Annotated in this window: 95 protein-coding genes, 1 tRNA gene and 1 pseudogene (2 of these 97 running past the window's edge); 50 read left to right on the top strand and 47 right to left on the bottom strand. The window is 37.3% G+C overall.

Features of this window, described 5'->3' with window-relative positions; all coding sequences use genetic code 11:
* From rpoN to pyrH, 7 genes are all read right to left on the bottom strand, one after another.
* On the bottom strand, window positions 1-1,032 hold the 5' portion of the coding sequence (rpoN, locus tag JM83_RS04295) for an RNA polymerase factor sigma-54 (protein ID WP_144959701.1). It extends 432 nt beyond the left edge of the window; 1,032 of the gene's 1,464 nt are visible here — the first part of the coding sequence; it begins with the start codon at window positions 1,030-1,032; its stop codon lies off the left edge, out of view.
* A 107-nt stretch (window positions 1,033-1,139) separates the two neighbouring features.
* Window positions 1,140-1,994 (bottom strand): RluA family pseudouridine synthase, encoded by an 855-nt coding sequence (locus JM83_RS04290; protein WP_144959699.1) that lies wholly within the window; start codon window positions 1,992-1,994, stop codon window positions 1,140-1,142.
* Window positions 1,995-2,746: 752 nt separating this feature from the next.
* Entirely contained in the window at window positions 2,747-4,189 is a 1,443-nt protein-coding gene (asnS, locus tag JM83_RS04285) for an asparagine--tRNA ligase (RefSeq protein WP_144959697.1), read from the bottom strand.
* 67 nt (window positions 4,190-4,256) lie between these two features.
* On the bottom strand, window positions 4,257-6,671 hold the full coding sequence (locus JM83_RS04280) for an efflux RND transporter permease subunit (RefSeq protein ID WP_144959695.1): 2,415 nt from the start codon (window positions 6,669-6,671) through the stop codon (window positions 4,257-4,259).
* Window positions 6,672-6,794: 123 nt separating this feature from the next.
* Complete coding sequence (locus tag JM83_RS04275) at window positions 6,795-9,263, bottom strand: DUF5686 family protein (RefSeq protein WP_144959693.1); 2,469 nt, start codon at window positions 9,261-9,263, stop codon at window positions 6,795-6,797.
* Window positions 9,264-9,391: 128 nt separating this feature from the next.
* Window positions 9,392-9,946 (bottom strand): ribosome recycling factor, encoded by a 555-nt coding sequence (frr, locus tag JM83_RS04270; RefSeq protein ID WP_144959691.1) that lies wholly within the window; start codon window positions 9,944-9,946, stop codon window positions 9,392-9,394.
* A gap of 132 nt (window positions 9,947-10,078) precedes the next feature.
* On the bottom strand, window positions 10,079-10,795 hold the full coding sequence (pyrH, locus tag JM83_RS04265) for a UMP kinase (protein ID WP_144959689.1): 717 nt from the start codon (window positions 10,793-10,795) through the stop codon (window positions 10,079-10,081).
* 228 nt (window positions 10,796-11,023) lie between these two features.
* Between pyrH and JM83_RS04260 the strand changes: the two genes are divergently transcribed.
* Complete coding sequence (locus JM83_RS04260; RefSeq protein WP_144959687.1) at window positions 11,024-11,710, top strand: zinc metallopeptidase; 687 nt, start codon at window positions 11,024-11,026, stop codon at window positions 11,708-11,710.
* Between the two features lie 291 nt (window positions 11,711-12,001).
* Here the strand turns inward: JM83_RS04260 and JM83_RS04255 are convergent, their stop codons facing one another.
* Both JM83_RS04255 and JM83_RS04250 read right to left on the bottom strand, forming a co-directional pair.
* Complete coding sequence (locus JM83_RS04255) at window positions 12,002-12,472, bottom strand: Lrp/AsnC ligand binding domain-containing protein (RefSeq protein ID WP_121344581.1); 471 nt, start codon at window positions 12,470-12,472, stop codon at window positions 12,002-12,004.
* A gap of 47 nt (window positions 12,473-12,519) precedes the next feature.
* Window positions 12,520-13,893 carry a saccharopine dehydrogenase family protein gene (locus JM83_RS04250; RefSeq protein WP_144959685.1) on the bottom strand — a complete coding sequence of 458 codons (1,374 nt, stop codon included), beginning with the start codon at window positions 13,891-13,893 and terminating at the stop codon, window positions 12,520-12,522.
* 75 nt (window positions 13,894-13,968) lie between these two features.
* Between JM83_RS04250 and JM83_RS04245 the strand changes: the two genes are divergently transcribed.
* Window positions 13,969-14,358 (top strand): DUF423 domain-containing protein, encoded by a 390-nt coding sequence (locus JM83_RS04245; protein ID WP_144959683.1) that lies wholly within the window; start codon window positions 13,969-13,971, stop codon window positions 14,356-14,358.
* 78 nt (window positions 14,359-14,436) lie between these two features.
* Window positions 14,437-16,035 carry a phosphoenolpyruvate carboxykinase (ATP) gene (pckA, locus tag JM83_RS04240; RefSeq protein ID WP_144959681.1) on the top strand — a complete coding sequence of 533 codons (1,599 nt, stop codon included), beginning with the start codon at window positions 14,437-14,439 and terminating at the stop codon, window positions 16,033-16,035.
* Between the two features lie 654 nt (window positions 16,036-16,689).
* On the opposite strand, the gene JM83_RS04235 is transcribed toward pckA, so the two are convergent.
* Window positions 16,690-17,124 carry a lipocalin family protein gene (locus tag JM83_RS04235; protein ID WP_144959679.1) on the bottom strand — a complete coding sequence of 145 codons (435 nt, stop codon included), beginning with the start codon at window positions 17,122-17,124 and terminating at the stop codon, window positions 16,690-16,692.
* Window positions 17,125-17,278: 154 nt separating this feature from the next.
* Between JM83_RS04235 and JM83_RS04230 the strand changes: the two genes are divergently transcribed.
* The 4 genes from JM83_RS04230 (at window position 17,279) to JM83_RS04215 (ending at window position 20,265) form a co-directional block, all read left to right on the top strand.
* Window positions 17,279-17,608, top strand: a complete 330-nt coding sequence (locus tag JM83_RS04230) for a hypothetical protein (protein ID WP_144959677.1) — start codon at window positions 17,279-17,281, stop codon at window positions 17,606-17,608.
* Between the two features lie 3 nt (window positions 17,609-17,611).
* Window positions 17,612-19,183 (top strand): hypothetical protein, encoded by a 1,572-nt coding sequence (locus tag JM83_RS04225; protein ID WP_144959675.1) that lies wholly within the window; start codon window positions 17,612-17,614, stop codon window positions 19,181-19,183.
* Window positions 19,184-19,189: 6 nt separating this feature from the next.
* On the top strand, window positions 19,190-19,657 hold the full coding sequence (locus JM83_RS04220; protein WP_144959673.1) for a hypothetical protein: 468 nt from the start codon (window positions 19,190-19,192) through the stop codon (window positions 19,655-19,657).
* A 140-nt stretch (window positions 19,658-19,797) separates the two neighbouring features.
* Complete coding sequence (locus JM83_RS04215; protein WP_144959671.1) at window positions 19,798-20,265, top strand: hypothetical protein; 468 nt, start codon at window positions 19,798-19,800, stop codon at window positions 20,263-20,265.
* A gap of 84 nt (window positions 20,266-20,349) precedes the next feature.
* Here JM83_RS04215 and JM83_RS04210 read toward each other — a convergent pair whose 3' ends face one another.
* Together JM83_RS04210 and JM83_RS04205 are read right to left on the bottom strand one after the other, a co-directional pair.
* Entirely contained in the window at window positions 20,350-21,096 is a 747-nt protein-coding gene (locus JM83_RS04210; protein ID WP_144959669.1) for a uroporphyrinogen-III synthase, read from the bottom strand.
* 21 nt (window positions 21,097-21,117) lie between these two features.
* Window positions 21,118-21,702: a DUF4271 domain-containing protein gene (locus tag JM83_RS04205; protein WP_261376881.1), complete on the bottom strand. Its 585-nt coding sequence runs from the start codon at window positions 21,700-21,702 to the stop codon at window positions 21,118-21,120.
* 175 nt (window positions 21,703-21,877) lie between these two features.
* Between JM83_RS04205 and JM83_RS04200 the strand changes: the two genes are divergently transcribed.
* From JM83_RS04200 to JM83_RS04190, 3 genes are read left to right on the top strand one after another with little or no spacing between them, the layout of a single operon-like run.
* Entirely contained in the window at window positions 21,878-22,609 is a 732-nt protein-coding gene (locus tag JM83_RS04200; protein ID WP_144959665.1) for a polyprenol monophosphomannose synthase, read from the top strand.
* Window positions 22,609-23,952, top strand: a complete 1,344-nt coding sequence (locus tag JM83_RS04195; protein ID WP_144959663.1) for a dihydroorotase — start codon at window positions 22,609-22,611, stop codon at window positions 23,950-23,952. Before JM83_RS04200 ends, JM83_RS04195 begins: the two co-directional genes overlap by 1 nt.
* Before the next feature lie 7 nt (window positions 23,953-23,959).
* Window positions 23,960-24,439: a DUF4296 domain-containing protein gene (locus JM83_RS04190; protein ID WP_144959661.1), complete on the top strand. Its 480-nt coding sequence runs from the start codon at window positions 23,960-23,962 to the stop codon at window positions 24,437-24,439.
* Here the strand turns inward: JM83_RS04190 and JM83_RS04185 are convergent.
* Window positions 24,436-25,455: an NAD-dependent epimerase/dehydratase family protein gene (locus JM83_RS04185; protein ID WP_144959659.1), complete on the bottom strand. Its 1,020-nt coding sequence runs from the start codon at window positions 25,453-25,455 to the stop codon at window positions 24,436-24,438. The genes JM83_RS04190 and JM83_RS04185 overlap by 4 nt on opposite strands.
* Before the next feature lie 450 nt (window positions 25,456-25,905).
* On the opposite strand from JM83_RS04185, the gene tyrS reads away from it, so the two are divergent.
* Entirely contained in the window at window positions 25,906-27,195 is a 1,290-nt protein-coding gene (gene tyrS, locus JM83_RS04180) for a tyrosine--tRNA ligase (protein WP_144959657.1), read from the top strand.
* Window positions 27,196-27,402: 207 nt separating this feature from the next.
* On the opposite strand, the gene JM83_RS04175 is transcribed toward tyrS, so the two are convergent.
* From JM83_RS04175 to JM83_RS04145, 8 genes are all read right to left on the bottom strand, one after another.
* Window positions 27,403-28,380 (bottom strand): acyl transferase, encoded by a 978-nt coding sequence (locus JM83_RS04175; RefSeq protein ID WP_144959655.1) that lies wholly within the window; start codon window positions 28,378-28,380, stop codon window positions 27,403-27,405.
* 443 nt (window positions 28,381-28,823) lie between these two features.
* Window positions 28,824-29,162, bottom strand: a complete 339-nt coding sequence (locus JM83_RS04170; protein ID WP_144959653.1) for a T9SS type A sorting domain-containing protein — start codon at window positions 29,160-29,162, stop codon at window positions 28,824-28,826.
* A 195-nt stretch (window positions 29,163-29,357) separates the two neighbouring features.
* Window positions 29,358-29,483, bottom strand: coding sequence for a hypothetical protein (locus JM83_RS19365; RefSeq protein WP_261376338.1), 126 nt, complete (start codon window positions 29,481-29,483; stop codon window positions 29,358-29,360).
* Window positions 29,484-29,598: 115 nt separating this feature from the next.
* Window positions 29,599-29,781: a T9SS type A sorting domain-containing protein gene (locus tag JM83_RS04165; RefSeq protein WP_144959651.1), complete on the bottom strand. Its 183-nt coding sequence runs from the start codon at window positions 29,779-29,781 to the stop codon at window positions 29,599-29,601.
* Between the two features lie 241 nt (window positions 29,782-30,022).
* The gene (locus tag JM83_RS04160; protein ID WP_144959649.1) at window positions 30,023-30,922 is read right to left on the bottom strand and encodes an IS1595 family transposase; all 900 of its coding nucleotides are present in this window, start codon (window positions 30,920-30,922) and stop codon (window positions 30,023-30,025) included.
* Between the two features lie 193 nt (window positions 30,923-31,115).
* Window positions 31,116-31,373, bottom strand: a complete 258-nt coding sequence (locus JM83_RS04155) for a hypothetical protein (RefSeq protein ID WP_144959647.1) — start codon at window positions 31,371-31,373, stop codon at window positions 31,116-31,118.
* Window positions 31,374-31,434: 61 nt separating this feature from the next.
* A complete protein-coding gene (locus JM83_RS04150; RefSeq protein WP_144959645.1) occupies window positions 31,435-34,263 on the bottom strand; it encodes a TonB-dependent receptor in 2,829 nt (942 codons plus the stop codon).
* A gap of 94 nt (window positions 34,264-34,357) precedes the next feature.
* On the bottom strand, window positions 34,358-35,665 hold the full coding sequence (locus JM83_RS04145) for a hypothetical protein (RefSeq protein ID WP_144959643.1): 1,308 nt from the start codon (window positions 35,663-35,665) through the stop codon (window positions 34,358-34,360).
* A gap of 324 nt (window positions 35,666-35,989) precedes the next feature.
* Here JM83_RS04145 and JM83_RS04140 point away from each other — a divergent pair, with 324 nt between their 5' ends.
* Complete coding sequence (locus JM83_RS04140) at window positions 35,990-36,673, top strand: response regulator transcription factor (RefSeq protein WP_144959641.1); 684 nt, start codon at window positions 35,990-35,992, stop codon at window positions 36,671-36,673.
* Window positions 36,673-37,752 (top strand): ATP-binding protein, encoded by a 1,080-nt coding sequence (locus JM83_RS04135; protein WP_144959639.1) that lies wholly within the window; start codon window positions 36,673-36,675, stop codon window positions 37,750-37,752. Before JM83_RS04140 ends, JM83_RS04135 begins: the two co-directional genes overlap by 1 nt.
* Here JM83_RS04135 and JM83_RS04130 read toward each other — a convergent pair.
* On the bottom strand, window positions 37,690-38,748 hold the full coding sequence (locus JM83_RS04130; RefSeq protein ID WP_144959637.1) for a glycosyltransferase: 1,059 nt from the start codon (window positions 38,746-38,748) through the stop codon (window positions 37,690-37,692). The two genes, JM83_RS04135 and JM83_RS04130, sit on opposite strands and share 63 nt — an antisense overlap.
* Before the next feature lie 563 nt (window positions 38,749-39,311).
* On the opposite strand from JM83_RS04130, the gene trmB reads away from it, so the two are divergent.
* From trmB to JM83_RS04045, 17 genes are all read left to right on the top strand, one after another.
* Entirely contained in the window at window positions 39,312-39,986 is a 675-nt protein-coding gene (gene trmB / locus JM83_RS04125) for a tRNA (guanosine(46)-N7)-methyltransferase TrmB (RefSeq protein WP_144959635.1), read from the top strand.
* Between the two features lie 4 nt (window positions 39,987-39,990).
* On the top strand, window positions 39,991-40,614 hold the full coding sequence (locus tag JM83_RS04120) for a LysE family translocator (protein WP_144959633.1): 624 nt from the start codon (window positions 39,991-39,993) through the stop codon (window positions 40,612-40,614).
* Between the two features lie 2 nt (window positions 40,615-40,616).
* Entirely contained in the window at window positions 40,617-40,958 is a 342-nt protein-coding gene (locus tag JM83_RS04115) for an MGMT family protein (protein WP_144959631.1), read from the top strand.
* Between the two features lie 116 nt (window positions 40,959-41,074).
* Window positions 41,075-42,205, top strand: coding sequence for an Mrp/NBP35 family ATP-binding protein (locus JM83_RS04110; protein ID WP_144959629.1), 1,131 nt, complete (start codon window positions 41,075-41,077; stop codon window positions 42,203-42,205).
* The gene (locus JM83_RS04105) at window positions 42,206-42,451 is read left to right on the top strand and encodes a NifU family protein (protein WP_144959627.1); all 246 of its coding nucleotides are present in this window, start codon (window positions 42,206-42,208) and stop codon (window positions 42,449-42,451) included.
* Window positions 42,452-42,494: 43 nt separating this feature from the next.
* The gene (locus JM83_RS04100; RefSeq protein ID WP_144959625.1) at window positions 42,495-43,556 is read left to right on the top strand and encodes an NAD(P)/FAD-dependent oxidoreductase; all 1,062 of its coding nucleotides are present in this window, start codon (window positions 42,495-42,497) and stop codon (window positions 43,554-43,556) included.
* A gap of 21 nt (window positions 43,557-43,577) precedes the next feature.
* A complete protein-coding gene (locus JM83_RS04095; RefSeq protein ID WP_144959623.1) occupies window positions 43,578-43,913 on the top strand; it encodes a 2Fe-2S iron-sulfur cluster-binding protein in 336 nt (111 codons plus the stop codon).
* Between the two features lie 88 nt (window positions 43,914-44,001).
* Window positions 44,002-46,755 (top strand): triple tyrosine motif-containing protein, encoded by a 2,754-nt coding sequence (locus tag JM83_RS04090; RefSeq protein ID WP_144959621.1) that lies wholly within the window; start codon window positions 44,002-44,004, stop codon window positions 46,753-46,755.
* 286 nt (window positions 46,756-47,041) lie between these two features.
* Entirely contained in the window at window positions 47,042-50,116 is a 3,075-nt protein-coding gene (locus JM83_RS04085) for a SusC/RagA family TonB-linked outer membrane protein (protein WP_186434944.1), read from the top strand.
* 10 nt (window positions 50,117-50,126) lie between these two features.
* Window positions 50,127-51,674 carry a RagB/SusD family nutrient uptake outer membrane protein gene (locus tag JM83_RS04080; protein ID WP_144959619.1) on the top strand — a complete coding sequence of 516 codons (1,548 nt, stop codon included), beginning with the start codon at window positions 50,127-50,129 and terminating at the stop codon, window positions 51,672-51,674.
* Between the two features lie 22 nt (window positions 51,675-51,696).
* Window positions 51,697-53,406, top strand: a complete 1,710-nt coding sequence (locus JM83_RS04075; protein WP_144959617.1) for a LamG-like jellyroll fold domain-containing protein — start codon at window positions 51,697-51,699, stop codon at window positions 53,404-53,406.
* Between the two features lie 125 nt (window positions 53,407-53,531).
* Complete coding sequence (locus tag JM83_RS04070) at window positions 53,532-54,890, top strand: glucoamylase family protein (RefSeq protein WP_144959615.1); 1,359 nt, start codon at window positions 53,532-53,534, stop codon at window positions 54,888-54,890.
* A gap of 116 nt (window positions 54,891-55,006) precedes the next feature.
* Window positions 55,007-56,380: a glucoamylase family protein gene (locus JM83_RS04065; protein ID WP_144963680.1), complete on the top strand. Its 1,374-nt coding sequence runs from the start codon at window positions 55,007-55,009 to the stop codon at window positions 56,378-56,380.
* A 10-nt stretch (window positions 56,381-56,390) separates the two neighbouring features.
* Window positions 56,391-57,098 carry a prolyl oligopeptidase family serine peptidase gene (locus JM83_RS04060; RefSeq protein ID WP_144959613.1) on the top strand — a complete coding sequence of 236 codons (708 nt, stop codon included), beginning with the start codon at window positions 56,391-56,393 and terminating at the stop codon, window positions 57,096-57,098.
* 10 nt (window positions 57,099-57,108) lie between these two features.
* Window positions 57,109-59,460: a beta-glucosidase BglX gene (gene bglX / locus JM83_RS04055; RefSeq protein ID WP_261376335.1), complete on the top strand. Its 2,352-nt coding sequence runs from the start codon at window positions 57,109-57,111 to the stop codon at window positions 59,458-59,460.
* Between the two features lie 181 nt (window positions 59,461-59,641).
* Window positions 59,642-61,741: a glycoside hydrolase family 97 protein gene (locus JM83_RS04050; protein ID WP_144959611.1), complete on the top strand. Its 2,100-nt coding sequence runs from the start codon at window positions 59,642-59,644 to the stop codon at window positions 61,739-61,741.
* A gap of 18 nt (window positions 61,742-61,759) precedes the next feature.
* Window positions 61,760-63,595: a family 43 glycosylhydrolase gene (locus tag JM83_RS04045; protein ID WP_261376334.1), complete on the top strand. Its 1,836-nt coding sequence runs from the start codon at window positions 61,760-61,762 to the stop codon at window positions 63,593-63,595.
* Window positions 63,596-63,828: 233 nt separating this feature from the next.
* Here the strand turns inward: JM83_RS04045 and JM83_RS04040 are convergent, their stop codons facing one another.
* The 4 genes from JM83_RS04040 to JM83_RS04025 are packed head-to-tail and all read right to left on the bottom strand — an operon-like array spanning window position 63,829 to window position 66,868.
* A complete protein-coding gene (locus JM83_RS04040; protein ID WP_144959609.1) occupies window positions 63,829-65,007 on the bottom strand; it encodes an acyl-CoA dehydrogenase family protein in 1,179 nt (392 codons plus the stop codon).
* A gap of 59 nt (window positions 65,008-65,066) precedes the next feature.
* On the bottom strand, window positions 65,067-65,786 hold the full coding sequence (locus tag JM83_RS04035; protein ID WP_144959607.1) for a tRNA1(Val) (adenine(37)-N6)-methyltransferase: 720 nt from the start codon (window positions 65,784-65,786) through the stop codon (window positions 65,067-65,069).
* A gap of 5 nt (window positions 65,787-65,791) precedes the next feature.
* Window positions 65,792-66,319 carry a ribosome maturation factor RimM gene (gene rimM, locus JM83_RS04030; RefSeq protein ID WP_144959605.1) on the bottom strand — a complete coding sequence of 176 codons (528 nt, stop codon included), beginning with the start codon at window positions 66,317-66,319 and terminating at the stop codon, window positions 65,792-65,794.
* Window positions 66,320-66,334: 15 nt separating this feature from the next.
* A complete protein-coding gene (locus tag JM83_RS04025) occupies window positions 66,335-66,868 on the bottom strand; it encodes a 30S ribosomal protein S16 (RefSeq protein WP_144959603.1) in 534 nt (177 codons plus the stop codon).
* Between the two features lie 320 nt (window positions 66,869-67,188).
* On the opposite strand from JM83_RS04025, the gene JM83_RS04020 reads away from it, so the two are divergent.
* The 7 genes from JM83_RS04020 to JM83_RS03990 all read left to right on the top strand — a co-directional run bounded on the left by JM83_RS04020 (window position 67,189) and on the right by JM83_RS03990 (window position 75,604).
* The gene (locus JM83_RS04020) at window positions 67,189-67,644 is read left to right on the top strand and encodes a ferritin-like domain-containing protein (RefSeq protein WP_144959601.1); all 456 of its coding nucleotides are present in this window, start codon (window positions 67,189-67,191) and stop codon (window positions 67,642-67,644) included.
* Window positions 67,645-67,944: 300 nt separating this feature from the next.
* Window positions 67,945-72,333, top strand: coding sequence for a DNA polymerase III subunit alpha (gene dnaE, locus JM83_RS04015; protein WP_144959599.1), 4,389 nt, complete (start codon window positions 67,945-67,947; stop codon window positions 72,331-72,333).
* A gap of 209 nt (window positions 72,334-72,542) precedes the next feature.
* Window positions 72,543-72,860: a thioredoxin gene (gene trxA, locus JM83_RS04010; RefSeq protein WP_144959597.1), complete on the top strand. Its 318-nt coding sequence runs from the start codon at window positions 72,543-72,545 to the stop codon at window positions 72,858-72,860.
* 104 nt (window positions 72,861-72,964) lie between these two features.
* Window positions 72,965-73,894 (top strand): DUF58 domain-containing protein, encoded by a 930-nt coding sequence (locus JM83_RS04005; protein ID WP_144959594.1) that lies wholly within the window; start codon window positions 72,965-72,967, stop codon window positions 73,892-73,894.
* Window positions 73,895-73,977: 83 nt separating this feature from the next.
* A tRNA-Asp gene (locus JM83_RS04000) sits at window positions 73,978-74,051 on the top strand.
* A gap of 592 nt (window positions 74,052-74,643) precedes the next feature.
* On the top strand, window positions 74,644-75,042 hold the full coding sequence (locus tag JM83_RS19070; RefSeq protein WP_186434943.1) for a winged helix-turn-helix domain-containing protein: 399 nt from the start codon (window positions 74,644-74,646) through the stop codon (window positions 75,040-75,042).
* A 13-nt stretch (window positions 75,043-75,055) separates the two neighbouring features.
* Window positions 75,056-75,604, top strand: a complete 549-nt coding sequence (locus tag JM83_RS03990; RefSeq protein ID WP_144959590.1) for an IS630 family transposase — start codon at window positions 75,056-75,058, stop codon at window positions 75,602-75,604.
* On the opposite strand, the gene JM83_RS03985 is transcribed toward JM83_RS03990, so the two are convergent.
* Window positions 75,594-76,841 (bottom strand): ISL3 family transposase, encoded by a 1,248-nt coding sequence (locus JM83_RS03985; protein WP_144959588.1) that lies wholly within the window; start codon window positions 76,839-76,841, stop codon window positions 75,594-75,596. The two genes, JM83_RS03990 and JM83_RS03985, sit on opposite strands and share 11 nt — an antisense overlap.
* 121 nt (window positions 76,842-76,962) lie before the next feature.
* On the opposite strand from JM83_RS03985, the gene JM83_RS03980 reads away from it, so the two are divergent.
* Both JM83_RS03980 and JM83_RS03975 read left to right on the top strand, forming a co-directional pair.
* The gene (locus JM83_RS03980) at window positions 76,963-77,385 is read left to right on the top strand and encodes a helix-turn-helix domain-containing protein (RefSeq protein WP_315897857.1); all 423 of its coding nucleotides are present in this window, start codon (window positions 76,963-76,965) and stop codon (window positions 77,383-77,385) included.
* A gap of 79 nt (window positions 77,386-77,464) precedes the next feature.
* Window positions 77,465-78,238, top strand: coding sequence for a carbohydrate-binding domain-containing protein (locus JM83_RS03975; protein ID WP_144959584.1), 774 nt, complete (start codon window positions 77,465-77,467; stop codon window positions 78,236-78,238).
* A 286-nt stretch (window positions 78,239-78,524) separates the two neighbouring features.
* Here the strand turns inward: JM83_RS03975 and JM83_RS03970 are convergent, their stop codons facing one another.
* The 3 genes from JM83_RS03970 to JM83_RS03960 are packed head-to-tail and all read right to left on the bottom strand — an operon-like array spanning window position 78,525 to window position 81,808.
* On the bottom strand, window positions 78,525-79,916 hold the full coding sequence (locus JM83_RS03970) for a GH1 family beta-glucosidase (protein ID WP_144959582.1): 1,392 nt from the start codon (window positions 79,914-79,916) through the stop codon (window positions 78,525-78,527).
* Complete coding sequence (locus JM83_RS03965) at window positions 79,917-80,957, bottom strand: glycosyltransferase family protein (RefSeq protein ID WP_144959580.1); 1,041 nt, start codon at window positions 80,955-80,957, stop codon at window positions 79,917-79,919. It abuts the gene before it with no gap.
* Between the two features lie 2 nt (window positions 80,958-80,959).
* Window positions 80,960-81,808 carry a UDP-2,3-diacylglucosamine diphosphatase gene (locus JM83_RS03960; RefSeq protein WP_144959578.1) on the bottom strand — a complete coding sequence of 283 codons (849 nt, stop codon included), beginning with the start codon at window positions 81,806-81,808 and terminating at the stop codon, window positions 80,960-80,962.
* Window positions 81,809-82,285: 477 nt separating this feature from the next.
* Between JM83_RS03960 and JM83_RS03955 the strand changes: the two genes are divergently transcribed.
* The 4 genes from JM83_RS03955 to JM83_RS03940 all read left to right on the top strand — a co-directional run bounded on the left by JM83_RS03955 (window position 82,286) and on the right by JM83_RS03940 (window position 84,834).
* Entirely contained in the window at window positions 82,286-82,543 is a 258-nt protein-coding gene (locus JM83_RS03955; protein ID WP_144959577.1) for a hypothetical protein, read from the top strand.
* A gap of 207 nt (window positions 82,544-82,750) precedes the next feature.
* Window positions 82,751-83,065, top strand: coding sequence for a hypothetical protein (locus JM83_RS03950; RefSeq protein ID WP_144959575.1), 315 nt, complete (start codon window positions 82,751-82,753; stop codon window positions 83,063-83,065).
* 695 nt (window positions 83,066-83,760) lie between these two features.
* Entirely contained in the window at window positions 83,761-83,967 is a 207-nt protein-coding gene (locus tag JM83_RS19360; protein ID WP_315897839.1) for a DUF1348 family protein, read from the top strand.
* Between the two features lie 240 nt (window positions 83,968-84,207).
* Window positions 84,208-84,834, top strand: a complete 627-nt coding sequence (locus tag JM83_RS03940; RefSeq protein ID WP_144959570.1) for a MarC family NAAT transporter — start codon at window positions 84,208-84,210, stop codon at window positions 84,832-84,834.
* 357 nt (window positions 84,835-85,191) lie between these two features.
* Here JM83_RS03940 and JM83_RS03935 read toward each other — a convergent pair whose 3' ends face one another.
* From JM83_RS03935 to JM83_RS03915, 5 genes are all read right to left on the bottom strand, one after another.
* The gene (locus JM83_RS03935) at window positions 85,192-85,428 is read right to left on the bottom strand and encodes a hypothetical protein (RefSeq protein ID WP_186434942.1); all 237 of its coding nucleotides are present in this window, start codon (window positions 85,426-85,428) and stop codon (window positions 85,192-85,194) included.
* Between the two features lie 202 nt (window positions 85,429-85,630).
* Window positions 85,631-85,942 (bottom strand): DUF1905 domain-containing protein, encoded by a 312-nt coding sequence (locus JM83_RS03930; RefSeq protein WP_144959566.1) that lies wholly within the window; start codon window positions 85,940-85,942, stop codon window positions 85,631-85,633.
* A 114-nt stretch (window positions 85,943-86,056) separates the two neighbouring features.
* Window positions 86,057-87,100 (bottom strand): alkaline phosphatase family protein, encoded by a 1,044-nt coding sequence (locus tag JM83_RS03925; protein WP_144959564.1) that lies wholly within the window; start codon window positions 87,098-87,100, stop codon window positions 86,057-86,059.
* Between the two features lie 59 nt (window positions 87,101-87,159).
* Window positions 87,160-88,659 (bottom strand): SusD/RagB family nutrient-binding outer membrane lipoprotein, encoded by a 1,500-nt coding sequence (locus JM83_RS03920; RefSeq protein WP_144959562.1) that lies wholly within the window; start codon window positions 88,657-88,659, stop codon window positions 87,160-87,162.
* Between the two features lie 11 nt (window positions 88,660-88,670).
* Window positions 88,671-91,772 (bottom strand): SusC/RagA family TonB-linked outer membrane protein, encoded by a 3,102-nt coding sequence (locus tag JM83_RS03915; protein WP_144959560.1) that lies wholly within the window; start codon window positions 91,770-91,772, stop codon window positions 88,671-88,673.
* A gap of 214 nt (window positions 91,773-91,986) precedes the next feature.
* Between JM83_RS03915 and JM83_RS03910 the strand changes: the two genes are divergently transcribed.
* Window positions 91,987-92,553, top strand: coding sequence for a helix-turn-helix domain-containing protein (locus JM83_RS03910; RefSeq protein ID WP_144959558.1), 567 nt, complete (start codon window positions 91,987-91,989; stop codon window positions 92,551-92,553).
* A 47-nt stretch (window positions 92,554-92,600) separates the two neighbouring features.
* Here the strand turns inward: JM83_RS03910 and JM83_RS03905 are convergent, their stop codons facing one another.
* The 7 genes from JM83_RS03905 to JM83_RS03875 all read right to left on the bottom strand — a co-directional run bounded on the left by JM83_RS03905 (window position 92,601) and on the right by JM83_RS03875 (window position 101,074).
* Window positions 92,601-93,293, bottom strand: a complete 693-nt coding sequence (locus tag JM83_RS03905) for a phosphonatase-like hydrolase (protein WP_144959555.1) — start codon at window positions 93,291-93,293, stop codon at window positions 92,601-92,603.
* 2 nt (window positions 93,294-93,295) lie between these two features.
* A complete protein-coding gene (locus JM83_RS03900) occupies window positions 93,296-94,459 on the bottom strand; it encodes a TIGR03364 family FAD-dependent oxidoreductase (RefSeq protein ID WP_144959553.1) in 1,164 nt (387 codons plus the stop codon).
* Window positions 94,443-95,735, bottom strand: a complete 1,293-nt coding sequence (locus tag JM83_RS03895) for a DUF5690 family protein (protein ID WP_144959551.1) — start codon at window positions 95,733-95,735, stop codon at window positions 94,443-94,445. The genes JM83_RS03900 and JM83_RS03895 overlap by 17 nt, the downstream gene beginning before the upstream one ends.
* A gap of 1,774 nt (window positions 95,736-97,509) precedes the next feature.
* Entirely contained in the window at window positions 97,510-98,673 is a 1,164-nt protein-coding gene (locus JM83_RS03890) for a DUF4932 domain-containing protein (RefSeq protein ID WP_144959549.1), read from the bottom strand.
* Window positions 98,674-98,860: 187 nt separating this feature from the next.
* Window positions 98,861-99,310: a hypothetical protein gene (locus JM83_RS03885; protein ID WP_144959547.1), complete on the bottom strand. Its 450-nt coding sequence runs from the start codon at window positions 99,308-99,310 to the stop codon at window positions 98,861-98,863.
* A 246-nt stretch (window positions 99,311-99,556) separates the two neighbouring features.
* Complete coding sequence (azu, locus tag JM83_RS03880) at window positions 99,557-100,078, bottom strand: azurin (protein WP_144959545.1); 522 nt, start codon at window positions 100,076-100,078, stop codon at window positions 99,557-99,559.
* 483 nt (window positions 100,079-100,561) lie between these two features.
* The gene (locus JM83_RS03875; RefSeq protein ID WP_144959543.1) at window positions 100,562-101,074 is read right to left on the bottom strand and encodes a VOC family protein; all 513 of its coding nucleotides are present in this window, start codon (window positions 101,072-101,074) and stop codon (window positions 100,562-100,564) included.
* 66 nt (window positions 101,075-101,140) lie between these two features.
* Between JM83_RS03875 and JM83_RS03870 the strand changes: the two are divergent.
* Window positions 101,141-101,260, top strand: a pseudogene (locus tag JM83_RS03870) (winged helix-turn-helix transcriptional regulator); the annotation flags it as partial.
* A 409-nt stretch (window positions 101,261-101,669) separates the two neighbouring features.
* Here JM83_RS03870 and JM83_RS03865 read toward each other — a convergent pair.
* From JM83_RS03865 to JM83_RS03850, 4 genes are all read right to left on the bottom strand, one after another.
* On the bottom strand, window positions 101,670-102,410 hold the full coding sequence (locus JM83_RS03865; protein WP_222430210.1) for a class I SAM-dependent methyltransferase: 741 nt from the start codon (window positions 102,408-102,410) through the stop codon (window positions 101,670-101,672).
* A 191-nt stretch (window positions 102,411-102,601) separates the two neighbouring features.
* Entirely contained in the window at window positions 102,602-103,126 is a 525-nt protein-coding gene (locus JM83_RS03860; RefSeq protein ID WP_144959539.1) for a GNAT family N-acetyltransferase, read from the bottom strand.
* Between the two features lie 370 nt (window positions 103,127-103,496).
* On the bottom strand, window positions 103,497-104,849 hold the full coding sequence (locus JM83_RS03855; RefSeq protein WP_144959537.1) for a sensor histidine kinase: 1,353 nt from the start codon (window positions 104,847-104,849) through the stop codon (window positions 103,497-103,499).
* On the bottom strand, window positions 104,839-106,185 hold the full coding sequence (locus tag JM83_RS03850; protein ID WP_144959535.1) for a sigma-54-dependent transcriptional regulator: 1,347 nt from the start codon (window positions 106,183-106,185) through the stop codon (window positions 104,839-104,841). The genes JM83_RS03855 and JM83_RS03850 overlap by 11 nt, the downstream gene beginning before the upstream one ends.
* Before the next feature lie 206 nt (window positions 106,186-106,391).
* Here JM83_RS03850 and JM83_RS03845 point away from each other — a divergent pair, with 206 nt between their 5' ends.
* Window positions 106,392-107,642 (top strand): efflux RND transporter periplasmic adaptor subunit, encoded by a 1,251-nt coding sequence (locus JM83_RS03845; RefSeq protein WP_144959533.1) that lies wholly within the window; start codon window positions 106,392-106,394, stop codon window positions 107,640-107,642.
* An 85-nt stretch (window positions 107,643-107,727) separates the two neighbouring features.
* On the opposite strand, the gene JM83_RS03840 is transcribed toward JM83_RS03845, so the two are convergent.
* On the bottom strand, window positions 107,728-108,075 hold the full coding sequence (locus tag JM83_RS03840) for a four helix bundle protein (RefSeq protein WP_144959531.1): 348 nt from the start codon (window positions 108,073-108,075) through the stop codon (window positions 107,728-107,730).
* Window positions 108,076-108,216: 141 nt separating this feature from the next.
* Between JM83_RS03840 and JM83_RS03835 the strand changes: the two genes are divergently transcribed.
* From JM83_RS03835 to JM83_RS03820, 4 genes are all read left to right on the top strand, one after another.
* The gene (locus JM83_RS03835; RefSeq protein WP_144959529.1) at window positions 108,217-108,894 is read left to right on the top strand and encodes an ABC transporter ATP-binding protein; all 678 of its coding nucleotides are present in this window, start codon (window positions 108,217-108,219) and stop codon (window positions 108,892-108,894) included.
* A gap of 31 nt (window positions 108,895-108,925) precedes the next feature.
* Window positions 108,926-111,358, top strand: coding sequence for an ABC transporter permease (locus JM83_RS03830; protein ID WP_144959527.1), 2,433 nt, complete (start codon window positions 108,926-108,928; stop codon window positions 111,356-111,358).
* A gap of 110 nt (window positions 111,359-111,468) precedes the next feature.
* The gene (locus JM83_RS03825; protein ID WP_144959525.1) at window positions 111,469-113,916 is read left to right on the top strand and encodes an ABC transporter permease; all 2,448 of its coding nucleotides are present in this window, start codon (window positions 111,469-111,471) and stop codon (window positions 113,914-113,916) included.
* A gap of 133 nt (window positions 113,917-114,049) precedes the next feature.
* Window positions 114,050-115,343, top strand: partial view of an ABC transporter permease gene (locus JM83_RS03820; protein WP_144959523.1) — the 5' portion only. 1,124 nt of this gene lie beyond the right edge of the window; 1,294 of the gene's 2,418 nt are visible here — the first part of the coding sequence; its start codon is at window positions 114,050-114,052; its stop codon lies beyond the right edge, outside the window.

Here is a 115,343-nt window from a genome sequence, read left to right as displayed (position 1 = left end):
CTTAATAGCGTCTATAAACCACTTGGCAGAGTCCAGTTTTTGTTTTATAAACATAACCGCATCTTTTTGCGACTTTGTTTTTTCTTTAGACTCTTTATAGCCTTTAAGCATATTGCTATAATCATTCGAAATATGCATTTCTGGAGCATTCCTTCCGTTCAAGGTTAATTCCAACTCTCCATCAACAATTTTAATGGCAAAATCTGGAATTACATGTTCCACCATTCTTAAGTTTCCTGCAAAAGCCCCCCCTGGTTTCGGGTTTAAATGCTCAATGACATCTATGGCATCTCTAAGTTCATCTTCAGAAATATCATGTTTCGCAAGTAATTTGGTATAATGTTTTTTACTGAAGTGGTCAAAAGATTTTTCCAGAAGGTCTGTAGCAAGTGAAACCTCTTTAGTTGCTTCCTTGCGCTTCAACTGTATTAACAAGCACTCCTGAAGCGAACGAGCACCAACTCCTGCGGGATCTAATTCCTGAACCTTTTTCAGAACCTTTTCAACCGATTCTTCATCGGTATAAACATTCTGTGTAAAAGCAAGATCATCTACAATATCCTGTAAGGTCCTTCTTATATATCCACTTTCGTCTACACTGCCCACGAGAAAATCGGCGATTTCCTGTTGAATTTCTGTTAACCTAAATGTGCTTAATTGTGTTTTTAAATGTTGTGCGAAAGAAGTGCCGGAGGCATAAGGCACATGTTTGTCTTCATCATCTGCACTATAGTTATTTGCCTGAAGCCTGTAATTAGGAATTTCATCGTCACTTAGATAATCATCTACATTAATATCGGCATCTATAGTGTCATTATCATAATCGTCATTATCATATTCATCGTTAGAAAATTCATCATCAAACTCGGCATCCAAATCTTCTTTCCCATCTTCCAACGCAGGATTTTCTTCCAGTTCCTGTTTTATACGCTGCTCGAAAGCCTGCGTGGGTAACTGGATAAGCTTCATCAACTGGATTTGTTGAGGAGAGAGCTTTTGGGATAATTTAAAATTTAATTGCTGCTTTAGCATAGGTAATAAATTGCACTTTCTACAAAAATAAGCAAAAAGCATGCTATTGCAGCTTTGGCATCGAAATTGCTTTCGTAAATTTTTGTTAAGAAAGGCTTGTTTATGAGCTAACTAATTGCCCTGCTGAATTTTGAAGGGATTTCTACTTTTAATTTTAGAAGAGTTTTATCTATTGGATGCCGGAGTTCCAAACCTATTGCCGCAAGGTAAAGTCCTTTTTTACTGAATGGATCCTCGCCAGAACCATATAGTTTATCCCCTACAATGGGAAAGCCAGAAGAAGAGAGATGTCTTCTTATTTGATGGGTTCTGCCTGTTTTTGGAGCGACTTCCAAAACTGAATAAATGCCCTCCTTATATTGAAAGGATCTTAGTGTTCTATAAGTTGTTGATGCCTCTTTATCTTCTATTTTAGTTTGAATCGAAGCCTTTAATGGAGTTTCGCCGGTAACTAAAGCTATATACGTTTTTTGGATCTTTTTCTCCTCGAAATCTTGATGTAATTGTAGTTGCGCCGTTTTTGTTTTTGCAATGATCAATAGGCCACTTGTGGGATTGTCCAATCTATGAACCGGAACTGGGTTTGGCAATGCATCTGGTTGCGATGAGGGTTTTAGGTTAAAGTGGAGCGCGTGTTCTATTGTTTTAAAATAATTTCCGCTTGTGGGGTATCCGGCAGGTTTATTAATCACGGCTAAATAATCATCTTCAAAAACCACTTCCAGTTTTAATTGAAAGACTTTTAATTGCTTTTCTTCTTTCTGAATATAATCTATTTGCTGATGTTCCTCAATCCAATCTGAAGTTTGAGCAATTTTGCCGTTTAGAAGTATTTGCTCCTTTTTAATCGCCTTTTTAAGTCCGCTTTTGGAAGGAAGCATTTTAAAAATTCCAACTGCGTATTCCTGCAACCGTATTTTTGTAGCAACTGCAGGAACCATATGCGATTCGATGATTTTCATTTTGAGCATCTATAAATATTCTCAACATCTAAAAAAATGTCACCAGAGTATCCCGATCCTTCGACTACACTGCCATGACGTATTTTATTTGCGTAATATAGACTCTGAAACAATTCCGATAGCTATCGGCACAGGGGTGACGATGCTCGCTTGGAATTTGAGCGTCATGCTGAACTCGTTTCAGCATCTATATTTCATTAGAAAATCGAAAATTACGTCAATTCTCCTAGGCTAGATATTTTTTTGTCACGGGTCTACCATTGACGTATTTTTAAAGATACGTAAAACACTCCCTTTGGTCGATAAAGACTTACGTAATCTTTATCATTGTTCATTTTTTTGCTTGTCCAAAAAAACGAACCAAAAAAAGGACACTTTTTTGTAGGTGTTTCCAATTATGCTACCGCATAATTAGAACCGTACTTCCCCAGCTAAATTTTCTCCAAGGCTTCAAAAATTTTTACGCTGGGGAAGCACTACACTTGCAAAAAAGGGGTTCTTAAGAAAAATAAACTTGCAAGGAATCACAATATGTCAATTTCCTACGCTAGGTAAATTTTTTTATCACGGGTCTCAGGGTGACGATGCTGATCCTGAATTTGCACGTCATGCTGAACTCGTTTCAGCATCTTATAAGGTATTTTAATAAATACGTCAATTTCTTAGGCTAAATAAATAATTTATCACTGCTCTTAAGGACAAAAGTATGTAATTGGGATCCATTTGAATAAGCAATTTTCAATTATGGAAATTTAAAATTCTGCGTTTTGAGGTGTTCTTGGAAAAGGGATCACATCTCTAATGTTGGTCATTCCGGTTACAAAAAGTACCAACCTTTCGAAACCAAGTCCGAAGCCACTATGCACACAAGTCCCGAATTTACGGGTATCTAAGTACCACCAAAGTTCTTTTTCATCGATACCCAATGCCTTCATTTTCTCTTTAAGAACATCCAAGCGCTCCTCTCTTTGGGAGCCTCCTACAATTTCTCCAATTCCTGGAAATAAAATATCCATTGCTCTTACGGTTTTGCCATCTTCATTAAGGCGCATGTAAAAAGCCTTGATATCAGCAGGATAGTCAAAAAGGATCACCGGGCATTTAAAGTGTTTTTCAACTAAAAAGCGCTCATGCTCACTTTGAAGGTCTGCTCCCCATTCTTCGATTGGGTATTGGAACTTTTTCTTTTTGTTGGGCTTGGAATTTTTTAAGATATCTATAGCTTCCGTATAACTTACCCTTTTGAAATTATTTTCAGTCACAAATTTCAATTTCTCTAGTAAATCCAATTCGCTACGTTCTGCAGCTGGTTTCGTTTTTTCGTCATCTTTCAACCTGTTTTCAAGAAATTCCAGATCATCTTTACAGTTCTCCAATACATAAGAAACCACATATTTTATAAAATCTTCTGCCAGGTCCATATTTCCATCCAGGTCGCAAAAAGCCACTTCTGGCTCTATCATCCAAAATTCTGCTAAGTGTCTTGAAGTGTTTGAGTTTTCAGCTCTAAAAGTTGGCCCAAAAGTATACACCTGTCCAAGTCCCATCGCGTAGGTTTCAGCTTCTAACTGACCAGAAACGGTAAGGTTTGTTTCTTTTCCGAAGAAATCTTCTTTATAATTTATATTTCCTTTTTCATCTCTTGCGGGATTGTTCAAATCCATTCCTGTTACCTTGAACATTTCTCCAGCCCCTTCGGCATCGCTACCGGTAATAATGGGAGTGTTCACATAATGGAAGTTATTCTGCTGAAAATAACTATGAACAGCAAAAGACAGCTTGCTACGTACGCGCATTACTGCTCCAAAGGTATTGGTGCGAATCCTTAAATGTGCTTGCTCCCTTAATTTTTCAAGGCTATGTTTTTTTGGGGACAAGATGGTTAATTTTACCTCTTCTGGATTGGCATCTCCTAGTATTTCTATGGAAGTAACTTCCACTTCCACACTTTGCTGACTCCCCAGACTTTCTTTTAAAGTTCCCTTGATCTTTAAAGCAGCTCCTACGGTGATTCGTTTTAAAATATCTTCAGCAGTGTTTTCAAAATCTATAACACATTGGATGTTGTTGATGGTAGAACCATCGTTTAGCGCTATAAACCTATTGCTTCTGTAAGATCGTACCCAACCTTTTACTTCAACTTCCTGTAAGAATTTATCGCTGTTCAATAAATCAGCAATTTTTGCTTTTATCATTTTTCTTATATTATTTTAGGGATTCAAAGATAAATTTTCCTTGCTAGCTTAACAAGGACCCTATTTTCTAATTTTGGTTATTTTGATCTTCATCTAAAAGATCATCATCCTCGTTCACAATAATCTGCATAGCTGGCTCTTTTAAGATCTCTTTATTGGCTATCCTCTTTTCCAAGGAAAGCAATAAAGACGGGAGCAACAATAAGTTGGCCAACATGGCAAAAAGAAGGGTTGCCGAAACCAATCCTCCCAATGCTACGGTACCTCCAAAACTACTGATCATGAACACTGAAAACCCGAAGAACAAAACTATGGAAGTATAGAACATACTTACGGTAGTTTCTCTTAATGCGCCATAAACAGAGCGCTTGATCTTCCAGTTGTTCGCTTTTAGTTCCTGCCTATATTTCGCCAGAAAATGTATGGTGTCGTCTACAGAGATTCCAAAGGCAATACTAAATACCAAAATCGTGGATGGTTTAATAGGAACCCCTAAAAAGCCCATCATTCCTGCGGTTACAATTAACGGCAATAAGTTTGGAATTAGCGAGATGAGGATCATTCTAAACGATCTGAACATCCACGCCATCAATAAAGCGATCAACAAGATGGCAAATGAAAGGGAGATAACAAGGTTTTTCACCAGATAGGTAGTCCCTTTCTGAAAAATCAGCGCTTTCCCGGTAATGGAAATATCGAACCTGTCTGGAGGGAATATTTTATTGATCTGTGGCCATAAACCTGCTTCAATTCGTTCCATTTCTTCGGTACCAATATCTTTCATGAAAGTGGTCATTCTAGCATATTGCCCTGTTGTATCCACATAGGCATTCAGCAAGTTGCCTTCAGAAGCGATTCCTTTTAAATAGGGAGCAATAAAGTTTTGCTCCTGAGAAGTAGGCAATTGGTAATACTTTGGATTTCCATTATAATAAGCTTGTTTGGAATATTTGGCGAGTCGTACTAGGGAAAGAGGAGATGAAAGCTCTGGAACCTCAATAATGGTGTTCTCCAAATTTTCCATTTTCTTTAGGGTGGAAAGTTTTAGGGCACCTTTAGGCCTTTTAGTATCAATTAAAATCTCCAATGGCATTACCCCATTGAATTCCTCTTCGAAAAACTCAATATCCTTAAAGAAATCTGCTTGCTGTGGCATATCTTCCAACAAACTTCCAGAGATCTTAATAGTATACATACCTATGATGCTTACTACTAATAATGCAATGGAACCTATATAGATTGCAATCCTATGGTCTCTTACCATGCGCTCCACCCAATCCACAAATCCGCCAATCCATCTTTTGTTGAGATGCTTTAGGTGCTTGTCCTTTGGCAATGGCATATAGCTATAAATAATCGGGATGATCACTAAGCTCAAAATAAAAATCGCAATGATGTTAATGGAGGCAACAGTACCAAATTCCTTTAATAACTTACTATCTGTAAGGATAAAAGTTGCAAATCCAGATGCCGTAGTTAGGTTGGTAAGTAAGGTTGCATTCCCAACTTTGGCGATAACACGTTGTAGGGATTTCGCCTGATTCCCATGGTTTTTTATTTCCTGCTGATATTTATTGATCAGGAAAATACAATTGGGGACCCCAATTACAATAATAAGAGGAGGGATTAGGGCGGTAAGCACCGTGATCTCGTAATGCAATAGCCCAATTACCCCAAAAGCCCACATTACTCCAATAAGTACGGTGATCATGGAGATTAAAGTAGCTCTAAAGGATCTGAAGAAAAAGAAGAAGATCAAAGAAGTTACCAACAATGCTCCCCCAATAAACAAGCCTATCTCATCTATAATATTTTGTGAGTTCAAGGTCCTTATGTACGGCATCCCAGACACGTAAACATTGATGTCATTGTCTTCTTCGAATTGCTTGATAAGCGGTCCCAACTCGTCTATCACAAAAATCTTTCGTTCTTTAGAGTTAACTATCTCTTCTTTAAGGTAAAGGGCCGTTTGTACGGTATTGGTATTGTTGCTATAAACCAGATTATCGTAGAAAGGCAGTTTATTGAAAATCTCATCTTTATATTCAGCAACCTGCGTACTGTCCCATTTCCCTTTTTTGAGGAATGGCACCATTTCAAACCTATTGGGATTATTGAATTTTTGTAACTTCTTTAAGTTGTCTAGGGAAATTACATTCTCTACTTGGGGATAAGTTTGTAATTTTTCTGAAAGTTTGTTCCATGCTATAAATTTTTCAGGAGTGAAAAGGGTGGGGTCATTTACGGCTAACACTATTAAATTCCCTTCCTCCCCGAATTTGTCCAGAAAATTATTGTAGGTGATATTAATCTCATGATCGTCTGGCAAGAGGTTTGCTTCGGTATAAGAAAATCGCATATTTTGCCATTGGGAGGCAAGAAATATGGTAATACCAATAATTATGGCAATAATAATAATTCTATTCCGAAGGATCACTCGTGCAATGGAATTCCAAAACCCAAAACTGAAAATTTTTGACATGCCTGTTTTTTAAGCGCTGGCAAAGTTAAGAAAAGCCGTGGTATTAATCCCTCAATGAGAGTTTAATTCCCTGAGGCTTGCCCCAAGGTTCCTGATTTAATTTTAAGTAAAGCAATCTGCTTTCTAAATTTTAAGCTTCAATGTAAATTTAAAAGAAAAATTTTCTTTGAAAGTAGGTAGGTGATAAGCTCCATATCTATAAGCAAAACTAAGTCCGAAACCACCAAGCAACTTGTTGAGTTCCAAGCCAGCTTCAGAAAAACCGTGTTTTAGGGAATTGAATTCGATGTTCTGATGTGCTTCAATATCATCGAAACTTCCAATTACAAATCTATTTAAAATCGCAAGTTCAGGTTTGTATGAGTCTGTAATTCTTATTGGTCTAAACTGATGTCTTACGTGCAAAGCCACTTGGCGATCACTAAAGAATTCATTGAAATACATCGTTTCAAAACTGATCTTTCCTGCTATGGAAAATCTATCGAAGATTTCTGTTTTATTGGGATTGTTTGGGAACGAGTGAAATGCATGTGTTAGTGGAATAGCACCGAAGGCATAATTTCCCTCCAATGTAAATTGGGTATTGGATAGGTCCAGTCTGTTTATTTGATATTCAGCCTTTAATCCTATTTTAGTGAAATCGAAGTCCCCACCCAGAATATTAGAAAAACTTTTTGATATTTGCCCGGTAAATTGCGGATACCCTTTATTGATTATTTGGTTGCTTTCCGGAGTGTTCAAAAAGGTACTAAATGGGCGGTATAAAAACCCAACAGTGGCTTCTGCAATTGTATAATCTGTATAAAGGATGTTGTTGTCTACAAAGCCATAATTTCCTATTTGGGAAATATCGCTTCTGTTGATCACCCATTCCGTTTCCAATTTTGGAGTAAATCTATGGGTTAGCCCCGCTTGAAGTTCCCGATATTTATAGTAAAAACTAATATTTACGAATCGGGGTTCCAAAATCGAAAAATCATTGATGCCTTTTAGGTATTTATAGCTTCCAACTTCCCGAATGTCATCGCTATATTTTATATCCAGCCAAGTATCCGTGCGTTTTCTCAATAATGTTCCTGCTCCCAAACCATATTTGAATTCCGCATCTTTAAAACCATAAACAAGATAGCCGTGTAATCTAATTTTTTCAGAAAAACCGGCATTGGTGGTTCCTCCGGCTCCTATTCGAATCCCCTCGTAATTATTGAATTTAAAAAATTTACTAATATCAAAATCCCACATTCCCGCAGGTAAATGACCATTGGAAATGGCCTTTTTCACCCTGATCTTTTGCTCGATATTCCTAGTCTTAATAATACTATCTACTTTTTGAGAAGTAAGCTCATCTGCTATGGTAAATGGAATTTGGCGATTGGCTTCCCAGTAATTAACAGGCTTTTCGTTTGCATCTTTTAATACATTGATAGTAGCCGCATATTTAGGGAAGGAAACTTCCTCGTTGAACCGAAGCTCGTAGTTAACAGTAGTGGATTCCAAAAAAAGCCCCGATTCTATTTCTCCGGACCCAATGACAGTGTTTAAAATGGATTTTTTACGTTGGACTGTTCCTAAAGAAATACTTCCCCCAAAAACCGAGATGTCTTTTCCGCCAGTACCAGGTTTCAACGTGATTGTTTGATTGCTTGGGAACCACAAGTCTTGGGCTTTATAATAATCGTAATTATGGTTTACCACCAATTCTACTGCTCCCATAAGTTGCGCGGTTGCTTTCTGAATGGCATAGCTCGTTGTGTCTAAATATAAAACACCTTCCAATCCAGCAACCTTCTTTTGCCTTTTTGGTTTAAAGTAGATCATATAGGAAGGCCTGCCTGCTATACTTGTGGTGTCCAATATTTTATAAGAATAATTATTGAATGCCCCATTTGCCAAAGGTCCTGCATAATCTGTATCAAATAATTGATAGTTGCTCTTGTAAAGAGAAAGAGGCTCGGCCTTTAAAGACAGTACATCGTAAACAGGCTTGTTAAAACCTGCAGTTTTAATACCTTCTACTAATTCTTTTCTCTTATTTGGTTTCGCAAACAGATGGGTTGCTGTTTTTTCTGAAAGATAGGCACGACCTTGGTTGATGATGGTCCTGATCTCTATATTTGAAGAATCAGTTTGAGTACTGATTCCTGAAGCTTCATTGTCTATAATGAATTTGTTGTAGCTTTTATAAGTAAAACTATTCAACGCTTTTTCCGGGTCGTTTTTAGCTTTTCTCTCGATTGCCTTACGAATAATTTTATCTACAGGACTTTCTTCAGAATATAACATTACTGCCGAAAGGTTTTCTGCAAATGGCTGCAATTTTATAATGTAGAAACCTGAAAATTTTGTGACCGGGATCTTTTTGCTGGAAAAACCAATATAAGAAACGGTTATGATAGAATCTTTGGTGCTTAATTGTAAACTGAAGCTTCCGTCTATATTGGTAAGGGCCTGTGTTTTTTCTGAGCCCTTTACAGTAGCATAGGCTAAAGGCTCCCCATTTTTAGCATTTATTATTTGGCCATTAAACGTATTTTGACCGATAATGCTAGAACATGAAATAATAAATAAAGCTAGGGTAAGTAGTTTTTGCATACATTCATTAATTCCTCCAAGTAAAAGACTTAAAAAAAAAATCGGCTTTAAAATAGTTATAATACTTTGGTTGAACCAAATATAATATTCTAAAGCCGATTAGGATATGTTTTAAAAGAATCTTAGGTTTAGATGGTCATGATTTCTTTTTCTTTAACCTCTAAAATAGCATCTACTTTTTTAATATGGGTATCTGTTAAGGTCTGAATATTTTCTTCCGCAATTTTAGACTCATCTTCAGAGATCTCCAATTTCTTGATATCGTTATTGGCGACTTTTCTGTCGTTTCTAATCCCAATCTTAGCTTCCTCTGCTTCAGCTTTTGCTTGTTTTACCAGTTCTTTACGTCGCTCTTCAGTTAAAGGAGGAACGCTAATTATTACACTTTCCCCATTGTTCATAGGATTAAAACCAAGATTGGCATACATGATCCCTTTTTCGATGTTTGGGATGGTATTCTTTTCATATGGCTGTATGGTAAGTGTTCTGGCATCCGGTGTGTTGATGTTTGCAACTTGTGCCAAAGGAGTCATACTACCATAATATTCTACCATTACACTCCCAAGCATAGATGGGGTTGCTTTCCCGGCACGAATATTAAGCAATTGTTTTTCCAAATGCTTAAGTGCATTGTGCATGTTCTCTTCTGTACTTTCCAGAATAAAATTTAAATCTTCGTTCATATTGTTAAAACTTTAATCCCTCAGTGAGGGGTTAATTCCTTAAGGTTTGTCTCGATTTTTAAAATTAGTGTTCAAACTTTATGCCTTGAATCCTTGGCAACGGTACCTTCCTAAAAAGTTTGATTATTTCATTCAATCTTCTTGTAAATTTACTTTAGTTCCAATATTTTCGCCGGTCACTACTTTTAACAGGTTCCCTTTATTGTTCATATCGAACACAATGATTGGCAGTTCATTCTCCTGGCTAAGGGTAAATGCTGTGGTGTCCATCACTTTTAAGCCTTTACGAATTACATCATCGAAAGATATAAAATCGAATTTTGTAGCCTTCTTATCTTTTTCAGGATCTGCGGTATAAATACCATCTACTCGTGTTCCCTTCAAAATCACATCTGCATGGATTTCGATTGCTCTAAGAACTGCAGCAGAATCTGTGGTAAAATATGGATTTCCTGTCCCTCCCCCAAAAATAACAACACGCCCTTTTTCCAGGTGACGAATTGCTCTTCGTCTAATAAAAGGTTCTGCTACTTCGTTTATTTGGATGGCAGATTGCAAACGTGTTTGTATTCCCGCATCTTCCAACGATCCTTGAAGCGCTAGCCCATTAATTACAGTGGCAAGCATCCCCATGTGGTCTCCTTGTACTCTGTCCATTCCTTTGCTTGCACCGGCCACACCTCTAAAAATATTTCCACCTCCTATAACAATAGCAACCTCCACACCTTTTTCTATGACCGTTTTTATTTCTTGTGCATATTCGGCCAAACGATCAGGATCTATCCCGTATTGTCTGTCGCCCATTAATGCTTCGCCCGATAATTTAAGAAGAATTCTTTTGTATTGCATAAACTGTTTATAGATGAATGCTGCAAATATAGACAATATCTTAAATTGAAAGGAATCTCTAGCGTCCTATTGTAAGTATGCTTTAATATTTAGGATAATTTTAAGTGTGTGTGCTTGCTGAAGCCTATAACAAAAGGTTTTTTGCCAATTTGGATGCAGAACTGACACAGATAAAAATGGCTGGGTTTTTGTTATATTTGAAATGTAAAAACATCAAATAAAAAAGAAATGATTGGATACTATATAATTGCCGGGCTCATATTTATTGTGAGTTTATATGTAAGCAATAAATTAAAAAGCAAATTCAAAAAATACTCTAAAGTTCATCTCCAAAATGGAATGAGTGGGAAAGAGATTGCTGAAAAAATGCTTTATGATAATGGGATAACCGATGTGAAAGTAATTTCAACACCTGGAATGTTATCGGACCATTACAACCCACAGAAGAAAACGGTGAATTTAAGCGAAGGTGTTTATACGCAACGAAACGCCGCTGCTGCTGCCGTCGCAGCACATGAATGTGGACATGCTGTACAACACGCACAGGCATATAGTTGGCTGGGAATGCGCAGCCAGCTTGTACCCGTAGTAAGCGTAGCGTCTAAACTTTCTACATGGGTGATCCTGGGAGGTCTGGTTTTAATGGGGACCACAGCATTGGGAAGTACCGTGTTGTTAGTTGGGATCATCCTTTTTGGGATGGGAACTTTGTTTAGTTTTGTAACTTTGCCTGTGGAATATGATGCAAGTAAGAGGGCTTTGGTATGGTTGGAAAGTGAAAATATGCTTACTGCAGCAGAACATGATGCAGCAGAAGATTCTTTAAAGTGGGCAGCGAGAACCTATGTGGTAGCAGCTATTGGATCTTTGGCAACCTTGCTTTATTTCGTGAGTATTTACTTGGGCAGGGATTAAGGTTTTTCGTCATGCTGAACTTGTTTCAGCATCTCTTTAAATTCGTTTTATATTCTTGCTCAAGTGCAGGATAAGGTTTAAATATTTTAATATAAAAGAGGCCTTGTAAATTACAACGCCGCTTTTATTTAATTTAGGGGGTATTTCTATTTTCTACCGACATTCTATCAAATGTCCCATCGAGCGGAGTCGAGATGTTTTTTAAGGCCTATCGACTTTAGTTTATCCTGAGCGATATTCGAAGGGCTCAGGGAGACAAATTCATTTTTTATGTATTCCTAAAGATAGGAACTACACTTTTATCTGCCTTTTTATTTGCTGATCCAGGGAAATAAAGGTTTCTGTCCTTGAGACTCCATCAATAGCCTGTATATTCTTGTTGAGAACATTCATAAGGTGCTCATTGTCCCTACAGAGGATCTTTAAAAAGATAGACCAGTTTCCTGTTGTATAGTGGCATTCCAATACTTCGGGAATCTCACTCAGCCTTTTTACAGCTTGAGGATTGCTCACGGCCTTGTCCAAATAAACACCCACAAAGGCCAAAGTTTTATAGCCTAAAACCCGTGGGTTGATCATGAGTTTTGAGCCTTCTATTAATCCGGCTTTTTCTAGTTTTCTCAATCTTTGATGGATGGCAGCACCACTTATACCAATACTTCTGGCAATTTCCAGTATAGGCTTTCGCGCATCTTCCATGAGATAGTTAAGGATGGTCTTGTCTATACCATCAATGGTAACCTGGTCATCTACATATTTCATTTGGTTAGGTTGTTAAGTTTGGGGCTTAAAATTTACTGCTATTTTAATCAATTCCCAACTCCTCCAAACGGATTATAGCCTAAATATGTTGTTTCCTTTTCTTTAAAGGCAATTCCATGAGATTCCAACTCCTCTAATATAGGGGTGTACACTTCTTTGGTAATTGGTATTTGAACCCCTGGAGTGGTTATTTTTTTATTCAAAATTGCCAAGGTTGCTATTGCAACTGGCAAGCCTACTGTTTTAGCCATAGCAGTATGTGTTTGATCGTCCCCAATTAACACCATGGTAGAATCTATCTGCTTTTTCTCTCCATTAATTTCATATCCAAATTTATGGTACATCACGATCATGTCTTTGTCATCTTCTGCAAGTGTCCATTTATCTGATAATATTTTTTGAAGCGCTTGGGCCGGAGTAGCATTTTCTAATCCTATTTTTTTGTCTTTGTTGAAAAGGTCTAATTCTACCAATTTCTCCCACATAATATCATCTTGGTCTATTTTCAAGTTATGCCTTAGTTTTAGCTCCACGCTATCTGTTGTAGAATAGGGTAAAAATGAATTGATAAAGTCCCTGTAGCTCATATTCGTAGTGTCCTGCATGGTATAAGTATCATCTGTTAGACCTAGCTGAACAAACATGTTCCAAGCCTTGCTAAACCCAACCCGTCTTATAGTTCCCCTATAAAGTGTGAGAATATCTTCCAAGCCATAAATGCTTCGGTAGTCCAAAGAGTTCCTGTTGGCATATCCTTCAAATTTTCCATGACCTTCCACTTCCAAGAATTCTGTTCTTCGGAACAAACGATGGTACGGGATATATTTGTATTTTCCTTCTTGGATAAATTCAGCTACGCCACCTTGGCCAGCTACCACAACATTTCTTGGGTTCCAAGTGAATTTATAGTTCCAAAGGTTGGTATCACTTTCCGGAGCTACCAATCCGCCGGTAAAAGATTCAAAAAGGATCATTTTCCCGCCTTTATCGCGAATGCTGTCTATTACCTTCATGGCACTCATATGATCTATCCCAGGATCCACCCCAATCTCGTTCATAAAGACCAAGCCGTTTTCTTTCACTTTTTGATCCAGTGCTTTCATCTCCTTGCTTACATAAGAAGCGGTAACCAATGATTTTTTGTATTTAATACAATCTTTGGCTGCCTCTATATGAAATCTTGCTGGCAACATGGAAATTACGATATCGGCATCCTTAATTGCCGATTCCCGACTTTCTTTATTGAAAACATTCAATACAATAGCTTTGCATCTTTCGTGATTCTGGCTGAGTTTTTTTGCGTGCTCTATATCCAGGTCCCCGATGGTAAGGAACAAGTTTTCTGTTTCAGATTTATTAAGCAAGTAGGAAATTAATACCGAAGTGGATTTGCCGGCACCAATTATTAATATTTGTCGCATATTGAATTTTCTTAATTAGTTTTGTAAACTTAAGGGACGAAAGTACTTAAATGTTTAGACTAATAAAACTATAGCATGGAGAGAAAATATTATATTGCCGGGTTTGTTTTTGGGCTTTTGGGAATAGTAATTGGCGCCTTTGGAGCTCACGGACTAAAACCATTATTATCACCAGACTCCTTTATTTCGTTGGAAACAGGAATAAAATACCAGATCTATCATTCTTTTTTATTGCTGATTTTGGGGCTACTAATATCCTCTGGACAGAAACTTTCAACCGGGATCTTTTACTTGCTGATTTTTGGAGTGATTTTGTTTAGCGGATCTATTTATTTATTGGCTACAAATGCCTTGACCAGCATGGATTTTAAAGTAATCGCCTTGGCTACGCCTTTGGGCGGCAGTTTGTTAATTATAGCCTGGGCATGGCTCTTGGTTCATTTTATAAAGTTAAAAAAGAAATAAATTAGTGGTTTTTTTCTAGCTAACAGTTTAAGTTTATTTACTTTTGTATGCCTAAACAAACACACAACCTAAACTTTTATGTTGGCAAACAAGCAAATTACGAAATCGTTATCGTTAGACAAATACGGAATTATTAACGCTACTGCTCACTATCAACTATCTCCAGAAAAATTACATCAGATAACTTTGGACAATAACCAAGGAGTTGAGGCATCGAGTGGCGCTTTAGCTGTGAACACAGGAGAATTTACCGGGAGATCCCCTAAAGACCGCTTTTTGGTAAAGGATGAAGAGACCAAGGAGAAAGTTTGGTGGGGAGATATCAATATTCCCTTTGACGCTGATAAATTTGACAAGTTGTACGACAAGGTAGTAGATTACCTTTCTGAAAAGGAAATTTATGTACGGGACTCTTATATATGTGCAGATGATAACTACCGTTTAAATATTCGTGTAATAAACGAATATCCCTGGTCCAATTTATTTGCATACAATATGTTTTTAAGACCAGAAGAAGCTGAGCTGGAAAATTTTAAGGAAGACTGGATCGTAGTGAATGCGCCTGGTTTTAAAGCCGATCCGGAAGTGGATGGAACGCGCCAAGGAAATTTTTCTATTTTAAATTTCACAAAGAAAATCGCATTGATAGGTGGTAGTGGATATACTGGGGAAATCAAAAAAGGAATTTTTTCAGCATTGAATTTTATTCTTCCTGTACACAAGAACACCCTTCCCATGCATTGTTCTGCAAATATAGGTGAAGATGGAGATACCGCTGTTTTCTTCGGACTTTCAGGGACGGGAAAAACAACCTTGTCTGCAGATCCAAAGCGCAAGCTTATTGGAGACGATGAGCACGGATGGACCAAAGAAAACACTATTTTCAATTTTGAAGGTGGATGTTACGCAAAAGTGATCAACCTTTCAGAAGAAAATGAACCGGATATATTTCATGCCATTAAGCCCGGAGCGATCTTGGAAAATGTGATCTTTAATGAAGATGGCAGTGTAGATTTTGGAAATACGTCTATTACCCCTAACACTCGTGTGAGTTATCCTTTAAATCATATTAAAAATATAGCAAAACCTTCTATAGGAAAAAATCCCAAGAACATATTTTTCTTAACTGCCGATGCCTTTGGGGTATTGCCTCCAATAAGCAAACTTACTCCTGCCCAAGCGGCATATCACTTTATGAGTGGATATACTGCGAAAGTGGCAGGAACCGAGGCTGGGGTAGATGAGCCACAACCAAACTTTTCTGCATGTTTTGGCGCACCTTTTATGCCGTTGCACCCAGCAGAATATGCCGAGATGTTAAGCACGAAAATGAAAGAAGCTGATGTAAATGTATGGTTGGTAAACACTGGTTGGACCGGTGGAGCTTACGGTACAGGGAACAGGATGAAGTTAAAATATACCAGGGCAATGATCGAAGCTGCTTTGGACGGTAAATTGGCAGATGTGGAATTTACTCGACATCCCATATTTGGCCTTCATATGCCGTTGGAATGCGAAAATGTTCCCAGTGAAGTATTGAATCCTAGACAAACTTGGAGCGATAAGGATGCTTACGATGCCAAGGCAATGGAACTTGCCAATTCGTTTAAAACGAACTTTAAGAAATATGAAGACAACTCCAATAAGGAAATCCTTTCTGGAGGGCCTATTGTGTAGTCAATATTTATCGGGTTTTATTTATTTTTAGATATAATATATCCGTAAAGTATAATAAAACAATAAATAACGTCTTTCTGAACTTGTTTCAGAATCTTATAGCACTAATAATCAATATAGTAAATTGAGAACCTGAGATAAATTACCATTGACGTAATTAATAAGTTACTGATTTATAGCTAATTATAGCATCTAATTCCTTGGCCATTTTTAATGCGCTTTTTGTTCTCATTGCGGTAATTCCAAGAATTTGCAAAACACTCCCTTTGGTCTATAAAGCTTTGATTAATTTTAATGATTGTTCATTTTTTTGTTTGTCGAAAAAAACGGAACCAAAAAAAGGACACTTTTTTGTAGGTGTTTCCAATTATGCTGCCGCATAACTAGAACCGTGCTCCCCCAGCTAAATTTTCTCCTTGGCTTCGAAGATTTTACGCTGGGGAAGCACTACACTGCAAAAAAGAAGTTCTTAAAAACGATAAATATGCTAAGAACCATCATACGTCAATTTCCTACACTGGATAATTTTTTTTTGTCACAGGTCTCAGGCTGACGAAACAACTATAGTACATAAAACGGATATACAATATAATTGTTTATTCCACACCATTCTTAAGAAGTTTTTAAATAACTGCAGTCTTTTGCTCAAAAAGATTATTCTCTAGAGTACCGTGCCCTAACCTCTTCTAAATCTCCATCGTCATCCTGATCTTCTTCAAATAACAAGATAAGGGTTGAGGCCGTTAAATCTATAATTTCTATTTGAATGCTTTCTAAGCCTCCATAATTTAGACTCAAAATATTGCCATTGATCTCATATCTTCCAGTTCCATCAATAACTTCTTCGCAATTCAATATATCTACTTCTCTTATTATCTCCTCAACGGTAAATTCCAAATAATCTTTACCACAATCTTCATGATCATCATATGGAAAAACCACTCCTTCTACAACAGCCTCAACAGGATACCACCTTCCTAAAATCTCACTACTGGTGGTTGTGATAGTTGGCTCATCATCCTTCTTGCAAGAAGTAAATAAGATAAAACTAAAAAGAAGAGTAGTGCAGGTAAGATAAGTGGCTTTCATTTTTTATGAATTAAATTTTTAAAAAGGATTACGACAATAGTACATTATTTTTTGAAAGGATAAAACAATGAGTATGTTAAAAATTATGATTTTCCTAACATAAATGATTTTATATGTATATATTGCTTTTACTTTAACAATTTTAAATATAATTATGAAAAGAAATCTACATTTTAAAATTTTTTGTTTTTTTGTTCTAATAATTGCAAATAGTTCTTGTGAAAAGAAAGAGTTTGACTATATGGAGGAACAAACTGTTCATCAAAACGAAGAAAACTCTGGGAATAAAGGTAAAGAAAACGGAAAAAAGCTCAAGAACCCTTACTCCGTAAAAAATATGCAAAAAGCTTTGGCGAAAGTTAAAGAAAAAAATAAAAATAAAGTGGAAGGCGCGGAGCAATATATTATTATAGATGATGACTATACCGTAACTACTTCACATCTTTACTTAAAATTTGAACCAACTACAGAAGAAGAAGTATAGGAAATGAAAAAAGATAGTTCACTTGTTTTATTCGACTATCCTTTAGATGTAGAATATACTGATGAATATTTAGATAGCCGAACTTCTACTAACCCTGATGCGATACCACAGTATTATACAGCAGTTCCAGTAACAGCGACTGTAACAACAACCATAACTCCTAGAGTTTTGGAAGATTTATATATACCTGAAGAGGATCCTTATTTTGACGACGCCATTAAGGGGTCTGGAAAAGCATCAAAAGCCGACAAAGATGAATTGTTTACACGTTTACTAAGAGAAGCTTATATTTTAACTGAAAATGAAGACCAATTAGATGATAAGAAAGTTCAAAGTAAAAATGAAAATCAAAATAAAGGATGGATTTTTGGAACCCGTTGGACCCCCTCTGGCAATATCCAAATTTGGGACAATACCTTCTCTGGGTTCGAAACTGTTAGAGTATCACCATATTATGAATATTATCCTTGTGAAGGTGGCGATACCACCATACAAGATCCAAATCAACCTGCTCAAATTACACCTATTGATGATGGAGGAAGTACCGGTACTTGTCAACGGGCAGTATATAATTATAAGAAAGTACCCACAGATGGGCAATATGTACCTTTAGTAGGAGCGCAAGTATTAATGCGGCAGTGGTTTACTATTAGACAGGGAATTACAGATGCTAACGGGAACTTTAGCACACGATCTTTAAAAGGTAATGCCAGGTACATCATACAGTGGGAACGTCACCAATATAGCATTAGAAATGGTTCTATTTTTCAGGCAGAGACCCGCGGTCCACGGGTAAAAGAGCAGGCTTGGAACAAAAAGATTAAAGGGGGCGACGATGAATATCATGGCATGATTCATACCGCCGCATACGATTATTATTATGGAAGTAGATTTGGATTAACTTCACCTTCTCAGAACTCATTTTTGAAAAGGCAAATGAAATTAGGAGCAAGGGAACTTGATGGTGAATCATCTCATATTCCATTTTTTTCTATGGCTACTAAAGGTATTGTGCCACAGATTTTTATTAAAGCATGGGGAGAACCATCCGATGTAGTTTATGGCACGACAATTCACGAACTTGCACATTCGGCTCATAGGGAAACAGATAGACCTTCTTATAGTAATATAGTTTGGGATGCTTATACAAATGTATGTTTTAGTACTCCAATTTTTCAATGTAATGAAAATTTAGGGCCTACTGCGAATAATAACCGTCGACTTATGGAAACATGGGCTAGAACTGTAGAAATTGCATTTGCAAATGAACGTTATGCACGAAAGTTCACGATATCAGGGTATGAATACAAATTTAATAATTACCAAAACTTCGGTATTTTAGACGATATTCATTATACCTCTGCCGGTTGGGATATGATTGATAATACAAATCAAAGGTTTCGTTATGGTCTAACAAGACCTATAGATCGAGTTAGCGGTTATACCCTTAAACAGTTAGAAGATGCTTTGATAGGTGCCAGGTCTTGGAACCAATGGAGAGATAATATAAAGAACATGTATAATAATTCTACAGAGCAATATATAGATGAATTATTTGCAAATTGGCCTAATTAAATTACGATGAAAAAAACAATATTTTTATTACCCCTGCTTTTTTTTCTGAATTGTGGGCCCGAAGCAAAAATGTATAAGAGAACTTATATTATTGAAAATGATACTCAGCAAGAATTGAAAATAAAATTTTATTATAAATTTGATGGTTCATTAAGTAATGAATTAAAATTAACTCCAAGAAGTAGTTATAATGGTGAACAATTTGAAGTGGGACAACCTCTTTCAGTTGATCCTAACGCAATTTATCCAAGCTCCTCATTATCTTCAGATTCTCTTGTTATAATTTTTAATAATGAAAAGAAGAAAATTAATGTTGTAAATGATCTTCAGGATGGTATCTTCTTCTCTGACCCTATAGAAAGAAATATTTTTCGTCATGGTAATTATGAAGATATAGGAGGAGACCAGTTTTTATATATTATTACACAACAAGATTATGAAAACGCAATGCCTTGTGATGGGGATTGTGATTAGAAAAAGAATCCTCAAAAAAAGTCCGGTCATGTATCATGCGGGCCGGATTAGCTTTTAGGGCTTAAACTAATTAAAGTTCGGAACTAAAACGATAACAGTATAGCACGTTATGTAGATGAACTTTATAACTATTGGAACTAATGAAAAAAATAGTAATATTTAATTTATTGCTCCTGCTTACTGTGGGCTGTAGTGATAGGAGCGATAAACCAGTAACCTACCGTTTTGAAATTATCAACGAGTCAGGAGGGGATATTAAAATAAAAAGTTATAATTCTGCTTTTGCACCTATTCTGGTAAAAGAAATAAAAATTCAAGATGGTGGATTATATAAGGAAAACTTTCTGAGTAGAAAAAGTGGAAGATCTTATTTATTTTCTGATGTTTTTAATGCAGATTCATTAAAAATTATCTACAGAGATAGGAGAATAGCTAGCTTTTATTGTTATAATATTTTTAGTAACCAGGAAGAAGGTTGTGATGAAGAAAATAATATTTTAGCAGTAGTTGAAGATTATAGTTCTGATGAGGATGTAATTCTTAGGCGATATACTTTTACAACAGAAAATTATGAAAACGCAATGCCTTGTGATGGGGATTGTGAGTAAACAATGGTTTTAAAATGAAATTAAAAAGCCGATGCCCTTTGTTAGGAGGAATCGGCTTTTTTTATTTTATGTAAAAAAAATTCTTTATTTCTTGTTAGCTTCTTTAATGTATTTCTGAAGTGCCATTGTCATGGATGGGGTTTCCGGGGTGGGTGCTTTTATATTGCAAACCAATCCGTGATCTTTTGCTGCCTTGATGGTGGTATTTCCAAAAACTGCGATCTTCGTATCTTTTTGTTCGAATTCCGGGAAGTTCTCAAAAAGCGATTTTATTCCGCTGGGGCTAAAGAATACTAGAATATCGTAAGTAACATTTCTTAAATCTGAAAGATCGCTTACCACAGTTTTGTAAAAAACCGCTTGTTTCCATTCTACGCCCAACTTGTTAAGTATTTTGGGCACATCCGGCTTCAGCATATCTGAGGCCGGCAAAAGGAATTTTTCGTTCTTATACTTTTTAATATATGGGGACAACTCTGAGAATGTGCGCTTCCCAACATATATTTTTCGCTTTCTGTACACTACATATTTCTGTAAATAATATGCTACCGCTTCACTTAAACAAAAATACTTAAGGGTGTCTGGCACTTTAAAGCGCATTTCCTCTGCTATTCTAAAAAAGTGGTCTACCGCATTTCTGCTGGTTAAAATAATAGCCGTATAATTGGTAAGATCTATTTTTTGTTGTCTAATATCCTTGGAGTTAACTCCTTCAACATGAATAAATGGTATGAAATCAATTTTTACTCGTTGTTTTTCTTCCAGCTCAAAATAAGGTGAATTTTCTATTTTAGGCTCTGGCTGAGATATTAAAATTGTTTTCACTTTCATACTAGTATAAATTTAGATTTCTTAGTACTTTGTAATTAGCTTATACAAAATAACATAAGGGGCAATTTCGAGAGCGCAAATGTACAAAATAAAATAGAACCAAAAGCGTGATATTAGTCTGAGGTTTTTATTAATAATCGTATACAGTGTATAGGAGAGCGCAATAATTATAAGGACGATAATTAGATAAAAAAGAGGTAGCCTAGGAATATCACTATACACAAGAAATAGGGATAATCCAAAGATAATCAGAGAGATAAAATTGAGATAGGTTTGTTTTTGGAAAATATAAGTATCTATAATTTCATCTATGTCAAAAACGTTAGCAATAATTTTTTCTACGGTAAACTTTAGCAATACAATAAAACCATATGCGGTAATTATTCTCAATAATAAACTTCCTTGGTTTTCTAAAGTTTGGGATGTAAAGAGCCTGAATGTTAAAAACACAAATAAAGAGACACTCAATATATGTACCGTGAGCATTAAAACGTTAAAACCAAATAAGAGTTTATGCTCTCTGGATTTTATCATTAAGAATTTTCCCGATGTTGCTAAAGAAGTGAAATCCTCGAACCGATTGTGAAATAAGGCCTTCCCTAGCACCAATAATAATAATACAAAGAGAATAATAATGGTAAGTAGGTCGTTTGAGCTTATATATCGTTCTATTGCTTCCAATTACAAATTTTTACAAATGTATAATTAATAGCGCTAAAGTTGAAAGTAAAATTAAACCTGAAAAGGACAAAAATGGTTACATTTGCCCAAAATTTCTAGAATGTCCAATGGGATAATCATTATACCCACCTTTAATGAAATTGAAAATATTGAACGCCTGATAAGGAACATATTTTCCTTGCAGCGCAAATTTCATATTTTGGTGGTAGATGATAACTCTCCAGATCAAACTGCTGCGAAGGTAAAAGAGCTTCAGGCCGAGTATTTTGGTTCGTTGTTTTTAGAGGAAAGACAAGGGAAATTAGGATTAGGGACAGCGTATATCCACGGTTTTAAATGGGCATTAGCTCATAAATATGAGTACGTTTTTGAAATGGATGCCGATTTTTCGCACAATCCCAACGATCTCATTCGGTTATACAATACCTGTGAGAAAAATGGTGCAGATCTTGCTATTGGTTCCAGATATGTAACGGGAGTAAATGTGATCAACTGGCCAATGAGCAGGGTGCTGCTTTCATGGCTGGCTTCAAAATATGTCCAATTTATCACGGGCATGGATATTCATGATACTACTGCAGGCTTTGTTTGTTATAAAAGAAATGTTCTGGAAAGTATAGATCTGGATAAGATACATTTTGTTGGGTATGCATTTCAGATAGAAATGAAATTTAAAGCATATTTGCAGAATTTTGAGATTAAGGAAATTCCGGTAATTTTTACCGATAGAACCAAGGGAAGCTCTAAAATGAGTGGAGGAATTATTTCTGAAGCTGTTTTTGGAGTAATTAATATGAAATTAAAAAGTCTATTTAATAAGACATCAAAATAATGAAGAAGGTTTTAATTAAAAATGCACGAATTGTCAATGAAGGGACAATTATGGAGGGTGATGTGTTTATCGAAAATGGAATTATCGTTGAAATAGCTGATAGTATAAGTGCAAAATCTCCCGATCTAGCAATAATAGATGCAGAAGGGAATTATCTTATTCCTGGAATTATAGACGATCAGGTGCATTTTAGGGAGCCAGGCTTAACCCATAAAGAAACTATAGAAACAGGTTCTCGTGCTGCGATTGCAGGTGGGATCACTTCTTTTATAGAGATGCCAAACACCCACCCCCAGACCACGACCATAGAAAAGTTGCAGGAGAAATTCGATTTGGCAAAGAATTCCTCCTATGCCAACTACTCTTTTATGTTTGGTGGCACGAATGATAACCTGGAAGAAATCTTAAAGGTAGATCCTAAAACCACGGCTGCGCTAAAATTATTTTTGGGCTCTTCTACAGGCAACATGTTGGTAGATGATGTAAAAGTATTGGAACAGATCTTCTTAAAATCCCCTTTAATGATCGCAGTGCATTGTGAAGACGAAGCGACTATCCAAAAGAATTTAGCTGAATGTGTGGAGCGTTATGGGGATGATATTCCCATAGAACTGCACCCTAAAATACGAAGTGAGGAAGCTTGTTATATTTCTTCTTCCAATGCCGTTGCCCTAGCAAAAAAGACAGGGGCAAGATTGCATGTTTTTCATCTTTCTACCGCAAAGGAGATAAAGTTGTTCGACAATAAATTGCCTCTAAAAGATAAAAAGATCACTGCCGAAGTTTGTGTACATCACTTGTGGTTCAATGATTCCGATTATGAGAAGAAAGGAACTTTGATTAAGTGGAACCCTGCAATAAAAACAAAGAAGGATCAAGATGCTTTGTTAAAAGGATTATTGGAGGGGCGTATAGATGTAATTGCTACAGATCATGCACCCCATACAAAAGAGGAAAAGAAAAATGTGTACACCAAAGCACCTAGTGGAGGTCCTTTGGTACAACATGCACTTCCCGCAATGTTGCAAATGCATCATCAGGAAAAGATTAGCCTTGAACAGATAGTTGAAAAAATGTGCCATAACCCTGCAATTCTATTTCAAATTGAAAAACGGGGATTCATTCGGGAAGGCTATAAAGCAGATCTTGTTTTAATAGATCTTAATGCTCCTTGGGCCGTACAACCTAGTAACACGGTTTACAAATGTGGATGGTCCCCGTTCGATGGCGTGACCTTTAAATCCAGGGTTACCCATACCTTTGTAAATGGCCAATTGGTTTATAACAACTTCAAATTCATGCCTTTTGCCCAGGTAGCAGAGCAGTTGACATTTGATAGATAGTAAAAATATGAAGTTTTTAAAGATGTTTATAATTGCTTGTTTCTTGAGTTCCTGCCAGAATATAGAGGAGGTCAAGAAACCCGGTAATTTGATATCTGAAGATAAAATGGTGGAGGTGCTTACAGAATTGAACCTATTGAACTCTGCAAAAAACTATAATAAGCGAATTCTTGAAGAAACTGGCCTTCAGCCAGACACCTATCTTTATTCGAAATATAAGATCGACAGTTTGCAATTGGCAGAAAGCACGACCTATTACGCTAAAAAGTATGATAAATTCGAAGGCATTTACCAAAAGGTGAAGCAAAACCTGGAAGCTATGAAGGCGAAGTTGGAAGTGATTAGAGAAGAAGAACAACGAATTGAAGATTCTATAAGGTTATTGGACACAAAAGACACTTTAAGTATAGAGAGCCTTAAAATAATGCCAAAAGCTATTTTAATTGATAGTCTTGGTTTGCAAGCGGTAAGCGAGGAGGTTTATTAAGGTTTTTTTTCTGCTTTAAATAAGGCCCCAGTTTCTATTATAACGCTTTTTATGGGTGTAAATGAAAACCCTGTTTTCCGCTTAATTTTCTCATTGCTATAATAGGAATGCTTAAACAATGATTTATAATCATTTCTTGAAAGTTGTTTCTTGGCTCCCCATAAGATGTTTGCAATACTTTGGTAGATCCAGCCAACAAAGACCATCCAGGGTTTCAATTTGGTTTGTGGCGCTTTTTTATGAAGGCTTTCTGCTCCCCATTTTAAGACCGTTCTAAAACTCAAGTTTTCGGAAACCAAGATAAATTGCTCATTTTCTATGGAAGAATCCATAAGGAGAATGGAAGCTTTGGACACATCCTGCACTCCAACAAAACCAGTTGTCTTTGGGAAATGATAGTTTAAATCGTTATTTGTTTTTTTGAATAATTGTCCGCTGCCAGCGTTCCAAAATCCGGGGCCAATGATTACTCCGGGATTAACTATTACTGCGTGAAGACCTTCCTGGGTCCCTCTCCACACCTCTATTTCGGCTCCATATTTTGAGATGGCATAATCGCTATGTTCCTTTTCCGGATACCAAGTATAATTTTCAGAAATTTGTTCGTCTCCCAAAGCAAGGTCCATTGTGGCTATAGAGCTGATATGGCACAGTTTTTCGACATTGAATTTTATGCAAGAGTTCACAATATTGGCAGTTCCTTCAATATTTGTTGTTCTTAGCTGCTGTGCATTATTGGCATCAAAGGAGATTATTGCCGCACAGTGGTATACATAGTCCACATTCTTAAATGCTTCATTAAGGGAAGGGATATCCAATATATCTGCTTGAACCCAATCTATAGAATCGAACAAAAAAGTGGCTTCTTTAGCTGGGACATAATAGGAAAACACCTTTTTCACCTCAGTAAGTTTGCTTTCTGTTCTATAGATCGCCCTAACTTTTTTCCCAGACTTCACCAAATCCAAAAGTAAATGTGAGCCCACTAGTCCTGTGCCTCCGGTAACTAATATCATATGGTAAATATAGCTATTTCAACTTAGGAAAAATGGCAGTTATTGGTATCTTTACCGCTGTTTTCTATTGGATAATGGAATATAACTTCTAGATTCAATATTTTATATAAAAGAAATGATTTGTCCGTAAAGTATCCTAAACTAAAAAAGAAGGTCATTCTGAACTTGTTTCAGAATCTCAATACCATGTAAATAAGTGAAATATTAAACCCTGAAATAAATTACCATTGATGTATTTTTATTTATTTGTGAATCCATGACCCTGAAACCAGTTCGGGGTGACGATGCGGAATTGTCGTCATGCCGAACTTGTTTCAGCATCTCATTTCAATGGGAATCAATACGATATGAGACCCTGAAATAAATTCAGGGTGACAAAAGAACTTTTAGGACATAAAACGGATATACATAAAAGAATTTTTTAGAATTAATATTGAAAATAATATACTTATGAATTTTGTTGAGGAAATTACCTGGAGAGGCATGATGCACGATATGATGCCCGGGACCGAAGAGCACTTGCTGGAAGAAATGCGTGCTGCATATATAGGTTTCGACCCAACTGCAGATTCCTTGCATATTGGGAACTTGGTACCCATTATGTTGTTGGCACATTTTCAGCGTTGTGGACATAAACCGGTAGCCTTGGTAGGTGGGGCAACAGGAATGATAGGGGATCCATCTGGGAAATCTAGCGAACGTAACCTTTTGGATGAAGCCACTTTAAGGCATAATCAAGAATGCGTGCGAAAACAACTTTCACATTTTCTGGATTTTTCTTCAGGAGAAAAAAATGAAGCGATTTTAGTGAACAATTACGACTGGATGAAAGAATTTTCTTTTCTGGATTTCATAAGGGATGTAGGCAAGCATATTACGGTAAATTATATGATGTCCAAAGATTCTGTGAAAAACAGGATTTCTGGAGAAGATACCGAAGGAATGTCTTTTACGGAGTTCACCTATCAATTGGTACAGGGTTACGATTTTGTTCATTTATATAGAAATCAGGCCTGCACCCTGCAAATGGGCGGAAGCGACCAGTGGGGAAATATCACGACCGGAACCGAGCTTATTAGAAGGATTGGAAACGGAAAAGGCTTTGCGCTTACCTGCCCTTTAATCACCAAGAGTGATGGTAGCAAGTTTGGTAAGAGTGAAGGTGGGAATGTATGGTTGGATGCAAATAGGACGTCTCCTTATAAATTTTACCAATATTGGTTAAATACCAGTGATGAAGATGCTGAAAAATATATCAAGATCTTTACATTTCTGGATCAAAAAACGATTGAGGAGCTAATAGCAGAACACTCAAAAGAGCCTCATTTAAGATCACTCCAAAAACGTTTGGCTGAAGAAGTAACGATTACGGTACATGGGGAAGAAAATTTTGAGAATGCGGTAAAAGCTTCAAATGTGCTCTTCGGAAAAAGTACTGCGGCCGATTTTAGAAGTTTAAACGAAGCTACCTTTTTGGATATTTTTGAAGGAGTACCGCAGGCAGAAATCGAACGAGCCGATATAGATGCCGGATTGGACATGATTGCCGCTTTAGCCGCTAAAACAGGATTTTTAAATTCCAATGGAGAGGCAAGAAGAGCTTTAAAAGAAAATTCTATCTCTGTAAATAAAGAAAAAGTGGGGGAGGATTACCTTATTTCTCAATCAGATCTTATAAATAACAAATATGTTATCATTAATAAAGGGAAGAGAAATACCTATATTTTAAGAGTGGTATAATGCAAAAGCCCCTAAACATTAAGATGTTAAAGGGCTTTGCAACTAACTAACCAATCCAATATGAAAAAATTCATATAGCTTATTGTAAACAAAAACCTAACCAAAAATTATGTTTACAGTTATTAGTTCGAAAAATTTCTTTTTCATTACACTTTTTTGAAAGTTTTTCTATTTTTTTTCGCTAAAACAGAAAGTGATTTGGTGTGCTTAAAGTACCATTAGGTTGCACCCGCGTATATCGCTGTTATCAAACCTTCCCATAATTCCTACCGAATTGTTTGCGTGCTTTTTACCAAGATCTTGGGTTGCAATAAAAGAGCAGGAATTAATATTTGCGAGATCTATCACATTAATTCCGCCGGTACTATTATTTTCGAGAAAAGATTGTGCATCTTCAGGATCCCGAATCAAGATTTTCATCCAAGGAGGGCAATCAAAAATCCCATTTCCTGCGGAATATGCCTGTGACAATAATTCTGTCATTCCATATTCACTATGTATGGTAGCTACACCAAAACCCTTTTTTAGAATACTATGCAGTTCCTCCCTAATCATTTCTTTGCGCCTGCCTTTCATGCCGCCTGTTTCCATAACTATGGTATTCTTCAGTTTAAACTGAAAGTCTTCTACAAGATCCAATAAGGCAAAAGACACCCCAATAAGTAGCACTTTTTGGCCTTTGTTATCCAAGGAAATCAATTTTTCTTTTAATTCAGCAAGGTTATTAAGATAGAATCCACTATCCGGATGTGCACTTTCTTCAATTAAATGCTGCGCCATGTAAATTAAAGAAGAACCATCCCGTTCCAGATAAGAAGGCAAGAGCGCTAAAACCACATAATCTTCAATATCCCCGTAGAACTTTTTAAAACCTAGATTGAAACTCTGCTCGTAAACCGCGAGATCTGTCACATAATGCTTACTGGTTTTAGTACCCGTAGTGCCACTGCTAGTAAATGTTTTCTGGATAGGTTCTTCAGAAGATAATATAGTATGAGACTTAAAAAGGCCTATAGGTAAAAAAGGAATTTTTTCAATCCTGTTTATCCGCTTCGGATCTATTTTTAACAAATCTGAAAACTTTCGATATACCGGATTGTTGGCATATTGAAATCTAAAAATTTCCAGTGCAATTTCCTTGAAAGCTTGTTCAGAAGAAATAGAAAAGATCTTTTCTGGATCCATTTATGGGTTTTGAAGAAAATGAAGGCAAAGGTAGAAATAAAAGTGATTGCCCGCTATTGCCACAGTTATTACTTTTAACTAACTACCTCCAGGTTTTTCGTCATGCCGTCCCGACGGTATATTAATTTATTCTATGTCATCCCGACACTAGAAGGGATCTCTAGGTAAATTGATTCTGTCGTATTGAGATTCTTCAGTCCACTATGTTTCCTTCAGAATGACAAGTCTTTTTTAGTGTCATCCTCGCTTAGGAGGGATATGCTCTGATATTTTTCAACAGGCAATATTTGAATTGATTTTTAAATTTTCAGTTTCCTACGCTAGATAATTTTTTTTATCACTGGTCACAGGGTGACGAATTATTAAACTCAGAAGAAAGGGTATGCGTTGAAATAAAAAAAGCCTCTACGGTTAGAAGCTTTTTTTATTAGAGGATTTTAAAATTACCTGACCACCAGCTTTCTGGTAGCTTGAGTAACTCCTTCTTTGATTTTTAAAATATAGATTCCAGGAGTTAATTCTGAAACATCCAGTTCTTTCCCAGTGATACGGGCAATTAGCACTTTTTTACCTAGAACATTATAAATTTCTACTTCTTTAGCGTGATTTTTATTGGATGTAATATATACTTTACTGCCAACCACAGGGTTGGGATAAATAGAAAGGCCCTCAATAGGTTTTTCTGCAGTAAACGTAGGAAGCGCTGTGTTTTGAGCTATAGACCTAGGGGCGAACAGCAGAAAACAAACCAATAATAAACTTAAGATGTAGAATTTTTTCATACTTTTTACGTTGGCAACTGTAAATCTACAATAAATAATTCAAAAATGATACCAATAATTCATGCTTGTGCATATAATTAACTATTCATATTTTACTCTCAAAACAAAAGAGATGAGGTAGTTACACCTCATCTCTTTTTTCATTCAAATGCTAATTTCAACTAATTAAAGGACATCCCAACCCGGAATTTATTTTTATAAGCTTGCGTTCCTCCAAGGCCATCCAGATACATCCAGCTTGGTTCCGGGTTTGTAATTTCCTGAAATACTGGCATTTGTCCCGTCAATCTTCACATTGGCTACCGGTCCGTTGTCCTTCATATCCAAATTGGTTTGGTAACCTTCGATATAGATGTTGCTGAATGTTGCCCCGGATTCTTTCTTGAACTGTAGTACAGTAATTCCAGCGGTTGAGATCGCTGTAAAGTTTATAAATTTAATTTTTTCTAATTTTAACCGTTTTTTCTTCTTGGGTTTTAATGATGTAATATCCTTTTGGTAATTCAGAAATTATTTTGTCCTTCTCATCTTCTGTTAAGTTATGATCATCAATAACTTTATTCCCAGAAAAGTCATAAACGTCCATATTATAAATGGTAGAGTTTTTGGATAAGCTCATGTTTGTTTTAAAAGTTTTTGATATGGCAGGTACTGGTGATCTATTAGGATTAAAATATACCTTAATTGCTGCAGTAGTATTTGAATCATCAGAGTCTGATGCTTTTATCCTCGCAATAATATACCAATAGCCCTGCAAACCAGGAGTAAAATCAGTATTTGTATAAAAGGTCTGATTAAAAAATCCATCTGTACATTTGCTCCTATTGCTGGAATACTTATAGTTTTATAGAGGTGTCCAATTAACTACTTATTGAAATTTGTTCATAAGTCAGTGGTTTGGATTCAATCCTCCTGTTAATTAGATTATCAAATATTGTTTCCTTGCTGTTCGATCTGTTAAGTCGGTAACTGTACTCATCTAAATACTTTTCAATATGCCCCTCATGCATCCATGAAAAAGTGCTCCTTAACCAAGATTTCACGTGATGGGTTATCGTGTTCATTTCAAAAAATGTAGCACCTTTATTACTCTTTGTTTGAGTTATGTCATACAAGCCCATTAATGGTTCATGCCCTGTCCATTGGTCTGTTTCCACCTTTGCTGTTGTTGAAATATGGGCATCGAATATTTTTTCTAATGATGTAGATGAATAATCTTTGATACTTTTGAAATGGGCTCTTTTAACACCACCTTTTTTGTCGATTTCAACAGCTGCCACTACTTTTTTTTTCTTGGTATTTGTACTTCTTCCGGGTTTTAAATCTTCTTTTCCCCCAAACACAAATTCATCAACGATAACAGTGGCTGTAATTGGGTAGCATTCACTGCTTTTCATAGCACTCCGAACTTTATGCATAAACAACCAAGTTGTGCTCCTGCTAACATTTACTCGTTTTGCCATTTGGCGTGAAGACATGCTTTTTGTTGTGGCACTCATTTCAAAGACGATCATAAATGCTTTTCTTACACCAATTTCAACTTTGTGAAACAAGGTATTGGCAGTTGGGCTTTCAATATGGTGGCATCTATTGCAATCCCTGGCTAAATTAGCTTTACGGATCGTGAATTTTGTATGTTCACATTTTACACAAAGGAAGCCATCCTTCCATTTAGGATTTGCTGAATATTCCAAACAATCCAAATCGGTTTTAAATTTATCAAAATATTCCAGCATCCCTTGGCCCTTGGATTTTTCCATTTTCCTTTTATTTTACCTAACAAAATATAAGTATTTAGGTAGACAGCTCTATCAATAATATTTAAATTAAATGGTTTATAATAATAAGTATTGCATTAAAGTTCTTGTAATGTTGTCTTAATTTTAATAAATGGTTATTATAACAACAAAAACCGCCAATTGGCGGTTTTTCATCATATCTAATTTTGAATGGCTAATTCAAATTATTGGATGAATGTGATGTTCTAACCTGTCCATCCAAACAAAGAAGCATCTTCTCCTGTGTTTCCTTCAACGACATTAAATTGATAGTAGCACCAACTTCGTTCTTTATGTCTGTGCCATCAGCGGAACCAACAGCAGAAACGTTAATGGATGTTGTAGCTGCTTTAGCTCCAGGTCCATATGTTAAATTGATGTAATCTGAGGCACTACTTGGATCTCCATCTCCTCCTTCTACAGCAACTATCATGATAATTCTATTGTTAATTTTTATAGGCTGCCTCTTTCGGTTTTTTAATGCAGTACTACAATTAGAATTTATAAGAATAACTTAAAGATATTGGCTGTCCCGGACTTCTTTTTGAGAAGATTTGATCTTCAGCATTAAAGGACTGGAACCTGCTTTCTATGACCTCATCCAAAATATTGGAAACTTTTAATGAGATGACAGAATTTCCGGTTTCTCCAAATGTTTTATTCACATTTAAATTTAAACTGTGAAAAGGCATGGTGTAAACATCCGGAACGGTACCTAAACCTACCAATTCCAGGGTTTTTCCCTGAACGTTATAGAAAATGCCTGCTTGCCAACCGTTCTCATTATTGTTATAATTAATTCCTGAATTGATAAGGTAAGGAGATTGGCCCTGAAGTTCCCTGCTGCCATCAAATTTCTCACCCACTCTTAAATTGCGCTGCTTCGATTCAAATTCCCCGTTTGGGCTCCTGTCCATTTTAACTTCGGAATCTATTAGGGATATATTTAAATTGACAGCAAATTTTTCAAAGGCCGGGGAAATAAAATCCAGGTTCTTTCTCACTTCAAGTTCTATTCCATATACTATAGCATCATTTACATTTCTGGGCTGAAAATTATCTGCAGAAAAATCACTGTAAATAGACAACTCGATTGGATCGGTAAAGGATTTATAAAATCCGCTTATGGCTAATAACTCTGTTGATTTCCCGAAAATTTCATAACGGATATCCAGATTGTCAATATAAGTTGGACGAATATTGAGATTCCCAATAAACGTCCTGTTGGTTAAGGGGTCGTAAATTTGAGCGATAGAGGCTTCTTTAAAGGAAGGCCTTGCTGTAGTTCTGGCGTAAGACAAACGAAGATTTGCATTATCTGTAGTGCTGTAAATAATATTGGCCGAAGGAAAAATATCGGCTTTATCTATTAGGTGTTCGTTATCCAGTTTTAAATCGCCAAGATTATTCTGGCCTGTATAGAACAAATCGAATTTTTCAAATCGCACTCCTAAAATGGTTTTTATTTTATCTGAAATATTGAATTCTTCAGAAATATATGCAGCTGCATTAGTATTATATGCATCAAAGGTATTGGCAGGTTCGTAGAAACCATTTAGATAAGATCCAGTTCCGGATTGTGGTGTCCAGATATTTCCGGGAGTTAAAATCTGGTTGGCATCACCATTGTAATTTTGGCTAACCGAACCTTGAATTAAAATTTGGTATTGATCTATACTGAAATCCCGTTGCTTGTATGTGTAACCTCCGCCAAATTTTAGGGTTGCATTTCTTTTAAAAAGATCGTGTCTTTTTGAAAGATCAAGTTTGCTCACCAAATTGATCTCTTCCAGATCCCTCCAAATTCTTGTTGGACTTTCAGAAGAACTTGGACGAATACTATAACTTCCGGAATTATTGTCAAATTCAAAAGCAGTAATCCGCACATCTTTATCGTTTACCTGTGCAAGTGATGGAGAAAGTTTCCATTCTGTAGTCCAGCTTGCATCTTTATTGGAATGTTTCCCTGATAATATAGCATTGGTAATGGAGCGTTGTGTATATTCAAGGTTATCCCGAAAAACCTCAATAGCATCTGCAACGAAGATATTTTCATTGAAATATCCTGCAGTGGATTCTCCATTTTGAATGTGCAGTATATTTAACTGGTATTTTGATTTTTGGGTTTTAAAGGCTAATCCGGCCATTCCGCTTAATAAAACCTTATTTTTCCCATAATCGCCCCTCAGGGTTCGCGCAGGTCTAAGTTCCAATTCATTTGTCTCCCGAGGTTTTAAATAGGAATTGCTCTCATAATTTTCATAAAATTCCGTAGTATTTTTATAGGATGCAGAAGCAAAAAATCCGAGTTTGTTGTTTTTTCCCACATCAAATTGATTCCCTGCTGTAAAACCGCCGCTAAAATCTATTGGACTGGTAGCGGTAGAAGCACTTAAAACTGGATTGAATCGCTGGGTAAGCCTAGTCAATGCTTCATCATTATCAAATGGTCTTGGAAAAACCTGTCGCCTCCTAACCGGCAAATCGCGGGTGCCATCATCATAGCCAAGAAAATCGGTATTTCCACCATTATATTGCAAATAATTTGATTTAAGGTGCATTCCGGGATTATAAGTTCCTCCTATTGAAACACTATATTCTGCCCTGGCAGGAAAATCTTTGGTAATTATATTCACCATTCCCCCGGTAAAATCGGCCGGAAGATCGGCGGTTGAGGATTTAATAACTAATACATTATCCAGAATATTTGTAGGAAATATATCCAATTGAATACTGTTCCTATCCGGATCCAATCCGGGAATATCTACTCCGTTCAAAATAGATTTGGTATATCTGTCTCCCAGACCTCTTACATACACGTGTCCTCCATCTTGTACAGATACCCCAGGAACAGTTTTAACCGCAGCTGAAACATCACTGGCTCCTATTTTGCTGAAACTTTGAGAGGACAATCCATCCATTAAATTGACCGAATTTCTTTGAAGGCTAAGCACAGAAGCTTCTGTATCCCTTGCGGTAGTGGTAGTAATTATCACCTCATCCAAAGCGCCGGCCGATGATTTCATGTTGACATTCAGGCTGGTAGTTTCCCCGGGTTTTACAATAACCTGTGAAACTTCAAGGGTTTCATAACCTACAAAGGAAAACACTATGGTGTAGGTGCCTTTATCTGCTGCCAGGGTATAATCTCCTTCAAAATCTGTGGTTGTACCTATAGAGGTGCCTTTGATAAAAACATTTGCAAAGGGCAGCACATCATTTACTTCTGTATCGTTAATGGTCCCGGATATTTTTCCTTTTTGTGCATAAGTGAAATTAAACAATAAACTTAAAATTAAAACTAGTGTGAATTTAGTTTTCATAGAAATTTCAAATAATTAATCTTTATAATAAATTGCCCGACCCTAAAAGGGGCGAGCAATTTGCTGTAGTTTTATATGCTGGTCAATTTTTTTTTTAGAATGCGCCACGTGCTTTGGCAAAGGTCCAATCGAATACCGAAAGGTCTGCACCTACGGTTTGTGATCCGGCTTGTACCGCAGTGGCAAAGTTGGCAGAATCAGCTTTTAGGGTCGTACTATCGGTAGTATCATTAAATAGATCTTCAACACTTGAAACTCCTTCAGGCAAAACTATTTCCCAGGCAGAAAAACTAAGGCTTCCATCGATATAATTTTCGGCTGTACCGGCATCATCAAATTCGAGATCTTGAGTAGCGCCAAATCCTTTAATAAACACATTTTTAATTGTTCCCTTCGCTGCATCCCTAAAATCGGCGATTTCACCTTGTGGAGCACTTGGATCACCAATTATGGTTAAACCGTCTATAGTAAATGCGCCTAGAAGAGTTCCTTCAGGACCATCAATTTCCAAAGCATGGTCTGAAATGTTTCCTTGGATCACCAGTGCATTGGTTATAGTTCCTGAATAAGCCATGTCAACGTCAAGGCCATCATCTCCACCTGCGAAAGCTACTAGATTGGTTGGGTTTACAGTTCCACCAAAAAATTCATAACCATCATCTACATTACCTACAACTTCGATATTATCTATTAAGGTACCGCTACCAACACCACCCATGGACAAACCATTGATTTCATTACCAGAACCAATTAAGGCACCTCCGTGACGGATAGAAACATATTGGAAAAATCCTGAATTATCTTCCGGATCAGTACCACCGAAGCGGCCAAATTCGTCATCGGCAGGGATTCCTTCAATTTGAGATTCCTCAGGATCACCTTCAAATGAACCTGGTGCTTTTCCTAAAATTAAAACTCCACCCCAAAGGCCCCTGTCGTTTTCATCCAGATTAGTTCCGGCCTTTTGGCCTACTTGAATATTATCATTAATAGAGGTAAAAATGATTGGTTCCTCTGCGGTCCCTCGGGCATCAATTAATCCACCTCTACCAACGATTAGTGCAGAAGCCAAAGATCCTGTTCCTTCTGTACCTTTAATAATAGTTCCGGGTTCAATTGTTAAAGTAACTCCATCGCCAACTACTACCTTTCCGTTCAATTCCCAGATAATATCTTTGGTTAAGGTTAAATCCTGAGAAATCAATCCTGATAGATCCGAATCTATATTTGCAGTTTTGCAGGGCACACAAGCGCCACCACAATCTATCCCGGTTTCATTTCCATTCTTAATTCCATCGGTACAGGTTGCTAGTTGTACCAGTGGAGCTGCATTATCATCTTTGCTACAGCTTGTAAAAAGCAAGGCTGTTAATGCCATTCCGGTTAAAAATAATTTTTTCATAAATCGTTAATTTTAAATTTTAATCTGTTTAGGTTTAAATTCAAGACAAATTAACCACCTTAATCCTGTTTAAAGCTTACCTAAACTTTACCTTTGGGTTAATGACGGGCGTTTTAATGTTATCTTATTGTTTAGAAGGAACAATAAGATAAAACCTCAAAATTGATGTTTTTGGGGTCTAGGGCACCGAAATTATTGGGGCTTTAAGGGCTTTAAACCATAAAGGCATTGTTACCTAAGTGTTACCAATAGGGATTTGGATAAAACTATGGGAGATTAATTTTATCTTTACCTATATAATCTCAATGAATAGTTTCAATTCTCATGAAGAAAAAAAACATAACAATTTTGTTGGTGGATGATGAGCCGGATATCTTGGAGATCGTTGGTTACAATCTTTCTGCGGAAGGCTATCATGTAATTACCGCTGAAAATGGTATCGAAGCAGTGAAACTCGCCAAGAAAAAAAAACCACAACTTATCATACTAGATGTTATGATGCCTGAGATGGACGGAATTGAAGCTTGTGAGCAAATCCGAAAAATCCCGGAATTAGCCGAAACCATGATAACATTCCTAACAGCCCGGGGAGAGGATTATTCCCAAATGGCGGGTTTTGATGCCGGCGCAGACGATTATATTACCAAACCTATAAAACCCAAGGTTTTAGTAAGTAAGGTAAACGCTTTGCTTAGAAGATTTAAGGAAACTGAACCCTCGTCCAATATTGTGAAAATTGGGAACCTGGTTATTAATAGGGATGAATATAAAATCATTAATAACGAAAAGGAAATTATCTTGCCAAGAAAAGAATTTGAATTACTTTCACTACTTGCATCCAAACCTGGGAAAGTCTTTAAAAGAGAAGATATCTTGGATAATGTGTGGGGCAACGATGTGGTAGTTGGCGGAAGAACTATCGATGTACATATTCGAAAACTACGCGAAAAAATTGGGGACGACAGTTTTAAAACTGTAAAAGGAGTAGGTTATAAGTTTGTTGTTTAATGGCTAAAAGTTTTAAGCGTTCATATAAATTTTCTTTTAAGACCTCGTTATATCTTTCCATATTTCTCACTTTGATTGTGGGTGTTTTTTCCTTGTGGACTTCAGGATTTTTAATTTGGCCAACTCTTGGTTTTGCCTTAGTTTGTTTTTTGATCTCTTTTATTATAATTCAATATAGGGTAGAACATTTCATTTACAAGCGTATAAAAAACATCTACGATAATGTTGCACTTTTGGACGCAAGCACTTTGGATCCCAGCCAGATCACTACAGATATGGCAACCCTAACCAAGGAAGTAGAAAAATTCGCCAAAGGTAAAAAGCTCGAGATTGAAACTTTACAGGTTAGAGAGACCTATAGAAAAGAGTTTATTGGAAATGTTTCCCACGAACTTAAAACCCCATTATTTACTGTGCAAGGCTACATCCTCACGTTGTTGGATGGCGCCATGAAGGATAAAGCAGTGCGTAAAAAATACTTGCAGAGAGCAAATAAAGGGGTGGAACGGCTTATTTATATTGTAAAAGATCTGGATATGATCACCAAATTGGAAACCGGTGACCTTCATTTAAATAAAGAGGATTTTAATATAGTCGAATTAATCCAGAACGTCTTCGACCTTTTGGAGATGAAAGCTGCAAAAAAAAATATTTCCCTTGTTTTCGACCGCCCTTATAAAGAGCCCATTATGGTAAAAGCCGATATGGATAGAATGCAACAGGTAATTTCCAATTTGGTGGTGAACTCTATTAAATATGGTAAAAAGGACGGGACTACTGAAGTAAGTATCGAGAACCTCATTAAAAATAAGGTGATCATTAGGATCTCAGATAATGGGGAAGGGATAGAAAAAGCAAATATTCCCCGCCTGTTCGAACGTTTTTTTAGGGTAGATAAAAGCGGATCTAGAAAAGAAGGAGGTTCGGGGTTGGGGCTTTCTATAGTAAAACATATTCTGGAAGCACATAATGAGAAAATCTATGTAGAAAGTGTTTATGGAGTAAGCAGCGAATTTTCATTTACACTGGAAAAGGCCAAAAGCAGCACTAAAACTGCTGGTAAAAAAATCAAAGCTTAAACCACTCGTATTTTCCAGATTTTCCAATTTCTTCAGGGTAAATTTATTTTGGTCACAACTGTCCACGAAGCCTTTTTTAGTTAAATCCTTTGCTAAATATTCTTGCTCCGGTTGTCCTGGAGTGGGAATAAAAAAAGCTTTCTTCTCTAATTTCGCAATGTCCATCACACTGGTATAACCAGATCTGCAAATGATGGCTTCGCTACTGTTTAATGCCTCTTCCAATTCTCTTCCAATCAAGTAGTTGTAAATTTTAAGGTTCCCCATTTTCTCGCTTTTAGATTCCTTTTCCAATACTCCTCGAACCACTAAAACGGGAGATGAATAGTTTTTAAATTCTTTCAGAAGTAGTTCTTCTAAAATTTCCCGCTGGGGTTCAGGCCCAGAGAGTAGGATGGCATAGTTGTGTTTAACTGGAAGTTGTAGTTTCGTAAATCTACTTAGGGGTCCAATATATCTTACTGAAAACGGTGTTTTCTCTAAATGTCCCATTTCCCCACTTAAATTAGGTTTCTCTTCAAAATCGGGAACCCAGCATTCCGTGAATTTTGAAATCAATTTTTGCTGAATTTTACTGCTTAACAAAGTTGAACTTCCAGAAAGCACTTTTAACTGATGGGTTATAAATACCGATGGAACTTTTTTGCTTCTCACTCCCCATCTATTGTCAGAAATAATCCCTGAAATGTTGTGGGAATCTACCAATTTTTTTGTTGTTTTTCTTTCTTGCTGAATCGCAGCGATTATTTTTGGGGTTTGACTTAAAAGTTTCAATTTAAAAAAAGTATTCTTTTTTGAATAAGTAATATTATATTCCGGCAAAACATGGTGTTCCAAATCTGGGAATTCCTTCCGAAGTAATTCTAGCGCAGCTCCATCTGAAGCGATAACAGGTTCAAAATCTTGACGAACTAGTTCATTGATTATTGGGATGCATCTTGTTGCATGGCCTAAACCCCAATTTAATGGGGCAACTAAAATCCGTTTTTTCGACATAAGCAAATATAATCAACCCATTGTTGAAACAAGAAACGTGCATTAATCCCTTATTGAGGGTTTAATTCCCCGAGGCTTGCCTCGAATTTTTTAAAAATATTTTCCAATACATACCTCGTGGGCTTGCCCCGGGGTTCTTGGTTTATATGTATATTCGTTTTTTGTCCTAATATTTCTTTCGTCACCCTGAGACCCGTGATAAAAAAGTTATCCAGCGTAGGAAATTGACGTGTTTTTTATATAAGCTGAGGGGATGCTGAAACAAGTTCAGCATGACGACAATTTCGCATCGTCACCCTGAACTGGTTTCAGGGTCTTGGATTCACAAATAAATAAAAATTCGTCAATGGTAATTTATTTCAGGGTCTCAATATTGCATTGATTTACATTGAAATGAGATTCTGAAACAATTCTGCTACATATCGGAACAGAATGACGTCTTTTTCGTTTAAGATACTTTAGGGACAAACAATTTAATTTTTAAAAATATCCAAAACACATAAAAATCCAATAATGACTTTCTGATCTATTTTAGTTAATTTTGGCAAAATATTCAACTACACGTGGGCAGCAAGAACAAACTCAAGAGATTTAGGGAAAATGAAAGTTTTAACAATGTTGTTCAGCCATCCAGGCAAGAAATTGTAGATCACACCTATCCTCTTAAAGGGAATTGGAACAAAGATTTTTTTAAGAACAACAATCCTATAGTTTTGGAATTGGGTTGTGGAAAAGGGGAATATAGTGTTGCGATGGCCCAAGCCAATCCGGATAAAAACTTTATTGGGGTGGATATTAAAGGTGCCCGTTTTTGGAGGGGCGCAAAGACCGCTGTTGAGGAGGGCATGAAGAACATCGGATTTATTAGAACCCAAATAGAACTTATAGAGTTGTTGTTCGAAGAAAATGAAGTGGATGAAATCTGGATCACCTTTCCAGATCCTCAAATAAAATACAAGCGCACCAAGCATAGGTTAACAAATTCTGAATTCCTTAAAAAATATAAGCATATCTTAAAACCAGGGGGCTTGGTAAACCTAAAGACAGATAGTGAGTTTATGCATGGATATACATTGGGGCTGCTACATGGGGAGGGACATGAAATCTTGCATGCTAACCATGATGTGTACAAAAATGTATATTCTCCAAAAGAGGTGGTGGGGATACAAACTTTCTATGAAAAACAGTACCTTGAGCAAGGGAAACCCATTACCTATATTCAATTTAAGATAAAGTAGCAATTTGGAGGAAACAAAAATTTTCCTGATCACATATTTCGCAGCTCTTTTAGGAGTAGTACCCCCTGGATTAGTAAACATGACAGTGGCTAAAACTTGTGTGGAATATGGAAAGAGAAATGGAATTTATGTTGCGATTGGTGCATCCATTATTGTCTTTTTTCAGGCATTAATCGCTGTTTTCCTGGCAAAATATATTTTCGATAATCCTTTTGTCCGCAACATTCTTCTTAGGACCGGGCTTGTTATATTCATAGTCTTAATGATTTATTTTTATATGAAGGCCAGAAGTGATTCCCACATGAAAAAACATTCTAAAAAGGCCAATTCCAACAGTATTTTTAAAGGTATGTTGGTAGCGGTTTTAAATGTATTTCCAATTCCTTTTTTCGTTGCCATTGCTGCAGCCCTAAACGTTGGTGGCGGGGTTAGTTATGATTGGTCTGTGATGTTGTTTTTTGTGTTGGCGGCTACTTTGGGTACATTTACAACCCTATATTTTTATATTTTTTCCTTCTGGAAAATTGAGGATAAGTCGGTAGTTTTCGCTAAATATTCCAATTATTTTATGGCGGCTTTAATGTTGGTTTTAGTGATAATAACCTTGATCAGGATTTTCTATTATTAAAAATGGCCATGGAAACCAACTTTTTTGAGCGAGTTTATGAGGTGGTAAAGCTTATTCCTTTTGGAAGGGTTTCTTCTTATGGAGCTATCGCCAGATATGTAGGTGCGGCAAGAAGTGCCAGAATGGTAGGTTGGGCGATGAACAAAGCGCATGATCTGGAAAATGTACCTGCACAAAGAGTGGTGAATAGATTGGGATTGCTCACGGGAAAACATCACTTTGGAGGCACAAATGCCATGCAGCAATTGTTGGAAAGTGAAGGAATAGTGGTTAGGGATAACCAAATTCAAAATTTCGAAAAAATTTTCTGGGATCCAAATAAGGAATTGGGGAGACCGCTTTAAATTGCTGGAAGATGCATCTATAATTTTCGCGGAATACTTCTTTATCTTTGGGAAACCTTCTATATTTGCATTTTAGAATCAATCTATATAAGAGGTTGAAAATGAAATAAGTTCAAATGAAATTAGAGAGAAAAGATATACTTGCAGCTCTAGAAACTATTTCCCTTTCTGGTGAAGGAAGCAATATGGTGGAAAGTGGCGCCGTGAAAAATGTGATGACCTTTGGAGATGAGGTAGTAGTAGATTTGGTAATGACCACTCCTGCAATGCATATTAAAAAAAGGGCCGAAGCAGATATAATTAAAGTTATTCAAGAAAAGATCTTCGATAAGGCTATCGTAAAAGTCAATATCAAAGTGGAAGCTCCAGAAAAACCTACGATAAAAGGGAAGGCCATTCCGGGCATCAAAAATATAATTGCAATTGCCTCTGGAAAAGGTGGCGTTGGCAAATCCACGGTGACCGCAAACCTAGCCGTTTCTTTGGCCAAAATGGGTTTTAAAGTTGGGTTGTTGGATGCCGATATCTATGGGCCTTCTATGCCCATCATGTTGGATGTGGAAGCTGAAAGACCTTTATCTGTATACATAGATGGAAAGTCCAAGATGAAACCTGTAGAGAGTTACGGAGTTAAATTATTATCCATAGGTTTTTTTACGAAACCAGATCAAGCAGTAGTTTGGCGTGGTCCAATGGCAGCCAAAGCATTAAATCAGATGATTTTTGATGCAGCTTGGGGCGAATTGGATTTTATGTTGATAGATCTTCCTCCGGGGACAGGGGATATTCATTTATCCATTATGCAATCCCTTCCTATCACAGGAGCTGTTATTGTAAGCACACCACAAAATGTGGCACTTGCCGATGCCAAAAAAGGCGTTGCCATGTTTCAACAAGAGAGCATCAATGTTCCCGTTTTGGGGATCATAGAAAATATGGCATATTTCACTCCAGAGGAATTACCAGAGAATAAGTATTATATTTTTGGAAAAGAAGGGGCAAGAAATCTGGCAACCGATCTTGGAGTGCCATTTTTAGGGGAAATTCCACTGGTACAAAGCATCCGTGAAGCTGGAGATCTGGGAAGGCCGGCAGCATTACAAACGGCTACTGCTTTGGAAAGTTCTTTTGAAGAACTAACCAGAAATGTGGTTCAGGAAACAGTAAACAGAAATACAAGCTTGCCTCCAACAGAGGCTATTAAAATAACTACGATGGCTGGATGTAGTGCAGTTAAAAAGAACTAAATGACAACGGAAGAAATCAGGATCAATGTTGAAAAGGCCCTGCAAGAAATTAGGCCTTTTTTGCAAAGCGACGGAGGGGATATCTCCTTGGTGTCTATAGAAGACAATAATCGCCTTGTGAAGGTTCAGTTGGAAGGGGCTTGTGTTGGTTGCCACGTTAACCAAATGACATTGAAATCTGGTGTGGAAATGACCATCAAAAAATATGCGCCGCAAATTGAAAAAGTGGTGAATATTGAAAGGTAAGTGGAATTTTAGCCACTTATCTTTTATTGCAAATTGAAAAAGAATGATTAAATCAGATATTATTATAATCGGCGCCGGACCCACAGGTTTGTTTGCCGTGTTCGAGGCGGGATTGCTTAAACTTAAATGTCATTTAATAGATGCCTTGCCTGTTCCTGGTGGGCAATGTGCCGAGATCTATCCCAAAAAGCCAATTTATGATATTCCCGGATTTCCAGAAATATTGGCGGGAGATCTGGTAGGCAACCTTATGGAACAAATAAAGCCATTTCGTCCTGGTTTCACCTTGGGGGATCGAGCGGAAACTCTCGATAAACTTGAGGACGGCACATTTATGGTTACTTCCTCTAGGGGAGTTAAACATACTGCACCCGTTGTTGTAATTGCAGGGGGCTTAGGCAGTTTCGAACCTAGAAAACCACCAATCCCTTCAATAGCCAATTTTGAAGATAAAGGAGTCTCCTATATTATTAAAGATCCAGAAGTTTATAGGGGTAAATCTGTGGTAATCGCGGGCGGAGGAGATTCGGCTTTAGACTGGTCTATTTTTCTGTCCAATATTGCAAAGGAAGTCTCTTTAGTGCACCGAAGAAGGGATTTTAGGGGAGCCTTGGATTCCGTGGAAAAAGTAGAAGAGTTATCCAAGATTGGGAAGATCAATTTAATTACCGATGCTGAAGTTGTAGATCTTAAAGGGGATAATCGTTTAGAGGCTGTTGTTATTCGTCATAAAGGGAATGTTGCAGAAGAAGAAGTAAAACCTACAGATCATTTTATTCCGTTATTTGGGCTGTCCCCAAAACTAGGCCCAATAGGCGATTGGGGTTTGGAAATCGAGAAAAATGCGATCAAGGTAGATAATACTTACGATTATCAAACAACTATTCCTGGAGTTTACGCTATTGGGGATGTAAATACCTATCCTGGAAAATTAAAGCTGATCCTTTGTGGTTTTCATGAAGCTGCTATTATGTGCCAGAGCGCGTACCAACGAATCTACCCAGAAAAGAAGTATGTTATGAAATATACTACGGTAAGCGGGATAAACGGATTTGATGGTTCTAAAAAGGAAGCGAAACGCGAAGTTGTTAAAAGTATAAATTAAGGATTTCAGTTTTTTCAAGATATGTCTGATATTAAAATTACCATAATAGATAGAGGAGGTGAAGCTCACAATGTAGTAGCGCCCATAGATATGAACATGAACTTGATGGAGATAGTGCGCATGCATGAATTGGCTCCAGAAGGTACAATTGGTATCTGCGGCGGAATGGCGATGTGCGCGTCCTGCCAGTGCTATGTTTTAAGTCATGAACATTTGCTTCCTGAAAAGAGCTACGAAGAAGAAGACATGCTGGATCAGGCATTTTTCGTACAAGACAGTAGTAGGTTAAGTTGCCAGATTCCAATAACTGCAGAACTGGAAGGTTTGGAAGTTAAATTGGCGCCGGAAACCAGTTAGAGATTAAAATAGCCTCTGGTCAAAATTAAAATCGATCGAAATTTCTTTTTTTCTTTACCTTGCATTTCATCTATTGTAATTACAGGTAATGATAAGAAACTCAATAATTCTATTTCTTTTCACGATTTCTATCTCTGCCCAAGAGATTAGTCCTTATTTTAAAAACTACAACAAACAGGATTACAAAGGGGAAAACTCCAATTGGGACATCTCGCAAAATTCCGAAGGCACAATTTTTATAGCCAATGGCACCAATCTTCTCACCTTTAACGGGGATTTTTGGCAAAAATACAAACTGCCAAACCCATTTACAATTCGTTCTGTCAAGGTTATAAATGACACTGTTTATACCGGTTCCTATCATGAATTCGGCTACTGGCTCAAAAACGCTAAGAACGAACTGGTGTATACTTCCTTGAGTTCTTCGGTAGCACCCAAATATTTTGATAATGATGAGATCTGGAAGATTATAGATTTTAAGGATAAGATCCTATTTCAGTCTTTTGGAAAACTGTATGTTTTCAGTAAAAAGGATCATCGAATTATGGTCATACCTTTTGGTGAGATCTCTGCTGTTTATAGTTTTTATATAGGCGATACCCTTTACATTACCACAAAGAACAACGGACTCTATAAATTGAAAGATGGGGGCATAGCGTTTATAGATTGGAGTACGCCATTAAAGGAATATACCATTCAGAGTTTGGTTTCATTTAACAATGGCCTTCTTATAGCTACCCAACTAAACGGTTTATATTTTTATAGGGATGGGAGTTTAAGTAAATGGGAATCTTCCTTGGATGCTAAATTCGAGAACCTGGAAATAAATAATTTAAAGATTGTAGATGGCTTTGTTTGTATTGGGACCATTAACCATGGGCTCCTAATATTGGATTCTAAAGGACATTATAAATATGTTTTTAATAAAGGAAATGGTTTTCAAAACAATACCGTAATTCGGCAGTTTATAGATAATGACAATAATCTATGGTTGGCCTTGGATAATGGATTGAGCAAGATCCACCTTTCCAAGGACATATACGCTTTCAACGATAAATCTGGGGCATTGGGCACTGTGTACTCCATTATTTCAGATAACGATCAACTTATTTTGGGCTCTAATCATGGGGTTTTCTATCTTAAAAATGGAACACTCGATTTTTTGAAATCTTCTAATGGGCAAGTATGGAATTTAACACGGGTTGAAAATGAAATAATATGTGGCCACAATAATGGAACATTTATCATTAAAAATGGTGATTTTAAGCAGCTTAATGATATAAACGGAGGAATGGATTTTGTTAAGATCCCACATTCCAGCTATTATATACAACCCAATTATACAGGTGTGGCAAGATATCGAAAAGTGAACGGCGAATGGTTGTTCTCGAGGTACCCTGAAATAAACTTTCCGGTTAATAAAGCTTATTTCGATGAAAACAATACCCTTTGGATTGAGTCTGCATATAGAGGTATTTTTCAATTTTCACTTTCCGAAAATCATGAAAACCTTATTTTAAAAAGAGAAATAAAGTCTAAGCAGACTCAATTATTTGCTGTAGGGAACAATATTTTCCTGTCGAGGAACAAAACCATCTTGAAATACGATTCTGTGAACGACACCCTGGTGCAAGACAAAGTCCTAGAGAAAAAACTAAGGCCATTTAATGAGATTGCTGCTTTAAATAAACAGCTTGTGGTTTCCAAAAGCACGGACGCATTCAAAATTGTGGATATCCCTACCGGAAAGCGTTTTAATCTCAACGATGATCTTATTTACAGCAGGATTATTAAGAATTTTCGAAGCGCAGTTACCATTGGATCTTATATATACGTATTTATGGACGATGGGTTTTTAAAAATCGCTATTTCTGAAATAGATCTAAAAACAGTTCCCGGGAAAGCCTATATCGAAAAGGTATTTATTAATGGGGAGTTGTCAGATCTAAAAGACAATGATGAAATTGCATATAATAAAAACGCCATTGGTTTCTGGTTTTCCAGTAAGGATCCCGGGAAACTTTCCCTTCCTGTTTATACTTATAAGCTGGAGGGTTATGATAATTCTTGGTCTACTCCATCCAAATCCCATCTGGTTTCCTACAACAACCTCCCACCCGGCAGGTTTGTTTTTAAGGTTAAAAATAATGTGAAATTAGTGGAAAGTGACATTTCAAGCTTCAGCTTTAAAATTCTTCAACCATGGTTCCTACGCGGTTGGGCATGGGGAATCTATGTCTTTATTCTTATGGTGATTTTTTACCTAATTCACTTATATAACAAACTAAAATTCGTTAAACGCAAGAGGGCTTATGAGAAAGAATTGGGATATGAACAAAAACTTGTGATCCAACGCCAGAATTTTGAAAACAGTAAAAGGATCACGCAACTGGAGCAGGATAAGCTACGTGCCAAACTGAAAGCCAAAAGTAAGGAATTGGCCAGTTATGCAGCTTTAATGGCAAGGAAGGAGGATATTCTTACCGAAATGGAGCAGGAAATCAATAAATCCAATATCAAAAAGGATAATGAAAAGCTCTATTCAAAATTAATGGATATCAAAGATAGGCAATCCAATTCCCAGGATGAGTGGAAGTTGTTCGAGCGAAATTTCAATGAAGTTCATGACGACTTTTTTAAAGTATTGCAAAAAAAATATCCCAGTCTTACCCCTAAAGATCTAAAACTTTGTGCTTATTTGAAAATGAATTTAAGTTCAAAGGAGATCGCCCCTTTAATAGGAATAACTTTTAGAAGTATAGAGTTACATCGTTATAGGTTAAGAAAGAAATTTCATCTCTCCAAAAGCCAAAACCTAGTTAAATTTCTTATGAAAATGTAAAGGCTTCGTTACGAAAACGTTGTAAATTCTATTTTTTAACCACATCTTTTCCACATCAAATCATATTTTCACATTCAATAATACTTTATTTATTTTTTATAATAAACTAATAATCAGTAAATTAGTATTTCTAATTAACTTGATGTGTCTGGTTATACCAAAAAAATCTTAAAAACTTCCCTCATAGGTTAATTTTATTACAATTCTTTTCTGGGAGTGATATTTATCTCAAATGGGGAGGAAATATAATGCACGATTTCCGAAATTATTTAAAACACCTGTGTTTATGAAAACAAAACCAACGTTATTATGTTTGCTTCTTTTTCTAGCGAATATGCAGTCTTTTGCACAAGAACGTATAATTAATGGAACAGTAACATCGGAGCCGGGGGGGGTGTCTCTCCCAGGTGTGAATGTTGTGGTTAAAGGTACTTCCAAAGGAACCATAACCGATTTTGATGGCAACTATTCCATAAGCGCCACAAATAGTGATATCCTGGTATTTAGTTTTTTGGGATTCGAAACCAACGAGCTTAGTGTAGGTACACAAAACACTATAAATGTGATAATGACAGAAAGCGCTTCTGCTTTGGGGGAAGTGGTTTTAATTGGGTATGGCTCTCAAAAGAAAGCAGACTTAACGGGGTCAATTACCACTATTAAAGCTGAAGATATCACAAGAACCCCTTCTGGTGCTGCGATGCAATCCTTACAAGGTAAAGTGGCAGGTTTGCAAGTGGTAAGCAGTGGTGCTCCAGGTACGGCACCTACCATTCGGGTACGTGGTCTTGGGTCTTACACAGGAGGTGGGGCTTCCGATCCGTTATATGTTGTGGATGGTGTCTTTTACGATGATATTAACTTTTTGAACAGCGAAGAAATTGAAACCATTTCAGTGCTTAAAGATGCATCGGCATCTGCTATTTATGGGGTAAGAGCTGCAAACGGTGTAGTGCTTATTCAAACTAAATCTGGGAAAAAGAATCAGAAACCTCAAATAACTTATAATGGTTATCAAGGTATGCAAATTGCGCAAAATGTTGTCAAATTATCAAATGCTGAACAATTTTCCACCTTAGCGAGAGAATCTGGTTCTGCTGCGGAAGCTAGTTTTATAGAAAATGCCATGCAACGTTATGGACGTAGCAGAATTAACCCCAATATTCCTGCTGTTAATACAGATTGGTACGATTTGATTTTACGCGATGCCCTAATACAAAATCACAGTTTAGGGGTTACGGGAGGCTCAGAGAGCGTTACCTATTCTTTAGGATTAAGTCAATTTGAACAAGAAGGTATTTTGAGAATGAAAAATGATTATGAGCGATTTAATATAAGGTCTAAAATAAATGTTGATATAAGCGATCGACTAAAAGCAGGTGTTTCAACACTTTTAAGCAATGCTACCAGATACCGCCCGGAAGATGGGGCTTTTAGTTCTGCATATTTTGCGGTGCCAATAATGCCCGTTCTGGATCCATCTAAAACCGACGCATATCCCAGACCCTATGCAAATGCGCAGGATTTAGAGTATAGAGGGCCACAAAACCCATTTCCTTTAATGGAGAATACGGAGAACAGGAATAAAATACGGAATACCTTAATGACTTTTGATTTAAGTTATCAACTGATGCCTGATAAACTAACTTTTAAAACGGCATATTCTCATAATTTCGAAACCTTGGAAACAAGAGAAGTAAGGCTCCCTTATTTTTTCGGTACTGGAGATGCTTTTAGGAAAAATGCCGAATTGATTAAAAGAAATGAAACGTTTTCTGAACAAACATGGGACAATACCTTAACATATAATGATGATTTTGGAAAACATAACTTGACAGTTTTGGCAGGTACATCTTTTAGGGATAGGTCTTGGGAACAATTGGAAATAAAAGGAGTAAATTTCCCGAATGGTCCTGGAATTGGTGATGAATCTTATTTCCTGGACTTATCTGAAACAATTGATGTAACCGAGGGAGATAACGGTGACAGAGCTACTGGAGATAATGGAGTAAGACAATATTTCTTCTCCTATTTTGGACGTGTTGCTTATAATTTTGATGATCGTTACTTATTGTATGGAACCTTTCGAGCAGATGGTACCAGTAAATATCAGGAAAAATGGGGCTATTTCCCTACCGTTGGTATAGGTTGGGTAATTTCAGAAGAATCATTTATGAAAGACAATGGTGTATTGGACTTCTTAAAACTGAGAGCTAGTTGGGGGGAATTGGGAAATGCCAATGTAAATGCAAGTACCGGGGGCATAACTTCCTCAGAGGTTACTGCCGCTTTTGGAGATGTCCGATATCCGGGATTGGTTACCAGTAGTGATTTTGAAGCTTTAAAATGGGAGGTAACTGCGGAAACAAATGTTGGAATTTCAGCCAGATTATTTGAAAGTCAATTATCTGTCGAGGCTGATTATTTTACGAGGGAAACTAGGGATGCTATTATACCTGTTTCAAGGCTTTTAGTGCAAGGATCAACCAGGCAGAATGTGGGAATCATTGAAAACTCTGGATTTGAGTTTGATTTAAATTGGAATAAGCGGGTTTCAGAAGATTTTTCTTACAGTATTGGGGCAAACTTTTCTACTCTTAAAAATGAAATATTGGATTTAGCAGGTCAGGAAAATTTGACCACTGGTGGAGATGTCGCGCAACGAAGCGTTGTAGGTGGGAGCATAAATTCTTTTTATGGACTTGAAGTTGCAGGAGTATATCAGACCCCAGAAGAAATTCAAGCGGACCCTGCTGCGCAAAAGGCCATTGCAGATGGAGATTCCAATATGCCGCCAGCTGTGCAACCTGGAGATTTTAGATTTGTGGACCATAACGGAGACGGGATTATTGATGCACAGGATAGAGTTGACCTGGGTTCTTTTTTGCCATCCTATACTTTCGGTTTTAATTTCGGGCTTAACTATAAGGCTTGGGATTTTTCTTTAAATGTCATCGGCCAGGGAGGCAATGTTATAGCAAATATGAAACGTTTTGCTATCCGCCAAACACCAGATCCTAATATTGACAGGGATTTTGCTATTAATCGCTGGCATGGTCCCGGAACTTCAAACGATTACCCATCTGCAAGAGGTATAAGAAATCCATGGAGCAATCAATTCCTTAATAGCTTTTTTGTTGAAAAAGGGGATTTTGTTAGACTTCAAAATGTAACTTTGGGTTATACATTACCCCAATTTCAAGGGAAATTCAATCCTGATATTCGTTTGTATGTTACTGCGGAACGCCCATTAACTTTCTTTGAATACAATGGCTTTACGCCCGAGGTTTCAGATGGTAGGGACAATCAAACCTATCCTATCCCAGGGGTATATACGTTCGGTGTAAATATTAAAATTTAAAAAAATAGCTATGATATATTTAAAAACAAAACAATTGCCTGTTCTGTTGGCATTGCTGGGCATGCTGCTAACAGGCTGCTCAGATGAATTGGACCAACCAGAGCTTAATAATAATTTTGCTGGGGGAACAGATTTTTCGAAAACCGATGATATGATTTTCTCTCTCATTGGCGTCTATCAATCTGTTGCTGATAGAGGTTGGGAACAACCATTGGTGGTTTCTACCCGAGGTGATGATGTGAATGCTGCTGGAGATCAACAAGGTCTTAAAAATCAAGACCGCTATGTATATGATAATTCATTTTTTGGTTCAAGAACTTTATGGGAAACCTATTATGATGATATAATTGGCGCCCATACTGGTATGGAGCAAATAGAAAGATATATGGAATTTGCAGATGAGGAGGGCAAGGCCTTGGGAGAACAGTATATCGCAGAAGCAAAAGTTTTAAGGGCTATATTGCTTTTTCAATTGTCACAAGTTTATGGAGCAGTTTTTATTCCAGAATCCTCTAATCTTAATGACTTTGCAAATGTAACTTCAGTGCCCTCAAAAGATGAGGTGATGCAGCATATATCCGATCAAATGGATGAAGCAATTCTATTTTTGTTAGATATGCGACCAAACGAGCGTACCGATTTACCTGGAGGTGTAACAAAATATACAGCTTTGCATATCAAGGCTTTAGCTAACCAAGAATTAAAAGATTATCAAGCAGTGGCAGATGCTACGGGGCAAATTATAAGTTCCGGCAAGTTCAGCCTTTTTCCAGATTTTTATGAACTTTTTAAAACTCCCGGAAAACTAAGCAATGAAAGTCTTTATGAATTTCAATACTCCGATTTTGGCGTTGGTACAGGGGATCGGGTAAGCCATCAATATGACCCTTATGGCCCCAACGGTTGGACGCCAACTGTGACTGGTGCTAGTGCCGGATGGGGATTCTTCGAGCCGAGTATGAAATATGTTAAGTTTATGTTGGATAGGGGAGAAAAAGAACGTTTGGAAACTTCGGTCTTGTTTACTCAAAATGGTATTGATAGTATTATCAACACAACCTCTTATACAGCAGCAACATTACCATCTTTTGTATCTCCGACCACTAGGGATGGGGATATCCTTAGAGATAATGCAAGGCATATCTTTTCTAGTGGGAAACATTATTTGCCAAGTAATCAATTAATTCCTGGACGTACTGCCTATGGAAGTAATAAAAATTACATAGTTTACCGTTATGCCGAAACACTTTTAATGTATGCCGAAGCATTATTACAAGGAGCTTCAAACTCTGCCATGAGTGCAGATCAAGCAGTAAATTTGGTTAGGGAAAGAGCAGGACTAATGCCAGTAAGCGGTGTGACTTTAGATCAACTTGTCGATGAAAAATATGCAGAACTTGCCATGGAGTGGGGCAAACGTTTTTTTGATATGGTTAGACTAGGAAGGTATGAAGAACTGAGTTATGAAGGTAGGACCTTTACAGCGGATAAAGCCTTTGTACGATATCATCAGGATCAAATAGATGAATTTCCCATATTAGGTGAGATATCTAATTAATACTAACGAAAAAATCAAAAAAATGAAAAACATAGATAAAATTTTTATAGGATTGTTTTCTATATTACTGATGTTTTCTTCATGTAGTGATGGAATTGACCCAATAACAGCAGTAGATTCAGGGCCCGATCAAGGCGCTCCTGAGGTTACTATTATCGCTCCGGCAGAAGGAAATACTATCAAGGTGTTAGATGAAATTTCCAGTATAAACATTAAATTCAAAGTAGTTGATGATATTGAAGTTGCTACTATTGAAATATTGGTAGACGGTAATATGATCGCTTCCATGAGTGAATTCAAAGACTACCGCATTGTCAACGATGAGGTGGTCTTTAATAACATAACCAATGGGGAACATACCGTAACGGTTAAAGCAACTGATATTGAAGGGAATGTTACTACAAAAACTGTGAATTTCAGTAAAGAACCACCTTATACCCCCAAATTTGAAAACGAGTTTTTGTATATGCCTTTTGATGGGGATTATGTGGATCTTATAACCTTGAAGAGTTCTGATGTTACCGGGAATCTTGATTTTGCCGGAGAAGCTTTTCTTGGTTCAAATTCTTATACGGGTTCACCGGATTCTTATCTAACTTTTCCCTTTGACGGATCTGTAGGGACAGAATTCACCGCCTCTTTCTGGTACAATGTAAGCGGAGATCCTGATCGTGCAGGTATTTTAGTCGCCGGAGACGATGAGGACCGTATGCAGGGATTCAGGCTTTTCCGAGAAGGGAATGCAGACGAGCAGCGAATAAAATTAAATGTGGGGACTGGTAGTGCCGAGATATGGAATGATGGAGGGACTTTAGATCCAAATACCAATGAGTGGGTTCATATAGCCTTTACGATAACAACTCAGGAAACCATTATTTATATAAATGGAATGCCTATGAATACTGGAAATATGGGTGGAATGGCTATTGACTGGACTGGTGTCGAAAAGTTAACCATTGGTTCCGGAGGTGAAACTTTTAGCTACTGGGGCCACAAATATGATTCAAGTTCCCTGGATGAATTGAGAATGTTTGATGCAGCCCTTTCCCAGGAAGAAATTCAGGCACTTATTAATGCATCTTCTGAAACTCTCAAAATTTCTTTTGATGGTTCTTATCAAGACGATATTTCAAATCGTGAAATTACCGTGGTAGGAACTCCAGACTTTGCCGGTGATTCAGCTGAAGGAAGCAATGCTTATGCCGGGGCGTTAGATTCTTATTTAACCTTACCAAGTGAGGGTTTGTTGAGCCAAAATTTCAGTGCGACATTCTGGTATAAGGTAAATGCAAGTCCAGATCGTGCGGGTATTATTGTAATTGGCCCTGAAGACCCGGAAAATACTGACTCTCAGAACAATCGCACTAGTGGTTTTAGGCTTTTCCGCGAAGGTAATGCAGAAGAACAAAGAATTAAACTGAATGTTGGAACTGGTGAAAGTGACAGTTGGAATGATGGAGGGGTGATTAATGTGAACGCTGGAGAGTGGGTCCATGTGGCATTTACAATTTCTGAAACCGAAACGGCAATTTATCTTAATGGTGATTTGGCTAATACTGGTACATTAGCCTCACCCATAGATTGGACAGGGACAGATTTAGTTAGCATTATGTCTGGCGCCCCTCGTTTTACTGAATGGGGACACCTATCTGATACCAGTTTTATGGATGAACTTTCTTTTTACAATAAAGTACTTACTGAAGCTGAAATTGAAGCCCTTATGGCGCTATAATTCCATAATCAAATCTCCCGGAGACTTCTTCCGGGGGATTTCGATTTTCAATTTATTTATACTGTTATTTAAAAATTTCTGTAACCAACCATAGTATGTTTGAAGGTGCGGAGAAATAAAGAATTATGCTAAACTTATCCAAATCATTGTTTTTTGCGGGATTTTTATCGCTCATTTCCTGTGCCAATGATTCTGGCCCCGGTTATCAGGAGCCTTATGTTCCAGATCCAACAGATGAAGGTCAAGCTGAAGTCCCTGTACTTACAGATAATGAACTATTGGATCTCGTTCAGGAAAAAACCTTCAATTACTTCTGGGATTTTGCTGAACCCACTAGAGGGATGGCCAGGGAAAGATCGCAGGATGATGCGTATGGTGGTCAGGGTACAGATATAGTTACCACAGGAGGCTCAGGTTTTGGCATAGCTTCTTTTCCCGCTGCCGTGGAACGGGGCTGGATTACTAGAGTTGAAGCCTTATCAAGGTTAGATGAAATTCTCAATTTTCTTGAAGAGGTTCCTACTTATCACGGCGTTTATTCCCACTGGTATCTGGGAAGCACCTCTCAAACAAGGCGTTTTAGTGAACTGGATGATGGGGGCGATCTGGTAGAAACCGCATTTTTAATACAAGGTTTGCTTATAAACCGTCAATATTTTAATGGCGATGCTGAAACTGAAATTGATATAAGGTCAAGGATCACAAAAATTTGGGAAGCTGTAGAATGGAATTGGCATACACAGGGCGAAAATGTACTTTATTGGCATTGGTCGCCTACTTATAGTTTCCAGATAGGCCTTAAGATCAAGGGATGGAATGAATCTTTAATAGTTTATGTGCTGGCAGCTTCTTCGCCAACGTTTCCAATTGAGAAAGATGTTTATGTAGAGGGTTGGGCCTCCAATGGGGCAATTGTCACCAATAGATCACATTATGGTATAGATATGCCATTGGGCCCAAGTTATGGAGGGCCATTGTTCTTTAGCCATTATTCCTTTTTAGGGTTGGATCCCAGAAATTTACAAGACCAGTATGCCAATTATTGGAAACAAAACACAACTCATAGCCTTATTAATTATGAATATACCGTGCGCAATCCCAAAAATTTTGAAGGCTATGGTGAGAATTCCTGGGGCTTGACCGCTTCAGACAGTCGAGACGGTTATGCCGTGCATAGCCCTACAAACGACCTTGGGGTAATCGCACCTACCGCCGCTTTATCATCTTTTCCCTATACTCCGGAAAAGTCTATGGCAGCACTAAGATATTTTTATGAAGAATTAGGAAATAACCTATGGGGGGAATATGGATTTTACGATGCATTTTCTGAAGAATATAACTGGTATGCAGATGGCTATCTCGCCATAGACCAGGGACCTATTGTAGCAATGATCGAAAATTATAGAACAGGTTTGTTATGGAAGCTTTTTATGGCAGATGAAGATGTACAAGCTGGACTGGACAAGCTCGATTTTTCCTATTAAAAATTTGTTTTTTTTATTTGGACAAACATCTTAAATACGACAGACCTCACAGGTTTCAAAAACCTGTGAGGTCTAAAAAAATGAAATCCGAAAAAACAACCATTAAAGACACTCAAATGTTTCGAACGAATTTTTTACTACTTACCATAAGCATCCTGTTTTTTTCAGCTTGTAAAAATGAAGTAAAAGAAAACAACAGGGATATTGCCGAAAATGATCCTCAAAAAAAGGAACTTTCAGAAGAAGCACTTTTGGACACTGTCCAGAAACAAACCCTAAAATATTTCTGGGACTATGCAGAGCCTAATTCCGGAATGGCCAGGGAACGCTATCACCCAGATGGCAATTATCCTCAAGACGACAAGAATATTGTGACCACAGGTGGCACAGGATTTGGATTAATGGCTTTGATCGCAGGGATAGAGAGAAATTTTATTCCTAGAGAAGAAGCTGTAAAAAGACTCGATAAAATCGCTGATTTCTTGGCAGAGGCAGATAAATATCATGGAGCCTGGTCTCATTGGATAGATGGGGAGACAGGAAAAACCAAAGCTTTTGGGCATAAAGATAATGGGGGAGATCTAGTAGAAACCTCGTTTTTAGCACAGGGATTTATTGTGATTAGGGAATACTTTAAAAATGGAAATGAAGAGGAAAAAGCTGTTGCAGCTAAATATGATGAACTTTGGAAAGGTATAGAATGGAATTGGTACACCAATAAAAAAGATATGCTATACTGGCACTGGTCCCCAGATTATAACTGGGAAATGAATTTCTCGTTAGAAGGGTATAATGAGACTTTGATCACGTATGTCATGGCGGCTGCATCACCAACCCATCCCATCTCTGGAGATGCATACCATAAAGGATGGGCTAGGAACGGAACCATAGTTTCTAAAAATTACAAGTATGGTTTGCCTCTTATATTAAAACATAACGGTGCTGAAGAATTTGGAGGACCACTTTTTTGGGCACATTATTCTTATTTGGGATTAAATCCGAAGGAACTTTCAGATGAATATGCAGATTATTGGGAATTGAATAAAAACCATGTAAAAATAAATTATCTGTATAGCATTGAAAACCCTAATAATTTTGAAGGTTATGGTGAAAATATTTGGGGATTAACCGCTAGTTATACCAAAAGTGAAGATGGTAGCATTGGTTACACCGCTCATTCCCCTACGAATGATAGTGGTGTAATCTCTCCTACCGCATCCATTAGTTCTATTCCATATACACCAAAAGAATCTATGGCCGCACTGACTTATTTTTATAACGATCTTCATGATCTTACCTGGGGTCCGGCAGGTTTTTATGATGCTTTTAGCTTGGAAGGGGAAGACTGGGTAGCACAACGATATTTGGCAATAGATCAAGGGCCACAAGTAGTTATGATAGAGAATTATAGATCTGGCCTTATTTGGGCTCTCTTTATGGGGGCCGATGAGGTAAAGCAAGGGTTGGATAAACTAGGATTTAAATATTAAGAATATCAATATGAAAAAATATGTGTTTTTATTTCTACTAGTAGGTGTTTATTCATCTTCATTTTCCCAAGTCTCGGAACATACATTTGATGAAAAAGTGGAAATTCCGGTAAAGCTGGATTATATTCTATACACTCCAGATGGATATGAGGATTCTAAAGAAGACTTTCCACTAATCGTATTTCTTCATGGGGCGGGAGAGCGGGGAACAGATCTTTCCAAAGTTGCTGTACATGGCCCATTGCAATATATTAAAAAAGGAAATAAAATTGATGCTCTTATATTGGCTCCCCAATCTCCTGACAGCGTTTACTGGCAGCCCCATGAAATTGCTGCCCTTGTAAAAAAAGTGATCAAAGAAAACCGAATAGATAAAGACAGAGTATATCTCACAGGTTTAAGTATGGGAGGATACGGAGTTTGGGCCACCGGAGGGGAATATCCCGAACTTTTTGCCGCAATGGTGCCAATATGTGGCGCAATATACAGGCCTATCTATAGAAATATTTCACATATTAAAGATATGCCTATTTGGGTCTTCCATGGCGCTTTGGATGATGTGGTCTTACCAGAAAACAGTAATAAAATGGTAAAAGCTCTAAAGGATATAGGTAATGATGTAAAATATACCCTTTACCCATTTGCAAATCATAATAGCTGGACAGAAACCTACAATAATCCAGAACTATACGAGTGGTTGTTAGCTCAGAAAAAATAAAAGTTGAAAAATGAAAGAATTACATAAAAAGATCCCAATGTTGAAAAAAATTCTGATTGTAATAGCTGTTTTTAGTTGTTCCATCACTATAAATGCTCAAGATAAAACTACCATAGATCATTCAGCTTATAAGGCCGATGAGGTTGAAATGGATCATAAAATAGATTCCTTACTTTCTGTAATGACACTAACCGAAAAACTTGGTCAGCTAAATTTGCCTTCTTCCGGGGATATTACCACCGGCCAGTCCAAAAGTTCGGATGTTGCCAAAAAAATAAAAGAAGGAAAAATAGGGGGCTTATTTAATATAAAATCTGTAGAAAAAATAAAAGAAGTTCAAAAGATCGCAGTTGAGGAAAGTCGACTTAAAATACCGCTGATATTTGGAATGGATGTGATCCATGGCTACGAAACTACCTTTCCTATTCCACTAGGATTATCAACTTCCTGGGACATGCCTTTAATACAAGAGACAGCAAGAATTGCAGCAGAAGAAGCCAGTGCAGATGGTATTAACTGGACCTTTTCCCCTATGGTGGATATTTCCAGGGATCCAAGGTGGGGACGCGTTTCTGAAGGTAATGGGGAAGATCCTTTTTTGGGTGGTGAAATAGCAAAAGCCATGGTACGAGGATATCAAGGGGATGATCTAGGCAAGAACAACACCATACTTTCTACTGTTAAGCATTTTGCCTTATATGGTGCTTCCGAAGCTGGGAGAGATTATAATACGGTAGACATGAGTAGGATACGGATGTATAATGACTATTTTCCGCCCTATAAAGCGGCCATAGATGCCGGAGTAGGCTCCGTTATGGCATCCTTTAATGAAGTAGATGGAATTCCTGCAACCGGGAATAAATGGTTGCTTACAGATGTTTTAAGGGATCAGTGGGGTTTTTCTGGTTTCTTGGTGACAGATTATACCGGGATCAATGAAATGATAGATCATGGTATGGGGGATCTTCAAACGGTTTCTGCTTTGGCTTTGAATGCCGGTGTAGATATGGATATGGTGGGAGAAGGATTTGTTTCAACCCTAAAAAAATCATTGGATGAGAATAAGGTCTCCATCGAGAAAATTGATGCTTCTGTGAGACGGATCTTAGTGGCAAAATATGAACTGGGTTTATTTGAAGATCCATATAGGTATATTGATGTAAATAGGGCCAAATCAGAAATATTTACTTCAGAAAACAGAGCTTTTGCTAGAAAAGTGGCGGCTCAATCCATGGTCTTGCTCAAAAACGAGAATAATCTTTTACCGATTAAAAAGTCTGAAACCATTGCAGTTATTGGTCCCTTGGCAAATACCAGTGAGAATATGGCGGGAACCTGGAGTGTGGCAACCCCTCAGGATAAATCTATTTCTGTGCTTCAAGGAATTAAAGAAGTGATAGGAAGTTCTGGTTCTGTATTATATGCAAAAGGAAGTAATCTCTCTTACGATAAAGGATTAGAGGAACGAGGAACCATGTTTGGCAAGGAGATCCCTAGAGATGGTAGATCTGATGAAGCTCTTCTAAAGGAAGCACTAATTATAGCTTCGAAGGCCGATGTTATTATTGCAGCGATTGGTGAATCTGCAGAAATGAGTGGAGAGAGCAGTAGTCGAACAAATATTTCTATTCCTCAGGCTCAAAAAGACCTGCTTCAAGCTTTGCTTAAAACAGGAAAACCGGTGATCTTGGTGTTGTTTAATGGTCGCCCCTTAGTTCTTACAGAAGAAAATGAAACGGTGCCTGCGATCCTGGATGTTTGGTTTGCCGGGACTGAAGCAGGTTATGCCATTGCAGATGTTTTGTTTGGAGATGTAAACCCTTCGGCAAAAATTACGGCTACATTTCCTAGAAGTGTAGGACAAATCCCTATTTATTATAGTCATAAAAATACAGGAAGACCCCTTCTTGGGAATTCCGAAGGGAAATTTGAAAAATTCCGTTCAAATTATATCGATGGGCGTAACGAACCATTATTCCCATTTGGTTACGGTTTAAGTTATACCAACTTTAAATATGATAATCTAAAATTAAGCTCCGAAAAGATCCGAAAAAATGAGACTTTAGAGGTTTCTGTAACAGTTCAAAACACCGGCAATTACGATGGAAAGGAAATTGTGCAATTATATATACGAGACTTGGTAGGATCTATAACCAGACCTGTTAAACAGTTAAAAGGATTTCAAAAGATCACATTGAAAAAAGGAGAAACCAAAACAGTAAGCTTCAAATTAACCGTAGAAGATCTGAAATTCTATAATTATGAATTAGATTTTGTTGCAGAGCCTGGAGATTTTGAAATTTTTGTTGGTACCAACTCAGATGAAACATTAATGTCAAAATTCGAGCTAGTTAAGCAATAGGTTAGAAAATACGTTTTTCGTCCAGCAAGGTCTCGACCAGCTCGTCACCCTGAACTTGTTTCAGGGTCTCCATAATCCAGAATTATTGGGATGCTGAAACAATTCCAATAGCTATCAGAACAGCATGATTAGAAACTTAATTGGAATTTGTTAAGTAATAAGTTCTAATAAAATTAAACATATGAAAAAAGTATCATTTTTATTACTGGCGTGCTCATTTTTCACCCTTTCAGCTCAACAGATCCAATCCCCGTCAAAAGAGATCGCTGTGGAATTCTCTATAAGTCCTTCAGGAGAGCCTATTTATCAGATTAATTATAAGGCCAAGACTATAGTTAAGGCTAGTAAATTGGGTCTTTCATTAAAGGATGATAAAAGCCTTACTCAGGGATTCAGCATTGTTAATAAAGAAGAAATCAGCGTTGATGAAACTTGGAAACCTGTATTGGGAGAGCAATCCTCTATTAAAAACAATTACAATCAGGCTAGGTTCCACTTGCTTCAAAAGGAAACCAATAGAAAATTAGATATCGTTTTTAAAGTTTATGATGAAGGAGTGGCTTTTAGATATGAGTTCCCTGTGGAAGATGCGGTGAGATATTTTATTGTTTCAGAAGAAAATACTGAATTTAATCTTACCGGAGATCACAAGACATTTTGGATTCCGGGAGATTATGACAGTCAGGAATACGTGTATTCTGAAACTAAACTATCTGAAATCGACAATTCCAAATTGGATTCAAATAACGGGATCGCACTAAAAAGTATAGAAAGTAATTATCGAGTTCAGTCGCCTTTAATGATGAAATCTACAGCTGGCTTGTATATCAATATTTTTGAAGCTGCTGTGGTCAATTACGCTGTAATGCATTTAAATGTGGATATAGAAAATTTTCAACTTAGCTCGCAATTAGTTCCAAATGCTCTTGGTGATAAAGCTTATTTAAGAACACCTTCCGTTACTCCTTGGAGGACAATTATGGTGAGTGATGATGCCCGTGACATTGTGAGTTCAAAAATGATCTTAAACCTTAATGAGCCTAATAAAATTGATGATACCTCTTGGATAAAACCCATGAAATACATCGGAATTTGGTGGGAAATGCATATGGGAAAATCCACATGGGATTTTGCAGGAAGTCAAAATGCCCAAAATGCAGCATCTAAAGAACTTATTCCTTCCGGAAAGCACGGCGCTACTACAGCTAACACTAAAAGATATATAGATTTTGCTGCAAAACATGGTTTTGACGGTGTTTTAGTAGAGGGTTGGAATGTAGGTTGGGAAGATTGGTTTGGGAATTGGAAAGAAGATGTGTTTGATTTTACCACGCCTTACCCGGATTTTGACATCAAAGAAGTATCAGATTATGCAAAGTCTAAAGGAATAAAAATGATCATGCATCATGAAACTTCCGGTTCTGTAGCAAATTATGAAAGGCATCTGGACAGAGCTTTTGATCTTATGAAGAAATATGATTATCCGGCGGTGAAAACGGGCTATGTAGGACGGATTATTCCGCGAGGGGAATATCATGATGGTCAAACTATGGTGAATCATTTCAACTACGTTGCACAACGTGCTGCAGATTATAGGATCATGGTGAACTCTCATGAAAGCGTTCGCCCTACAGGATATAGCAGAACCTACCCAAACTATATTGCTGCAGAAGCTGCCAGAGGAAATGAATTTAATGCATGGAGTACCGGAAACGATCCAAAACATGAGACCATCTTGCCATTTACTCGTTTATTGGGAGGGCCAATGGATTATACTCCGGGGATCTTTGAGATTAAGATGAATATTTATGATCCTACTAAGACAGAGCAAGTGCATACAACTCTAGCAAAGCAATTGGCTTTATATGTCACAATGTATTCGCCTTTGCAAATGGCTGCAGACTTACCAGAGAATTACGAGAGATATCTTGATGCTTTTCAATTTATAAAAGACGTGCCGGCAGATTGGCAAGAATCCATATATCTGGAAGCGGAACCAGGGGATTACCTTACAATAGCAAGAAAAGATAAAAAATCAGAAAGTTGGTTTTTAGGTGCGATCACCGATGAAAATTCAAGAAAAACTGAAATAAAACTCGATTTCCTATCACCAGACAAAAAATACAAAGCCACTATCTATGAAGATGGGAAAGATGCCGATTGGAAAGATAATCCTAAAAGCTATTCCATAAAAGAGCAAACAGTGACAAGTAAATCAAAATTAAAACTCAGTTTGGCGGCTGGAGGTGGAACGGCTATTAGTATTGTGCCGTTTAATTGAAATTTCTAAAATAGCATCATGAAAAATTTTATTCTTTTTCTATCCCTTTTGTTCATAGTATCATGTGAGGAGAATGAAAAAAAAACCAATGCTGAGGTTTCAGATAACACTGAAGTAAAAAATGGTTTTACCGCTTATTGTAACCCCATAGATATAGATTATTCCTATATGTCTCATTACGCTTTCAGAAATGTAAGTTATAGGTCTGGTGCAGATCCTTCCGTAGTTCGATATAAAGATGGGTATTATATGTTTGTAACCCGTTCTCACGGGTATTGGTTTTCAAAAGATATGTCCAATTGGGAATTCATAAAGCCACAAAGCTGGTATTTCAATGGTTCCAATGCCCCAGCAGCTTGGGCCACAGAAGACGAAATATTGGTTTTAGGAGACCCTTCCGGAATCAACGCTTTAATTAAAACCAACAATCCCAAATTGGGAAATTGGCAAACCACCTATAGCGTAATTCCATATACTTTGCATGATCCTACAATCTTTGTAGACGATGATAAGCGGGTGTATGTTTATGAAGGATCATCCAATGTGTTTCCAATTAAAGGACTGGAATTAGACCCAAATAATAACTACGTGCCTATTGGAGAGCCGGTAGATCTAATAATATTACATCCGGAGGAACATGGTTGGGAACGTTTTGGAAACAATCACGATTCAGATGTGAAACCATTTATTGAAGGATCCTGGATGACTAAACATAATGGCAAATATTATCTACAATACGCCGCTCCGGGAACACAATGGAATGTATATGCAGATGGGGTTTATGTAGGAGATAACCCTTTGGGACCATTTACTTATGCTGAATATAATCCTATCTCCTACAAGCCCGGAGGTTTTTTAAACGGAGCAGGTCATGGAAGTACGGTTAAAGACTTTAATGGAAATTATTGGCACTATGCAACTATGCCAATCTCTGTAAATTATAAATTTGAACGTCGAATAGGGATGTATCCTGCAGGTTTTGAAGAGGATGGACAAATGTATGTAAATACAGCCTATGGCGATTATCCTCATTATTTGCCAGACACCAGAGTGAAAAATCATAAAAACCGCTTTACAGGATGGATGTTGTTATCTTATAACAAATCTGTTGAAACCAATGCTCCTTTAGCCACACTCCATGCAAAAACAATAGAGGAGACTGAAAAAGGATACACGCCCGAAAAGCTGGAGGAAAATTATGATATTTCCAAGCTTACCGATGAAAACATCCGATCTTTTTGGGTTTCTGAACAAAATAATGATTCCATTTATTTCACAGTGGATCTGGGAAGTAAAATGACTTTAAAAGCCACTCAAATCAATTTTCATGATGTGAATGCTGAGGTATTTGGCCGCCCGGATAATTTGAAACATCAATTTATAATTGAAACTTCAATAGATAATAAAAATTGGAAAATCGCAGCCGATTATTCCAAAAATCAAAGGGATCAGCCTCATGCTTTCATTCAATTTAAAAAAGATATAGAAGCAAGATATGTGAAATATAAGCATGTGTTTTGTTCCAATAAATATTTAGCAATTTCAGAATTCAGGGTTTTTGGAATAGGTGCAGGGGAAAAACCATCTAAGCCACAAAACTTTAGTGTAAAAAGAGAAAAAGATAGAAGAAATGCCACTTTAAACTGGAAGAGCATAGACGATACTCAAGGCTATGTATTGTATTGGGGAATTAAGCAGGATAAGCTTAATAATTCGGTTCTAATATATGACAAGAATAATTACGACCTGAAAGCTTTAAATATAGCTTCAGAATACTTTTTTCAAGTTGAAGCCTTTAATGAGAACGGGATTTCAGAAAAGAGTGAGGTGATAAGTAGTAACTCAAATTTATAAAAAAAATTAATCCCTCATGGAGGGTTTAACCTGCCACGAATGCACGAATTTTTTTGAAATACTCACTTCATCCAGAGGGCTATCGGGAGGAGTCGAGAAGTCTTTTGTCGAACTGAGGCTGTCAAAGTTTTAGGTGAAATCTAAAAACACTTCGACAATCTCAAGGTGACAATAGTTTAAATTAAAAAAGGCAACTTCTTGAAGTTGCCTTTTTTAAGAATGCTGTATTTATTTTAACTAAATGCTGGAATTCCGGTAATATCCAAACCTGTAATTAATAAGTGAATATCATGGGTGCCTTCATAAGTGATCACACTTTCTAGGTTCATCATATGGCGCATAATACTATAATCTCCGGTAATCCCCATGGCACCTAGTACTTGTCTGGCTTCACGAGCAATTTTTAGAGCCATATCCACATTATTCCTTTTTGCCATTGAGATCTGAGCTGAAGTTGCCTTTCCTTCATTCCTTAATACACCCAATCTCCAAGCCAATAACTGTGCTTTCGTGATCTCGGTGATCATCTCTGCCAATTTCTTTTGTTGCAATTGGAAACTGGCAATTGGTTTTCCAAATTGAACACGTTCTTTTGCATATCTAAGGGCAGTATCATAACAATCCATGGCAGCTCCAATAGCTCCCCACGCGATCCCAAATCTTGCAGAATCCAAACAGCCAAGTGGGGCTCCCAATCCAGATTTATTTGGAAGTAGGTTTTCCTTCGGAATTTTTACATTATCAAATATCAATTCTCCTGTGGCACTTGCGCGTAAAGACCATTTATTGTGAGTTTCAGGCGTAGAGAAGCCTTCCATTCCGCGTTCAACAATAAGTCCGTGGATTCTTCCTTCTTCGTTTTTCGCCCAAACCACAGCGATATCTGCAAACGGAGAGTTGGAGATCCAAAGCTTGGCTCCATTTAATAAGTAATGATCCCCTTTGTCTTTAAAATTGGTAACCATGCCACTTGGATTCGATCCGTGATCTGGTTCTGTAAGTCCAAAACATCCCATGAATTCCCCTGAAGCTAATTTTGGCAAATATTTTTTGCGTTGCTCTTCACTTCCGTATTTGTATATAGGATACATCACCAAAGAAGATTGAACAGAAGCAGTAGACCTAACTCCACTATCCCCACGTTCAATCTCCTGCATTATAAGTCCGTAGGAAATCTGATCTAATCCAGCCCCACCATATTCTTCTGGAATATATGGGCCAAAAGCACCTATTTCGGCAAGGCCTTTAATAATGGATTTTGGAAATTTTGCTTCTTGAGCAGCCTCTTCTATAATAGGAGATACGTCACGCTTTACCCATTCGCGAGCAGCGTCACGTACCATTTTATGTTCTTCGGTTAAAAGATCATCCAGATTGTAATAATCTGGCGCTTGGAATAAATCTGGTTTCATTGGTTATAATTTTGAAAACAAAAATAACCAACCGGCTAATAGCAAGCAATTTAAAAAGCTTATAATTTAAGGTAAAACGGGGCTACCATTTTTTTATACTGCGGAGTGTACTTGTGTCTACTTTCTTCTAAGATTAATAGATCTCTTTCTATTTCCTTCTGAAGAAATTGGAAAGTGATCAAACTGCGTTTCACTTTTGAAGCTGCTGTTCCTTTTACTTCAGTAATCTTATTTGGATAGAGCTTATTTATGGAAGCGATTTCTACAATTGCAGATTCTTCTTCTTTAGGGATTATTATGCTGAAAGTTCCATTTTCTGAAAGTAATTGCGATACACCTTGAAGTAATTCTTCGAACGGAAGGGAAGCTTGAGATCTGGCGGTTTCGCGAGAAGTGGCATTTTCTGAAGCAGTTGTGTTAGCGAAGAAAGGTGGATTACTTACAATGAGATCGTATTTTTCATCTTGCATTTCCTCAACAAATTCGTCGAAAGCGGCGTGGTAACAAAATAACCGATCTCCCCACGGGCTGTTCTCGAAATTCCCTACAGCTTGCTCATACGCATCTTCATCTATCTCGAGGGCATCAATAGTTTCTGCAGCACTACGTTGTGCAAGCATCAGGGCGATAATCCCAGTGCCGGCACCAATATCTAAAATGGAGTTGACTTCAGGAGAAATAGGAGTCCAAGCACCCAGCAAGACACCATCTGTACCAATTTTCATGGCGCATTTGTCCTGAGCAATGCTGAATTCTTTAAAACGAAAAGGGGTTTCCAAAGTGTTTAGTCTAGGTATAGATCTATAAGACCTTCTGGGGTATTAACAAAAATGATCTTATTTTTCTTGTCCAGTTTCTCGATAAACTCATCGTTTAGCGGGATAAGGACTTGTTTTCCATCTTTGTCGATCTCAAATAAAGATTGAGCAGTGCTATCGTTGATGGCAGTTATTTTTCCAACCGTACCATAATGAATGTCTTCTACAGTAAACCCAATGATCTCGTGGAAATAGAATTTATCACCATCCAATTCTGGAAGCTGATTTAGTGGAAGGTAAACATCACATTTCATGATATCTTCTGCATCCTCTTCGGTATCTACATCTTCAAATTTTACTCGAAGCAAAGTACTTCGGTGAAGTCCGCTTCTTTCAATAAAAAATGGAACCAAGTTTTCGTTGTAATCAACGAAAACCGATTCCATTTCAGTGTATTCTTCAGGTTCATCGGTATCAAGTTTAATTAATACCTCCCCTTTAAAACTAAATTTACTAACGATCTTTCCTAAATAGAAACATTCTTCTTTAAGCATCGCTAGAAATTTAAATTAAGCTTCTTTGTTCTCCTCAGAAGAAGCTTCAGTAGCCTCAACTTCAGTTTCTTCCGCAACCTCTTCAGCAGCTGCAGTTTCAGCCTCAGCTGATGCCGCCATACGCTTAGCGTTCACTTCTTTTTCCGCATCTAGGGCTTTTTTCTTGGCATCCTCTTGTGCTTTTGTTAAAGACTCTTCCTTAGAAGAAACAGATCCTTCTTTTTCGTCCAGCCAAGTTTTAAATTTCTCCTCAGCTTGCTCTTCGGTTAAAGCTCCTTTTCTAACTCCACCAGCAAGGTGATTTTTAAGAAGGGCACCTTTGTAAGAAAGAATTGCACGCGCCGTATCTGTTGGCTGTGCTCCATTTTGTAACCATTTTACAGCACCATCTACATCTACTTCTATAGTTGCAGGGTTTGTATTTGGATTGTAGATACCAATTTTTTCCAAGTATTTACCATCTCTCTTTGCGCGAGAATCCGCAGCAACAATCCAGTAAAATGGCTTCCCTTTTTTACCGTGTCTTTGTAATCTTATTTTTACAGGCATAATAAATTAATTAGTGAGGTTCACGACCTCTATTATTAATAAGTGTGCAAAGATACTATATTATTAATTTGTTAAGCAGAAAATCTTCCTTCAATTTACATTTAGTATAATGTATTCATTAACCTAGAAATCAAATAGGTAACAAGGTGCATTTTTCCTATTTATTAGCTCTTTTTTATGAATACTTCGACGAATCCTTAGCCTTGTTGTTAAAAGCAGTTAAACTATGCTAAACCCTGTTAAACTGGATAATAGCCTGCTTTTAATCTTGTATTTTTACTCTTGTCAAAAATAAAATTATTAATCAATAAACACATATTATGAAATATTCTGAAGAAGTTGCAAATAAATTGAATGAGTTACTGGAAAAGAATTATGACGCCGAAAAAGGATATAAATTTGCTGCTGAAAAAGTGAAAAATCCTCAATTGCAGTCATTTTTTAATGAAAGGGCCAAAGAGCGCTATGATTTTGGACATGAATTAAAGACTGAAATCAGAAATTTTGGTGAAGCGCCGGAAAAAGGTTCTAGTTGGACAGGTGATGCTCACCGCGCTTGGATGAATCTTAAAACCAGTTTCTCTTCAGATAAAGAAGAAGCCGTTTTAGAAGAAGCAATTCGAGGAGAAAAAGCTGCTGTAGAAGAATATAATGAAGTATTGAAAGACACTAGTTTACCTCCTTCTACAGGAAATGTACTTATGAAGCAAAGAGATGCTATTTCTTCTTCATTGAACAAAGTGAAAGCCATGGAAAATTGGGAGGATAACAAATAAGAGCAAATATTTAATCAAGAGTTAATTCGAATTAGTTAAAATCCTCCCGGTATATGTTTTTAAAACATATACCGGGAGGATTTTTTGCTATATAATTTAGTTGATAATTAGTTTCTCCATCTATTTAAATTCGAATATAAATTTCCTATTTTTAAATCGAAAGCCCAACTCACATTTGGATTGCTATCTCCCATATTTTCAGTTGTTTATAATTTATAAGGAGTAGGTTTTTTCTGAAGATGTAATCGTGAGTTTGTTAACTGGATTTCATCCCATTTGAAATTCTGAAAAAAATATTGGATGTATTTAATTTTTGATACCGAAACTACTGGATTACCGAAAAAATGGGACGCCCCATTAACAGATTCCGACAACTGGCCTCGTTGTATTCAAATAGCTTGGCAATTGCATGACGAAATGGGGAATTTGGTGGAGCATCAAGACTACTTGGTGCAACCCAAAGGTTTCAACATTCCGTTCGACGCAGAGAAAATTCATGGAATTTCTACTGAATTAGCTCAACAAGAGGGATTGCCTCTTCAAGAAGTATTGGGGAAATTTCAGAAAGCCTTGCAACGTTCAAAATTTATTGTGGGTCAAAATGTGGGCTTCGACCTTAATATAATGGGTGCCGAATTCCTAAGAGAAGGATTGGAAAATCCGATGGAATCATTTCCTGTATTAGATACCTGTACCGAAAAAACTGCTGAGTTGTGTAAACTTCCTGGGGGGAGATATGGAAGATTTAAGCTTCCAACCCTTACAGAACTGCATCAGGAATTATTTGATCAGCCTTTTTCTGAAGCGCATAATGCCACTGCCGATGTAGAGGCTACAACCCGTTGTTTTTTGGAATTAATTAGAAAAGAAAATTTTACAAAGCAAGAACTTCAGGTTTCCGAAGATTATTTTGAGAATTTCCAGAAAGAAAATCCGGAACCATTTCAACTTATTGGCTTAAAACACATCAACCTTAAAAAAGCTTCGGCTAAAATAAGGGAACAGCTTCAAAAGCTTGAAAAAGTAGATGAGGTAAGCACCGAGGAGATAGAGGAAAATCTTGAGAAACTGGATGAAGTACGTTTTTCACACCTTCATAACCACTCTCAATTTTCAATATTGCAATCTACAATTAGTATTTCCAATCTAATAGAAGCTGCAACCAAGGAAAATATGCCCGCTGTTGCGCTTACAGATCATGGGAACATGATGGGAGCTTTTCATTTTGTAAAAGAAGTGGGGAACTATAACAAAGCTATAAAATCCCTAAATGCAGCTTCCATAGAAAAAGGGGAGCCGGCAACTGCAAAAGAATTAAAAGCGATTCTTGGATGTGAATTTTTTGTGTGTGAAGATCATTTGGATAAAAGCCGAAAAGATAACGGATATCAGATAGTAATTCTTGCCAAGAACAAAAATGGTTATCACAATCTTGCAAAAATGGCATCTATCGCCTATGTCAATGGCTTTTACTATCTACCTAGAATAGATAGAAAAGTTATTGACCAATATAAAGAAGACCTTATTGTACTTACCGGAAATCTCTACGGTGAAGTTCCCGGGAAGATCCTGAATGTTGGAGAAAACCAGGCAGAAGAAGCTTTGCTTTGGTGGAAAGAGACTTTTGGTGAAGATTTGTATATAGAATTAATGCGTCATGATCTCGAGGAGGAAAATCGTGTGAACGAGGTATTGGTTAAATTGGCAAAGAAGCATCAGGTGAAAACTGTTGCAACAAATAACACCTATTACTGCGCAAAAGAGGATGCCAATGCGCACGATATTTTATTGTGTGTAAAAGAGGGAGAGAAACAGGCCACTCCAATAGGAAGAGGACGTGGTTATAGATATGGGTTGCCTAATAATGAGTTTTATTTCAAGTCAGATTTCGAAATGAAAAGCTTGTTCAAGGACCTGCCGGAAGCTATTTCCAATATTCAGGAAGTAGTAGATAAGATCGAGCCTTTTGAACTTGCCAGGGATGTACTTTTGCCTGCCTTCGATATTCCTGAAGAATTTTTGGATGAAGAAGATGTCAATAATGGCGGGAAACGTGGTGAAAATGCCTATTTAAGGCACCTTACCTATGAAGGTGCCAAGGAACGTTATGGGGATCTTTCAGAAGATATTAAAGCAAGGCTGGATTTTGAGCTTTCTGTAATTGAAAATACAGGGTATCCCGGATATTTCTTGATCACGGAAGATTTTATACGTGCAGCACGGGAAATGGATGTTTCGGTGGGTCCTGGTCGTGGGTCTGCTGCAGGAAGTGCGGTGGCTTATTGTTTAAAGATCACCAATATAGATCCAATTAAGTACGACCTTCTTTTTGAGCGGTTCCTGAATCCAGATCGTGTAAGTATGCCCGATATCGATATCGATTTTGATGATGAAGGCAGGAGCAGGGTTATGGATTATGTGATCAAGAAATATGGTTCCAATCAGGTGGCTCAAATCATCACTTATGGTACCATGGCTGCTAAATCCTCCATTCGGGATACCGCCAGGGTTTTGGATCTTCCACTGCATGAATCGGACAGGATAGCTAAGTTGATCCCTACCATGTCCAAATTAGGGAAGATTTTTGGCAAGGATGCTAAGGAGCTTAAAAAAATGTTCCGAAGTGAGGACCTTGAAAAAGTAAATGAACTTCTAAATATCGCAGACGGGGACGATCTGCAAGCGCAAACCCTAAATCAGGCCCGAATTTTAGAAGGTTCTGTAAGAAACACGGGAATTCATGCATGCGGGGTAATTATTACCCCAAGTGATATTACCAACTTTGTTCCGGTGGCACTTGCAAAGGATTCAGATCTATATGTTACCCAGTTTGATAACTCGGTGGTAGAAAGTGCCGGGCTATTAAAAATGGACTTTTTGGGGTTGAAGACCCTTACTTTAATAAAAGACACGGTTAAAATTGTAAAGGGAAGACACGGTATTGTTTTGGATCCTGACACTTTTCCGCTGGACGATGAAAAGACGTACGAGTTGTTCCAGCGTGGAGAAACGGTTGGAATCTTTCAATATGAATCCCCCGGAATGCAAAAACACATGAAGGATTTGAAGCCTACGGTGTTTGGGGATCTTATCGCCATGAATGCCCTGTACCGGCCGGGACCAATGGAATATATCCCAAGTTTTATTGCCAGAAAGCACGGAAATGAAGAAATAGCCTATGACCTTCCCGGGATGGATGAATATCTTAAGGAAACATACGGGATTACAGTGTACCAAGAGCAAGTGATGTTGCTTTCTCAAAAATTGGCAGGATTTACAAAAGGTGAAGCCGATGTTTTAAGGAAAGCGATGGGTAAAAAGATCTTTGCTTTACTGGAACAATTGAAGCCAAAATTTCTAGATGGGGGAGAGGAGAAAGGGCATCCTAGAGAGATCTTGGAAAAAGTGTGGAAAGATTGGGAAGCCTTCGCGGCGTATGCCTTCAACAAATCTCACTCTACCTGTTATGCGTGGATCGCTTATCAAACCGCTTATTTAAAAGCGCATTATCCAGCAGAATATATGGCTGCGGTACTTTCAAATAACATGAGCGACATCAAGCAGGTTACCTTCTTCATGGAAGAATGTAAACGAATGAAACTTAAAGTGCTTGGGCCCGATGTAAATGAATCGTTTCATAAGTTCTCTGTTAATAAAGAAAATGCCGTCCGATTTGGGATGGGTGCTGTAAAAGGAGTTGGCTCTGGCGCCGTGGCCACTATAGTAGAAAATAGAAAAACAGAGCAGGGGCCCTATAAGTCCATTTTTGATATGGCCAAACGATTGGATCTCCGCGCGGCCAATAAAAAAGCCTTGGAAAATTTGGCACTTGCTGGAGGATTTGATGGCTTTGGAAATCATAGGGCACAGTATTTCCATGATGAAGGAGACGGGATTACCTTTTTGGAGAAGGTGATTAAATATGCTGTGAAATTTCAGGAGAACGAAAACTCTTCACAGGTAAGTTTATTTGGGGAAGCCAGTGATGTGCAGATCCCGGAACCAGTGGTGCCCCCTTGCGAAGAATGGGGAGGAATAGGAAAGCTGAAAAGGGAGAAAGAAGTGGTGGGGATTTATATTTCCGGCCATCCTTTAGATGATTTTAAATCTGAAATTCATTATTTCTGTAATTCCAAGGTATCCGATTTCAAGGAGCAGGAAAAATATGTGAACAGTGAGCTTTCCTTTGGGGGAGTGATTTCAGAAGTACAGCATAGAACCTCTAAAATGGGTAAAGGTTGGGCTGCTTTTTCTGTAGAAGATTACTGGGATTCCTACGAATTCAGGATATTTGGTGAAGAGTATTTAAAATATCAGCATTTTTTGGTGCCCAACGCATTTGTGTACATCAAGGCCTTTATTAAGGAAGGCTGGACCAATAAAGATACAGGTAGTAAAGGGGAGCCAAGAATTCAGTTCAATAATTTTCAGTTGTTGCATGATATCATGGATATCTATGCTAGAAAACTTACCATTCAATTGGATATAAATGAGTTGAAAGAAGAGAATATAGATTCGCTAAAGGATATTTTTCGGACTCATAAAGGAGATCATAACTTGCATTTTATAATTTATGAAATGAAAGAGCTTATAAAACTGAACTTGACAAGCAGGAAGCAAAAAGTAAAGATATCCCAAGAATTGCTGAACGCTTTGGAAGAGGAACAGGTGAAATATAAATTGAATTAAAGGCATTGCCTTTTGTAAGTTTTAAAATGTGGAATCCTGCTTATTGAAATGTGGAAATTTTATAGCGTATCCAATGAGGACAATTGCATTGGCATTTTCATTAAGGATAAGACCGCCTGATATTCGAATAGCCAAATCCGATACAAGCGCTGTAAGGTTTGGTGAAATAATTGACTATTTTTACATATTAATTGAAATAAACAAAAATTATGGCTTTAGAAATAACAGATGCTAATTTTGAAGAAACCGTATTAAAAAGTGAAAAACCAGTAATGGTTGATTTTTGGGCGGCATGGTGTGGACCTTGTAGAATGGTTGGACCAATTATAGAAGATATCAGTAAAGATTACGACGGAAAAGCTATCGTAGGAAAGCTGGATGTAGATGCTAACCAAGAATTTGCAGCTAAATATGGTGTGAGAAATATTCCAACAGTACTTATATTCCAAAACGGGGAAGTTGTGGGACGTCAAGTTGGGGTTGCACCTAAGAACACATATGCCGAGGCATTGGACGCTCTTTTATAGAGAACTTCAAAAGTAAAAATATAAGCCTCGCTAAATTTAGCGAGGCTTTTTAGCTTCAAAAATTATATTCCCTACCTTTCTTAAGTTAATAGTAGAATTAAAAAATGTTAGAACAGGAAGTCCAAAAATCCAGTGGGTTCATCAATTTGGAATTATTGGCCAGACAAGTGGTAGAAGGTTTTATTTCCGGAATTCATAAAAGTCCGTTTCATGGCTTTTCCGCAGAATTTGCCGAGCATAAAATTTACAATAATGGTGAAAGCACAAAGCATATAGACTGGAAACTATATGCCAAGACTGATAAGTTATATACAAAACGATATGAGGAAGAGACCAATTTAAGGTGTCATTTAATAATAGATAATTCTTCCTCTATGCACTTCCCTATAATGAAAAGCTTCAAAAGGGACTCATTAAATAAAATTGGTTTTTCAGCGCTGGCAGCAGCTTCCCTAATGCAAATTTTAAAGCGTCAGCGAGATGCCGTTGGTTTGAGCGTGTATAGCGACAATTACGATTTTTATGCCCCAGAGAAGGGCAGTGAGCGGCACCACCATATGCTGTTGAACGAATTGGATAGTATAGTTGCCAATCCAGTACAAAATAGGACTACAGATAGTTATTCATATTTGCATCAGATCGCAGAGAAATTAAAAAGAAGGTCTTTGGTATTTCTTTTTACAGATATGTTTCAGGAAGATAAAGAGGAAGCTGAATTGTTTGAAGCTTTAAAACATCTTAAATATAATAAGCATGAAGTGGTGCTTTTTCATGTCATAGATAAGAAAAAAGAAGTCAATTTCGAATTTGATAATGCTCCAAAACGATTTACAGATGTAGAATCGGGAGTTCATTTGGATATTTATGCTGAAAATTTGAAAGAACCTTATCAAAATTCAGTCGAAACATACTTCAATATGCTCAAATTGCAATGTGCAAAATACCGCATAAAGTACGTGCAGGCCGATATTGGCGGGAGTTTTGAAAAAATTTTAACCACCTATTTGGTTGAGAGACAAAAATTTGCAGGGTAGCCCTAAAATTAATCCGAAATTAATCCAAAAAACGTTTGTGGAAACTAAAAACAGGTGTATATTTGCCATCGCAATAACGCAACGGTCTGGTAGTTCAGTTGGTTAGAATACCTGCCTGTCACGCAGGGGGTCGCGAGTTCGAGTCTCGTCCAGACCGCTTTTAAGAAGAACAAAAAGTCTCAAAACCTTGTAAATCCTATGATTTGCAAGGTTTTTGGGTTTTAGGGAAATCCTTCAATTTGATGTTAAAAGTTCACAGATCGTCAACATCGAATTTTAATCATCAACATTCAGACAAATTGGAGTGCCTTCTCAATAATTTGTATAATTGATTTTGACTTTCGTCTCAAAATTAATGTTCAACAATTAAAGACGATAACTTCGCCGAAATTTATGTTTACAAGAGAAATAAAGATTTATGTCATTACTCTGTTTAAAATGGTCTAGGTTAGCAGGGTGAAGGGACGCTTCCGATAGTTCGTGTCGGCTTTGTTGTTTGTTAGTGGATGTATAAAATAGCACTTTTTACTCCTCCTGCTATTTGCTGTTCACCTATACCATGCCACGTTTTTCCACTCATTTGTTTATCTGCAAACTATGGGTTATACCAATTTTACTTATACAATGTCGCTATTTTTTTTGTATATTTACTAATGGCAAAACCACAGGAATTTACAATAACCCAAAGCGTTGAAGAGCTTAGGGCACTCCGCAAAAGTCAAACTAATATAAAGCATGAAAAGCGTGTTATGTTTTTAATCTATCTAAAAGAGAACAAATTTAAAACACGCCACGAGCTTTGCGATTATTTAGGTATTGATCCACGAACCCAACAACGCTGGACAAAACAGTATCTTGAAAATGGAATATCGTTTTTATTGACTGATTTGCCCAAGAACAAAAAGTCAAAAATAATCACTCCTGAAATACATAAGGAACTTGAAAAACGTTTGAATTCTAGCGACCAGGGATTTTTAGGATATTGGGATGCGCAAGCGTGGGTAAATAATGAATTTGACATAGATATACAATACCATTGGTTGCGCAAATATTTGATAAAGCATTTTAAGACCAAGCTTAAAAGCCCCCGTAAATCTCATTATAAAAAAGATGAAGAAGCTGGAAAAGCTTTTTTAAAAACTCCCTAATGACCTAGACAACATTAGAACAAGTCTAAATAAAAACAAGTATAAGCAAGTAAATTTGTACTTTCAAGATGAAGCTCGATTTGGTATGATGACCCATACCGGCAAACACTTAACAGCCTGCGGGATCAAACCTATTGTCAAATATCAACACATATTTAAAACAACTTATCTATATGGTAGTTATTCCCCAATAAACGGAAATAGTTTTGTCTGGGAAATTGATGGAGTAGATACTACTGTTTTCGAAGCTTATCTAGAGAACTTCTCTAAATACAAACCTCAAGAATTTAAAATTGTGATAATTGATAATGCTGGTTTTCATTCGACAAAAAACATTAATGTGCCCGAGAATATATATTTGTTGAGAATTCCGCCTTACACTCCAGAACTCAATCCGTGTGAACAAGTATGGCAGTATATTAAAAATCAAAGGTTTAAATCAATGCAGGAACTTAAACAATGGCTACATCAAATCGTAAAAGATATGGGCAAGCAAACAATAAAATCAATTACTGGCAATCACCATTATGTAAATGCATTTATTACGACTTTTAATAGTTAAATTGGTATAATACCATAAAGGAAATCTTCGAGGTTGACCAGGTTTTTATTGGTGATAATTTTGGCAAAAAAATATTGTCAGAGTCAGGCTTAATAAACTGATTCATATTACTGCAAAATTGGGTATACTTCCCATTAAACCCTTTATCGCGGATATTTTTGTATAAGGTTGGATAGTCCTGTTTCCCGTAAAATTTCGGAAGGTATTCCCTGAACTCATGAAAATTAGTCATAGTTGCTTGTGGTACAGGCGCTTGTCGTTTCGGGAATTCGTCATGCTGAATGTACTTCCCGATGGTTCGGGGGCCGGCTTGAAGCATTTTGGCAATTGTTTTTATCCTATATCCTTGCTGATGAAGTTCCTTTGCCTTTTCAAATTTCATTTGTCGCTGTGAGTTTGATGTACATTTAGGTGTTGGCAGTGAACGAGCCTTTTCTTCTTCCAATAGAGGTTCTCTATTGCCCGGACGGCTAAAAGCTATAAAGGCCGCTTTCAAAGTTGTACTGTGCTTGTGAAGTACCCTTTTAAAAGCATCCCTAAGGTTTACATGGAGGTGATATCTGTCAGCTACCTCGATGGCCTCTTTGGTACCTTCTTTAGTTCCCTTCGAATAGGCACCGGCGCGATCCCGTGATACTGTATGAATTTCTGGATGCTTTAGAAGCCACTGCTTCAACGTATCTGCTTCTCTATCCGGTAATAAGTCGACAACCTTCTTACGTTCAAGATCTACAATGATGGCCCCATAGTTCCTTCCTTTCTTAAATGCCCAATCATCCACTCCTATGACTCCAGAAGTAGTAGTTGTCCCTTCTATTTCCAACTGTTGAATTAGGCGCAAGATGGTCGAGGAACTCACCGGGTTACCTGCAATACGACTAATCAATGCCCCTTTGTTTCCACCTACTTCCAGGCCTATGCTACGCAGCACATCAATGGAACGGCATAAGCGCCTTGCATAAGGCAGAATATCCTGGCTAAAGCGTTCTGTAAATATTTTTCGCGGACAGCTTTTATTACGGCAGAAAAACTTTCTTGCCCTGAGCTGTAATTGTACCAATTTTCCTGATATTGGAAGATCTGCTAAACTTCGAACATAATGACTATGAATACGATTACCATATTTGTTACATAAAGGGCAGCTACTGCGCTTTTGTTTTGGAAGAATAGAGAAAATGATTTTTGTATCAGTATGGAATACAGCAATTTGCTTAATTTTTAATTTGCAGGAAAGCATAGTACATAGTTTAAAAACACCCTGTTAAATCACACAATTAATGTGTATATTTATATTCTTTTAGAAGAAAAATAATGGCAAAAAAAACACGTTAGACCCGAAAGAATTAAACCCTCAAGAGATCAAAAATATTCTCAAAAGCAGACAAGAATATAGAGTAGCTCTAAGGTTGCAAATGGTTTACCTGATCCACCAGGGAAAATCCAGCAGAGAGGTGGCCGATATCTATCAGGTAAGCTTTAAACAGGTGCTAAACTGGGTACATAGATTTAAACATCAGGGAATAGAAGGGCTCAAAGACAAAGTGGGGCGTGGTAGAAAAGCTAGCTTAAACAAAAAAGAATTAGATCATATTCGGCAGACTATTTTGAATACCGCTCCATCTGAATATGGGTACACATCCAAGCGATGGACAGGGCCTTTACTTTTGAAATGGATCAATAAAGAATATAAAACCGAATTTACAGCCACAACTATATATAAATTACTTGAAAAGATTGGGCTGGAGTCCCAAAACGGAAAAGGGTATGTCCCACTCGATTAGATCGTGTAAATAATTAATGATTTTTTCACCAAAAGTGACGAAGAACCCAATTTGATCCGAAGTATCCACAATCAGCCTGATGGAAAAAAATAATATTGGCTGGGCTTTTTGGCCCATGAAAAAGATCGAGAATTTAGCCGGGGTTACTTCGGTTTCAAGCACACCGGAATATGAGAAATTATTGCATTATTGGAAAAACGGGGGGACAAAGCCAACGGAAGCTTTTGCGAAATCGGCCTTAATGCAAATTGCCGAAAACTTCAAAATGGAAAATCTCACCATCAGATATGACGTGATCGATGCGATGTTCAGGCAAGCGCAGACATCAGATACCAAAAAATACAAAAACCACAGCCTGCCGGGGAAAGTGTTCGCCACAGAATATGATCTGGGACAAAACGGGTACGCTTATTTTGATAAAGATATTGCAAATTACGATGGGACTAAATTCACCAAATGGAACAAAGGCGGGGCAATGCGAAACGATGGTGTTGATATTCAATCTTGTAATGATTCTGTCACCAATGGATTTCAGGTGAGTTTTATAGAAGATGACGAATGGCTTCAATACACAATTGAAATGGTTTCAGAAAAAGTATTCGATGTCGATATTCGTTATTCCAGTGATGAGGTCGGAGGTAAACTTTTTCTTAAGGACGAAAACGGAAAAATTTCTGAAAGTATTGAGATTCCATTTTCCGGAGGAATTAATAGTTGGCAAACCCTGACCTTAAAAAATGTGGTTTTAAAACAAGGGATTAATAAAATCAAGGTTCATTTTGAAAAAGGGAATTTCAATTTAAACTTTTTAGAATTCAAAAACCCGGGAAGGACCAGCGGGTTAAAAAAATAAGAAATTCAGGAATAAAACATCCTTGAGGGTTTGTTGTGCCGTAACGATTTCTTTTTCTTTACTTGATATTTATGTAAAATGGAAATCCTGAACCCAGTCTACCTGCTGTTTAACATAAAGGAAATTTTATTTTTAGTTGAGTTAGCCTTTTTAATAGGGAAAGTCCTTCAAAGGCATGGTTATATATCCTTTCGGGTTTTAATTAAAGATCAATTTTCCCTTTTGCAGTAAATATTTTATTTGCGAATATCACTTAATAGTAGATGGTGAAAAGAGGTTATGAGGATCAGGTTTCTTTCCGAACCAACTGCTTTAGAAAATCGCTGTACCAGTTCCCGGATGATTTTATTGTTCTTTCCTGGGTTTTATAATTGATGTGTACGAGACCAAACCGAGGGTGATAGCCCTCGGCCCATTCAAAATTATCTGTAAAACTCCATATAAAATAACCTTTGACGTTCACCCCTTCTTTTTTGGCTTTCAATACCTCTTCCAGGTATTTCCGGATATAATCAAGCCTCTCGGGATCTTCTATTTTTCCATTTTCAGACTTATCGGGAAAGGCCGCACCATTTTCTGTGACTATAATATTTTTTATGCCTTTGTAAGAGTCGAACCTTTTAAGCATTTCATAGATCCCCTGAGGAAAAATTTCCCATTGCATGGTCGTGACCGGAACCTTTCGTTTTGTTGCTTTAATATTGATGGCCTGTATATAAGGTACTAAACAGGTGTGTTTAACCACTTCCCTGGTATAATTTTGAAGCCCAATAAAATCAAAATTAAATTTCAGCAGATCTTCATCCCCCGTTAAAAAATAGTTATCGAGGTGCTTTAAAAATTTTAAATCTTCCCGGGGATAACCCAAACCAAGTGCCGGTTCGAGAAATAAACGGTTTACAAGCGCATCCACCCGTTTTACCGCCAATTGATCTTTAGGGATATTCCTGTAAGGTTCTATAAGGGAACAGGAAAATGTGGTGCCTATTCGTGCTTCGGGCAATATATCTCTTAAAATACGGCCCCCCTCTGCCTGGCAAATTGCAGCATGGTGCATTGCAGGTAAAAAATTCTTCAAGCCTTTTTTTCCGGGGGCATGGACACCTAAAAAATATCCTGCGCCGGTAAATACCAGGGGTTCGTTCAGCACCATCCAGTTTTTCACCCTATCCCCAAATTCCCTGGCGCATAAAGAGACGTAGCCTGTAAACCAGTCAATAATTTTTCTATTGGTCCAGCCCCCTTTGTCTTCCAACGCCTGTGGCAAGTCCCAGTGATAGAGGGTAATCCATGGCGCTATGCCCAGTTCCAGGCACTTATCGATAACTTTATTATAAAAATCGATTCCTTTGGAGTTGGATTTTCCGATGCCTTTGGGCAAGATGCGGGGCCAGGAGAGCGAAAACCTGAAATTGGCAATGTTCATTGACTTCATTAGAAGAAGGTCTTGTTCAAACCGGTTATAGAAATCACAGGCTTCCCGGGCATCCTGACCCTTGTATATTTTTCCTTTTTGTTCCGAAAAAACATCCCAAATAGATAGGCCTTTTCCATCGGTCAATACGCTGCCTTCTGTTTGAAAAGCTGCTGCTGAGACCCCAAACTTAAAATCAGTTCCAAAATCTTCTTTACTGAAACGATCATGGCCAGCCTTAAAACTGTTATGCTGTATAATCATTTATAAAGCTTCTGGCTTTGGAGGAAATGAAAGTATGGAATGTGGGATGTATTCCCTTTGATAGTCCCCGAAAAGCAAGTCTATAATATCTTCGGTCTTATCAGGATACTCCATTTCGATGATTTTATCGGTTTTCAGCCATTGTCCTATTTCCGGGGAACGCTTTTTCTTTAGGTTTTCAAGTACGCAAACCCCCAAGCCTTTAAGGGCTGCCGCATTACAATGTTGTTCATACTGATTCTTCATAGGCACCACCAATAATTTCTTCCGAAGAAAAAGTACCTCGGCAGGTGTTTCAAAACCGGCGCCGCAAACCACTCCTTTACAGGAAGCAAGACTATTTAAAAACCTTTCATTATGGATGGGTTGTATATGGATATTTTTAACAATCACGTCCTTTTTATTATGCTTGGAAAAGACTTCCCATTTAATTTTAGGAAACCGGCCCAGGATCTTCACAAGTTTTTTATCGGAATAGGAGGGCAGATATACCGTATAGTGTTCACCGGTGGTCACCTTTAGTTGACGTACCTGCTTTCTAATTACCGGGGTAAAAATATTATGATTGAATTCGCTAAAATGAAAACCGTAGGCCTTTTTGGCCGGGGCATATTTTTTTAAGATAAACCTTCCAAAAGGATCTTTTTTCAAAGGCATTGGCGCATTTTTTGCCAATACCGCTGCCTGATGGCTTAAAGAAAAACAGGTTGCCCTTTTTATAACAGCTGACCAGGCGGAAACCGGTTCAAAATCATTGATGACAAGGTCATATTCTTCAAGGGGAAGTTTTTTTATATCTAAAAGGAACCTTCTGGAATCATTTTTTCTCCAGGTTTGCCATAAATCCACACCTCCTTTTTTTCCAAAAACAAAACTCAGGCCTTTAAACCTGTATTTGATCTTATAAGGCAAAACAATATCGGCCTGGGTGCCACTTATAAGGATATCTACTTCTCCTTTTTTCTGAAGGATGGGAACAATATCCAATGCCCTGCACAAATGCCCATTTCCAGTTCCCTGAATAGCATACAATATTCGCATATTTATGGCTTTATAAAATTTAATTCCTGAACTAAATTTTCAAAAAGTTGTGCATGGGTGGGTCCAGGGATTAGTTTTTTATCCTTTTCCAAACTTTTTATAATTCCCTGATCTTCCATGAAATAATAAAGTTTCCATTCCCCTTTGTTGTATTCCAGGCTGGTAAGGTTTTCTATCCAATCGCCAGAATTAAGATATTGCACCTCCCCTTCCACTTTTGTAATCGTTTTGATCTCTGGCTGGTGGATATGACCACATATCACATAGTCATAACCGTTGGAAATAGCAATGTCAGCGGCAATATCTTCAAAATCGTTTATAAATTTTACCGCACTTTTCACACTGTTTTTAATCTTTTTGGATAAAGACAATTTTCCTCTCCCTAATTTTTCTGAAATATAATTGGAGAACCTGTTTATAAGGATCAGTACATCATAGCCTTTGGCCCCCAGTTTTGCCAGCCATTTGGAATGCTGCATGGTAACATCAAAAACATCACCATGGAAAACCCACGCCCTTTTGCCGTTGAGTTTTAATACTACTTTGTTTACGATCTCCAGGGACCCGATTTTAAAGCCTGTAAATTTCCGCAACATTTCATCATGGTTGCCGGTCACGTAATATACTTTGACCCCTTTGGCCATTAAACCCATAATATGCTTGATTACCTTCATATGGGACTCTGGCCAATAGCTTTTATTAAACTGCCATATATCTATAATATCCCCATTAAGGATCAACTTTTTAGGTTTTACACTTTTAAGATAGCTTAAAAGTTCCCTGGCATGGCACCCATAGGTGCCTAGATGGGTGTCGGAAATTACCACCACTTCCACGTCACGCTTTTTCATAATGTTTAGAGATTGGTTTTTGGTATAGGTTTCTAAGAAAACCGCCTTTATACATGGCGGGAGAGAAAGAAGATGCAATTTTGTACCGAAATATCCCGGCAACGAGAAAGTCTTGAAAAAGGCTTTTAGTCTTACCAATCCCAAGTTTAAAAAAGGTAAAAAAATTAGGGGAGGGGTGTTGTAAAAGTACGGAAGGGCACTTTAAAGAAATTTTGTAACTATCCGATCCTTGATTGAACAAAATCGTTTTTTTAAATTAATAGGAAGTTACCCATTCAGGTTTAATTCATTATCAATGAATCATTATGTTTATTTTAAATGTTCAATCGAAACATATTTATTTTGTTATGGAATTTATCCAACTCCCTTAATACATCTTCAAGCAAGTAACCTTTTTATAATAAACAGCTTAAAAATGTAATTTTTTGGAAATAGTCAAAATTCCAAATTCTGATAAATTTGTACAAACATTCCTGTATGGCTTTTTTGGACTTTATTTCAAAACTAAATTATCTACCTTTACCACCAAAAGAGCCAATGTTCAGGTTTTATGTTGAAAAAAAAGCCAGGTTAAATGATACCCATATTGTTCATAGGGTCAACTGTGAACTATTACCCGATATAAGTGGGCGTATTGAAATAGGAGTATTTATTGAGCCTGACCTTGCGGAATTTAAGGCCAGGGAGCTATTTCCTTTGGTGAAATTATGCAAATATTGTAATAAGGATCAGTAGTATAGGGCTTGCTTTTACCGCACATTTCAATTTAAGGCATTTCATTTTATCATACAATTTTTTCAATCCCATTTGAATCCTTTCTTACTTCTTCAATTAATACTTTAATAATTATTCCTTTATCATATTTTAAACCTAATATGGCTGCTTATTTTTAATTTTAGACAATTCTTGCTTCTTTCACTTCTTTCAAGAAAAATCTAAAAAATGAAATATCGACCAATTAATGGGTTCCATTATGATCCCAAGAATCAAAAGCCAAAATTGAAAGAAACCCCGAATGTGAAATATCACTATTCCTATACCGTGGTGAACAACAATGACATAATAATAATGGAAGTGATAACCACCATTCAAGCCGAAAGTGGAATAAGGTTTAATCGAAAATCCATGCACCTTCTTAAGCCTAATGAAATAAAGCCATGTATTAAAGAATGTTTGTTGACCCATCTACTGAGCATAGGTGTACCGGGCAGGTATTCAACTTCCCTTCTGGCAAATTTTACTATAATTGCTAAGTAGTCAATAAATATGATAAGCAGTTTTCTTTCCGCCAACCTCAAGCCAGATCTTTTGCATTTTGTGATTACTTCTGACCTCGCAAACACACCCGAACCTTATATTTAGCACTTACCCGCCCTATTTTTTATTTACGGTTTTGTACCATAAAGTTTCCTGCGTGATTTTTCGACAAACGGTTTTTATCTTCTTTTCCTTGCGAATACTTTCCTAAGTATTATAACCCAAATATTCCATTCTGTCGTTTTTTTATTGGCAGTAAAGTTATTTTCTATTTTGTCCAATAAATCTTCAATTAGGGCATTGTGTAACGAACGGATTGCCAAAATATTTTTCTTTTATAGATCATTGATAGGTGCAGAAACCAGAGGGCACCAATATTTTTTACTATTAACCTAATCTTTTCAAAGATAACCCAGCGGCGCAACACTTGTCGTTGCGTGAGGTCTTCTGACCTCGCACCTGCCGCAATCACAAAAGAACAGGAAATCGTATTGAAGTCTCACGACCCTTGTTACAAATTGGTTAGAACTGACTACGAGTTTCAGGGCATAACAAAATTCGTTTCAACATCAGGATGGAGACGTTGAAGTGCCAAGTATTAAAAGTGGCTTAAAGTCATGAGACTTTGCCAGCTTGAGTTGCTATGCAGACTCCCGTTGGCAACAATTCACCATATCAAGAACTTCATTAATTTCATGATAACATCAAGAATTATAAATAGAAATACAGAAAATGAAAGGAATTTAAGATTTGAATACGAAAATAAAAATAAAAATAAAAATGGAAAATGGTTCAGATCATACGGTAATGAGAACTGGGAATTTAACAAAAATGGTCTAATGGAAAAAAGGTACGCAAGTATTAATGACCTTGAAATACAAGAAAAAGATAGACGATTGTAAAAAAAAAATACTGCATACAAATAATTTATTGTCAGTTCTAGCTTACTTACGAAAACGCTAACAGGTTTTCTATTCAGTATTTGTTAAATCAGGTACTTTAAAAACGCAACAAACCATATCCAAAATGTAGGTAATGTGATTTGACCTTCATATAATATTCCTAATGCACTATTTAATATAAACTTTGCATAGATTTAATTTAGAAGAATTTAAATAGAGTGATTTTTGCTGAAAAAATAAATGGGATTATTTATAATGATTTTTGGAGCATTATTCTCTGTTATGAACCCTTTTGGTACAGTTCCAGTTTTTGTTAGTTTAACTCAAGAACATAGTAAATCAGAGCGAAATAAAATAGCGTTTTGGACTTCTCTAAATGTTTTAATAATATTACTTATATCATTTTTTGCAGGGAAGTTTATTTTATTATTTTTCGGCATTACATTAAATTCTTTAAAAATTGCAGGAGGACTAATTATTGCTTCATCAGGTTTTGCTTTATTGACAGGAGAGTTTAATAAGCATAAGGGAATGAAGAAGGAAAAGGTAAAAGAAGATATTAGCAACCGAGCTGATATTTCATTAACTCCTTTAGCAATCCCAATGATAGCAGGTCCAGGGACTATATCTTTACTAATAGCATATAATCAAGAATTTGAGGAATTAAATGAAGTATTAATTATTCTTGGAGCAATTGTTTTATCCTTGGTATGTATTTATCTAATATTGAAAAGTTCATATTATATAACTAAATCACTTGGTGCCTCTGGTATAAATGCATTATCAAGAATTATTGGATTTATAGTTATAGCAATAGGTGTTGAGTTTATTATTTCTGCTGTGGTAAGTGTACTTAATATTGCCTAACTTTTTTTCTGACCAATATTTTTCTTAGCATTTTTACCCAAATATTCCATTCTGTCGTTTTTTTATTGGCAGTAAAGTTATTTTCTATTTTGTCCAATGAATCTTCAATTAGGGCATTGTGTAACGAACGGATTGCTAAAGGCCAAATTATTAAACCCTTTCCGGCAGTCCGCATATCGATTGTATGTTGGATTTCTGTTCTGTTTTTTCCTAATTGGTTAATCTCGAATTTGTTTGTCCGTAAAGCGTCCTAAACTGAAAAAGGACGTCATTCTGAACTTGTTTCAGAATCTCAGTACATTGGTAATCAATACCATATTAAGACCCTGAAATAAATTCAGCGTGACGAGAGAACAATTAGGACAAAAAGCGGATATACAAAATCTCGAACTTGTGAATTCCATTAAAACCTTCAGGTTTTGAAAATCGAAATTGGATTATTTCATTTGGTTCATATTTTTCAACGGAATATCTTATGGGTCCGTGCCCGCCATTTGCTCCGGTTCGAATTCCGTTTTTGAATTTCATTGCCGGCCATTTTTCTGTTGGCCAAATTTTATCATTTTCGGTTGCCAGGGTTTCAAGTAATTCCACCAGCTTTATTTTCGGTTGGTTTAAAATTCGTTTATGAATATTCGATACTTTCAATTATGGATAAAATTTGATGGTTTTACGAATTCTTATATATGGCACAACCTATTAATATAGAATAAGCCGATAAGGCAAACAGGTTATACCTAATTTACAAAATCAGGTTAAAAAGATAAGATACATACGAATGATACTTATGATACGATTAATGACTAGCACGTAACCTTACTGGTATTTCCAAATCCTGCTGAACAACAAATCTTGCTTTTTCACCAATTTTAACTCCGGCCCTTTTTAACATCCAGATATCTACAAAAAGCCGATATGGATAATTCTTTACAGGAACCAGTTTTTTATGGAAGCCAATGCCGTTAATTTTGCCCTTTACCCTTATATATTCATCTTGGGATATCTGGGATATCATAGTATCAGTAATAATTATTGGAACATCAATACAGCTATTTGTCAACACTTTGTATATTTTGGCATCAAACACATATTCCCTAATTTTTCCCATGACCTAGCATTTTTTATTTAGGTTACAACTTAGCCATAAAGAAATTTCTTGTTGTGAACTTAAACCTATTTTATCTTTAAATTACTATAAAGAAGGATCTTAGAATTATGATGACTAATCCAGAATATTATATATTTTATTTACGATATGGGTAGTATATAGTTGTTCTTTCTCTTTCACTTCCCCCAAAGGCTCCACACCTGCACCATAAAGCATTAGCCATACTTCGCCTGCACCATCCACTTTGGAGCCATGGCTTTTCCATGTGTCCAAAGGCTCTGTTCCCCTGCCATGGTCTGTGGTTACAATAAAAGTGGTTTTATTCCTGTAATAAGGATCTGCTTGGGTATAATCCCAAAGCTCCCTTAGGAATTCATCGGTGCTGTGGGCAGATTTTAAATATGCTTGATAATTGCCCCCATGTGCAAAATCGTCAGTTTCCCCATAAGAAATATAAACAATATCAGGATGCTTTCTTTTCATATATTCCAGTGCATAATTGTGAGTGAACATATCTAACCTTACTGAGCCCCAGGGGCTGGGGGTATGGGGCAGTGTTTTATTTAAAAACTGTTCTATCACAGTCAAATCTTTACCTTTGGCACTGTCAAAACCCGCGTTTACAGGGATACCACTTCTCTTGTCATTAATAATATAAGGAAAAACATCCCAGCTGGCAAAAGCAGCCACCTTACCGGAATACTGTTCAGTCCTGTTCAGTTTTTCAAGAATGGTCATATTGGGATTATATATTTTATCATTGCTGCGTATGTTTTCATCATCGGCCTTTCCCGTTAGAATCTCATTGTATCCCGGATAGGAAAACCACATATGGTTTGTTAGGTCCACCTTGCTCCCAAAATTTCTATTCCCATGAATTTCGCCTTCCCCTTCAATTTTATTCCAAATAAAAGGGAACAATACCTCCCGTCTGGATTGCGCGGTATTTTTCCAAAACATTGCTTTTAGAGAGGTGGTATCAGAAACATATTCTTTATTGGCAATTAACTTAGGGTCGGCGCCCGTAAATAATTCTTGCCAGCGTAGGCCATCAAGAGTAATAAGCACCACCTTATTTCTATTTTCCATAACTTTCTCCTGGGCATTTAACGGAGCATACATTAAGAATAGGTTTAGTATAAAAATTAAGTTTTTCATTGTAAGAATGTTTTTATTATTTGATTGTTTTAAAAATTCCATGAAAATAATCAGTTATCTTATTCAATTAACCACATTACCCCATTGATATCATCTGTTCCCCCGAACTGGTCACTTAGGGCCTGGTTCACATTTGCCTCATTGTTCTGAAATTCACTTTGTGGGTATTTCCACCTCAGGGGTATCTGGCCTCCATTGTTATTGGAAGGGCCAACATCAAAATTAGGTATGCCGGTCCTTCGATAATTAAAATAGGCCTCCCTACCCGAATTATTAAAGAATGCTATGTACTTTTGGGTAAGGATTTGCTTAAAGCCTTCACCATTATCTCCTTTATAAGAAATCATATCTTGGGATAAGTAATTTTCTATTTCAGTTTCCGGGATATTATAGAACAGCATAGAAGCTTCAATGCCATTTCTATAATGAGCTGTTGCATCCGCCGATATCCAGCCCCTGTTAATGGCTTCAGCAATTGTAAATTCCTGTTCAGGATATCCTAATATTATGTAGGGTTCCCCGCTATAATCATCATAATAACGCTCTTCATTTGGATAGGAAAGTTGGCCATTATCTGAAGCAACCTGAATAGGGCCTTGTTCATCCCCGGTATTGGCCCCTATATAAGCCGAAAAATCTTCAGGTTTGTTGGGATCATAAAATTCCGGTGCGGGGTCAGCGACTACGAAAATCCTGTGGTCATTCCTTTCTTTTAACAGATCAAGGTAAGTGGCGCCCATAATGTTCCTGTTCCTGTTAAAACCGAAATTACCGGGATTCAGTACATAAAAGTTATTTTGTTCATTCCCATAAACCCTTTGTAAATTATCTTCGTTGCTTTCCATTAAAGGATACTTTGCGGGGTCGTTAAGGATCTTTTGAAAACGACTTGGCACATCTATTTCCGTTGCCCTTTCACTTAACCCAATCAATACCCTAAGGTGAAAACTATTGATGACTTTTTGCCATTTTTCCAAATCCCCGTTCAATAATGGATCCCCTTCCAGTCTGCCTGTGCCAACTTCTGTCCTGGCTAGGGCCATTTGCGTATTTGCTTCTTCGAGCAACGCCAAAATATGTTCATAAACTTTTTTCTGGGAATCATAGGCGGGTTTTTCTATACTTCCTTCCCCAACCCCCTGAAGGGCTTCGGTCAATGGAATATCCCCAACCCTTTTGCTCATATAATCGAAATAATAGGCTTTCAGGAATTTGGCCATTGCTCCATATTTATTTTTAGAATCCAATTCTGCGGCTTCTTCTTCCAGTGCTTCTACGTTGGCCAATACATCGTATTTAAAATCGATGGCTCCCCAGTTGTAATCCTGATCCCCGTAGTAATCAAAGGAAATTACCCAAAATTGATTGTCCCTTTGTGCTTCGCTCCAGGGGCCATCCTCTTGGGCAAGGTTCCTTAATATTCCGGAAAGCAACAATGAGGGGGGTACTGTAGTTGCCGAGTTTGGATCGTCTGTCAACTCTTCAAATGGGGTACAGGATACCGTGAGGAGAATCAAAGAGAGTACGGTTATTGCTAAACTTTTGTGCGTAGTCTTCATTTTGCGATTTTTTAAAATTTAACATTGAAATTGATACCGTAACTTTTTACAGTTGGTGTTTGTAATGGGGATGAACCTTCATCAATAAATTGATCCAAATCGATATTTTTATGTTTTGAAAAGTAGAGCAGATCCCTTCCTATTAAGGAAACGGAAGCTTGATTTATAAATGAATTTTCAAGTATATTTCCAGGTAAATTATAAGTAAGGGCGATTTCCCTCAACTTAAAGAAGGTTTTATCAATAATATTGGCAGCTTCCCTTCCATGATAAGCTTTTGCATAATCCTGATAATAAACTTCAGTAGTGTTGGGGGTATAGATACGTGTATCTGAAATAATATTGCCCTCGCCATCCCTTACAAGTTCCCCGCCGGTCACTACAACCCCCGGGGCAACAAATGATTTTATCCCCTGAACATCATTAGCCCTTTCTGGGGTATCACTGTCTGGATGACGCCCACTTTGCCAAAGTTTACGATTTACATAGTTTTCAATCTTCCCGCCATATCGGCCGTCAAAGGTAAAATTAAGAGCCAGGTTTTTATAGTTAATGGAATTTGTCAACCCAGCTGCCCAATCAGGCGTCCTATAGCCTATAAGGCTTGGGTAATTATCCATAATGGGCTTACCATCATCTCCAACTATCAATTGACCGTCCCCACTTCGCATAAAATCATTGACATAGTACGGATCAAACCTATCCCCAACATTTATCCGACCATAATTCGTTATCTCTTCCTTAGTTTCGGGATCGGTATATACTTTATCCAAAAATTCCTTATAGGTGGACCAATTTAAGCCTACCTTCCAATTAAAATTTTCTTTTTGAACCGGTACCAAGTTTAAAGATATTTCCCAACCCTTTGTCTTTGTGGTAATCCCGTTTTGTTTTTTACCTGTATAACCTGATGCCAACGAATAATTAAGGTTAAATATCCTTGGGCCATTTTTATTTTCAAAATAAGTCATATTAAGTCCCAGCCTATTCTCGAATAGATCTGTCTCCAACCCAACCTCAGTAGAAGAATTATAAGCCGGCTCCAGGTTGGGGTTTGACAATATGGTGTTCACATAGGCAGGGTTATAAGTTTTTCCGGAAATAGTATAGGAACTTCCTAGGTTATAGGTGTCTAAATTGCTATATATGTTGGTCAAAGAGGTGCCTACTTTGGCGTAGGAGCCCCTTAATTTAAGAAAGTTGATTTGCTCCGGCAATTCCATCATACTGCTTAAAACCGCACTCAGGGATACCGAAGGATAGAAAAACGCATTGTTTTTTTCCGGTAATCTGGAATCCTTTTCATATCGACCTGTGACCCCTAAAAATAAATAATTTTTATAGGCTAAATCTGCCGCGCCATATAAGCTGTAAGTTTCATAATGGGTTTTATAATTGTTAGGCTGGGTGGGGGTTTGCGAATTGCTTAAATTATATAATCCCGGTACTATAAGGTAATCTGTTGCAGCATAGGTAGATCTTGTTTTGTTGATATCAAGGTTGGCCCCCAATAAACCATCTATGGCAAAATCACCAAAACTGTCATTATAATTAAGCATAGCATCAGAATAATTTTTCATACTATAATTATATCGTTCTTTATAGTCACCTTGAGCTTTTTCCCTGCCGTAGGTGGTGGCGGAATAAGGAAATTTTTCATCCTGAAACAAATTGTTAACTGCAATATTGGATCTTAAAACCAGATTGACATGCTTATTAAAACGGTGAGTAAGGCTTAGTTGTCCTGAATAATCATTGCTGTAATATCCCCTCAACCATTCGTAGGCCATAAAATAGGGGTTATTGTAACGGGTATACTCAAAATTCTTTTGTTGAAGACCCTCTTTTCCCTCCTGCCAATAATCTCTTAGATCGCGAACATCCCAGTCACTACCTCCCCATATCAACATATTATAGATATAACTGTTTGGGCCGTATTGTACATTTGGGTTGTTTGGGGAGGTTTGAAAATTAAAATTGGCATATCCATTTACTGTTGTATTTTCATTGAAATTATATACCCCAGATAAATTATAGTTAAAAATATTAAGCCTGGTATTAGGGTTAATCCCTTTTTGGAAAGTATGTGATGGTGAAAACCTAATACTTCCCGCATCAGAGCTGGAAGCCAGTGTTAAGTTGTTTGTTTCAAGAAAACCCACCTCCATAAAATTTTTAAAATTATCCACACCCCTGGCCAACCAAGGCGTGGGTATCCTATTTCCCTCCGCATCCAAGGGACTGTCATATTGTGGAATTAATTGTCCGTCAAATTTTGGACCCCATTGGTCATAATCAGCATCGTTAATCCCCCCACCTTTCCCATCTACAAAGGCATAATTTCCATAAGAACCGGGGCCATAAGAATGCTGAACTTCAGGCACGGCATTAAAACCTGATTGAAGCATTGAACTATTGTTCCATTCTATAACAACACCCCTATCATTCTCAGTCCCCCGTTTTGTGGTTATTTGGATAGCACCATTGGCACCATTGGCACCGTAAAGGGCCCCTGCATTAGCCCCCTTTAAAACAGTTATATTTTCTATATCATCTGGACTAATATTATAGGAATCAGTGCCTAAAGGAACCCCATCTACTACTAGTAGTGGGTTTTTCCCCCTTAAAGAGATATTGGGGCTTTTAAAAAATTCCGGGGATTGTGCTATTACCAATCCTGCTACTTTACCTGAAAGGGAATTTAGAAAGTTAGGATCCCTGGCTTTTGTAATATCCCCTTTAACTTCTTGGACAGAATAGCCCAGTTTCTTTTTGTCTTTTTTAATACCTAAAGCTGTGATGACAATTTCATCCAACTGGTCTGAATCCATTATTAGGTTTATAGTTGCCTGTGTTTTATTGGATGTATCCAGTTCGTAAGGTTTGTAGCCTAAAAAAGAGATAATCAAGATTTCTCCATCTCCTGGTATTTCAATAGAAAAATTCCCGTCAAAATCGGTCATCGTTCCAACCGAGGTGCCTTTAATAATAACAGACGCCCCTGGCAAGGGAAAGTTGTTTTCATCGAAAACAGTTCCTGTAAATGTACTTTGTGCCGCTCCCGTTAGGAATGCCAAAAAAGCAATTAGGCTACTTAATGTTTTTAGGTTCATTTTTTTACTATTTATAAAATTATCTGATTTTATTTTTACAAATATTAAAAACAAAGATTACCCTAATAAGCTTTTTATTTTAAATGATTGTTAGATTTATGGGTGCTTTATTATGTATAAGTTAAGGAAGAGTGTTTTACTATTAGTAAACATTTTTTAATTGGTTTTTTACAAGAGTAAAAAAATAAAAAATTAGTATTTTTATAAAAAACAGATGAAAGATTATTTAATTGGTATAGGAAAGCGCATTAAGGAAATTAGGAAAGAAAACAAAAAAACCATAAGTGATATCGCCAACATGGCCAATGTGAGCAATGGTTTAATCTCCCGTGTAGAAAATGGCCGTACGATCCCTTCATTACCTGTTTTGCTCAATATTATTAATTGCCTGGAGGTCGAGGTAGTGGAATTCTTTAAAGGAATGCCCAATACTAATGGGGCTAATTATATTGTTTCCAGAGCTGAAGAAAACTCGCTGGTAGAAAAAGAAGAAGAGGCCATAGGTTTTAATTATAAATTCATTTTTGGCAAGCAACTTTCTTCCATCGGGTTCGAAGCTGTTTTACTGGAAGTCTCCCCAAATTCGCAACGTGAAAAAGTTATTACTGATGCCTATGAATTCAAATATATGCTGGCAGGCGAATGTAATTATAGTATAGGTAATGAGGAAGTACTTCTAAAAGAAGGTGATTCTATATTCTTTGATGGGCGTATCCCCCATGTCCCATTTAACAGAAGCAACAGAACAGCAAGAATGCTTGTCATGTATTTTTACTTATAAAAAAAGAAAGCTCCATTTCTGAAGCTCTCTCCACCAACACAAACAAACTAAACGCTTCTTTCCAACAAAATTTTGGGCAATTCTTTCAATGTTTGAATAATATAATCCGGTAATGCCTGTTTTAACTGGTCTTTATTTTGAGCTCCAGTGGTAATTCCAAATGTTAATCCGCAACCTGCATTTTTACCTTCTTCAATGTCAACGCTGGAGTCACCTATTTTAAAAACCATTCCAGCATCATCAATCACAAATTCTTTCATGGCCAGTAAAATCATATCTGGTGCTGGCCTTCCATTTTTAACTTCATCGGCAGTAACCAATAAATCAAAATCAACACCTATTTGCCAGTTGAGGCCACTTAATAAATATTCAGCGGTCTCCCGATCATAACCGGTATTCAATACGATCTTAACCCCATCCTTTCTTAAACTCCTAAAAACTTCTAAAGCTCCGTCAAAAGGACGCACCTCAATGTGCCTATATACCATATCCAATTTATGCTTAAATTTTTCATATATTTTATCAGTCTCTCGATCTAAATTTGCCTTTATATTTAAAGCTTTAAGAATATCTTTAATGGCTTGATGTTTTTCCTTACCAGCACCATGTACCAATACAAATGATAAATTGACCTGGTAGCCATATTCCGAAATTGCTTCTTCTAGTGTTTTATAAACGAGGTTTTTTTCGTCCACTGTGGTCCCTGCCATATCGAACACGCCCATTTTAAATTTGTTCATTTTTATTTGATATTTAAAATTCTATTTATATTTTCTTTTGAAAAGCCTGCACTCCCTGTCATTCCCTTGCCGCCTATTGCTGTGGCTATATGTATATTTTCATCTATATCATACACAAATAAGTCTTTAGAGGTACATTGGGAATACAGGCCATACCATCTCCTCTGAATATCAAAATTGGGCAATTGGAAGATTTTTTTTGCTTCGTTGAGCATAAAATTGTCAATATTTTGGTCTAGATCGAAACCCAATTGGTCAATTTTATCTACTGTAGTGTATTCATGGGAATCCCCAATAATTATCGAACCATCCACAGCTTGTTTGAAAAGGATATGTACACCCCATTTTTTTTGCTTGCTATGCACGGCTTCGCGAGATTTTATCTCCTGATAAGACGGACACTCGACAAAAGCTTCGTAGCGACGGATGGACCAGCCGGTGAGAATGGAGCCCGGAAGGGTATAATTGACTTGGGGCTTGGTTTGTAGCATTTGTAATTTTGTAACTTCTATATTACTTTTTTCAAAGATTTCGGAAAAAAGAACTTTAAATTCGTTGCCATTACAAACGATGACTTTTTTTGCTTTGAGAGGCTCTGCTCTTTTGGAGATAGAAACTTCAACGTTATTATTCACTGTAATACAGTTTGTGACTGCTGTATTATATAAAATGTGAAGACTGTATTCTTCATTAAGGTAACGGTGTAGCTTATATATCATTGTACGGGGCTCTATGGTAACTTCCTGTGGAAAATATAAACCGGCCAGTGCATAAGAGGATTTTAGCCCCCTGTAATTTTTTAAGCACTCATTTTTGCTAAGTAACCTGGACTCATAATTGTTACGTTGATTAATTTGGAAAAGCTCTTCCAGCAACTGTTGCTCTTCCTGATTGGAAGCAAGATAAACCGTACCGTTCTGCCGTAAAGAAATATCAAAAACTTGTTGAATTTCCTTATAAATTCGCAAACTTTCACGTCCATATGCCTGCCATTTCAAGTTCATTCCAGAAGGTACTACTTGACCAAAATTACGTACAGTGGCCCCCATAGGTTTGGCATCTTTTTCAATTAAGGCCACTCTAAACCCTTTTTTTAAAGCGTGATAGGCATGAAATGTCCCCAGGACACCACCCCCTACTACAATCAAATCATATTTGTCTTCCATTCAAACTTAGATTATACAATTTACTATCTTTCTTTTTTCTCTTCTTCAATTTAAAGTAGACCATAGAAGCTGTGGCTGTACATAAGCCAATAAATGTTATCACGTAGCTGCCATATATAAAAAAATTCAACCATGATAAATTAGGCAGGCCAAAATTTTTGTATAAAAGGATAAGGATGCTGCCCAAATACCCAAAGCTATCAGCAATGTAAATAAGAAAACCTGAATTTCCTTTAATCCTGAAAGCTGCTACCATCCTGTCAAAAAATATACAATTGAATGGCACATAGCATATATAAAGTCCAAACCCCACCAGTACCATCCATAACGAGGGTGCCAAAATTCCAATTTGAAAACAAAATGTAGCCAGACCGGTAACCAAAACCCCAGCTATAAAAAGATAATGATAGGTAATAAAAGCCTTGTAATTATTCTTAATGAAGCCCAGAAAGCCCAAAATAATTATTACAAGGAAAGCAATGGGCAGTTCATAAACAGTATAAACCGAAGCATTGCCCTGAAAACCAATGGCATCCCAAATCTCCCTGGAAAAATTATCCCGAAAATCGCGAAATGCGGTTAAAAAAGTATAAAAAAGGACGAGTACCATAATAGGTAACAAAAAGGTTTTAATAAGTACCTTTCTTTCCTGCTTGGACATAGGGCCCCTTTTACACCTTAATCTTATATCCTCATGTGTTGGGGGCGGAATCTTACCAAGCATCCATGTAAATAAAATCAAAGGCAGAACAAACAAACCCCCGGTAACAGAAGGCATCCAAAATTGACTTACATTCCATTGCTGCATCACCACCAAGCCTACAGATTTAACTACTCCACTGGAAATAATAAAACTAGAAGTGAGTGCCAAACCCAAAAACTCTGTAAATTTCCTGCCTTCCAAATAAGAAAAAACAATGCCCCAAATCAATCCTAGTGGGAGTCCGTTCAAGAACATGAATATTATATTATAAGGCATGGGGGTAAAAGCAAATAAAATCAAACTGAGTTCAGCGAGACCTATTAAAACCAATAAATAAAAACCTCGTTTTCTAGGTTTTAATTCGGCTATTATTTTTATTCCTATAAACTTGGAAATCATATATCCAACAACTTGGGCAATAATGAGCCATATCTTATAGTCTATACCTAAAAAATTCAAGCCATCAAAAGTTGCCACAGTGAATGGTTTCCTAAAGGCGTACATACAAAAATAAGCTCCAAAAGAAGCTACCATTGCGTGTAAAATAAAAAATAATTGTGACCTTTTAATCATTTATTTACTTATAGTAAATTTATCATTCAAAAAAAGTCATTATTTTTAATATTTGTAAGATTATAAGGTTAGATAATCTTTAATTTTATGTAAAGAAAAATTATCGAAAATAGTCATTTATACGCTGATCTCTCGATCAGAATTCATAATAACCTATTTGTTTTAAAGTCAGAGAAATAAATTTAAAGGATCAACATAAAATCTTAAATATTTTCCTGATTTTTCTACCGAAACATTTTCATTATATTCTCTTGATACCTTCTTAAAATAAGAACGTCTATGTAAGGTTATATTTGTTCATTCATAAGTTTAGTTTTAGTTAGCCTCTAAAGAAGGAAGTAGGAATAATTCTGTCTTCCTTTTTTTTTGGAGATAATTTTTTATTCTCAAAAAGGCATTTTTCTTTTATAGATGATATGTAATAATAACTTTCATCGTTGAAATTAATTGAAGTAATTCTTCAATTTGTTGTATTACCACTTTTAAATGGCAAATTTATTTACATTAAATTATGATACATATTATTACCACCGGTGGGACCATTGAGGGCATAGGTAGTGAGCCCCTAGAAGCTAATTCCAACACTCCCCGAGTTTCCATTGGAACTTTTCTTCGGACTGCCAATATATCATTTTCCTATATCCTTGGGTCAAGTACTCTACCTCTTATGATAAGATTCCGAGAATTTTTAAACTTATAAAAGTAGAGGGGCATGGAAGATTTCCCACAATGGATCTAGAGAAAAGGTCTCATTTTAATACCTTAAACAGAATCATTATGTTGCCCTTCTTTCCATAGTTTTTGAATGATATAAACCTCCCCTTACTATTTCGCTACTCTTAAAGCTGTTGAAGAAAGTATCTTACCAGATGCTTATGCGATTGCGTTGCGGGTGGCGAAATAGTAAAGTAGAGATCTGTGTTAATCACAAATTTCGAATCTGATATATTATCTGTTTAAGAGCGGACTTAATTCCAAAGATGTAGGTTGGGAATGAAGCGTCCCTGCGTATTTCAGCAGGGGTAGCGCAATGGAAATCGGAAGCTTTGGAGTTGTGTCCAAGAGCTTTCTAATGAAGCGCTTTTCCCAAAATGAAGCTTTTTCTGCGGAAGGCAGGGGAATGGGCTGAGTGCATTTGGGTTAAATTGTATTTGAAACTAATTGTAAATAATTAATATCACTTCTAATAAATTCCTATATTCGCATATGATGAAAGCAAATTGAGTTATTGAATATTCTAATAAAGTTCACAGATCGTCAACATAGATTATAAGATTTTGCAAATATATTGTACTGACTGGGGTTAGGACAAAAGGTTCGAGTCTCGTCCAGACCGCTTTTAAGAGTAATAAAAAGTCTCAAAACCTTGTAAATCCTATGATTTGCAAGGTTTTTGGGTTTTGGGGAAATCCTTCAATTTGATGTTAAAAGTTCACAGATCGTCAACATCGAATTTTAATCATCAACATTCAGACAAATTGGAGTACCTTCTCAATAATTTGTATAATTGATTTTGACTTTCGTCTCAAAATTAATGTTCAACAATTAAAGACGATAACTTCGCCGAAATTTATGTTTACAAGAGAAATAAAGATTTATGTCATTACTCTGTTTAAAATGGTCTAGGTTAGCAGGGTGAAGGGACGCTTCCGATAGTTCGTGTCGGCTTTGTTGTTTGTTAGTGGATGTATAAAATAGCACTTTTTACTCCTCCTGCTATTTGCTGTTCACCTATACCATGCCACGTTTTTCCACTCATTTGTTTATCTGCAAACTATGGGTTATTCTTTTCAAGAACTTTTAGAAGTTCGGGAATAAAATCTTTCCACATCGGATATTTTTCTCGGTTATTCTCAAATTCAATTGCTTTTTCTTCCAATTGAGGAAGAAAGATAAAGTGTTCTTGATTTGTATGGTAATTACGTAAATAATTTGCTCTTTTTTTATCATTTTGTATTTCTGCAATTCTAATTTCGCCCAAACGTACAAGGCTTTCAATTACATATACTTTCCAATTTTGAATGCCCTTGGATTCCATCTCTTTTTTTAGGCTATCCGTAAATAAGTTAGAAGAATTTTGAATTTGATCTTGATAAGGCTCAAGTTCTGAATTGACAAAAGAATGTCCAAATTCATGAATTGTCAATGTTCTTGCTCTCGGTTGGTAGTCAAAACCAAATTTATCATAGACCTTTTCGGTTGATGTAACAGGCACTTGCACGTATGGACTCATAATTTCATATACGGTTTTTTTGTTGTTCTTTTCGACCGTTGCACCAATTCCGCGACCCTCATTATCTTCTATTGGCCAAATCATCATTGGACTGACCAATGCAATATATTTTTCCCTGCTATCCCCATAGTAAGTTTCCATTGCATTTGTAAAACCTTTGGGGATATTCGATTTGACTTCACTGATTGCGCCGTTGTAAAATTGAACATTTCTTTTATAAAATTCGCCAATGTCCTCATTCTGGTAGAAAGCATAAAGCGATTGTAGATAACTGGAAATTATTCTCTCCAATCGATATTTTTGTACGCCCTTTAAATGTGTTTGTGAAAACTTGAAATCGGATGGTTTTTTTGAAAGGTTAAATTCTGGCTGTTCTAATAAAATGCTCATCATTACATCGTTTCCGTATCCGAAACTTCCCAAAGTGTCGCTCAATTTGGCAGTTTCAATAGCAATTTGGTGGCTTGATAGCTCTCCATAATCAGCCAACGCTTTTGCTACTATTGGTTGATATTTCTTGCAGGTTTCCAGTTTGTGCTCTTCCCATTGTTTATTGGTTTTTCTATGGGGAATGGAAAGTATCTCTGCGAGAAAATATGTTTCTATGTTTTCGTTAAAATGGGCATCGAACTTCTCGGATTGTTTTTTTTCTGTTTTGCAGGAAAGGAATATTATTAAAATCCCCAAAATTGTAAGTTTTCGCATCACGTTTTGTCTTCTATTATTATAGACGTGAAATTTTATAAAATGGTTGTCTGAAGACGGATTTTTTTTAAAATGGGCACCACATTATAGCCTTGCTTCATAAATAGGGTGGAGTAGAAACGCATTCCTGTTGGTTTAGTGGTTTGCTACTTGGCCCCTAAAATTTTATTTTTCACCGGAATACCCGCTATTTGCGATTGATTGAGGTTGCCCATAAATTTATTTTAGTATCTGCAATTAATTCATTTCCATAGTAGATTCGGAAATTTTTTAGATCTTTTGGGGATGAAAAACATAAGTCAATTTTACAGGATTTTAATTCTTTATGATCTAAATAAGGGGATATCATTTTAGGTTTTTTCTTTGTACCAAAATTAATGTTTGGACATATATCTTTGTAGCCTTCAACCTTGAAGTTATTGAACGTATTCTTTATTTCTGGTTTGTATGAGACCCATTCATTTAGCCTTTTATCTTCCGGTTGAAAATTTACTAAATGGCCAAATCCAATATATATCCAGCCAACCGCATAATTACGCCTAACATCTATTGGTCTTACCCTTGTCTTGTATTTATCCGAGACTAAATAAAACTTATTGGGATCAAAATCATCCTGTTCGCCTAAGATAGATTTCATTTTAAACCTAACTTGAATTTTTTCAATATCCTCGGGTGTTTCAATAGTAAAATAATAGTTTCCGCCAACAGCTTTTTTTTGCTTTAATAATTTTGAATTTAAAATTATCAGCAGGAACATATTCTTGGCTATATAATTGAAAACTCATTGTTAAAATCCAAAAAAGGAAAAGTGTTTTTTTCATACAAACAAAAAAGCCACAACATAATTGTGGCCCTTTTTAATTTCCCTAATGTTAACCCCGAACTATTCAACGATAAATTTCCCCTGCATCAATGCATAGTGCCCTGGGAAAGTGCAAATAAAAGTGTACGTTCCAGGTTCAGGCGCTTCAAATTCGATAGTGTCACTTTCACCGCCACCAAGCATTTTGGTGTGAACAATGATTTGATCTTTGAGACTAGCAGGAATATAATCGGTATCCGCAGCTTCGGCAGCGGCCTGTCCAATGGCAGCCATATCGGCGTCCTTGGCTAGCAAAGCCCAGTTGTGGCCCATAATGTTTTTCTCCATTTTACCTACGTGTTGCAAGGTAAGCTTAACTTTTTGACCAGCTTTGACACGGATTTCGACCTTGTTGAATTTCATTTGGTCATTTCCTGTAATGGTTACATTGGCAACTGAATCATCAATAACTTCATCTTTTGTTGCAGCTGGTGTACTCTCTTCTACTTGGGTACCAATTTGCATATCAGACTTTTTTTCTTTTTTGTTGTCGCCACAGCTTATTGCTAATGCAGCAGTGAAGATTAGAATTAGTTTATTCATTGTTATTTAGTTTAGATTAATTATAAATAGTAAACAAAATTAACTTCAATTTTCAGCATTACAAAATATAAGTAGGAGGATTTTACAACAATCAAGAAAACGATATCATTTCAAAGCTGTTTGGAGAAAAGAACGCCCAAGAATACTTCAAAGATTGAGAGCGAAGTATGGAACCTTTAAAATAGAGAGGGTTCTCTTGGATTTCTTTTATGATTATTGACTGAGTCGCCTTTTATTCTGAAAAGTAAGCTTTCTCTTTCGATCGAAATCACTGGCACCCAATTCGAAGATCCATTATGTTCTTTGTTGAAGTTTTTTGGACATTTTTACAAGGGTCTTGGCCAACACAAGTAGGATGGAGTAGAGGCGCTCCCGATAGCTTGGGATCCTCGGTTTAGTTGTTTGTTACTTGGTGTCTAAAATAACATTCTTCACCAGAAAACCCGCTATTTGCTGGAACCGACGTTACCCACTGATGCTTACTCACTCCTTATAGGCACCTGAAGAATAAGTTAAGTCATAACTATGTGTATAAATTTCAAACACAATTCCAAAAGGATCTTCAACATAACACATTTTATAAGGCTTGTCTTTTGGATAATACTCCCTAATAGGCATTCTTTGTTTGCCCCCAAAAGAAACTATCTTTTTAATTAAGTTTTCAATATTTGGATCTTGTACACAAAAGTGAAAAAGTCCAGTGTTAAATGGATTAAATTCAGGCGCTTCTTTTTTTCCGTGTGGGAAAGAAAATAACTCAATTCCAATACCGTCTGATGTTGACATGTGAGCAATTTCAAATTCTTCCCAATCTTCACCAAAAATATCGATACACATTTGTCCAATAGCTGTTTCTTTTTCCTTTTTCACAGTTGAAGGCTCCATAATTGTATACCATCCCATAACTTCTGAATAAAATTTTACGGCCTTTGGTAGGTTCGGAACTGTAATCCCTATATGGGAGAATGATTTTGGATAATTTTCTTTTGTTTCCATATTAACTAATTTTTTAGTGCAAATTAAAGAGTTGATTGCTGATTATCAATAATTTAAAATTTATTTATGAGTGAAGTTTTTTGTTCCCTTAATCTAATAGGTACAAAATGGAAGCCTTTAGTTTTATTCCACTTATTGGAAGGAGCTCTTCGTTGTGGAGTACTACAGAAAAAAGTTCCAAATATTTAAAATAAAATGATTGCTCAAACGGTCAGGGAATGGGATTATTAAAGCTATACGCATTTTCTTTGCTTGTTGCCAACTCTTTATATCCATACCAATATATAGCTTAATGCAGAAAATTTCAGGGACAATGTAATTCTTTCGTCACAGTTATCAGGAATATAAAATAGGGTGTAAGCTTTATTAACCGCATGTGGCAGTCTTTAGCTTCCAAACCTGCTGTTACGCACAAAATAAAGGGTGCAGGCAGCCTATTCTTAAAGACCCCAACAAAAACAACCTAATCCCCATATAAGGCATCCGGCAAAGAACCGGTCCCGTCAACATGGCATTCATCTTAAGTCTTAGCGGCCACACGAACGCTTAGTTGTTGCGCCAGTTTTTCGTCTGTCATATTTTTTGTTTAACTGCTCTAGTCGCTATAAATGATGGTAAAAATTCGTCCATTATATTTTCTCCCCCCCCAATTGTCCTCAAACATTGCTGTTAGTGTAAAACCTGCGTCTAATTGTCCACCAATTTGGTCTGTCAAACTGTGTCCAAATATCAATGCTTCCTTTGTTCTTTTCAATGCTTCTAATTTTTCTGTCGGCAATGAATGCAGGTCCGAAAATGGTTGCTTGTAAATCAGCTTCAAATTATCTTCGTCAAGCTGAAGTGAAATTGGATTCATTAACCCTGTCATTAAAATCCCGTTGGGTTTCAATACCCGAAAACATTCTTTCCAAACCGGTAAAACATTGTCTACGAAGAGTATTGAGCAAGGGTTAAAAATCAGGTCGAATGACTCGTCTGTAAACACCGAAAGGTCTTTCATATCTCCTTGAACAGTTTTTATGTCAAGGTCAAATTTGTCGCTTAAAATTTTGTCTTGTTGTAATTGCTTTTCGGAATTGTCAAAAATTGTAACATCTGCACCCAATGTAGCAAGGATTGGGCCTTGCTGTCCACCACCAGAGGCAAGCCCCAGTATTTTTAAACCTGTCAGGCTAGGAAACCAATTATGTGGAACAGTTTTCTTAGGTGTCAAAACGATACTCCAATTTCCGTTTTTTGCATTTTCTAACTCTTCTTCTGAAACAGGAATTGTCCAACGGTCTTTTTTATCAACGTAATTGTCCCAAGCCGATTTATTATGTTTTGCTATGTCCATTTATTTGTCTATTTCCTTAATATATGATTGCACACAGGGGCTTCGCTCAAAGGCAAGTAGCGTGGAATGGGGATGCTTTCTTGCCGGCTATGTTGTTTGTTGCTTGGTGTGTAAAATAACACTTTTCAGCAAACTGCCCACTATTTCATAGGAGCCGATGTTCTTGCCGGTTTTGCTCGTTATAAATTTTATTAAGGATTATATTGATTTGCATAGATCACCATCATCTTATGGTCAAAATAGTTGCTTCCAATTTTCAAATAATTCTTTTGTACCCCATATTCCTTAAACCCTAATTTCTTATAAGTTTTTTCTGCTCCACTATTGGTTGTTATAACTCCTAATTCAATTTGTTCAATTCCATCTATTTGAAATGCTTTGTTTAAGGTAGATTTCAAAATATCGAGGCCAATATTTTTCCCTTGATATTCTTGCTTTACATAAACTTGAATAATTGTTCCTCTGTGTCTGGTTTTTTTAGCTTCATATCTATGAAATCCACAAAGAGCTATTAATTTTTCATTATCAAATCCGCCTATTACGAAATTGGCCGTATTGGAATTTTCAATATATGGCTGGAAAAACAATTTATCTTTTACCTTTTCATCATGATAATTCGATCCAAAATTTTCAGGATAAATTTTCAAGCATTCCAATCTTAATTCGCGATAGGAATTTGATTCTTTTTTTTGAAGTTTTCGAAATACAATCTTCATATGGAAATTGGCTAATGGTCTTTATTAAAGCAACTAGCGGATAGCAAGGAAATTTTTTCTAGCTATGTTGTTTGTTGCTTAATGTCTAAAATATCACTTTTTAAGCAATTGCCGGCTATTTGCCGTCTACCGGCTTTGTTGTACACCGTTTTAGTTCAGTTCATATAAGTAAATCCAATGTCTTTTTCCTAGATATTTAATTTCTTTGGTTTTTCTAAAGCCCCTGTTTTGAACAGCGGTAATGGAAGAATTGGCCTCATTAACAAAAAACATCAGGAGCCTGTTACCATAGGTTTGCAGGATTTTTCTGATAAATCATTCTTTTAAAGAAGGCAATAAAATAAAGATGTGGTCCATTCTTAGGCCATGCCTATAATTGAGCAAACACTAATGAAACTTTGGTTCCCGTCCCCAATTCACTTTCTATCTGAATTTTTCCACCATGTAGCATCATGATCTGTTTGGATAAGCTCAGGCCAATGCCACTTCCATTCTTTTTTGTAGTAAAAAACGGTATAAATATCTCTTCCATGATCTCTTCAGAAATACCAGTTCCATTATCGGCAACTCTTATGAACAAACGACCATCAGTTTTTTTCCCGGCAGAAACCTGTACTTTGGAATGCTCCATTTCCGTGCCGGCCTCAATTGCGTTTAGAATAAGGTTGATAAGCACCTGTTCCATTAGATAAGAATCTATCTCGATCCCTAGTTCTTTATTTGGAAGATAAAAGGCCAGGCCTATATTTTTATCTTTTAGCTGAGGTTTCATTAAATATTCTAGATCATCAAACAGTTCTTTCACCAAGACTTTTTCGAGGTTAAGACTGGTTACTTTATTTAGGCTACGGTAAGTTTTTGCAAATTTCAGCAAACCTTCACTGCGCTTTTCAATGCTGGAAAGGCCCGTGTCAAGATCTTCAATATCCAGCTGATTTGCTGCCGGATGCTCCCGATGCATTTGCACCTGGAATTTCAGTGTATTGGCAAGGGAAGAAATCGGGGCGATAGAATTCATGATTTCGTGGGTCATTACACTTAACAACTTTTTCCAAGCATCAGATTCGGTTTTGTTGAGCGTTTCCTCTATATTATGAATTACTACGAGTTTAAAGGTTTTTTCTTCCACCTTAAAAATACTGTTGGAGAGCAAAACCTTGATATTTTCTTTTTGAACAATCAAAGTCACAGCTGTTGATTTGGGATAAAATTTATCAAAAATCAGTTCATATACCTTCGGATTTCTACTAGAGACAAAATTGATATTTTTAAAAGATGGAAAATCTAGCGTATTCTGAAAGGATTCGTTGCTCCACAGCACTTTTCCGCTTTCAATTTCATAGGCTAGGATACCAATATCCACTAATTCCAGGATTTTCTGAAGATAGAGATGTTGGGTTTCCTTTTCTGAATTTATCTCACGAACTACTTCATTCACCGTATTGAAACCCTCATAGAAACGGCGAATATCTTTGGTTTTGTTTTCAGCCAAATACAGCCTGGAAAAATCTTTGTATTTAACCGATTCAAAAAAATCATCAATAACTTCAAATCGCTTACTTAAGAACCTGAAGAACTCATAGACCACAATAATGACTACCAAAAGACTGAAACTTCCGGCTAAATACCACCTCTTAAAAAAGCAAATTATGGCAGTTCCAAGAAGAAGCACAAGGATTAGGACCCTTAGAAGAATGCTTGTATGATAGGTCTTAAAGGTCATATTTATCTAATCTCCGGTACAGTGCAGCCCTTGTAATCCCAAGTTCTCGTGCCGATTTAGAAATATTGCCCTTGTTTTTATCTATCACCTTGAGAATTGTGTTCTTTTCGACCGTATCTAGGCGCATGTCCTGTATTTCTTCAGATTGCAATTTGCTTTCAATGGGTGAAAAGGAAAGATCGCTGTCTTTTAAAAGGTTCGAATCGCACATGATCACCGTTCGTTCTATCACGAATTGCAATTCCCTCACGTTGCCGGGAAACCGATGATTTTTAAGTTTCTTTAAAAAACTTTGATCTAGTTTGAAAGGGCCTTTGTTATATTTTTCTGAATACCGATCGAGAAAATGTCTGGTCAGCAATGTCACGTCGGTTCCTCTGTCACGAAGCGGTGGAACGATAAGATCTACCGTATTGATTCGGTAAATAAGATCTTTCCGGAATTTTGACTCGTCTGACAGTTCTGAAATATCCAGGTTCGTTGCGCAAATTAGGCGGATATCGACCGGGATCATTTCGTTTGAACCAAGCGGGGTAATATGCCTGTTTTGAAGGACGGTAAGTAATCTAGCCTGTTGGCGAAGACTGATATTGCCTATTTCATCTAAAAACAAGGTTCCACCATTTGCGGCTTCAAAACGTCCTTTCCTATCTTCGCGGGCATCAGTAAAGGCACCTTTCTTGTACCCGAAGAGTTCACTTTCGAATAATGTGGAGGTGAGCGCTCCAACATCCACTTTTACGAAAGCTTTATTCTTCCGGTTTGAATTTGCATGGATGGCTTTGGCAACCAGATCTTTACCGGTACCGTTCTCTCCAAGTACCAAAATATTGGCATCTGTAGGTGCCACTTTTTGTATTTTGGAAAACACTTCTTGAATTTCCTCACTTTCGCCCACTATTTTTCCACCTTCAATATGGAGCTTGCTGGATTTGGAACCTGTCTTTTTCTTGATCCGGACCATTTCTTTGATGGACTCGATCACTTTCTGGTTTTGCCAAGGTTTTACGATAAAGTCTGAAGCACCTTCTTTTAAGGACCGGATGGCAAGATCGATATCGCCATAGGCAGTTATAAGAATTACATTTGTATCTGGAGCGATTTCTTTTATTTTATTCAGCCAGTAAATGCCTTCATTCCCGGTATTCACCAATCCGTTGAAATTCATGTCCAAAATGATGATGTCAAATTTCTTTTCAGATATAATCGAAGTGAGATTGCCCGGATTTTTTTCAGTTAAAATTTCAGCAACAAAAGGTTTCAGCAAAAGGCGCATAGCAGTAAGTACATCTGCATCATCGTCTATGACAAGTATTTTAGCTTCTTTTAGCTGCATAAACACAATATTACGATTTTCTTTAGAGGCTGTTCCACTTTCAAAGGCAGAAATATGCCGGATATTGGAAATGTATTGTAACCGAACACAGCCTGTATCAAAACCGAACACCCTACACTATTAATCGCATTTTAATTAACTGGTTTACAGTATTTTAAATTTATGGCACCATATTGCTTATAATCTAAGTGGAAACAAAAGTATTTATGGACATACCTTTAAAAAAGAAACGCTTTACACCTAAGAAAATAGCAATTATTGTGGGCACTGTAGTTGTTGCAGTTTTGATCGTTTTTGTTCTTTTCTCATCCACTGGAAATTCCAAACTCAATGTGGAAAAAGAACGAATTACCATCAGCGAAGTTAAAAAAGGAAATTTTCAGGAAAATATTCCTGTAAATGGCGTAGTGCTTCCCATAACAACTATTTATCTGGATGCCATGGAAGGTGGCCGGGTAGAAGAACGATTTGTGGAAGATGGAACGATGATGAAAAAAGGAGAGCCCATTATAAGATTGTCCAATACAGATCTAGAATTGAGTCTGGTAAACCAGGAAACCCAGGTTTACAATCTTCTTACCCAAATGCAGATCTCGCAGAACGCCGCCAGGCAGAACACCATAAATAAGCGAAATAACCTCACCGATGTGGAGAATAATTTGATAGAAGCAAACCGCAAATATCAGCTTAACAAAAAACTGCTCGATAAAGGGGCAATTGGCAGGCAGGATTACATAGAAACAGAGAATAATTATAAGTACCAAAAAGAAAAGTATCAACTGGCAAATGAGGTGCTGGCGCAGGATTCCCTTTCCAGCAAGCAAGAATCGCAACAAGCACGTGAATCTTATGAGCGCACCAGAAAAGCCCTGGAGCTAATGCGCAGAAAAGTAGGTGATCTTGTGGTCAGGGCTCCAGTAGATGGGCAACTTACCGCGCTGGATGCCGAAATTGGCCAGTCAAAATCCAAAGGCGAAAGATTGGGGCAAATCGATGTAGTGAGCGGTTATAAGGTACGTGCCGAAATTGACGAACATTATATTTCCAGAATATTCAACGGACAGCGCGGTACTTTTATGTTTAACGGAAAAGATTTTGCCCTGGAAATAAAAAAGGTCTATACCCAGGTTTCAAACGGAAGGTTTCAGGTAGATATGCATTTTATAAAAGGTATCCCAGAAAATATACGCCGTGGGCAAAGCCTGCAGATAAAGCTTGCTTTGAGCCAGGAAAAAGAAGCGGTTTTGGTTTCAAAAGGAGGTTTTTTTCAACAGACAGGAGGCAACTGGATTTTTAAGCTTTCCGAAGATGGAGAGACCGCCTTCAAAACCCAAATTCGTTTGGGAAGCCAGAACACCGAGTATTATGAAGTCTTGGAAGGAATAAAAGCCGGTGACAAGGTTATAACTTCCAGCTATTCCAATTTTGGGGATATTGAAGAGTTGGTGTTAAGGTAAAAACTGTCAGTTTTCAGCTTTCAGGAAATGGGTTTAAAAATAGAATGAGAGCGGAAAAGATGGGCATGAAGCTAGCGGCTATTGTTTATAGTTTTGAAGTGTAGTGGAAAATCATTTTTCGAATTTCAATGGTTTCCCTGTGAAGTTCATTAAATAATTCTTCAGAAATATACGAAAGGTCTTTTGATAGAATTAATTGATATTGAATTTCTGAACAAGAACCGGATGCAATTTGTAGAAAATAGGCAAATTGCTGATTGGTGCTCCTTCCAGAACCTTCTGCGATATTTGTTGGAATGGAAGAAGAAGATCGACGCATTTGACTGGTTAACCCAAATAATTCTTCCTTAGGAAAAGAGTTTGTGGTTTTATAAATTTTCAAAGTCAATTTATGGCTTCGTTTCCAAATTTCAAGATTCAAAAAATTACGCATGACAAGGAATTTAATAATTTTTAGAAAATAAATATAACACCAATTTAGCCGTCAGCAATTAGTCATCAGCAGTCAGCGGTTAGCAGTCAGTTTTTAGCTGAAGGCCGAAAGCTGAAAGCCAATTAACAAACCTATACAACTATGATAAAAATAACCAACCTCGAGAAATATTACAAAACTGAAGAGGTACAGACCATCGCCCTTAACAAGCTTTCTTTTGAAGTAAAAGAAGGAGAATTTGCCGCCATTATGGGACCTTCAGGATGTGGAAAATCCACCTTATTGAATATTCTTGGATTACTGGACGATCCCGATGGTGGGAGCTATTTGTTCAATGGGATTGAGGTTGCAGGATATAACGAGCGCCAGAGAGCCAAGCTTAGAAAGCACAACATAGGTTTTGTTTTCCAGAGCTTTAATCTCATCGATGAACTAAGTGTTTTTGAAAATGTGGAGCTTCCTCTGATCTATACAGGAGTAAAACCTGCGGAACGTAAAGAACGGGTTCATGCAGTATTGGAAAAAATGCAGATCATGCATCGAAGAAAACACTTTCCACAGCAATTATCGGGAGGGCAGCAGCAACGGGTTGCGGTTGCCAGAGCCGTGGTTAATAACCCTAAACTCATTCTTGCCGATGAGCCTACAGGAAATTTGGACAGCAGCAACGGGAATGAGGTTATGGATTTGCTCACCGAACTCAACGAAGCGGGCACCACTATCATTATGGTTACGCACAGCGAACACGACGCAAAATTCAGCCACAGGATAATTAGGATGCTGGACGGGCAAAAAGTAACCGAGAATATACTGGTCTAAGGGGATCATTCATCAAGCAAAAAACCATTAAATGTTCGGAAATTATTTTAAAATAGCATTTAGAAGCCTAAAAAAGCAATCCTTTTTTACCTTGATCAATACAATGGGTCTTGCGATAGGTATGGCCGGTGGGTTGCTTATAGCGCTCTATATTTATGATGAGTTGAGCCATGACAAAATGTTTGCAGATGCAGACCGCATCTACAGAATCGATATGGACATCAAATTTGGTGGTGCAGAGATGAAAAGCGCCGCAACAGCTCCACCGATGGCTGCAACCTTAAAAAAAGATCTTGCGGAGGTTGAAAATACCGTTCGGTTTAGAACCCTAGGCAGTAATCTATTTAGGAGCAGTGATAAAACAACCAATATCAAAGAGCTTTCTACCACGTATGTGGATTCCACCTTTTTCAATATGTTCGGGATTGAGCTTATTAACGGTCACAAAGAATCGGCATTGAAAGAAACCAATACGCTGGTTATGAGCAGAACGGCTGCAGAAAATCATTTTGGTAGTGTCAATGTTGTAGGAATGAGTCTTTTATTAAATAATAAAGAGACCTATATAGTAACCGGTGTGATCGAGGATCTACCCGAAAACTCCTTTTTAAAAGATTACAGCATATTTATGGCAATGGCTGGAAACGTGGCCTCCCGTGAAAATATTTGGGGCAACAACAATTACTATACGTTTGTGAAACTATCGCCAGAAACCCGCCTTGATAATTTTCAGCTACAACTGGAAGATATGGTTGAAAAGTATGTGCTGCCTTGGGCCCAAAAAACGTTTCCAGGCATGACCAAGGAATCTTTTGCAGCGTCTGGAAATTATATTCGGTATCATACCATTCCGTTGACTGATATTCACCTGTATTCTGAAAATCAGATTGAAATGGGCGAGAAAGGAACGATCCAAAACGTATACATTCTGTCCTTCATTGGATTCTTCCTTATTTTTCTGGCATGCGTGAATTTCATGAATCTATCCACTGCGCATTCCCTAAAAAGAACCAAGGAGGTAGGTATACGCAAGACCCTGGGATCCAATAGGCTTCAATTAATTGTGCAATTCCTAACAGAATCTGGACTTGTTGCTTTTGCCTCAATGATCCTAGCAATTATAATTGCTTCAATTGCATTACCGTTTTTCAATGATCTGTCTGGTAGAAATATCAGCATCCCTTTTACAGAGCCTTTGTTTTATATTGCTATTTTAACTATCACTATACTTCTAGGGCTAGTTTCTGGTAGTTATCCAGCCTTTTTCTTATCTCGATTTGTTCCAGTAGATACCCTAAAGGGAAACGGAATGAAGAACAGTAGCAAATGGAATATTAGAAGCATGCTCGTTGTGTTTCAGTTTGGGGTTGCTGTGTTTTTGATTGTTGGTACCCTTGTGGTTTTTCAGCAATTGAAGTTTATACAAAACAAGGATCTGGGTTTTGACAAAGAACAGGTTTTAGTGATCAATGACACGTATGCAGCTGGAAAACAACTGAATGTTTTTAAACGGGATATTCTCAATTTGAGTGCCGTCCAAAGTGCTACAGTGAGCAGCTTCATGCCTACTCCATCTTCACGGTCCGACAGTTCCTTTTTTATAGAAGGCGCAATGGATCAAGAATATGCCATCCAGATGCAAACATGGGAAGTGGATGACAATTATTTAAACACATTAAGTTTGGAGTTGATCTCCGGTCGCGATTTCAATAGCGAATCTGCCGCAGATTCTACTGCCGTAATTATCAATGAAACCACCTTGGCGAAGCTGGGTCTAAGTGCAGGGGAAGCGCTTGGAACAAGAATAACGCAAGAAGTTGAACTTGAAAACCCTCAATTTTATCATGTTATAGGTGTCATTAAGGATTTTCATTATGAATCCTTACGTGAAAATATTGGTGCGTTGGGACTATTTATGAGCAGATCTACAGGATCCATGGCCATCAAGTTTAAATTAGATGATTTTGCCAGCGTCATTGCCAGCATCGAAAGCATTTGGATAAAAAGGGCTCCTGGCCAGCCTTTCAATTATCGCTTTATGGATGACGCATTTGAAACCTCCTACAAAGAGGAGCGTCGCTTGGGCAGCATCTTTATTGTATTTACAAGTTTATCCATATTTATCGCCTGTCTGGGCCTTTTTGGTCTGGCAGCATTCAATGCCCAGAATAGAACTAAGGAAATAGGGGTACGCAAGGTATTGGGAGCCAGTGTGAGCCAGATCACTATTGGGTTGACAACGGACTTTCTAAAACTTGTCGCCATCGCTACTCTTATTGCGTTGCCATTTGGCTGGTATTTTATGAATAACTGGTTGGAGGATTTTTCATATCGCATACAGATAGGCTGGGAAATAATGGCTTTTTCGGCATTCTTAGTTATAGGCATCGCTATAATTACAGTAAGCTACCAAAGTATCAAAGCAGCCATACAGAACCCGGTAAAAAGTTTAAGAACCGAATAAAGGTCCCTTTATCCTTCGGACATTTCCCCGGAAGGGTGAACATAGCAGTCGCAGTTAAAAAAAGACCTAACAGGTTTTTAAAACCTTACAGGTCTAAAAAACATAAAATTATGATTAAGAACTATTTAAAAATAGCGTGGCGTAATATCTCAAAACATAAAATCTTCTCGTTGATCAATATCATTAGCCTCTCCATAGGCCTAAGTGCGGCTTTGGTGATTGGGATGATGGTTTATTATGACTTTACCTTTGATAAATTTCATCCTGATGGCGATCGAATTTATCGGGTTACAAGCAAATTCAGCAATCCTGAAAGCACCTCTTTCAACCCCGGTGTACCAATCCCATTGGTTGATGCCGTTAAAAATGAAGTTGCAGGAATCGAGACGGCCGCTTTTTTTCACCAATTTAAATTAGTAAATGTTGGCTTGCCTCAAAGCAAAACAGAATTTAAAGAACAGGATTTTGTTGTTTTTGCTGATCAAAAATATTTTGACCTTTTCAATTATAAGTGGCTGGCTGGATCACGGCAGCACCCATTGTCAAATCCAAACGAGGTGGTGCTAACGGATTCCAGGGCTAAACTTTATTTCCCTAACCTGGTACCCTCACAAATACTTGGGCAAACACTCACTTACAACGACTCAACACCTGCGGTCGTTACCGGGATCGTGGCAGATTTTAAAGAGCGTACGGATATTGTATTTCAGGAATTCCTTTCACTAAAAACAGCACCCCAGACAGCTTTAAATAATCGAATAAACAACACTAGCTGGCACAGCACCTGGGGCACTTCGCAACTCTGGGTAAAACTCAAAGGAGGTACGTTAGTTAGTGGTTTTCAAGGACAACTGAATGAATTGGCCCTCGAACATGGTGATAAAGAATCGGTTAAATTTGGTGCTACCCGTGAGTTTTATGCCCAACCTTTAAGCAATCTACATTTCAACGATGACTTTGGTATCTACGATATAAATAAGGCCGTAGCAGACAAGGATGTCCTGATCATGCTTAGCCTTGTAGCCTTGTTTTTACTGCTACTGGGCTGTGCTAACTTCATAAACCTCAATACGGCGCAGGCTACACAAAGGGCCAAAGAAATAGGCATCAGGAAAACATTGGGCGGTTCTAAAAGACAGCTCATTTCCCAATTTCTGGGCGAGACTTTTTTATTGACGCTCATTGCTGGGATTATTTCGTTATTTCTATCGGTATGGCTTATAAAAATCTTCGATGATTTTATTGCAGATGGTATAAGCCTCACACTTTTACAGAACCCTTATTTATTAGGGTTCGTTGGGGTTTTGCTTATTCTAGTAACCTTGCTCGCAGGTTTTTATCCGGGCGTAGTGCTCTCAAAATTCCGGCCTGCCCGTGTATTAAAAGGACAGAACATTGCAGTTGGAGGGAAAAGCGGCCTACGGCAGTTTTTGACCGTATTCCAGTTTACCATCGCCTTTATTTTTATCATCTCCACTTTCCTGGTTGGTAAGCAGATCAACTACCTAATCAATAAAGATATGGGTTTTAAAACCGAATCGCTTGCTTCTATCCAGACGCCGAGAAAAGATGAAACCGTTGAGAACCGGAAACTGCTTGTGCAAAAATTAAAAACCATCTCACAACTGGAGAAGGTGAGTATGGGCGGACCGCCACCGGCCTCATTCGATAACTCTTCAACATCTTTCATTAATAAAGAGGGTACTGTGGAAACTCAAACTAGTGTCAAGTTGCTATTTGGCGATTCCGAGTATCTAGACTTATATAACATTCCCCTGTTGAAAGGTCGGTTGCCACTCAACGACACCATTCGCGAAGCCGTCATAAATTTGAAGGCCGTTGAAAAAATGGGTTTCAAAAAAGCTGAAGATGCCATTAATAAAACGGTTACTTCTGGTGGGACGCCTTATTTGATTTCGGGGGTGATGGCTGATTTCAACCAGGGTTCGCTCAAAGGTGAAATAGAACCTATGGCATTTGTAGGGGATATATGGAGGGCTTATTCCACGGGGTTTGATGTGATTCATTTTAGCCTGCCTGCTGGTAGTTCTAAAAACCTGAGTGCCATCCTTGCCGAGGTGGAAAATAAATACAAGGAGGTCTATCCGGCCGATGACATGGAACTGCAGTTTATTGATGAAACCATATTGGAGTTTTATAACAAAGAACGAAGTATGTCAAAGCTACTTGACTGGGCGATGGGGTTATCGGTTTTGATCAGTTGTTTGGGGTTGTTGGGCCTTGTTATCTATACCACGGAACGCCGTGTAAAGGAAATTGGAATCCGCAAAGTATTGGGCGCATCCATCGTGCAACTCAATGCATTGCTTTGCAAAGACTTTGTGGTATTGATACTTATAGCATTTGCCATCGCGATACCCGTAGCCTATTGGTTGCTGAATGATTGGTTACAAGATTTTGCCAATAGAACCGAACTGAGTTGGTGGATTTTCGCAGGTAGTGGTATGGTTATTATTTTATTGGCACTTGTGATCATGAGTATAAAGACGATTGCAACGGCGATGCAAAACCCGGTAAAAAGTTTAAGGACGGAATAAAAAGCCCCCTCTAACTCCCCCAAAGGGGGAGGATTTATACTCGAACGGTAAGTTGATGGTTGGGTGAAAATGAAAAAAAAGTAAACTCCTACAAGGTTTCCAAAACCTTGTAGGTCTTTAAAACATAAAAATTATGATCAGGAATTACTTAAAAATAGCGTGGAGGAGCCTCTGGAAAGAGAAGACCTTTAGTTCTCTAAATGTTTTCGGGCTTTCCGTAGCTTTTGGAGCCGCAATTTTACTTTCAATATATTCATTTTTCGAACTTTCTTATAATAAGTTCCATGAAAATGCCGACAACATTTATCAGGTTTACCATACAGAATATACTCCTAAAGGACCCGAAGCCGGCATAGCCAATCCGCTACCTTTTGCCGCTGCTCTTAAAGAAGAAGTTCCCGGAGTGGAGAAAATAACCCGGTTTAATGGTGGGGGCGTTCTGGCGAGTATTGGTGACAATCAGGTAAGGTTACAATCGGCTTTTGTAGATCCGGAATTCTTTTCAATCTTTACTTTTCCGGTTTTAAAAGGAAATAAAAATCCTGTTTCCGATAAATCTGAAGTTGCCCTTACCGAAAAAGCGGCAAAAATACTTTTTGGTAAAGAAACCGCACTCGGAAAAACAGTGAAAATTTTTATTGATGAACAGGAAGTCCCTTTTACAGTCACTTCCATTATTAAAAATATTCCTGCGGAAAGCAATATAGGATTCGATATCGCCTTAAATTTTAAGAGCCAGTCCCAACATGCATACGGAAGAAATATAGGCCGGTGGGATAATTCCAATCACGAAGTCTATATACAACTGGCTGAAGGGATTTCTCCTGCGGGGTTTGAAAAATCTACCCGGAATTTTTCAGAACTGCACTATGCAGATGCCATTACCAATGCTAAAAGGGATGGGGCAAAACCCGGTAAAGACGGACAATATATTCAGCAGCGACTTTTATCTGTAAAAGACCTGAATTTTGTAAAGGTTGAAAATGGTATGGCTATACCAAACAGAACCTATCCTTACCTGATCTTGGGCATCGCTTTTCTAATATTATTAATTGCTAGCGTGAATTTTATCAATATGAATATTGCTAAAAGTTCACAGCGACTTCGGGAAATTGGAATGCGAAAAACCCTTGGAGCACGGAAAATCCAGCTGTTTTTTCAGTTTTGGGGAGAAAGTATCCTTGTTTTTCTAAGCGCTACACTTATAGGATTATTGATCGCCTATCTATTCATAGAACCTTTTCAAACCCTTTTTAATACAAGTGCGAATTTCAATAATGTTATTGGTTTTCGAAGCCTGATCGGTTTTAGTTTTTTTATCATTTTCATTACCGTTATTGCCGGGGGGTATCCTGCCCTGCTTTTGAGCAAACTGGGCACCTTAAAAGCTTTAAAAGGGAAAATCAATTTACAGGGTGGCAATCAGG

Source organism: Gillisia sp. Hel_I_86 (genome assembly GCF_007827275.1).
Taxonomy (GTDB): domain Bacteria; phylum Bacteroidota; class Bacteroidia; order Flavobacteriales; family Flavobacteriaceae; genus Gillisia.
This window is presented reverse-complemented; position numbering and strand designations above follow the sequence as displayed.

Coding starts and splice junctions, on each gene's coding strand:
- JM83_RS04190 (WP_144959661.1), top strand. CDS start 23,960: ATGAAGTTTTTAAAGATGTTTATAATTGCTTGTTTCTTGAGTTCCTGC.
- JM83_RS03840 (WP_144959531.1), bottom strand. CDS start 108,075: ATGCGTAATTTTTTGAATCTTGAAATTTGGAAACGAAGCCATAAATTG.
- JM83_RS04230 (WP_144959677.1), top strand. CDS start 17,279: ATGAAAAGAAATCTACATTTTAAAATTTTTTGTTTTTTTGTTCTAATA.
- JM83_RS04135 (WP_144959639.1), top strand. CDS start 36,673: ATGGCTAAAAGTTTTAAGCGTTCATATAAATTTTCTTTTAAGACCTCG.
- JM83_RS04215 (WP_144959671.1), top strand. CDS start 19,798: ATGAAAAAAATAGTAATATTTAATTTATTGCTCCTGCTTACTGTGGGC.
- JM83_RS03850 (WP_144959535.1), bottom strand. CDS start 106,185: ATGCAGCTAAAAGAAGCTAAAATACTTGTCATAGACGATGATGCAGAT.
- JM83_RS03970 (WP_144959582.1), bottom strand. CDS start 79,916: ATGATTATACAGCATAACAGTTTTAAGGCTGGCCATGATCGTTTCAGT.
- JM83_RS19365 (WP_261376338.1), bottom strand. CDS start 29,483: ATGAAGGACAACGGACCGGTAGCCAATGTGAAGATTGACGGGACAAAT.
- JM83_RS03940 (WP_144959570.1), top strand. CDS start 84,208: ATGGGATTATTTATAATGATTTTTGGAGCATTATTCTCTGTTATGAAC.
- JM83_RS03985 (WP_144959588.1), bottom strand. CDS start 76,841: ATGCTTTCCTGCAAATTAAAAATTAAGCAAATTGCTGTATTCCATACT.
- JM83_RS03910 (WP_144959558.1), top strand. CDS start 91,987: ATGAAAGATTATTTAATTGGTATAGGAAAGCGCATTAAGGAAATTAGG.
- JM83_RS03885 (WP_144959547.1), bottom strand. CDS start 99,310: ATGAAATCTATCTTAGGCGAACAGGATGATTTTGATCCCAATAAGTTT.
- frr (WP_144959691.1), bottom strand. CDS start 9,946: ATGAACGAAGATTTAAATTTTATTCTGGAAAGTACAGAAGAGAACATG.
- JM83_RS03830 (WP_144959527.1), top strand. CDS start 108,926: ATGTTCGGAAATTATTTTAAAATAGCATTTAGAAGCCTAAAAAAGCAA.
- JM83_RS04050 (WP_144959611.1), top strand. CDS start 59,642: ATGAAAAAAGTATCATTTTTATTACTGGCGTGCTCATTTTTCACCCTT.
- JM83_RS04235 (WP_144959679.1), bottom strand. CDS start 17,124: ATGAAAGCCACTTATCTTACCTGCACTACTCTTCTTTTTAGTTTTATC.
- azu (WP_144959545.1), bottom strand. CDS start 100,078: ATGAATAAACTAATTCTAATCTTCACTGCTGCATTAGCAATAAGCTGT.
- JM83_RS04275 (WP_144959693.1), bottom strand. CDS start 9,263: ATGCAAAAACTACTTACCCTAGCTTTATTTATTATTTCATGTTCTAGC.
- JM83_RS04200 (WP_144959665.1), top strand. CDS start 21,878: ATGTCCAATGGGATAATCATTATACCCACCTTTAATGAAATTGAAAAT.
- JM83_RS04020 (WP_144959601.1), top strand. CDS start 67,189: ATGAAATATTCTGAAGAAGTTGCAAATAAATTGAATGAGTTACTGGAA.
- JM83_RS04095 (WP_144959623.1), top strand. CDS start 43,578: ATGTCTGATATTAAAATTACCATAATAGATAGAGGAGGTGAAGCTCAC.
- JM83_RS04225 (WP_144959675.1), top strand. CDS start 17,612: ATGAAAAAAGATAGTTCACTTGTTTTATTCGACTATCCTTTAGATGTA.
- JM83_RS03920 (WP_144959562.1), bottom strand. CDS start 88,659: ATGAAGACTACGCACAAAAGTTTAGCAATAACCGTACTCTCTTTGATT.
- JM83_RS04075 (WP_144959617.1), top strand. CDS start 51,697: ATGAAAAACATAGATAAAATTTTTATAGGATTGTTTTCTATATTACTG.
- JM83_RS04250 (WP_144959685.1), bottom strand. CDS start 13,893: ATGCGACAAATATTAATAATTGGTGCCGGCAAATCCACTTCGGTATTA.
- JM83_RS03855 (WP_144959537.1), bottom strand. CDS start 104,849: ATGACCTTTAAGACCTATCATACAAGCATTCTTCTAAGGGTCCTAATC.
- trxA (WP_144959597.1), top strand. CDS start 72,543: ATGGCTTTAGAAATAACAGATGCTAATTTTGAAGAAACCGTATTAAAA.
- JM83_RS04220 (WP_144959673.1), top strand. CDS start 19,190: ATGAAAAAAACAATATTTTTATTACCCCTGCTTTTTTTTCTGAATTGT.
- JM83_RS03860 (WP_144959539.1), bottom strand. CDS start 103,126: ATGAAGATTGTATTTCGAAAACTTCAAAAAAAAGAATCAAATTCCTAT.
- JM83_RS04040 (WP_144959609.1), bottom strand. CDS start 65,007: ATGAAACCAGATTTATTCCAAGCGCCAGATTATTACAATCTGGATGAT.
- JM83_RS19360 (WP_315897839.1), top strand. CDS start 83,761: ATGATAACATCAAGAATTATAAATAGAAATACAGAAAATGAAAGGAAT.
- JM83_RS03955 (WP_144959577.1), top strand. CDS start 82,286: ATGGCTTTTTTGGACTTTATTTCAAAACTAAATTATCTACCTTTACCA.
- JM83_RS03835 (WP_144959529.1), top strand. CDS start 108,217: ATGATAAAAATAACCAACCTCGAGAAATATTACAAAACTGAAGAGGTA.
- JM83_RS04060 (WP_144959613.1), top strand. CDS start 56,391: ATGAAAAAATATGTGTTTTTATTTCTACTAGTAGGTGTTTATTCATCT.
- tyrS (WP_144959657.1), top strand. CDS start 25,906: ATGAATTTTGTTGAGGAAATTACCTGGAGAGGCATGATGCACGATATG.
- JM83_RS03905 (WP_144959555.1), bottom strand. CDS start 93,293: ATGAACAAATTTAAAATGGGCGTGTTCGATATGGCAGGGACCACAGTG.
- JM83_RS03965 (WP_144959580.1), bottom strand. CDS start 80,957: ATGCGAATATTGTATGCTATTCAGGGAACTGGAAATGGGCATTTGTGC.
- dnaE (WP_144959599.1), top strand. CDS start 67,945: ATGTATTTAATTTTTGATACCGAAACTACTGGATTACCGAAAAAATGG.
- JM83_RS04105 (WP_144959627.1), top strand. CDS start 42,206: ATGACAACGGAAGAAATCAGGATCAATGTTGAAAAGGCCCTGCAAGAA.
- JM83_RS04130 (WP_144959637.1), bottom strand. CDS start 38,748: ATGTCGAAAAAACGGATTTTAGTTGCCCCATTAAATTGGGGTTTAGGC.
- rimM (WP_144959605.1), bottom strand. CDS start 66,319: ATGCTTAAAGAAGAATGTTTCTATTTAGGAAAGATCGTTAGTAAATTT.
- JM83_RS04195 (WP_144959663.1), top strand. CDS start 22,609: ATGAAGAAGGTTTTAATTAAAAATGCACGAATTGTCAATGAAGGGACA.
- pckA (WP_144959681.1), top strand. CDS start 14,437: ATGTTGGCAAACAAGCAAATTACGAAATCGTTATCGTTAGACAAATAC.
- JM83_RS04175 (WP_144959655.1), bottom strand. CDS start 28,380: ATGGATCCAGAAAAGATCTTTTCTATTTCTTCTGAACAAGCTTTCAAG.
- JM83_RS04140 (WP_144959641.1), top strand. CDS start 35,990: ATGAAGAAAAAAAACATAACAATTTTGTTGGTGGATGATGAGCCGGAT.
- JM83_RS03925 (WP_144959564.1), bottom strand. CDS start 87,100: ATGAAAAACTTAATTTTTATACTAAACCTATTCTTAATGTATGCTCCG.
- asnS (WP_144959697.1), bottom strand. CDS start 4,189: ATGATAAAAGCAAAAATTGCTGATTTATTGAACAGCGATAAATTCTTA.
- bglX (WP_261376335.1), top strand. CDS start 57,109: ATGAAAGAATTACATAAAAAGATCCCAATGTTGAAAAAAATTCTGATT.
- JM83_RS04260 (WP_144959687.1), top strand. CDS start 11,024: ATGATTGGATACTATATAATTGCCGGGCTCATATTTATTGTGAGTTTA.
- pyrH (WP_144959689.1), bottom strand. CDS start 10,795: ATGCAATACAAAAGAATTCTTCTTAAATTATCGGGCGAAGCATTAATG.
- JM83_RS04280 (WP_144959695.1), bottom strand. CDS start 6,671: ATGTCAAAAATTTTCAGTTTTGGGTTTTGGAATTCCATTGCACGAGTG.
- JM83_RS03845 (WP_144959533.1), top strand. CDS start 106,392: ATGGACATACCTTTAAAAAAGAAACGCTTTACACCTAAGAAAATAGCA.
- JM83_RS04170 (WP_144959653.1), bottom strand. CDS start 29,162: ATGAAAAAATTCTACATCTTAAGTTTATTATTGGTTTGTTTTCTGCTG.
- JM83_RS19070 (WP_186434943.1), top strand. CDS start 74,644: ATGTTTTTAATCTATCTAAAAGAGAACAAATTTAAAACACGCCACGAG.
- JM83_RS04090 (WP_144959621.1), top strand. CDS start 44,002: ATGATAAGAAACTCAATAATTCTATTTCTTTTCACGATTTCTATCTCT.
- JM83_RS04160 (WP_144959649.1), bottom strand. CDS start 30,922: ATGGAAAAATCCAAGGGCCAAGGGATGCTGGAATATTTTGATAAATTT.
- JM83_RS04155 (WP_144959647.1), bottom strand. CDS start 31,373: ATGATAGTTGCTGTAGAAGGAGGAGATGGAGATCCAAGTAGTGCCTCA.
- JM83_RS04045 (WP_261376334.1), top strand. CDS start 61,760: ATGAAAAATTTTATTCTTTTTCTATCCCTTTTGTTCATAGTATCATGT.
- JM83_RS04070 (WP_144959615.1), top strand. CDS start 53,532: ATGCTAAACTTATCCAAATCATTGTTTTTTGCGGGATTTTTATCGCTC.
- JM83_RS03930 (WP_144959566.1), bottom strand. CDS start 85,942: ATGGGAAAAATTAGGGAATATGTGTTTGATGCCAAAATATACAAAGTG.
- JM83_RS04025 (WP_144959603.1), bottom strand. CDS start 66,868: ATGCCTGTAAAAATAAGATTACAAAGACACGGTAAAAAAGGGAAGCCA.
- JM83_RS04150 (WP_144959645.1), bottom strand. CDS start 34,263: ATGAAAACTAAATTCACACTAGTTTTAATTTTAAGTTTATTGTTTAAT.
- JM83_RS03875 (WP_144959543.1), bottom strand. CDS start 101,074: ATGGAAACAAAAGAAAATTATCCAAAATCATTCTCCCATATAGGGATT.
- JM83_RS04255 (WP_121344581.1), bottom strand. CDS start 12,472: ATGAAATATGTAGATGACCAGGTTACCATTGATGGTATAGACAAGACC.
- JM83_RS03865 (WP_222430210.1), bottom strand. CDS start 102,410: ATGGACATAGCAAAACATAATAAATCGGCTTGGGACAATTACGTTGAT.
- JM83_RS03915 (WP_144959560.1), bottom strand. CDS start 91,772: ATGAACCTAAAAACATTAAGTAGCCTAATTGCTTTTTTGGCATTCCTA.
- JM83_RS04100 (WP_144959625.1), top strand. CDS start 42,495: ATGATTAAATCAGATATTATTATAATCGGCGCCGGACCCACAGGTTTG.
- JM83_RS03975 (WP_144959584.1), top strand. CDS start 77,465: ATGGAAAAAAATAATATTGGCTGGGCTTTTTGGCCCATGAAAAAGATC.
- JM83_RS04085 (WP_186434944.1), top strand. CDS start 47,042: ATGAAAACAAAACCAACGTTATTATGTTTGCTTCTTTTTCTAGCGAAT.
- JM83_RS04115 (WP_144959631.1), top strand. CDS start 40,617: ATGGCCATGGAAACCAACTTTTTTGAGCGAGTTTATGAGGTGGTAAAG.
- JM83_RS04165 (WP_144959651.1), bottom strand. CDS start 29,781: ATGAGCTTATCCAAAAACTCTACCATTTATAATATGGACGTTTATGAC.
- JM83_RS04005 (WP_144959594.1), top strand. CDS start 72,965: ATGTTAGAACAGGAAGTCCAAAAATCCAGTGGGTTCATCAATTTGGAA.
- JM83_RS03895 (WP_144959551.1), bottom strand. CDS start 95,735: ATGATTAAAAGGTCACAATTATTTTTTATTTTACACGCAATGGTAGCT.
- JM83_RS04210 (WP_144959669.1), bottom strand. CDS start 21,096: ATGAAAGTGAAAACAATTTTAATATCTCAGCCAGAGCCTAAAATAGAA.
- JM83_RS04065 (WP_144963680.1), top strand. CDS start 55,007: ATGTTTCGAACGAATTTTTTACTACTTACCATAAGCATCCTGTTTTTT.
- JM83_RS03890 (WP_144959549.1), bottom strand. CDS start 98,673: ATGCGAAAACTTACAATTTTGGGGATTTTAATAATATTCCTTTCCTGC.
- JM83_RS04245 (WP_144959683.1), top strand. CDS start 13,969: ATGGAGAGAAAATATTATATTGCCGGGTTTGTTTTTGGGCTTTTGGGA.
- JM83_RS04185 (WP_144959659.1), bottom strand. CDS start 25,455: ATGATATTAGTTACCGGAGGCACAGGACTAGTGGGCTCACATTTACTT.
- JM83_RS04110 (WP_144959629.1), top strand. CDS start 41,075: ATGAAATTAGAGAGAAAAGATATACTTGCAGCTCTAGAAACTATTTCC.
- JM83_RS03825 (WP_144959525.1), top strand. CDS start 111,469: ATGATTAAGAACTATTTAAAAATAGCGTGGCGTAATATCTCAAAACAT.
- JM83_RS03960 (WP_144959578.1), bottom strand. CDS start 81,808: ATGAAAAAGCGTGACGTGGAAGTGGTGGTAATTTCCGACACCCATCTA.
- JM83_RS03900 (WP_144959553.1), bottom strand. CDS start 94,459: ATGGAAGACAAATATGATTTGATTGTAGTAGGGGGTGGTGTCCTGGGG.
- JM83_RS04080 (WP_144959619.1), top strand. CDS start 50,127: ATGATATATTTAAAAACAAAACAATTGCCTGTTCTGTTGGCATTGCTG.
- JM83_RS04290 (WP_144959699.1), bottom strand. CDS start 1,994: ATGAAAATCATCGAATCGCATATGGTTCCTGCAGTTGCTACAAAAATA.
- JM83_RS04145 (WP_144959643.1), bottom strand. CDS start 35,665: ATGAAAAAATTATTTTTAACCGGAATGGCATTAACAGCCTTGCTTTTT.
- JM83_RS03950 (WP_144959575.1), top strand. CDS start 82,751: ATGAAATATCGACCAATTAATGGGTTCCATTATGATCCCAAGAATCAA.